Origin of the sequence: Nesterenkonia sp. YGD6 (assembly GCF_022565895.1) — a bacterium.
In the GTDB taxonomy this organism is placed as follows: Bacteria; Actinomycetota; Actinomycetes; order Actinomycetales; family Micrococcaceae; genus Nesterenkonia.
In genome coordinates this window covers 282,588-394,554 of the sequence record NZ_JAJOYY010000003.1, presented here as the reverse complement: position 1 = coordinate 394,554, position 111,967 = coordinate 282,588, and the positions used below count along the sequence as shown (strand labels likewise).

105 protein-coding genes, 4 tRNA genes and 2 rRNA genes (2 of these 111 only partly in view) are annotated in these 111,967 nt (G+C 66.9%); 66 read left to right on the top strand and 45 right to left on the bottom strand.

The annotated features are described in order from the left end of the window. The 7 genes from LTI14_RS07140 to LTI14_RS07110 form a co-directional block, all read left to right on the top strand. Positions 1-2,802 (top strand): 23S ribosomal RNA (locus tag LTI14_RS07140) (it extends 308 nt beyond the left edge of the window). A gap of 298 nt (positions 2,803-3,100) precedes the next feature. Continuing rightward, positions 3,101-3,217, top strand: a 5S ribosomal RNA gene (gene rrf / locus LTI14_RS07135). Between the two features lie 156 nt (positions 3,218-3,373). Further along, a tRNA-Pro gene (locus tag LTI14_RS07130) sits at positions 3,374-3,450 on the top strand. A 234-nt stretch (positions 3,451-3,684) separates the two neighbouring features. Then, a complete protein-coding gene (locus tag LTI14_RS07125; protein WP_241476132.1) occupies positions 3,685-4,521 on the top strand; it encodes a CPBP family glutamic-type intramembrane protease in 837 nt (278 codons plus the stop codon). Between the two features lie 276 nt (positions 4,522-4,797). Further along, positions 4,798-5,088: an amphi-Trp domain-containing protein gene (locus LTI14_RS07120; protein WP_241476131.1), complete on the top strand. Its 291-nt coding sequence runs from the start codon at positions 4,798-4,800 to the stop codon at positions 5,086-5,088. Between the two features lie 410 nt (positions 5,089-5,498). Continuing rightward, a complete protein-coding gene (locus tag LTI14_RS07115) occupies positions 5,499-6,041 on the top strand; it encodes a hypothetical protein (RefSeq protein ID WP_241465550.1) in 543 nt (180 codons plus the stop codon). 75 nt (positions 6,042-6,116) lie between these two features. Continuing rightward, positions 6,117-6,674 carry a TetR/AcrR family transcriptional regulator gene (locus tag LTI14_RS07110; protein WP_241476130.1) on the top strand — a complete coding sequence of 186 codons (558 nt, stop codon included), beginning with the start codon at positions 6,117-6,119 and terminating at the stop codon, positions 6,672-6,674. A 14-nt stretch (positions 6,675-6,688) separates the two neighbouring features. Here LTI14_RS07110 and aceB read toward each other — a convergent pair whose 3' ends face one another. Beyond that, complete coding sequence (gene aceB / locus LTI14_RS07105; protein WP_241465548.1) at positions 6,689-8,290, bottom strand: malate synthase A; 1,602 nt, start codon at positions 8,288-8,290, stop codon at positions 6,689-6,691. 95 nt (positions 8,291-8,385) lie between these two features. On the opposite strand from aceB, the gene LTI14_RS07100 reads away from it, so the two are divergent. After that, positions 8,386-9,168 (top strand): IclR family transcriptional regulator, encoded by a 783-nt coding sequence (locus tag LTI14_RS07100; RefSeq protein ID WP_241465547.1) that lies wholly within the window; start codon positions 8,386-8,388, stop codon positions 9,166-9,168. Here LTI14_RS07100 and LTI14_RS07095 read toward each other — a convergent pair. Genes LTI14_RS07095 through LTI14_RS07085 form a run of 3 tightly spaced genes read right to left on the bottom strand, consistent with a single transcriptional unit; the run spans position 9,149 to position 12,777 of the window. Beyond that, positions 9,149-10,420, bottom strand: coding sequence for a DUF4032 domain-containing protein (locus tag LTI14_RS07095; protein WP_241465546.1), 1,272 nt, complete (start codon positions 10,418-10,420; stop codon positions 9,149-9,151). The two genes, LTI14_RS07100 and LTI14_RS07095, sit on opposite strands and share 20 nt — an antisense overlap. A gap of 9 nt (positions 10,421-10,429) precedes the next feature. After that, positions 10,430-11,239, bottom strand: a complete 810-nt coding sequence (gene otsB / locus LTI14_RS07090; RefSeq protein ID WP_241465545.1) for a trehalose-phosphatase — start codon at positions 11,237-11,239, stop codon at positions 10,430-10,432. A 2-nt stretch (positions 11,240-11,241) separates the two neighbouring features. Continuing rightward, complete coding sequence (locus LTI14_RS07085) at positions 11,242-12,777, bottom strand: alpha,alpha-trehalose-phosphate synthase (UDP-forming) (protein WP_241476129.1); 1,536 nt, start codon at positions 12,775-12,777, stop codon at positions 11,242-11,244. A gap of 213 nt (positions 12,778-12,990) precedes the next feature. On the opposite strand from LTI14_RS07085, the gene LTI14_RS07080 reads away from it, so the two are divergent. The 3 genes from LTI14_RS07080 to LTI14_RS07070 all read left to right on the top strand — a co-directional run bounded on the left by LTI14_RS07080 (position 12,991) and on the right by LTI14_RS07070 (position 15,672). Continuing rightward, positions 12,991-13,842, top strand: coding sequence for a DsbA family protein (locus LTI14_RS07080; protein WP_241465543.1), 852 nt, complete (start codon positions 12,991-12,993; stop codon positions 13,840-13,842). 53 nt (positions 13,843-13,895) lie between these two features. After that, positions 13,896-13,968 (top strand) — tRNA-Thr (locus tag LTI14_RS07075). 72 nt (positions 13,969-14,040) lie between these two features. Beyond that, positions 14,041-15,672: an MDR family MFS transporter gene (locus LTI14_RS07070; protein WP_241476128.1), complete on the top strand. Its 1,632-nt coding sequence runs from the start codon at positions 14,041-14,043 to the stop codon at positions 15,670-15,672. Positions 15,673-15,790: 118 nt separating this feature from the next. Here the strand turns inward: LTI14_RS07070 and LTI14_RS07065 are convergent, their stop codons facing one another. Both LTI14_RS07065 and LTI14_RS07060 read right to left on the bottom strand, forming a co-directional pair. Next, complete coding sequence (locus LTI14_RS07065; RefSeq protein WP_241465541.1) at positions 15,791-16,096, bottom strand: AzlD domain-containing protein; 306 nt, start codon at positions 16,094-16,096, stop codon at positions 15,791-15,793. Further along, positions 16,093-16,803, bottom strand: a complete 711-nt coding sequence (locus LTI14_RS07060) for an AzlC family ABC transporter permease (RefSeq protein ID WP_241465540.1) — start codon at positions 16,801-16,803, stop codon at positions 16,093-16,095. The genes LTI14_RS07065 and LTI14_RS07060 overlap by 4 nt, the downstream gene beginning before the upstream one ends. 121 nt (positions 16,804-16,924) lie before the next feature. Between LTI14_RS07060 and LTI14_RS07055 the strand changes: the two genes are divergently transcribed. The 3 genes from LTI14_RS07055 (at position 16,925) to LTI14_RS07045 (ending at position 19,918) form a co-directional block, all read left to right on the top strand. Further along, the gene (locus tag LTI14_RS07055) at positions 16,925-17,623 is read left to right on the top strand and encodes an NAD(P)H-binding protein (protein ID WP_241465539.1); all 699 of its coding nucleotides are present in this window, start codon (positions 16,925-16,927) and stop codon (positions 17,621-17,623) included. A gap of 62 nt (positions 17,624-17,685) precedes the next feature. Further along, positions 17,686-17,759, top strand: a tRNA-Val gene (locus tag LTI14_RS07050). A 101-nt stretch (positions 17,760-17,860) separates the two neighbouring features. Further along, positions 17,861-19,918, top strand: coding sequence for a threonine/serine ThrE exporter family protein (locus LTI14_RS07045; RefSeq protein WP_241476127.1), 2,058 nt, complete (start codon positions 17,861-17,863; stop codon positions 19,916-19,918). 58 nt (positions 19,919-19,976) lie between these two features. On the opposite strand, the gene LTI14_RS07040 is transcribed toward LTI14_RS07045, so the two are convergent. Next, on the bottom strand, positions 19,977-20,675 hold the full coding sequence (locus tag LTI14_RS07040; protein ID WP_241476126.1) for a uracil-DNA glycosylase: 699 nt from the start codon (positions 20,673-20,675) through the stop codon (positions 19,977-19,979). A 101-nt stretch (positions 20,676-20,776) separates the two neighbouring features. Here LTI14_RS07040 and LTI14_RS07035 point away from each other — a divergent pair, with 101 nt between their 5' ends. Continuing rightward, positions 20,777-21,010, top strand: a complete 234-nt coding sequence (locus LTI14_RS07035; RefSeq protein ID WP_241465536.1) for a DUF3263 domain-containing protein — start codon at positions 20,777-20,779, stop codon at positions 21,008-21,010. A 57-nt stretch (positions 21,011-21,067) separates the two neighbouring features. Continuing rightward, entirely contained in the window at positions 21,068-21,703 is a 636-nt protein-coding gene (locus LTI14_RS07030; protein WP_241476125.1) for a LytR C-terminal domain-containing protein, read from the top strand. Between the two features lie 57 nt (positions 21,704-21,760). Here LTI14_RS07030 and LTI14_RS07025 read toward each other — a convergent pair whose 3' ends face one another. Beyond that, positions 21,761-22,948: an acyl-CoA dehydrogenase family protein gene (locus tag LTI14_RS07025; RefSeq protein WP_241465534.1), complete on the bottom strand. Its 1,188-nt coding sequence runs from the start codon at positions 22,946-22,948 to the stop codon at positions 21,761-21,763. Positions 22,949-23,094: 146 nt separating this feature from the next. Here LTI14_RS07025 and LTI14_RS07020 point away from each other — a divergent pair, with 146 nt between their 5' ends. Both LTI14_RS07020 and LTI14_RS07015 read left to right on the top strand, forming a co-directional pair. Continuing rightward, positions 23,095-24,846 (top strand): AMP-binding protein, encoded by a 1,752-nt coding sequence (locus tag LTI14_RS07020; protein ID WP_241476124.1) that lies wholly within the window; start codon positions 23,095-23,097, stop codon positions 24,844-24,846. 137 nt (positions 24,847-24,983) lie between these two features. Then, a complete protein-coding gene (locus tag LTI14_RS07015) occupies positions 24,984-25,490 on the top strand; it encodes a MarR family winged helix-turn-helix transcriptional regulator (RefSeq protein ID WP_241465532.1) in 507 nt (168 codons plus the stop codon). Positions 25,491-25,499: 9 nt separating this feature from the next. Here the strand turns inward: LTI14_RS07015 and LTI14_RS07010 are convergent, their stop codons facing one another. The 4 genes from LTI14_RS07010 to LTI14_RS06995 are packed head-to-tail and all read right to left on the bottom strand — an operon-like array spanning position 25,500 to position 29,791. Next, positions 25,500-26,276 (bottom strand): enoyl-CoA hydratase-related protein, encoded by a 777-nt coding sequence (locus tag LTI14_RS07010; protein WP_241476123.1) that lies wholly within the window; start codon positions 26,274-26,276, stop codon positions 25,500-25,502. 3 nt (positions 26,277-26,279) lie between these two features. Then, the gene (gene mmsB / locus LTI14_RS07005; RefSeq protein ID WP_241470646.1) at positions 26,280-27,215 is read right to left on the bottom strand and encodes a 3-hydroxyisobutyrate dehydrogenase; all 936 of its coding nucleotides are present in this window, start codon (positions 27,213-27,215) and stop codon (positions 26,280-26,282) included. Further along, positions 27,212-28,291, bottom strand: coding sequence for an enoyl-CoA hydratase/isomerase family protein (locus LTI14_RS07000; protein WP_241476122.1), 1,080 nt, complete (start codon positions 28,289-28,291; stop codon positions 27,212-27,214). The genes mmsB and LTI14_RS07000 overlap by 4 nt, the downstream gene beginning before the upstream one ends. Before the next feature lie 3 nt (positions 28,292-28,294). After that, positions 28,295-29,791, bottom strand: coding sequence for a CoA-acylating methylmalonate-semialdehyde dehydrogenase (locus tag LTI14_RS06995; RefSeq protein WP_241465528.1), 1,497 nt, complete (start codon positions 29,789-29,791; stop codon positions 28,295-28,297). Positions 29,792-30,130: 339 nt separating this feature from the next. On the opposite strand from LTI14_RS06995, the gene LTI14_RS06990 reads away from it, so the two are divergent. After that, positions 30,131-30,904 (top strand): SDR family NAD(P)-dependent oxidoreductase, encoded by a 774-nt coding sequence (locus LTI14_RS06990; protein ID WP_241476121.1) that lies wholly within the window; start codon positions 30,131-30,133, stop codon positions 30,902-30,904. A 35-nt stretch (positions 30,905-30,939) separates the two neighbouring features. Here LTI14_RS06990 and LTI14_RS06985 read toward each other — a convergent pair whose 3' ends face one another. The 3 genes from LTI14_RS06985 to LTI14_RS06975 all read right to left on the bottom strand — a co-directional run bounded on the left by LTI14_RS06985 (position 30,940) and on the right by LTI14_RS06975 (position 34,443). Continuing rightward, positions 30,940-32,166 carry a 4-hydroxybenzoate 3-monooxygenase gene (locus LTI14_RS06985; protein WP_241470642.1) on the bottom strand — a complete coding sequence of 409 codons (1,227 nt, stop codon included), beginning with the start codon at positions 32,164-32,166 and terminating at the stop codon, positions 30,940-30,942. 109 nt (positions 32,167-32,275) lie between these two features. Next, positions 32,276-33,019 (bottom strand): IclR family transcriptional regulator, encoded by a 744-nt coding sequence (locus LTI14_RS06980; RefSeq protein ID WP_241476120.1) that lies wholly within the window; start codon positions 33,017-33,019, stop codon positions 32,276-32,278. A 41-nt stretch (positions 33,020-33,060) separates the two neighbouring features. Continuing rightward, entirely contained in the window at positions 33,061-34,443 is a 1,383-nt protein-coding gene (locus tag LTI14_RS06975) for an MFS transporter (protein WP_241476119.1), read from the bottom strand. Positions 34,444-34,659: 216 nt separating this feature from the next. Here LTI14_RS06975 and LTI14_RS06970 point away from each other — a divergent pair, with 216 nt between their 5' ends. The 6 genes from LTI14_RS06970 (at position 34,660) to pcaC (ending at position 39,563) form a co-directional block, all read left to right on the top strand. Then, entirely contained in the window at positions 34,660-35,403 is a 744-nt protein-coding gene (locus tag LTI14_RS06970) for an IclR family transcriptional regulator (RefSeq protein ID WP_241465523.1), read from the top strand. A 107-nt stretch (positions 35,404-35,510) separates the two neighbouring features. Beyond that, complete coding sequence (gene pcaH / locus LTI14_RS06965; protein WP_241465522.1) at positions 35,511-36,308, top strand: protocatechuate 3,4-dioxygenase subunit beta; 798 nt, start codon at positions 35,511-35,513, stop codon at positions 36,306-36,308. A 2-nt stretch (positions 36,309-36,310) separates the two neighbouring features. Then, entirely contained in the window at positions 36,311-36,892 is a 582-nt protein-coding gene (gene pcaG, locus LTI14_RS06960) for a protocatechuate 3,4-dioxygenase subunit alpha (RefSeq protein ID WP_241465521.1), read from the top strand. Between the two features lie 23 nt (positions 36,893-36,915). After that, complete coding sequence (locus LTI14_RS06955) at positions 36,916-38,340, top strand: lyase family protein (protein WP_241476118.1); 1,425 nt, start codon at positions 36,916-36,918, stop codon at positions 38,338-38,340. Further along, positions 38,333-39,184, top strand: coding sequence for an alpha/beta fold hydrolase (locus LTI14_RS06950; RefSeq protein ID WP_241476117.1), 852 nt, complete (start codon positions 38,333-38,335; stop codon positions 39,182-39,184). The genes LTI14_RS06955 and LTI14_RS06950 overlap by 8 nt, the downstream gene beginning before the upstream one ends. Next, complete coding sequence (gene pcaC, locus LTI14_RS06945; RefSeq protein ID WP_241465518.1) at positions 39,177-39,563, top strand: 4-carboxymuconolactone decarboxylase; 387 nt, start codon at positions 39,177-39,179, stop codon at positions 39,561-39,563. Before LTI14_RS06950 ends, pcaC begins: the two co-directional genes overlap by 8 nt. 19 nt (positions 39,564-39,582) lie before the next feature. On the opposite strand, the gene LTI14_RS06940 is transcribed toward pcaC, so the two are convergent. After that, positions 39,583-40,782, bottom strand: coding sequence for a lipid II:glycine glycyltransferase FemX (locus LTI14_RS06940; RefSeq protein ID WP_241476137.1), 1,200 nt, complete (start codon positions 40,780-40,782; stop codon positions 39,583-39,585). Between the two features lie 349 nt (positions 40,783-41,131). Here LTI14_RS06940 and groL point away from each other — a divergent pair, with 349 nt between their 5' ends. Beyond that, positions 41,132-42,769 carry a chaperonin GroEL gene (gene groL / locus LTI14_RS06935; protein ID WP_241465516.1) on the top strand — a complete coding sequence of 546 codons (1,638 nt, stop codon included), beginning with the start codon at positions 41,132-41,134 and terminating at the stop codon, positions 42,767-42,769. A gap of 129 nt (positions 42,770-42,898) precedes the next feature. Here the strand turns inward: groL and LTI14_RS06930 are convergent, their stop codons facing one another. From LTI14_RS06930 to LTI14_RS06905, 6 genes are all read right to left on the bottom strand, one after another. Continuing rightward, a complete protein-coding gene (locus LTI14_RS06930; RefSeq protein ID WP_241465515.1) occupies positions 42,899-43,189 on the bottom strand; it encodes a WXG100 family type VII secretion target in 291 nt (96 codons plus the stop codon). 203 nt (positions 43,190-43,392) lie between these two features. Continuing rightward, the gene (locus LTI14_RS06925) at positions 43,393-44,955 is read right to left on the bottom strand and encodes a sensor histidine kinase (protein ID WP_241470637.1); all 1,563 of its coding nucleotides are present in this window, start codon (positions 44,953-44,955) and stop codon (positions 43,393-43,395) included. A 61-nt stretch (positions 44,956-45,016) separates the two neighbouring features. Next, complete coding sequence (locus tag LTI14_RS06920; RefSeq protein ID WP_241465513.1) at positions 45,017-45,745, bottom strand: response regulator transcription factor; 729 nt, start codon at positions 45,743-45,745, stop codon at positions 45,017-45,019. A gap of 72 nt (positions 45,746-45,817) precedes the next feature. Next, positions 45,818-47,476, bottom strand: coding sequence for a DNA repair helicase XPB (locus LTI14_RS06915; protein WP_241470636.1), 1,659 nt, complete (start codon positions 47,474-47,476; stop codon positions 45,818-45,820). Beyond that, positions 47,469-49,757, bottom strand: a complete 2,289-nt coding sequence (locus LTI14_RS06910; protein ID WP_241476116.1) for a helicase-associated domain-containing protein — start codon at positions 49,755-49,757, stop codon at positions 47,469-47,471. The genes LTI14_RS06915 and LTI14_RS06910 overlap by 8 nt, the downstream gene beginning before the upstream one ends. Position 49,758: 1 nt before the next feature. Beyond that, entirely contained in the window at positions 49,759-50,025 is a 267-nt protein-coding gene (locus LTI14_RS06905; RefSeq protein WP_241465510.1) for a hypothetical protein, read from the bottom strand. 125 nt (positions 50,026-50,150) lie between these two features. Between LTI14_RS06905 and LTI14_RS06900 the strand changes: the two genes are divergently transcribed. Both LTI14_RS06900 and LTI14_RS06895 read left to right on the top strand, forming a co-directional pair. Beyond that, positions 50,151-50,534, top strand: a complete 384-nt coding sequence (locus LTI14_RS06900; RefSeq protein ID WP_241465509.1) for a cold-shock protein — start codon at positions 50,151-50,153, stop codon at positions 50,532-50,534. A gap of 2 nt (positions 50,535-50,536) precedes the next feature. Beyond that, positions 50,537-51,037, top strand: a complete 501-nt coding sequence (locus tag LTI14_RS06895) for a DUF3027 domain-containing protein (protein WP_241476115.1) — start codon at positions 50,537-50,539, stop codon at positions 51,035-51,037. 25 nt (positions 51,038-51,062) lie between these two features. Here LTI14_RS06895 and serC read toward each other — a convergent pair whose 3' ends face one another. Next, positions 51,063-52,178: a phosphoserine transaminase gene (gene serC, locus LTI14_RS06890; RefSeq protein WP_241465507.1), complete on the bottom strand. Its 1,116-nt coding sequence runs from the start codon at positions 52,176-52,178 to the stop codon at positions 51,063-51,065. 178 nt (positions 52,179-52,356) lie between these two features. Between serC and LTI14_RS06885 the strand changes: the two genes are divergently transcribed. From LTI14_RS06885 to LTI14_RS06845, 9 genes are all read left to right on the top strand, one after another. Then, positions 52,357-53,085: a metal-dependent transcriptional regulator gene (locus tag LTI14_RS06885; RefSeq protein ID WP_241465506.1), complete on the top strand. Its 729-nt coding sequence runs from the start codon at positions 52,357-52,359 to the stop codon at positions 53,083-53,085. Positions 53,086-53,545: 460 nt separating this feature from the next. Then, positions 53,546-54,628, top strand: coding sequence for a C40 family peptidase (locus LTI14_RS06880; protein ID WP_241476114.1), 1,083 nt, complete (start codon positions 53,546-53,548; stop codon positions 54,626-54,628). 251 nt (positions 54,629-54,879) lie between these two features. Then, positions 54,880-55,380, top strand: coding sequence for an HNH endonuclease (locus LTI14_RS06875; protein ID WP_241465504.1), 501 nt, complete (start codon positions 54,880-54,882; stop codon positions 55,378-55,380). Then, the gene (locus LTI14_RS06870) at positions 55,364-56,083 is read left to right on the top strand and encodes an NTP transferase domain-containing protein (protein WP_241470632.1); all 720 of its coding nucleotides are present in this window, start codon (positions 55,364-55,366) and stop codon (positions 56,081-56,083) included. The genes LTI14_RS06875 and LTI14_RS06870 overlap by 17 nt, the downstream gene beginning before the upstream one ends. A gap of 48 nt (positions 56,084-56,131) precedes the next feature. After that, positions 56,132-56,422: a DUF6457 domain-containing protein gene (locus LTI14_RS06865; protein ID WP_241465502.1), complete on the top strand. Its 291-nt coding sequence runs from the start codon at positions 56,132-56,134 to the stop codon at positions 56,420-56,422. Between the two features lie 16 nt (positions 56,423-56,438). Continuing rightward, complete coding sequence (locus tag LTI14_RS06860; protein ID WP_241476113.1) at positions 56,439-57,683, top strand: molybdopterin molybdotransferase MoeA; 1,245 nt, start codon at positions 56,439-56,441, stop codon at positions 57,681-57,683. Then, the gene (gene fdhD / locus LTI14_RS06855) at positions 57,671-58,507 is read left to right on the top strand and encodes a formate dehydrogenase accessory sulfurtransferase FdhD (RefSeq protein WP_241465500.1); all 837 of its coding nucleotides are present in this window, start codon (positions 57,671-57,673) and stop codon (positions 58,505-58,507) included. The genes LTI14_RS06860 and fdhD overlap by 13 nt, the downstream gene beginning before the upstream one ends. After that, complete coding sequence (locus LTI14_RS06850; RefSeq protein ID WP_241470630.1) at positions 58,504-60,885, top strand: FdhF/YdeP family oxidoreductase; 2,382 nt, start codon at positions 58,504-58,506, stop codon at positions 60,883-60,885. Before fdhD ends, LTI14_RS06850 begins: the two co-directional genes overlap by 4 nt. A gap of 193 nt (positions 60,886-61,078) precedes the next feature. Continuing rightward, positions 61,079-61,282: a cold-shock protein gene (locus LTI14_RS06845; RefSeq protein ID WP_036473143.1), complete on the top strand. Its 204-nt coding sequence runs from the start codon at positions 61,079-61,081 to the stop codon at positions 61,280-61,282. A 335-nt stretch (positions 61,283-61,617) separates the two neighbouring features. Here LTI14_RS06845 and LTI14_RS06840 read toward each other — a convergent pair whose 3' ends face one another. From LTI14_RS06840 to LTI14_RS06825, 4 genes are all read right to left on the bottom strand, one after another. Next, on the bottom strand, positions 61,618-62,724 hold the full coding sequence (locus tag LTI14_RS06840) for an alkene reductase (protein ID WP_241476112.1): 1,107 nt from the start codon (positions 62,722-62,724) through the stop codon (positions 61,618-61,620). 427 nt (positions 62,725-63,151) lie between these two features. Beyond that, positions 63,152-63,319, bottom strand: a complete 168-nt coding sequence (locus LTI14_RS06835) for a hypothetical protein (RefSeq protein ID WP_241465497.1) — start codon at positions 63,317-63,319, stop codon at positions 63,152-63,154. A 376-nt stretch (positions 63,320-63,695) separates the two neighbouring features. Continuing rightward, positions 63,696-63,771 (bottom strand) — tRNA-Arg (locus LTI14_RS06830). Between the two features lie 91 nt (positions 63,772-63,862). After that, positions 63,863-64,591 (bottom strand): hypothetical protein, encoded by a 729-nt coding sequence (locus LTI14_RS06825; protein ID WP_241476111.1) that lies wholly within the window; start codon positions 64,589-64,591, stop codon positions 63,863-63,865. Positions 64,592-64,691: 100 nt separating this feature from the next. Between LTI14_RS06825 and LTI14_RS06820 the strand changes: the two genes are divergently transcribed. From LTI14_RS06820 to sucD, 3 genes are all read left to right on the top strand, one after another. Next, positions 64,692-67,385: an ATP-dependent helicase gene (locus LTI14_RS06820; protein ID WP_241476110.1), complete on the top strand. Its 2,694-nt coding sequence runs from the start codon at positions 64,692-64,694 to the stop codon at positions 67,383-67,385. 73 nt (positions 67,386-67,458) lie between these two features. Continuing rightward, a complete protein-coding gene (gene sucC, locus LTI14_RS06815; RefSeq protein WP_241470679.1) occupies positions 67,459-68,637 on the top strand; it encodes an ADP-forming succinate--CoA ligase subunit beta in 1,179 nt (392 codons plus the stop codon). Positions 68,638-68,652: 15 nt separating this feature from the next. Continuing rightward, on the top strand, positions 68,653-69,567 hold the full coding sequence (gene sucD, locus LTI14_RS06810; RefSeq protein ID WP_241470627.1) for a succinate--CoA ligase subunit alpha: 915 nt from the start codon (positions 68,653-68,655) through the stop codon (positions 69,565-69,567). A gap of 137 nt (positions 69,568-69,704) precedes the next feature. Here sucD and LTI14_RS06805 read toward each other — a convergent pair whose 3' ends face one another. The 3 genes from LTI14_RS06805 to LTI14_RS06795 all read right to left on the bottom strand — a co-directional run bounded on the left by LTI14_RS06805 (position 69,705) and on the right by LTI14_RS06795 (position 72,456). Further along, positions 69,705-70,157 (bottom strand): pyridoxamine 5'-phosphate oxidase family protein, encoded by a 453-nt coding sequence (locus tag LTI14_RS06805; RefSeq protein WP_241465493.1) that lies wholly within the window; start codon positions 70,155-70,157, stop codon positions 69,705-69,707. A 128-nt stretch (positions 70,158-70,285) separates the two neighbouring features. Next, a complete protein-coding gene (locus LTI14_RS06800; RefSeq protein WP_241465492.1) occupies positions 70,286-71,422 on the bottom strand; it encodes a VIT1/CCC1 transporter family protein in 1,137 nt (378 codons plus the stop codon). A gap of 59 nt (positions 71,423-71,481) precedes the next feature. Further along, positions 71,482-72,456, bottom strand: coding sequence for an inositol monophosphatase family protein (locus tag LTI14_RS06795; protein ID WP_241476109.1), 975 nt, complete (start codon positions 72,454-72,456; stop codon positions 71,482-71,484). A 73-nt stretch (positions 72,457-72,529) separates the two neighbouring features. Here LTI14_RS06795 and LTI14_RS06790 point away from each other — a divergent pair, with 73 nt between their 5' ends. Next, positions 72,530-73,669 carry an App1 family protein gene (locus LTI14_RS06790; protein WP_241465490.1) on the top strand — a complete coding sequence of 380 codons (1,140 nt, stop codon included), beginning with the start codon at positions 72,530-72,532 and terminating at the stop codon, positions 73,667-73,669. Positions 73,670-73,723: 54 nt separating this feature from the next. On the opposite strand, the gene LTI14_RS06785 is transcribed toward LTI14_RS06790, so the two are convergent. Further along, positions 73,724-74,995, bottom strand: a complete 1,272-nt coding sequence (locus LTI14_RS06785) for a glycosyltransferase family 4 protein (RefSeq protein WP_241470625.1) — start codon at positions 74,993-74,995, stop codon at positions 73,724-73,726. A gap of 102 nt (positions 74,996-75,097) precedes the next feature. Here LTI14_RS06785 and LTI14_RS06780 point away from each other — a divergent pair, with 102 nt between their 5' ends. Together LTI14_RS06780 and LTI14_RS06775 are read left to right on the top strand one after the other, a co-directional pair. Then, positions 75,098-75,850, top strand: a complete 753-nt coding sequence (locus LTI14_RS06780; RefSeq protein ID WP_241465488.1) for a TSUP family transporter — start codon at positions 75,098-75,100, stop codon at positions 75,848-75,850. Positions 75,851-75,899: 49 nt separating this feature from the next. After that, positions 75,900-77,258, top strand: coding sequence for a cell division protein PerM (locus LTI14_RS06775; protein WP_241470624.1), 1,359 nt, complete (start codon positions 75,900-75,902; stop codon positions 77,256-77,258). 70 nt (positions 77,259-77,328) lie between these two features. Here the strand turns inward: LTI14_RS06775 and LTI14_RS06770 are convergent, their stop codons facing one another. Then, positions 77,329-77,754, bottom strand: a complete 426-nt coding sequence (locus tag LTI14_RS06770; protein ID WP_241465486.1) for a hypothetical protein — start codon at positions 77,752-77,754, stop codon at positions 77,329-77,331. 74 nt (positions 77,755-77,828) lie between these two features. Here LTI14_RS06770 and purN point away from each other — a divergent pair, with 74 nt between their 5' ends. Further along, on the top strand, positions 77,829-78,407 hold the full coding sequence (gene purN / locus LTI14_RS06765; RefSeq protein ID WP_241470623.1) for a phosphoribosylglycinamide formyltransferase: 579 nt from the start codon (positions 77,829-77,831) through the stop codon (positions 78,405-78,407). Here the strand turns inward: purN and LTI14_RS06760 are convergent. After that, positions 78,394-79,371, bottom strand: a complete 978-nt coding sequence (locus LTI14_RS06760) for a hypothetical protein (RefSeq protein WP_241476108.1) — start codon at positions 79,369-79,371, stop codon at positions 78,394-78,396. The two genes, purN and LTI14_RS06760, sit on opposite strands and share 14 nt — an antisense overlap. A 170-nt stretch (positions 79,372-79,541) precedes the next feature. Here LTI14_RS06760 and LTI14_RS06755 point away from each other — a divergent pair, with 170 nt between their 5' ends. From LTI14_RS06755 to ccsB, 5 genes are all read left to right on the top strand, one after another. After that, positions 79,542-80,243, top strand: coding sequence for a histidine phosphatase family protein (locus tag LTI14_RS06755; RefSeq protein WP_241476107.1), 702 nt, complete (start codon positions 79,542-79,544; stop codon positions 80,241-80,243). A 147-nt stretch (positions 80,244-80,390) separates the two neighbouring features. Continuing rightward, positions 80,391-81,071, top strand: coding sequence for a TlpA family protein disulfide reductase (locus LTI14_RS06750; RefSeq protein WP_241470620.1), 681 nt, complete (start codon positions 80,391-80,393; stop codon positions 81,069-81,071). Next, a complete protein-coding gene (locus tag LTI14_RS06745) occupies positions 81,071-81,862 on the top strand; it encodes a cytochrome c biogenesis CcdA family protein (RefSeq protein ID WP_241465481.1) in 792 nt (263 codons plus the stop codon). The genes LTI14_RS06750 and LTI14_RS06745 overlap by 1 nt, the downstream gene beginning before the upstream one ends. Then, complete coding sequence (gene resB / locus LTI14_RS06740) at positions 81,862-83,547, top strand: cytochrome c biogenesis protein ResB (protein ID WP_446740380.1); 1,686 nt, start codon at positions 81,862-81,864, stop codon at positions 83,545-83,547. Before LTI14_RS06745 ends, resB begins: the two co-directional genes overlap by 1 nt. Continuing rightward, entirely contained in the window at positions 83,547-84,620 is a 1,074-nt protein-coding gene (gene ccsB / locus LTI14_RS06735; RefSeq protein ID WP_241470619.1) for a c-type cytochrome biogenesis protein CcsB, read from the top strand. Before resB ends, ccsB begins: the two co-directional genes overlap by 1 nt. Positions 84,621-84,738: 118 nt before the next feature. Here ccsB and LTI14_RS06730 read toward each other — a convergent pair whose 3' ends face one another. Continuing rightward, positions 84,739-85,083, bottom strand: coding sequence for a DUF4229 domain-containing protein (locus LTI14_RS06730; RefSeq protein WP_241465479.1), 345 nt, complete (start codon positions 85,081-85,083; stop codon positions 84,739-84,741). 61 nt (positions 85,084-85,144) lie between these two features. On the opposite strand from LTI14_RS06730, the gene LTI14_RS06725 reads away from it, so the two are divergent. Beyond that, positions 85,145-85,702: a PLD nuclease N-terminal domain-containing protein gene (locus LTI14_RS06725; RefSeq protein WP_241470618.1), complete on the top strand. Its 558-nt coding sequence runs from the start codon at positions 85,145-85,147 to the stop codon at positions 85,700-85,702. 72 nt (positions 85,703-85,774) lie between these two features. Here the strand turns inward: LTI14_RS06725 and LTI14_RS06720 are convergent, their stop codons facing one another. From LTI14_RS06720 to LTI14_RS06700, 5 genes are all read right to left on the bottom strand, one after another. Beyond that, positions 85,775-86,650 carry a 1,4-dihydroxy-2-naphthoate polyprenyltransferase gene (locus LTI14_RS06720; protein WP_241476106.1) on the bottom strand — a complete coding sequence of 292 codons (876 nt, stop codon included), beginning with the start codon at positions 86,648-86,650 and terminating at the stop codon, positions 85,775-85,777. A 119-nt stretch (positions 86,651-86,769) separates the two neighbouring features. Beyond that, the gene (locus tag LTI14_RS06715) at positions 86,770-88,110 is read right to left on the bottom strand and encodes an AMP-binding protein (protein ID WP_241476105.1); all 1,341 of its coding nucleotides are present in this window, start codon (positions 88,108-88,110) and stop codon (positions 86,770-86,772) included. After that, positions 88,076-88,351, bottom strand: coding sequence for a hypothetical protein (locus tag LTI14_RS06710; RefSeq protein ID WP_241476104.1), 276 nt, complete (start codon positions 88,349-88,351; stop codon positions 88,076-88,078). The genes LTI14_RS06715 and LTI14_RS06710 overlap by 35 nt, the downstream gene beginning before the upstream one ends. A 411-nt stretch (positions 88,352-88,762) precedes the next feature. Continuing rightward, positions 88,763-89,383 carry an NAD(P)-dependent oxidoreductase gene (locus LTI14_RS06705; RefSeq protein WP_241476103.1) on the bottom strand — a complete coding sequence of 207 codons (621 nt, stop codon included), beginning with the start codon at positions 89,381-89,383 and terminating at the stop codon, positions 88,763-88,765. Further along, on the bottom strand, positions 89,380-90,030 hold the full coding sequence (locus LTI14_RS06700) for an NAD(P)H-binding protein (protein ID WP_241476102.1): 651 nt from the start codon (positions 90,028-90,030) through the stop codon (positions 89,380-89,382). Before LTI14_RS06700 ends, LTI14_RS06705 begins: the two co-directional genes overlap by 4 nt. 17 nt (positions 90,031-90,047) lie before the next feature. Between LTI14_RS06700 and LTI14_RS06695 the strand changes: the two genes are divergently transcribed. The 8 genes from LTI14_RS06695 (at position 90,048) to LTI14_RS06660 (ending at position 94,542) form a co-directional block, all read left to right on the top strand. Next, positions 90,048-90,512 (top strand): MarR family winged helix-turn-helix transcriptional regulator, encoded by a 465-nt coding sequence (locus LTI14_RS06695; RefSeq protein ID WP_241476101.1) that lies wholly within the window; start codon positions 90,048-90,050, stop codon positions 90,510-90,512. 431 nt (positions 90,513-90,943) lie between these two features. Next, a complete protein-coding gene (locus LTI14_RS06690) occupies positions 90,944-91,426 on the top strand; it encodes an Asp23/Gls24 family envelope stress response protein (protein ID WP_241465471.1) in 483 nt (160 codons plus the stop codon). Further along, entirely contained in the window at positions 91,423-91,611 is a 189-nt protein-coding gene (locus LTI14_RS06685; protein ID WP_241465470.1) for a DUF2273 domain-containing protein, read from the top strand. The genes LTI14_RS06690 and LTI14_RS06685 overlap by 4 nt, the downstream gene beginning before the upstream one ends. Before the next feature lie 101 nt (positions 91,612-91,712). Next, on the top strand, positions 91,713-92,006 hold the full coding sequence (locus LTI14_RS06680; RefSeq protein WP_241465469.1) for a hypothetical protein: 294 nt from the start codon (positions 91,713-91,715) through the stop codon (positions 92,004-92,006). After that, complete coding sequence (locus tag LTI14_RS06675; protein ID WP_241476100.1) at positions 92,003-92,584, top strand: DUF6286 domain-containing protein; 582 nt, start codon at positions 92,003-92,005, stop codon at positions 92,582-92,584. Before LTI14_RS06680 ends, LTI14_RS06675 begins: the two co-directional genes overlap by 4 nt. Continuing rightward, positions 92,581-93,183 carry a hypothetical protein gene (locus LTI14_RS06670; RefSeq protein WP_241476099.1) on the top strand — a complete coding sequence of 201 codons (603 nt, stop codon included), beginning with the start codon at positions 92,581-92,583 and terminating at the stop codon, positions 93,181-93,183. Before LTI14_RS06675 ends, LTI14_RS06670 begins: the two co-directional genes overlap by 4 nt. A gap of 163 nt (positions 93,184-93,346) precedes the next feature. Next, on the top strand, positions 93,347-93,922 hold the full coding sequence (locus LTI14_RS06665; protein ID WP_241465466.1) for an RNA polymerase sigma factor: 576 nt from the start codon (positions 93,347-93,349) through the stop codon (positions 93,920-93,922). Then, positions 93,919-94,542, top strand: a complete 624-nt coding sequence (locus LTI14_RS06660; protein WP_241470610.1) for a hypothetical protein — start codon at positions 93,919-93,921, stop codon at positions 94,540-94,542. Before LTI14_RS06665 ends, LTI14_RS06660 begins: the two co-directional genes overlap by 4 nt. 12 nt (positions 94,543-94,554) lie before the next feature. Here the strand turns inward: LTI14_RS06660 and LTI14_RS06655 are convergent, their stop codons facing one another. Together LTI14_RS06655 and LTI14_RS06650 are read right to left on the bottom strand one after the other, a co-directional pair. Next, complete coding sequence (locus tag LTI14_RS06655) at positions 94,555-95,562, bottom strand: universal stress protein (RefSeq protein WP_241476098.1); 1,008 nt, start codon at positions 95,560-95,562, stop codon at positions 94,555-94,557. Between the two features lie 216 nt (positions 95,563-95,778). Then, the gene (locus LTI14_RS06650; RefSeq protein ID WP_241476097.1) at positions 95,779-96,315 is read right to left on the bottom strand and encodes a BON domain-containing protein; all 537 of its coding nucleotides are present in this window, start codon (positions 96,313-96,315) and stop codon (positions 95,779-95,781) included. Between the two features lie 319 nt (positions 96,316-96,634). Between LTI14_RS06650 and LTI14_RS06645 the strand changes: the two genes are divergently transcribed. The 3 genes from LTI14_RS06645 to LTI14_RS06635 all read left to right on the top strand — a co-directional run bounded on the left by LTI14_RS06645 (position 96,635) and on the right by LTI14_RS06635 (position 102,311). After that, positions 96,635-99,559, top strand: a complete 2,925-nt coding sequence (locus LTI14_RS06645) for an FAD-binding and (Fe-S)-binding domain-containing protein (protein WP_241476096.1) — start codon at positions 96,635-96,637, stop codon at positions 99,557-99,559. A gap of 512 nt (positions 99,560-100,071) precedes the next feature. Next, entirely contained in the window at positions 100,072-101,340 is a 1,269-nt protein-coding gene (locus LTI14_RS06640; RefSeq protein WP_241476095.1) for a hypothetical protein, read from the top strand. Continuing rightward, positions 101,337-102,311 (top strand): polymer-forming cytoskeletal protein, encoded by a 975-nt coding sequence (locus tag LTI14_RS06635; RefSeq protein ID WP_241476094.1) that lies wholly within the window; start codon positions 101,337-101,339, stop codon positions 102,309-102,311. The genes LTI14_RS06640 and LTI14_RS06635 overlap by 4 nt, the downstream gene beginning before the upstream one ends. Before the next feature lie 79 nt (positions 102,312-102,390). On the opposite strand, the gene LTI14_RS06630 is transcribed toward LTI14_RS06635, so the two are convergent. From LTI14_RS06630 to LTI14_RS06615, 4 genes are all read right to left on the bottom strand, one after another. Then, positions 102,391-103,152: an ABC transporter permease subunit gene (locus LTI14_RS06630; protein WP_241476093.1), complete on the bottom strand. Its 762-nt coding sequence runs from the start codon at positions 103,150-103,152 to the stop codon at positions 102,391-102,393. After that, positions 103,149-104,114, bottom strand: coding sequence for an ABC transporter ATP-binding protein (locus LTI14_RS06625; protein ID WP_241476092.1), 966 nt, complete (start codon positions 104,112-104,114; stop codon positions 103,149-103,151). Before LTI14_RS06625 ends, LTI14_RS06630 begins: the two co-directional genes overlap by 4 nt. A 97-nt stretch (positions 104,115-104,211) precedes the next feature. Beyond that, positions 104,212-104,442, bottom strand: a complete 231-nt coding sequence (locus LTI14_RS06620) for a PLD nuclease N-terminal domain-containing protein (protein ID WP_241476091.1) — start codon at positions 104,440-104,442, stop codon at positions 104,212-104,214. A gap of 683 nt (positions 104,443-105,125) precedes the next feature. Further along, positions 105,126-105,878: a GntR family transcriptional regulator gene (locus LTI14_RS06615; RefSeq protein WP_241476090.1), complete on the bottom strand. Its 753-nt coding sequence runs from the start codon at positions 105,876-105,878 to the stop codon at positions 105,126-105,128. Positions 105,879-106,443: 565 nt separating this feature from the next. Here LTI14_RS06615 and LTI14_RS06610 point away from each other — a divergent pair. The 5 genes from LTI14_RS06610 to lsrF form a co-directional block, all read left to right on the top strand. After that, entirely contained in the window at positions 106,444-107,529 is a 1,086-nt protein-coding gene (locus tag LTI14_RS06610; protein WP_241476089.1) for a substrate-binding domain-containing protein, read from the top strand. A gap of 32 nt (positions 107,530-107,561) precedes the next feature. After that, a complete protein-coding gene (locus LTI14_RS06605) occupies positions 107,562-109,094 on the top strand; it encodes an ATP-binding cassette domain-containing protein (RefSeq protein ID WP_241476088.1) in 1,533 nt (510 codons plus the stop codon). 170 nt (positions 109,095-109,264) lie between these two features. Beyond that, the gene (locus LTI14_RS06600) at positions 109,265-110,071 is read left to right on the top strand and encodes an ABC transporter permease (protein WP_241476087.1); all 807 of its coding nucleotides are present in this window, start codon (positions 109,265-109,267) and stop codon (positions 110,069-110,071) included. 59 nt (positions 110,072-110,130) lie between these two features. Next, positions 110,131-111,120 carry an ABC transporter permease gene (locus LTI14_RS06595; RefSeq protein WP_241476086.1) on the top strand — a complete coding sequence of 330 codons (990 nt, stop codon included), beginning with the start codon at positions 110,131-110,133 and terminating at the stop codon, positions 111,118-111,120. After that, positions 111,113-111,967, top strand: partial view of a 3-hydroxy-5-phosphonooxypentane-2,4-dione thiolase gene (gene lsrF / locus LTI14_RS06590; protein ID WP_241476085.1) — the 5' portion only. 18 nt of this gene lie beyond the right edge of the window; only the first 855 of its 873 coding nucleotides appear in the window; the start codon lies at positions 111,113-111,115; its stop codon lies beyond the right edge, outside the window. Before LTI14_RS06595 ends, lsrF begins: the two co-directional genes overlap by 8 nt.

Sequence of the window (111,967 nt, the reverse complement as noted above, 5' to 3'; positions counted from 1 at the left end):
CGTGATCGGGGTTGTGGGACATTTCGTTGGGGATCTACCAGTCCTCAGGGTTGAGGTGCGGGCGTATAGACGAAGAAGGTTGAGTCCTTCGCCGTAGAGGGTGTGAGTCCCGTAGTCGTAATGCGTTCCGCCGGCCTGTAAGTGTATCCCGAGTAGCACGAGGCTCGAGGAATCTTGTGTGAATCAGCCAGGACCACCTGGTAAGCCTAAATACTACCTACTAACCGATAGTGAATCAGTACCGTGAGGGAATGGTGAAAAGTACCCCGGGAGGGGAGTGAAATAGTACCTGAAACCATGTGCCTACAATCCGTCAAAGCATCCTATAGGGGTGTGATGGCGTGCCTTTTGAAGAATGAGCCTGCGAGTTAGTGCTCAGTGGCGAGGTTAACCCGTGTGGGGAAGCCGTAGCGAAAGCGAGTCTGAATAGGGCGTTTGAGTCGCTGGGTCTAGACCCGAAGCGGAGTGATCTACCCATGGCCAGGTTGAAGCGCGTGTAAGAGCGCGTGGAGGACCGAACCCACCTAGGTTGAAAACTGGGGGGATGAGCTGTGGGTAGGGGTGAAAGGCCAATCAAACTCCGTGATAGCTGGTTCTCCCCGAAATGCATTTAGGTGCAGCGTTGCGTGTTTCTTGCCGGAGGTAGAGCTACTGGATGGCCGATGGGCCCTACAAGGTTACTGACGTCAGCTAAACTCCGAATGCCGGTCAAGTGAGAGCGCAGCAGTGAGACTGTGGGGGATAAGCTTCATGGTCGAGAGGGAAACAGCCCAGACCACCAGTTAAGGTCCCTAAGCGTGTGCTAAGTGGGAAAGGATGTGGAGTTGCTTAGACAACCAGGAGGTTGGCTTAGAAGCAGCCACCCTTGAAAGAGTGCGTAATAGCTCACTGGTCAAGTGATTCCGCGCCGACAATTTAGCGGGGCTCAAGCACACCACCGAAACTGTGGCATTTAGTCCCTTGCGGACTGGATGGGTAGGGGAGCGTCGAACACTGCGGTGAAGCAGCAGCGTAAGCTCGTCTGTGGAGTGTGTTCGAGTGAGAATGCAGGCATGAGTAGCGAAAGACACGTGAGAAACGTGTCCGCCGAATGACTAAGGGTTCCAGGGTCAAGCTAATCTGCCCTGGGTTAGTCGGGACCTAAGGCGAGGCCGACAGGCGTAGTCGATGGACAACGGGTTGATATTCCCGTACCGGTATAAGACCGCCCATGGTGAACTGGTGATACTAACTGCCCGAATCGTGCTAGAGCGGTCCCTTTGGGATCGACGTGTACGAGGAGCGCAGGACCTGAACCGGGGAGCCAAGCGTATTAACAGGTGTGACGCAGGAAGGTAGCTGAGCCCAGCGATGGTTGTCTGGGTCTAAGAGTGTAGCCCGAGTCCTAGGCAAATCCGGGACTCGTTATACGGGTGAGACTTGATGGGACTCCACTTTGTGGGGGATTCAGTGATCCTATGCTGCCAAGAAAAGCATCGACGCGAGGGCTTGTACCGCCCGTACCCATAACCGACACAGGTGGTCAGGTAGAGAATACTAAGGCGATCGAGAGAACCACGGTTAAGGAACTCGGCAAAATACCCCCGTAACTTCGGGAGAAGGGGGACCACCCTGGTGATCCAGGCTTGCTTTGGTGAGCTGGTGGTGGTCGCAGAGACCAGGGGGAAGCGACTGTTTACTAAAAACACAGGTCCGTGCGAAGTCGTAAGACGATGTATACGGACTGACTCCTGCCCGGTGCTGGAAGGTTAAGAGGAAGGGTTAGTCACTTGTGGCGAAGCTCTGAATTTAAGCCCCAGTAAACGGCGGTGGTAACTATAACCATCCTAAGGTAGCGAAATTCCTTGTCGGGTAAGTTCCGACCTGCACGAATGGAGTAACGACTTCCCCGCTGTCTCAACCGTGGACTCGGCGAAATTGCACTACGAGTAAAGATGCTCGTTACGCGCAGCAGGACGGAAAGACCCCGAGACCTTTACTATAGCTTGGTATTGGTGTTTGACATCACTTGTGTAGGATAGGTGGGAGACTGTGAAGCGGCCACGCTAGTGGTTGTGGAGTCATCGTTGAAATACCACTCTGGTGTTGTTAGGCATCTAACTTCGGGCCCTGATCGGGTCCAGGGACAGTGCCTGGTGGGTAGTTTAACTGGGGCGGTTGCCTCCTAAAGAGTAACGGAGGCGCCCAAAGGTTCCCTCAGCCTGGTTGGCAATCAGGTGTCGAGTGTAAGTGCACAAGGGAGCTTGACTGTGAGAGCGGCAGCTCGAGCAGGAACGAAAGTTGGGACTAGTGATCCGGCGGCACCGTGTGGAAGGGCCGTCGCTCAACGGATAAAAGGTACCTCGGGGATAACAGGCTGATCCTGCCCAAGAGTCCATATCGACGGCATGGTTTGGCACCTCGATGTCGGCTCGTCGCATCCTGGGGCTGGAGTTGGTCCCAAGGGTTGGGCTGTTCGCCCATTAAAGCGGTACGCGAGCTGGGTTTAGAACGTCGTGAGACAGTTCGGTCCCTATCCGCTGCGCGCGCAGGAGATTTGAGAAGGTCTGTCCTTAGTACGAGAGGACCGGGACGGACGAACCTCTGGTGTGTCAGTTGTACTGCCAAGTGCACCGCTGATTAGCTACGTTCGGGATGGATAACCGCTGAAAGCATCTAAGTGGGAAGCCGGCTTCAAGATAAGATCTCCGTCACCTTTAAGGTGTGAAGGCTCCCAGCCAGACTACTGGGTTGATAGGCCAGATGTGGAAGCGCAGCAATGCGTGAAGCTGACTGGTACTAATAAGCCGACCACTTACACCACACTCAATGTGTGCTCGGTGAAGTTTTAATTGAACACTGCGTGTTCGCGTCCACTAGGCGGTTCTCTGCCAACAACCCCGCATTGCCCATGGTGTCTCTTGTTTGAGGCGTGTGGGTGTGTGGGTCAGAGTCAGACCACCCCTTCCGTCATCACTGTGTGATGGTATGGCAGGTGTGTGTAGTTTAATAGTGTTGTTGTGAGTTTAGGTTTACAGCATCTTCAGTACCCCTGTTGCGGGTGTCAGGTCTTGGTGATCTGGTGCGTGTGGTGGTGTGGGAAGTGGTGTTGTTCTAGAGTTACGGCGGTCATAGCGTGGGGGAAACGCCCGGTCCCATCCCGAACCCGGAAGCTAAGGCCCACTGCGCCGATGGTACTGCACACTGGAGTGTGTGGGAGAGTAGGTCGCCGCCGGACACTATTTGGTAGAGAGGGTTCAAGCCCGGTCCCCTTCGGGGGACCGGGCTTGACCTGTATCCAGGGATGTTTCAGCTGTTTTGCTCGGTGGACACGTTCCTGGCTAAGATGAAGATCTGTGTGCGGGAAGCCGATGGTTTCCAGAGTGCAGGACTACGGGGTGTGGCGCAGCTTGGTAGCGCGCGTCGTTCGGGACGACGAGGTCGCAGGTTCAAATCCTGTCACCCCGACCATGTCGGCTGAGGGCCGTTGACCTACAGAGATGTAGGAGCAGCGGCCCTTCTTGCTGTCTGATTCCCCTCTGAGGGCGGGCCACGAGATGTTGCCCGGCCAGCCGAAATTCGGCAGCTCAGACCTCAGCCAGGTGTCGATCGCCTCCACTCAGGTCGAGCCCGAGTCGTGGCCGGTGATCGGAGGGTCGACCTGCGGCCCTTGGCCGCTGTTCCACGCCTGGTTAGCCTATTCATATGGAGGCTCGACGAGGCGTCGCCACCTACCTGTTGGTGAGTTTCGGGTGGACGTGGTTGCTATGGATCGGGGGGTGGTGGCTCGGGGATGTCCGTGCGGCACCGGTCACCCCGCAGATGACGCTCGTCGATGTCTGGGCCATGATCGGTGCGGCCGGATTCCTTCCGCAGCTCCTCTTCGCTCTGGGCGTCTTCGGACCGCTGCTCGGTTATCTGGCAGTCGGCCGGTACCGGCCCTTCTGGGGGCGGCCGACTCCTGAGACCGTCTTCCTGGCGACGGCCGTACCCGTCGTCACAGCAGTGCCTGCGTTCGTGGTCACCATGGCTTCGGGCATTGCTGTGGCGGATGTCTCCGCGAGCGCCGCGGTTGGGGCTGTCGGCGTCTATTTCGTCTCCAACCTCCTGACCAGCGGGACCGAGGAGTTCGGCTGGCGTGGGTTCCTGCACCCCGTGCTCCGGGAGCACGACGCCACCTTCTGGGGCGCCGCCTGGAAGGGCGGCCTCGTCTGGGCCGTGTGGCACTACCCGCTGATGGTGATGCTGTACTGGCAGCTTGGTCCGGTCATGGTGCTCACCATCGGCGGGTTCACCGCGAGCATCGTCGCAATGGCATGGATCACAGCGTTGGTCTATGAGCGCAGCAACTCCCTCGCCCTCGCCGCGCTCCTGCATGGTCTGAACAACACGGCCGGGTTCGCCCTGGTGCTGTTGTTTCCGGGGACTCCGTTCACCGTAGTGAGTGCCGTGATGGCGTGGTTCGTCGTCGCAGTGCTGGAGCGACGCTATCGAGTCGATGCGCAGCCGTCCTCCCAGGGTGGATCACCGTCCAGCACGTAGGCCCAGCACAGCCCCAGCCCCTGACCCGATCCGAGCGCGCGTCGGTGTTCCGGTCTTGACCTGACTGGCTCTGTCCCAGGCCAAAGACCGGTGGCCAACTCTTCCGTCACGGTAGACAATGGGTGTCAGGCCGGTCCGGCCATGAGCCGCTGGACTGCCCGCCCGGCTTCCTGATCGCGGAGGGGTCCGCTGACGCGGGCCCCTAGGTGGCCGAGACCCGAGAACTACATACGAATGTGCCGATTCGGCTCGGGCACAGAACAACAGGAGGGCGATATGTCATCGAACGCCAGGACCTTGCTCAAGGGGAAGCAGGTGCTGACTCGTGCTGAGCTGGCAGACTTCCTGAATGTCCTCGCAGACCAGATCCGGGAAGGGGATATCGACCTGTCTCTCGATGGTCAGCGGGTGCGCATCCGAGCGGAAGAGCAGATAGGCCTTTCCGTCGAGGTCAAAGACACGCCCAAGTCAGGCCACGTCAAGCGGGAGCTGGAGCTGGAGATGTGGTGGTCCCTCGCTGAGCGCCAGGGATCTCCTTCGTCCGGTGTCCAGGATTCCAGCGACTAGCGCTCGGTGCCCCAGCACCACGGCATCCGGCGCAGCTCAGGCGGCCCGACATGGACTCCTCGGTAAGCGTACCCATGAGTCCCAAGCTGACTACGTCTCCGGGGCTGGCGCCGCATGGCAGGTGCGACGCGTTCCGGCAGATCTCAGACCCCAACTGACCGCTGGTCGAGAATCAGTATGGCGTTCTTCCAGAAGCAGATCTCCATCGGGAAGGGGTCCCGCCTCGGTGTTCAGAGTCTGTCCATCACCGCGATATATCCTGTACTGATACTCAGCAGCATGAGCAGGAGGTCGTCATCGGCTCTGAACTCTCGCGCGGCGAACATCAGGGCACCGACGCCCAGCGCCGTACGCATCTCGCCCTTCCCCTGCTTGCCTTCCTGCTCGGGTTCGGTCTCATGCTGCTCATCATGCTCCCCAACCTCTGGGCGATCCTGGCCGGAACCATGGTAGGCGGTGCGGCCGCCGCAGGGACATACGGCGCCGTCGTCGGCCGTGCGCAGAGCCGTCTGCGCCGATCCGTGCGGCTCAATGATGACCAGCAGCGGCTGCAGGACGAACTGGCCGCGATCAGCGCCACGGTGCGCAGCCGGTCAGCGCAGCTGCCGCCCTCGACCCAGGGTCAGCTGCGAATGATGGTGGTCGGGCTTGAGGAGATCGTGGAGCGCTGGGACGCCTTGTCCCGGTACCCGGCTCACCAGGATGCCGTGAATCGGACCATCCACCGGCACCTTCCGCGCACCCTGGAGCTGTTCCTGGCCCTGCCCGACAACGAGAAGCCGCGCCACGCGGCGGAGTTCAAGGCGCAGATCGGTCTGCTGGCCGAGGGAGTGGCCAAGACCCGCGACACCCTGGTGTCCAAGAACCTGCAGGCGCTGCAGACCAACCGATGGCTCATCGAAGAGTCCATGACGGACCCCGATGAGAAGCTCTTCCGCGACAGCGGCCTGTAGGTTCGTCGGTGACGACCCAACGCCCGTCTCGAGTCTGCGACTCTTCGCCCCTGATTCCGTGAGGAGCTATCACCCTTGGCACTCTCCCTGGAGCTGATCACCAGGACGGCGCGATCGTTGCTGATCCAGTACGGCCTCCAGGACGTGTCCATGCGTCGCCTGGCCAAGGAGCTCGACGTCGCCCCGGGCGCCCTCTACTATCACGTGCCCAGCAAACAAGAGCTGCTGCGCACGGTGGCCCACGAGATCCTGACGCCGCTGCGCACCGAGTCCGGTGACGCCTTGCAGCTCATGCTGCGGTTCCGGGAACTCGTGCTGCCGCTGCGCGACGTGGGCGATCTGCTGCTGCTGGCCTACGCGCTCGATGCCAGCCTGCCGCCGGCCCAGCTGCTGCCTGAACGGCTCGTCACGGCGGGATGGCCGCGGGACGAGGCAAGGGACACGACCGCTGTGGTGATGCGTTTCGCGCTGGGGGCGGTGGCCACCGAGCAGAACCAGGCTCTGCTTGAACGCCCCGCCACCGCCACCGCCACTGCAACCGCCGCCGGCCAGGCCCCGGACGCACCGCAGGCCATGGAGGCAGAACGTATCTACCTCCATGGCCTGCAGAGACTGCTGATCAGACCAGTCTGATCAGACCGAACCGATCAGGGCATCAGCTCGTAGGCCGGCAGGGTGAGGAAGTCGATGTACTCCTCGTCCAGGACCAGGGCGCGCACGATGCCGGCCGCGGGCTCGAAGTACTTGGAGAAGGTGTCCGCGTCGGTGATCTCCCCACGCAGGCGCTCCACCTCTTCATCGAGCAGCCGTGTGACCAGGTCGGGGGTCACCTTCACCCCGGTATCGGCAGTGATCGTGCCGTTGTGGATCTGCTGCCAGACCTGGGAGCGGGAGATCTCGGCCGTCGCGGCGTCCTCCATCAGGTTGTGGATCGCCACGGCACCGTTGCCGGAGAGCCAGATGGCGGTGTAGTAGACCGCGACGTAGAGGTTCATCCGCACCCCGGCCTCGGTGACGTCACCCTCCGCGGCGGCGACGTCGAGCAGGTCCGCCGCCGAGACGTCCACGTCGTCGCGCTGGCGGGCCAGCTGGTTCGGCTGGTCTTTCAGCACCGCGTCGAACTCGTCACGGCAGAGGTCCACCAGATCGGGGTGGGCGACCCAGGAGCCGTCGAAACCGTCAGCGGCCTCACGGGACTTGTCGTCGCGGACCTTCTCGATGGCCTTGGCGGTGACCTCGGGTTCGCGCCGGTTCGGGATGAAGGCTGCCATCCCGCCCATGGCGAAGGCGCCGCGCTTGTGGCAGGTCTTCACCAGCAGCTCGGTATAGGCCCGCATGAAGGGCTGCGTCATGGACACCTGCGCGCGATCCGGGAGGACGAACTTCTCGCCCGAGGCGCGGAAGTACTTGATCATCGAGAACAGGTAGTCCCAGCGTCCGGCATTGAGCCCGGAGGCGTGATCACGCAGCTCATAGAGGATCTCATCCATGTGGAACGCGGCGGGCAGCGTCTCGATGAGGACCGTGGCGCGGATGGTGCCATGGGGGATGCCGAGCTTCTCCTCGGCGAAGCTGAAGACCTCATCCCAGAGCCGGGCTTCCTTATAGTGCTCCAGCTTCGGCAGGTAGTAGAAGGGGCCGCGGCCCTGTTCGGTGAGGGTCTTCGCGTTGTGGAAGAAGTGCAGTCCGAAGTCCACCAGGGCGCCGATGGCAGGCGTGCCGTCGAGCTGGAGGTGCTTCTCCGGCAGGTGCCAGCCGCGCGGCCGCACGACCACGGTCGGCAGTGTGATGTCATCGCGCAGGCTGTACTGTTTGCCCTCCGGCGAGGTGAACTCGAGGGTTCCTGATGCGGCGCCGGCGAGGTTGCGCTGAGCGTCGATCACGTTGAACCAGTTCGGTGCCAGCGCATCTTCAAGGCAGGCCAGCCAGACCTTGGCGCCGGAGTTCAGCGCGTTGATGGCCATCTTGGCAGGGGCTGGCGGACCCGTGATCTCCACCCGGCGATCCTGCAGCGCGGCCGGGTGCTCGGCGACGCTCCAGTCCGATTCGCGCACCTGTGCGGTCTCGGCCGGGAAGTCCACGGTGCCGGAGCTCGCCGCCTGGGCCTGCGCGGTGCGCCGGTCCTCGAGGAGCTCGTTGCGGGTTCCTGCGAACCGGGTGTGGAGCTCTTCGAGAAACGCCAGGGCCTCATCGGTGAGGATCGCCTCGGTGCCCGGGACCTCGTAGGGGGCGTGGATGGTGATGCTCATGCGCTGCTCCTTTGCAGGGATGAAAAAACTGTGTCGCCGAAAAACAGCGACGCGGGTGCTCTCGCTCACACCATTCTTGGCATAGAGTTCGCATCATGGAAGCCAATGTCCGCAATGCGGACTCTCAGCGGGTGCAGGTCGTGGAGCGCGCCTTCAATCTGCTCAATGTGCTGGCCGGCCTGGGCGGGTCCGCGACGGCCGGGGAGTTGAAGGCCGCCACGGGTCTCGCCGGGCCCACGGTGCACCGGCTCCTGCACACGCTGATGGGTGTGGGGGTGGTCCATCAGCTCAGCGACAGGCGCTACGCGCTGGGTGCGAACCTGGTGCCGCTGGGGGAGTCCGCCACCCGGCAGCTCGGCGGACCCGCTGTGCCGCAGATGCAGGCACTGGTGTCGGAGCTCGGTGAGAGCGTGAATCTGGCGGCCATGGAATCGGAGATGATCGTCTACATCGGGCAGGTCCCCTCGCCGCACACGATGCGGATGTTCACCGAGGTGGGGCGCCGAGCGCACCTGCACTCCACCGGAGTGGGCAAGGCGCTGCTGGCCGGGATGGACCCGGTGCGGGTGCGCGAGATCCTCGCCGCCACCGGCATGCCTTCGCTGACCGAGAAGACGCTGACCCGCCCGCATGCGCTGCTGGAGCAGCTGCCGCGGATCGCCGCCCAGGGCTACGCCCTCGACGACGAGGAGCAGGAGATGGGAGTGCGCTGCCTCGCCGTCGTCGTCCCGCACGGACCCTCACCCATGGGACTCTCCGTCTCCGGGCCCACCGGACGGATGCACGACAGCTTCGTCCGGCACGCGGTGCCGCTGATGCGCCGCACCGCGGTGGAGATCGGCCGCCGGATGAGCCGGCTCAGCCCTCGCCACGGTTGAGCCGGTCCAGCTGATCGATCACGTCCCCGGGAGGATTGATCATCAGCGTGGCCTCGTCGCGCAGGCCTTTGAGCTCCTCGTCGATGAAGGAGGGAAGTGCCTGGTCCAGGCTGATATCGCGGTGCTCCCGCTCGGAGAGCCGCCAGCGGTGATCGATGAGCTGGTGCATGATCTCGGCCGGCTCCAGCTTGTTGCGCAGCTCCTTGGGGATCTGGGAGATCATCGGCTCGAAGACCTGCTGGGTCCACATGTGGGCCGCCACCGCCTCGTCCCCATGCGGGTCGGTCTGGGCCCGGTAGGCGTCGATCGCGCCGAGAAGCCGCCGGGCCTGGTTCTCCTGGACGTCGAGTCCGGTCAGGTTCATCAGTCGCCGCTGGTGGTGGCCGGGGTCGACCACCTTCGGGCGGAGCAGGAGCTTGGAATCCTCACGCATGGTGCGGATGTCATACTCCTCGACGTCGAAGCCCAGCTCGTTGAGCCTCCGGATCCGCTCCTCGATGAGCCACTGCTGGTCCGGGTTGAAGGCGGTGTCACCGGTGAGCTCCTGCCACAGTCCGCGGTAGGCGTCGATGAACTGGTGCGAGGTGGCGATCGGATCCACGTCCTCGTCCACCATGCCGCCCTCCATCAGGTCCATGAGCTCCCCGGCGATGTTCACCTGGGCCACGTCGAGGTCGTGCTCGCGCTGACCGGTGGAGAGCTTCGGGTGGATCTCACCGGTCTCGGCGTCCACCAGGTAGGCGGCGAAGGCACCGGCGTCGCGCCGGAAGAGCGTGTTGGACAGGGAGACGTCGCCCCAGTAGAAGCCGATCAGGTGCAGCTCCACCATCAGCAGCGCCTGCGCGTGGATCAGCCGCCGCAGCGTCTCCTTGCGCATCATCTGGTTGAACACCGCCCGGTAGGGCAGGGAGAAGCGCAGGTGCCGGGTGACCAGGGCAGGAGAGAGCTCTTCGCCCTCCGGGGTGGTGCGGCCGGTGACCTCGGCCACGGGCTTCACGCAGGGGGCCCCGAGCTTGCCCAGCTGACGCAGCATCCGGTACTCGTGCCGTGCGGCCCGCTCAGAGGTCTCCTTGACCGCGATCACCGATCCACCCAGGTAGGCGAAGCGCACGATGTGCCGGGAGATGCCGCGCGGCAGGGCGGCGATGATGTCCTCGGGCCACTCCTCCAGCGGCAGATGCCAGGGAAGGTCCAGCAGCTCCTGAGGAATGGTTCCTGAGGCGGTGAGTCCGAGACCGGGGATGGTCATCATGGGCAGTCCTTAGGGTGTCGGGCGGGTGTCCGAGCGGGAGGTGCTGCGTCGCTGCGCGATGAGGCGCAGCACCGCGGCGAGATCTCTCGGCTCGGCGATCCGGTGGCCGGCCGCGGTCTCGCCGTCGCCCACCTTGATGCCGATGTCTTCGCCGTCGAGGACCGCGAAGCCGTGTTCATCGGTGACATCGTCACCGGCGAAGAGGACCGCGTCAGGGGCGGTGTGCTCCCGCAGCTCGGTGATCCCCTCGCCCTTGGTGGCCAGGACGACGACGGACTCCAGCACCTTCTTGCCGTTCTTCAGGTAGGCGCCGTCGACCAGCGACAACGCTGCCCGGCCGTGTTCGAGGACCCGTTCACCCAGTTCATCTCCTGCCACCTTGCGCACGTGCAGGGCGGCACCGGCGGGCTTGTGCTCCACCCAGGCGCCCTCGGCGTCGGCGGCCACCTCCTCGAGGGTGGAGATGATCTGTTCGCGGGCCATCGTCTCGGTGGTGTTCAGCTCCAGTCCTGGGGCATCCTCGCCGAGGTCCTTCTCCGCGCCGTGGGAGCCGATCAGCAGCGCGCCGTGGGGCGGCTTGGCCAGCTCGCGCAGCGACTCCAGCGACCGCCCGGAGACGTAGGCGATGTCCACGCCCTCCATCTCTGCCAGGGCTGCGATGGCCGCGGCGTTCTCCGGGACCGGCCGTGCGGCGGCGGCGTGGGAGACCAGCTCGGCCACGCATCCGTCGAAGTCCAGGGCGATGAGGATCTTGGGGAGATCGGCGAATCGCTCCAGGGCGATGCTCAGCGACTGCTCCATGTTCAGCGACGCCTCCATGCTCAGCCCTTCACGATCGCGGAGCCGGTGAGCTCGCCCAGACGGTCCAGGAAGTCAGTCGCCCAGCGCCGCACGTCGTGGTGGACCACCTGGCGGCGCAGATTCTCCATCCGTGCGCTGGCGTCGTCGCTGTCCATGGTGGTCGCGCGCAGGATGGCGGCCTTGAGCTCCTCGACGTCATGGGGGTTGATCAGCAGCGCCTGGCGCAGCTGATCGGCGGCGCCGGTGAACTCCGAGAGCACCAGCACGCCGTCGTCGCCGCGCCGTGCCGCCACATATTCCTTGGCCACCAGGTTCATCCCGTCGCGCAGCGCGGTCACCAGCATCACGTCGGCGGCCATGTAGAGCGCCACCATCTCCTCGACCGGGTAGGAGTGGTGGAGGTAGCGGATGGCCGGGTGGGAGAGCGTGTCGAACTCGCCGCTGATCCGGCCCACGGTCTGTTCGATCTCCTCCTTGAGCAGGCGGTAGCTCTCCACCCCCTCACGGGAGGGGCTCGCCACCTGGACCATGCAGACCTGGCCCACGGTCAGCGACCCGTTCTGCAGCAGCTCTTCGTAGGCCTTCATCCGGTGCCGGATGCCCTTGGTGTAGTCCAGTCGATCCACCCCGAGCAGCACGGTCTCCGGGTTGCCCAGCTCCTCGCGGATCTCCTGGGAGCGAGCGATGATGTCCTCGCGCTTGGCCAGCGCGGTGATGGTCGCGGTGTCGATGGAGATCGGGAACTCCTTGGCCTCCACCAGGCGGGCGACCCCCGCCGGCGGGGCCGAGTTCACCCGCACCGCGGTGCCACGGTCAGCATCGGCGTTGAATCCGACCAGCGGGGAGCCATGATCCGGGGCGTTGGTCTGCAGCGGCACGTGGATCGTCGCGTCCTCCACGTAGTAGCCCATCCGGTTGTGCACCGCGCGGCGGAAGTTCGAGGCGTCGGAGGCGCGCTGGAAGCCGATCAGGTCCGCCCCGAGCAGTCCGCGCAGCACCGAGTGGCGCCAGGGCAGCTGTGCGAAGAGCCCCGGGGGAGGGAACGGGATGTGGTTGAAGAAGCCGATGGTCAGATCGGGGCGCAGGTCGCGCAGCATCGCGGGCACCAGCTGCAGCTGGTAGTCCTGGACCCAGACGGTGGCCTTGTGGGCGGCGACCTCGGCGGTGTGCTCGGCGAAGCGCTGGTTGACCCGGCGGTAGGCCTCGAACCAGTGCCGGTGGAAATCCGGACGAGCGATCACGTCGTGGTAGAGCGGCCAGAGCGTGCCGTTGGAGAATCCTTCGTAATAATCTTCGATGTCATCGCCGGTCAGCGGCACCGGAACCAGATGCATGTCGCCGTGGTCGAAGGGCTCCAGGACGTCGTCGGCAGCGCCGTGCCAACCGACCCAGGCGCCTTCTGAGCTCTCCATCAGCGGAGCCAGGGCAGTGACCAGGCCGCCGGGGGAGCGCTCCCAGCCGGTGGTCCCATCCTCGTTCGTGACGTGATTGACGGCCAGACGGTTGGCCACCACCACGAAGTCATAGCCGTTGCCGTTCTCGATATTCTCTGGCACGAGACACACCTTTCATGCGTAGCTGCAGACACCCCCTGGCGACAGCGGAGCCATCGTCATGAGCCTATACCCTGGTATCCGGCCTGAGCCTGACCCTGTATCTTGAGCACTGCCGGATCCCGATCACGGCACGATCACGACATCAGCCACACACCGATCACTGTCCAGGCACGCCGGGACAGTCATGATCCACATCAGTCACCGGAGAAGACCATGGCTCGCAGCTCAGAATCCCCTCGCAGCGCCAATGCGCGCGAACAGGCCCGCAAGATGCAGCAGGAGCAGGAGCGTAAGCAGAAGCTCACCTCGGTGCTGCTGCGCGTAGGCGTCGTCGTGGTGGCGCTCGCCGTCGTCGTGGGACTGACCATCTTCGTGCTCAACCGTGATGACTCCGGGGCGGCGCCCAGCGAGGGCCCGGCCCCCGCGGCCGCCAACGAGCAGGGCGGATTCGTGCTGAGCTCCTCCACCGAGCTCGCCGAGGGCGACGACCTCGGCCAGATCGACGCATCCAACGTCGAGGACCCCGATTCCGAGCTGCCTCCCGGGGTTGCTGAGCGTGAAGCTGGCGAAGCTCCGCACATCATCATCTACACCGACGCCTACTGCATCCACTGCGCCAACTTCGAAGCCGAGCACTCGGCGCAGATGGGCGAGTGGCTCGACGAGGGTCTGGTCACCGTGGAGTACCGCTCGGTCGCCTACCTCTCCTCCTCCACGAACTACCCCGCTCGTGCGGCCAACGCCTTCGCCTGCATGGCGGAGGAGTCCCCGGAGAGCTACTCCGAGTACCTCGGAGCGGTCACCGCCAACCGGGTCAACAACGATGAGATGTCCAACGACCAGCTCACCCAGCTGGCCGACGAGACCTTCGGCGCTGACATCGGTGAATGCATCGAGGACGGCACCTACCGCGCCTTCGCCAGCTACACCACCCGCCACGCCCAGGCCGCCGGCATCGAAGGCACCCCGAGCGTGTACGTGGACGAAGTCTCCTGGGCCGACTCCGAGCGTCCGTTCCGCGAACTGGTCGATGAGCACATCGAGGAATACCAGTCCGAAAGCTGATGTTGAGGAACTGATACCATCAGTGACTGGCGCCCTGCATGGCAGGGCGCTGCGCCTCCTTAGCTCAGCTGGTAGAGCAGCTGTCTTGTAAACAGCAGGTCGTCGGTTCGAACCCGGCAGGGGGCTCTTTCAACCCCAGAGTGGTATCACCCCAGTGGTGACCCGCTCTGGGGTTCTTTAGTGTTCTATGGAGGATCCGTGCCCGCTTCACCGAATCATGTCCCATCGCAGGTGAAGGCTCCAGGTGCGGCTCCCACACCTCCGCACGACGACGGCCGGCTGCCCTCGGCCGACAAGCTCACCATCGGTGCGCTGCTGGTCTCCACCTTCGTGATGATCCTCAACGAGACCCTGATGAACGTCGCGCTGCAGCCGCTCATGGAAGAGTTCCAGGTCACCGAGCCGACGATCCAGTGGCTCACCACGGCGTTCATGCTGACCCTGGCCACCGTGATTCCGATCACCGGATTCCTGATGCAGCGCTACAGCCTGCGTGCGGTCTTCACCGCCGCGATGGGCCTCTTCATCCTCGGCACCGCGCTCGCGGCCGCCGCCCCGGGCTTCGAGGTTCTGCTGGCGGGCCGGGTGGTCCAGGCCAGCGGCACCGCGATCATGCTGCCGCTGATGATGACCACCGTGCTCACCCTGGTGCCGCTGCGCCGCCGCGGCGTGGTCATGGGCAACATCTCGATCGTGATCTCGGTGGCTCCGGCGACCGGGCCGGCGCTCTCGGGTCTGATCCTGCATCTCGCCGACTGGCGCTGGCTCTTCCTGGTGATCCTGCCCATCGCGGTGATGGCGCTGTTCCTGGGCCGGCCGCGGCTGAACAAGGACCCCGGCACGGCGGGCAAGCGGCTCTCCATCCCCTCGCTGCTGCTCGCAGTCCCCGGCTTCGGCGGCGTGGTCTACGGGATCAGCCAGATCGGCGGCGGACACGGCACCCAGGAGGTCTCCGCGGACGCGGCTCCGAGCGTGGACCCGCTGGCCATCGGGGTCCTCGTGGTCGGCGTGCTCTGCCTGATCTCCTTCGCGCTGCTCCAGGTGAAGCTGCAGAAGACCGACTCAGCCCTGCTGAACCTGAAGCCCTTCGCCTTCACCATGTACACCCGTGCCCTGGGCATGATGCTGCTGATGATGATCGCGCTCTTCGGCGCGCTGATCCTGCTGCCGCTGTTCCTGCAGACCATCCGCGGACTGGACACGCTGCAGACCGGTCTGATCATGCTTCCGGGCGGTCTGCTGATGGCGCTGATGGCGCCCTTCGTGGGGCGCCTCTACGACCGGGTCGGACCGAAGCCGCTGGTGATCCCGGGTGCCTCGATCCTGATCGTCGCGCTGTTCTGCATGAGTCTGCTGTCCCCGACCACCCCGGTGGCCATGGTGCTGGGTCTGCACCTGCTGCTCTCCTCCGGCCTGGCGCTGCTTTTCACCCCGGCCTTCACCACGGCGCTGAACCCGCTGCCCAAGGCGCTGTACTCCCACGGCACCGCCGCGCTGAACACGCTGCAGCAGCTGGCCGCCGCGATCGGCACGGCCGCACTGGTGGCGGCCGTCGGACTGGGCACCGCCGCCGCGGTGAACTCCGGGATGAACCCCGACGACGCCGCGGTCGAGGGCTTCCGCGTGGCCTTCCGGCTCGCTGCGGTGCTGAGCATCGGCACGCTGATCCTCGCCACGACCCTGCGGGCGACCCCCGCGGCCGAGGGTCAGGGCTCCGAGGCTGGCGATGTTGAGGCGGCCGGCACCGGCGCTGCGGACAGCGAAGCTGCCGACGCCGACGACACCGGCATCGAGGATCGCGCGCAGGCAGGGTCCAGCACCCAGGCCTGAGCCCTTCCCGTTCCTGGCGTCCCAGGGCCACGACGAGCCCCCGTCCGGCCTGCACCTGCAGGCGGGAGGGGGGCTCGCCGCGTCTCCCGCCCCGAGGCGGCCGCGTGGCGCGCCCGGGTCACCCCAGGGCGCGGATCCCGGCAGCCGCTGCCGCCCCGACCAGCACCACCAGGATGAACGGGGCGCGCAGCAGCAGCGCCACGGCGGCGGCCAGCAGTGCGCCGAGCCGGGCGTCGATGGTCACCGACTGCTCGGCGGAGAAGGTGTTCATCGCCACCAGAGCGGCGAGCAGCCCGATGGTGAGCATCGCCGAGACCCGCCCCACGGCGGGATGCTTCAGCCAGCTCTGCGGCACCAGATAGCCCAGCAGCTTGGTGGCGTACACGGCGGCGCAGGCCGCCAGGACCCAGAACCACAGGCTCATGCGCGGACCCCCTTCGACGCCAGTCCCCACACCACGGCGACGACGGCGGCGGCCAGCACCGGGACCCCGGGTGCCAGCAGCGGCATCGTGACCGTGGTGACCAGGGCCGCCAGCACCGCCAGCGCCCAGGCGTCCAGGGACTTCAGCCGCGGCCACAGCAGGCCGAGGAAGGCGGCGACCACGGCGCCGTCGAGCCCCAGCGCCTCGGGCTCGGCGATCACATCACCGAGCAGCGCGCCGAGCACGGTGGCGAGGTTCCAGAAGAGATAGCAGGCGATGCCCGCGCCCCAGAAGCCGCGACGCTGCTCCACCGGATCCGGGGCGGACATCGCCACCGCCGCGGACTCATCGATGGTCACCTGGGCCGCAGCCAGCCGCTTGAATCCCCGCGGATTCAGCAGCGCCTTCATCTGCACCGCATAGATCGTGTTGCGCCCGCTGAGCAGCGTGGCCGCGCCCAGCGCCGCCGCCCCGGTGCCGCCCGAGGCCAGAATGCCGATGAAGGCGAACTGGGAGGCGCCGCTGAAGAGCAGCGCGGAGAGCGCCACGGTCTGCCACAGCGTCATTCCCGCCGCCGTGGAGAGCGCCCCGAAGGAGACGCCGTAGAGCGAGATCGCGGCGGCGATGGACAGGCCCGTCCGCAGCGCGGGGGAGCGGCGCAGCGGGACGGGCGGGGAGGTGCTCACAGGCGGATAAGGGGCTGACACGCCACACAGTCTAAGGAATAGTGCAGGCGCGCAGACGTTGTGAGGAGAGAACCGTCCGGAGCACGCACACCCGGCGGACCCCGATTCGAGCAGGCACCCCCTGATCGCGAAGGAGCATCCCATGGCTGAATCTCAGCGCGTCGTCATCATCGGCGGACACGGCAAGATCGCACTGCTGGCAGCACCGAAGCTGGTCGCCGCCGGCTTCACCGTCGAATCCCTGATCCGGGATCCCGACCAGGCCCAGGACATCACCGACGCAGGCGCCACGCCGCGGGTCCTCGACATCGAGTCCGCCAGCTCCGCAGAGCTGGGGCAGGCGTTCGCCGGCGCGCACGCCGTCGTCTTCGCCGCCGGTGCCGGCGGCGGGAACCCAGCCCGGACCAAGGCGGTGGACCATGAGGCCGCGGTGCGCAGCATGGATGCCGCCGCCGAGGCGGGCGTCTCCCGCTACGTGATGGTCTCCTACGCCCGCAGCGAGACCGACATCAACACGGTGGACCCGACGAGCTCGTTCTACCCCTACGCGCTGGCCAAGCACCAGGCCGACAGGCACCTGCGCGGCACCAGCCTGGACTACACCATCCTGGGTCCCGGCTCGCTGACCCTGGAGCCGGCCAGCGCGAAGATCACGGTGCTCGATCCGGCCACCGCGGGCGAGACCATGTCCGCCGAGGGCGCCTCCGTGGACACCTCCCGGGAGAACGTCGCCGAGGTCATCACCGAGACCCTGCGCAGCGGCTCCGCGGTGCGCGCCACGGTGAACTTCCTCGACGGCGAGACCCCCATCCCGGAGGCGCTGGCGTCGGTTTCGTCCTGAGTCTGAACAGGTGGTAACCTTCTGAGGCACGTGAACGCGGGATTCCGCGCGCAGGTGCCTCAGGATCTGTAGCTCAGTTGGTTAGAGCGCTCGCCTCACACGCGAGAGGTCGATGGTTCGAGTCCATTCAGATCCACTTTCTTCGCCTGTACTCCAGGCACCATCATTCACACACCCCTCAAGGCCCCGGCATCTGCCAGGGTCCTTTTGTGGTTATGTTGCTTGCGAGGAGGGTTCGTGGCACTCGAACACGTTGAACGGCATCCCACAAGAGGCTACGTCGCCGAGGCGATCGACCCCGTGCGCACCGAGCCCAACGCCGACGTCACCAACATCCCGGTGGTCCACTCCACCCAGGAGATCCTCGACGAGACCCCCACCGGGTTCGTCCAGACGCTGCGCAGCTCCTTCGCCTCCTCCTGGCACGCCTCCGCCGAAGCCGAGGCCGCGCTGGAGTGGGAGGAATACGACGCCGAGGCGGTGGCACGTGCCGCGGAGCAGCACGAGAACGAAGCGGCCCGGCACGAATACGTCGCGGACCCCAGTTTCGAGCAGTCCTACACCACCCCGCACGGCGCGACAGCGCCCACGGACCACTACGCCTTCCCCGTCACCGGGGACTGGCACCAGACCGATGCGCTGGGCCCGCAGATCCCGACCGGCCCGCAGGAGACGACGACCTCCTGGGCCCAGCGCGACGAGCATGCGCAGGGACCGGACTCCTCGGGTCTGATCAACCTGCCGCACGGCGCGCCGGGCGCACCGCTGCGGCAATCACCGGTGAGCCAATCTCCGCGGCGCCCCGCCGTGCCGCGGCCTTCCTGGTTCAAGTCCCGGCTGGGCGGCTCGGCTCGCCGCGACCCCGACTTCGACCCCGGGGTCTTCGACCGCAGGCCCCGCTCACCCCAGGTGCTGCGACGCATCATGCAGGCTGAGCGCGCGGCGACCGGCACCGTGCCGATCATCGACCGGCTCGCCGGCACCCCGTTCGAGAACCCGTACCAGGCCGAAGCGCACGTCGAGACCGACGAGCTGGCCACGATCGCCTTCGTGCTGGACCTCGGCGAGGCCCTGTTCCGCTACGGAGCCGGCGCGCTCGAGGTCGAGACCTCGATCATCGCAGTCACCGCGGCGTTCGGCATGAAGAACACCGACGCCGACATCACCAACCAGTCGATCAGCCTCAACTGGGCGCCTGACGGAAAGATCCCCTACTCGCGGGTGCGGGTGGTGCGGTCATGGTCGAACAACTTCCGAGCGCTCGCCTCGGTGCACCAGCTGGTCACCGACATCATCGCCGGTCGCCTCACCCGCGGCGACGCCGAGGAGCGGCTTCGCGAGATCATCCGCGAGCCCAAGCCCTACCCGCGCTGGATGGTGACGATCTGCGGGGCGATCTTCGCCAGCTTCTTCGCGGCGTTCCTCGGGGCTCCGCTGCTGGACGCCTCGCTCGGCTTCGCCGCAACCATCCTCGTGCTCTGGACCGTCCGGCTGCTCGCCACCCGGCGAGTCCCGGAGTTCTTCTGCCTGGCCGCCGGCGGGTTCGTCGCGACCTCCTTCGCCATGGGGGCCTTCGCGATGGACATGCCGATCCGTCCCTCCATGGTGGTGGCCGGCGGGCTGATGATCCTGCTGCCCTCCGCGCGGATCGTCTCGGCCATCCAGGACGGGATCAACGGATTCCCGATCACCGCGGCCGGTCGTCTGATGTCCACCATGATCGCCTTCGCCGGCATGACCGCCGGGATCATGGCCGCCGTGACGATCGCGAATCTGCTCGGCGCTCCGGAGGTCGAGGTGGCGGTGGGTCTGACTCGGATGTATCACCCGACCGTGCTGGTGGCGCTGGTGTTCTTGGCGGCGATGGCCGCAGCCGTCGTCGAACAGGCGAGCTGGCGGATGCTGCTGCCCATCGGTGCGGTCTCCGCGCTGGGATTCTGCGCCTTCTACGCCGCAGAGATCATCGGCCTGGGCGAACGCGTCACCCCGGTCTTCGGCGCCGTGGTGGTCGGGGCGCTGGGCCGGGTCCTCGCCCTGCGCATGGGGTCGCCTCAGCTGGTCGTGGCCGTGCCCGCGATGATGTTCATGCTGCCCGGGCTGATGGTCTTCCGCGGGATGTATCAGATCGCCATCGAATCCACGACCGTCCATATGATGGACGGGCTCACCGAGCTGTTCAACGCGCTGATCATCATCATGGCGATCGCCTCCGGGATCGTGCTCGGCGACGTGCTGATGAGACCGTTCACCGCAGGACTGCAGTCCCACGAGCGATCGCGCACCCGACGCCGCTGACCGGCCTGCGCTCGCGGACCTCGCGGACCTCGCGGCGCTGCTCGGTGCTGCGCCGGGGTCAGCCGTCGGGGTTCAGTCGCCAGTCCACCGGGTCTTCGCCGAGCCGGCGCAGCGCCTCATTCGCCTGTGAGAACGGTCGGGAGCCGAAGAACCCGCGTCGCGCTGAGAGCGGTGAGGGATGGGGGCTTGTGATGACCGCGGTGTGCTCGCCGGAATCGAGCACCGGCGCCAGCTTGCGCGCGTCGGCGCCCCAGAGGATCGAGACCAGGGGAGTGCCCCGATCCACCAGCGCGCGCAGCGCCGCCTCGGTGATCTGCTCCCAGCCGATGCCGCGATGCGAGGCCGGTGAACCCGCGCTGACCGTGAGCACCCGGTTGAGCATCAGCACCCCCTGCCGGGCCCATGCGGTGAGATCGCCGTGGGGACTCTTCGGGATCCCGAGGTCCGATTCGAGCTCGGTGAAGATGTTCCCGAGGCTGCGGGGCAGCGGACGCACCGCGGGGTCCACCGCGAAGGACATGCCTATGGCATGTCCCGGGGTCGGGTAGGGGTCCTGACCCAGAATCAGCACCTTCACCGCGTCGAAGGGCTGACGGAAGCCGCGCAGCACCAGCTCTGGGGAAGGCAGCACCTGCTCCCCGGCGTCACGGCGGCGGGCCAGCTCCTCGCGGACGGTCTCCAAGTGGGCGGACTCGCCGGCCAGGGCACGTTGCCAGCCCGTTTCCAGCGGAGCGATCAGTTCAGTCTCAGGTGTCATCGCCTCCACCATAGACAGCTCAGCCGATTGAACACACCGTCGAGCCCACGAGGGCCGATATTCCTGCAATGCGCGCTGCCCAGCCGTAGGATGACGGTGAGATGATCACTGAACAGCAGAAGAAGATGCTCGACCTGGAGCGCCAGTGGTGGAAGTACGCGGGCGCGAAGGACGAGGCCATCACCGATGCGCTCCAGATGTCAGCCGTGGCGTACTACCAGGCGCTGAATCTGCTGATCGACACGGAGGCGGCGCTGGCCCACGACCCGATGCTGGTGAAACGCCTGCGCCGGCAGCGGGATGCCCGGCACCGCGCCCGCGCGACCCGCCGCTGACGCAAGGTCGAGATCAGCAGCACCGAGCATCGCCCCCGCACTTTGAGGACAGGACCTATGAGCCAGCACCCGCACGACGAGTTCGACGACGTCCCCCCGTATCAGACCGGGGAGGCCGGCAAGCATCGGGCTCCAGGCGCAGCCGGAACGGGCGGGGCCGGTGGCAGCGGCCTGCGCTGGATCGGGCTCTTGGCTGGATTCGTGCTGCTCGTCGGGGCCTTCGCCTACTTCATCGTGCCGATGCTCTCCGACTCGGACCCGGACAGCACCGCCGATGATCAGGATGCGGCGGTGTCCGAATCCGAGGACGAATCCGAGGACGACGCCGAGGACGACGCCGAGGCCGATGACGGCGCCGAGGGCGATGCGGACCAGACGGAGGAGCCCGCCGGGCCACAGCCGGCCAGCGACACCGAGACCCCGGTCCAGGTGGCCAACTACCAGGGCGCCGAGGGTGGCGCGACGGCGATGGGCGCCGAGCTCGAGGAGCTCGACTACAACGTGGTCTGGCAGGGCGACTGGGGCTTCGAGGAACGCGCCGAGACTCCGGCCGTGGTCTACCCAGCAGGCTCCGGAGACGCAGAGCAGGCCATCGCCGAGGAGCTTGCCGAGAGCTTCGGGGTCGACACCGTCGAAGAGCACGACCAGGCCAGCTTCGTCACCCTGATCATCGGGGACGAGTACGAGGGCTGAGCCCGCTCAGAGACCGTGCTCCGAAGGGGTGGCGCTCGCTCGTCCCGGCCTCCCAGGTCAGGCGAAGGCGGAGACTCCGGTCAGCTCACGACCGGCGATCAGCAGGTTGATGCCATGGGAGCCCTCGTAGGTATAGATCGCCTCGATGTCTCCTGCGATCTTGGCTGCTTCGTGATCGCTCAGTATGCCGTTCCCACCGAAGATCTCCCGCGCGGCGGCGGCGGACTCTCGTGCCAGCCGGGTCAGCGTCGCCTTGCCCAGGGACGCGTGCATCATGGTCAGCTCGCGGTCACTCTGCAGCCGGGTGAGCTCGGCCATGAAGGAGGTCGAGACCGCGAGGTTTCCGGCGACCTTGGCCAGAGCGGCCTGGACGAGCTGGAAAGACGCCAAGGGTGCACCGAACTGGTCGCGCCTCTTCGCATAGTCCCGTGCGATGTCCAGCAGGGCCTGCTGGGCGCCGACGGCCTGCCACCCCACCCATGCCCGTGAGCTTCGCAGTCCGGTGTTCGTGGCGGTGAACGAGGTCGCCCCTGGCAGCAGGGCGTCCTGCGGCAGGGTGACATCAAGTTCGATGTCGGCGTTCGGCATGATGCGCAGTCCGGTCTTGTGGGTGATCTTTCGGGCCTGGTATCCCGCACACGATGTGGGCACCAGAAAGCCTTTGACCTGCCCGTCAGCGGTGTCTCGCGCCCACACCAGGGCGACGTCGGCCACCGTGCCCATGCCGATCCAACGCTTGGACCCCTGGATGCGCCACTGTCCGCCGCGCAGAGTCGCCGACGTGGCCAGTCCGCCGGCCACGTCGGAGCCGTGCTCAGGCTCGGTGAGGCAGAAGGCGCCGAAGGCCCGCAGCCGGCGCAGGGCCGGAAGCCATTCCTCACGCTGACGCTCCGAACCCAGGGCTTGGATCATGCCGACGATGAGCTCATTGTGGATGCCGATGACCGCAGAGATCGAGACGTCGGCGCGTGCCAGCGCGGTGTGGGCAAGGCCGCGGAGCAGCGGTGAGGAACCGTCGAGGTGCAGTTCGCCGAGTCCGATGCTGCCCAGCCCTGCAAGCATGTCGAGCGGAAGGCGATCGTCGTTCCACGGTTCGAGGGACTGGCGTCGAATGTTGCGCTGCGCGTACTCGTCGATGACGTTCAGCCGGTCACGTTCTGCCGGACCGAGGTGGCGGGCCAGGTGCATCAGATCAGGGTCTTCGGAAATGGGGTCTGCGGCAGCGTGGGCGTCCTGCTTGGTCATCGAGGTCTCCTTGTCATCCGGCGGATCCGGGGCTGGGTGGGCGGGCCGCCATGTCACTGCACGTAAAACTGCAGCTTTACCAACTATATGACTTCCAAGTATATTCTAGAGTGACCAGAATCACACAGACCTCGAGGAGGAGCGCCATGACAGTGACCGAAGAGTTTCGCGCAGCTCGGGACCAGCTCGTCGGTGCCCAGCAGGACTGGGAGCGCGCGCGCCGGGATTTCCGCTGGCCTCGGTTCACGCATTTCAACTTCGGCTTCGACTGGTTCGATCAGGTGGCGAAGAGCCCCGAACGATCGGGTCAGGACGCGCTGGTGATCATGGAAGAAGATGGGTCTCGGCTCACCCGCACCTTCGCGCAGCTGCGCGAAGACTCCAATCGAGTGGCCAACTGGCTGACCAGCATCGGGGTGAGGCGAGGCGACCGCATCATCCTGATCCTCGGCAACCAGGTCGAGCTGTGGGAGACGATGCTCGGCGCGATCAAGCTCGGTGCTGTGCTGATCCCCACCACGACTCAGATGGGCCCACACGACCTGCAGGACCGAGTCGGTCGGGCCGAAGCGAGCTGGATCGTCGGAGATTCCGAGACGCTGCGGAAGTTCACGCAGGTCGAGGGTGACTATGCGCTCATCCACGTGCCCGGCGTGTACGCCGATCGGCAGGCAGCGGTGCGGCCTGAGCTGTCGGGCCGCACCGTCCACTCGTACCAGGAGGCCTACGCGGCCTCACCGGAGTTGGAGCAGGTCGTGCCGACTGCCGCTGATGAGACGATGCTGCTGTACTTCACCTCCGGCACGACGTCGAAGCCGAAGCTGGTCGAGCATACGCACACCTCGTACCCGGTGGGGCACCTCTCAACCCTGTACTGGATCGGGCTCGAGCCCGGCGATGTGCATCTGAACGTCTCTTCGCCGGGCTGGGCCAAGCACGCGTGGTCGAACTTCTTCGCGCCGTGGATCGCGGAGGCGACCATCTTCCTGTACAACTTCAGCAAGTTCGACGCCGCGGCGCTGATGCGGTCCATCGACGACGCCGGGGTCACGAGCTTCTGCGCCCCGCCCACGGTCTGGCGGATGCTCATCAAGGCGGACCTCGCGCAGCTGAAGAATCCACCGCGCGTCACGGTCTCGGCCGGAGAGCCGTTGAACCCGGAGGTCATCGAACAGGTCCAGCGGGCGTGGGGGTGCACGATCCGCGATGGCTTCGGACAGACCGAGTCCTCGCTGCAGATCGCCAACACTCCGGGCCGGCGGGTGAAGTTCGGCGCCATGGGTGTCCCGCTGCCGGGATTCGACGTCGCCCTGATCGACCCGGTGTCGGGTGAGGAGGCCGAGGAGGGGGAGATCTGTCTCGCCCTCGACCCGAGGCCGGTCGGTCTGATGAAGGGCTATTACGGCGCGGAGGAGAAGAACGCCGAGGTCTTCCGCGATGGCTACTACCACACGGGGGACATCGCCTCCCGTGACGGCAACGGCGTCATCACCTACGTGGGACGGGCCGATGACGTCTTCAAGTCCAGCGACTACAAGGTCTCACCGTTCGAGTTGGAATCCGTGCTCATCGAGCACCCTGCCGTGGTGGAAGCCGCGATCGTGTCCGCACCGGATGAGCTGCGGCTGGCGGTTCCCAAGGCGTACGTGACGCTGGCCTCCGGGTGGGAGCCGAACGAGGCCACCGCGGCGGAGATCCTCCAGTTCGCGCTGAACAAGCTGGCGCCCTATAAACGGATCCGGCGCATCGAGTTCGCGGAGCTTCCAAAGACGATCTCGGGGAAGATCCGGCGGGTCCAGCTGCGCCAGGCAGAGGAGCGGCGCGCCGAAGCCAGTGAGGGACTGGAGGGATTCGGGGTGGAGTACCGAGAAGCCGATCTGGGACTGAGGCGCCCATGACGCTGCCCGCCTGAGCCAGAGCCGGGGCCACGGTGAGGCCTCAGCCCTCGGCGCAGGTCCGACATCAGATGATTCCCAGATAAACTCCGGTCCATCCCCACAATGGTCGGACCGAGCACGGAAGAGGAGACGCCTACATGCACCCCCCGCTTGCCAAGGACCCGATCGCTGAGATCCAGAAGAACTGGGAGCGGCAGGGATGGACGTCCGCGGCCGCCCCCGCGGCGGCGGTCACCGCAATCATGCGGACGCAGCAGATCCTCTTGGCGCGAGCACGGGACATCCTGAAGCCGTTCAAGCTGACCTTCGCCCGCTATGAGGTGCTCGCGCTGCTGGGGTTCTCCCGAGAAGAGCGGCTGCCGATGAACAAGGCCAGCCAGCTGCTGCAGGTCCATCCGACGTCGATCACCAACGCCGTCGACCGGCTGGAGTCGGCGGGTCTGGTGCGCCGCGAGCCGCATGACTCTGACCGGCGCGCAATGCTCCTGGTGCTCACCCCGGAGGGCAAGCAGGTGGCCGAACAGGCGACCAAGGCGCTCAATGAGCAGCTCTTTGAGCGCACCGGGTTCGAGTCGCAGGAGATCGACCAGCTGAACACCATCTTGGCGAACTTCCGCCAGCGAGCGGGCGACTTCCCGTCCTGAACCGCCGGGTCAGCGATGCCTCCACTGAGGTTCGCGCTTCTGGATGAACGCGCTCATGCCTTCGGACTGATCCTCGAGTGAGAACAGCGAATGGAACATCCGCCGCTCGAACGCAAGGCCCTGATGAAGCGTGGAGTCAAAGGCCGCACCCACGGCCTCCTTGCCCATCTGCGCAGCCGGCTTGGATTTCGAGGCGATCTGCTCAGCGACCTTGGTGGCTTCCGCGACCGTGTCTTCGTCTGCCACGACTCGTGAGACCAGGCCGATGCGCTCGGCTTCATCGGCGTGGATGTGCCTCCCGGTGAGGATCATATCCATCGCCTTGGCCTTCCCGACCGATCGGGTGAGCCGCTGGGAGGCGCCCATCCCCGGGATGACCCCCAGGTTGATCTCGGGCTGACCGAACCTCGCACCTTCTCCGGCCACGATGACGTCGGCCATCATCGCGAGCTCACACCCGCCGCCCAGGGCGTAGCCGTTCACGGCAGCCACGATCGGGGTGCGCAGGCGGGTGAAGTCATCCCAGCGGCGGAACCAGTCCGCGGCATACATCCCCGGATGGTCCTGCTCCGACATCTCGTTGATATCGGCACCCGCCGCGAACGCCTTGTCCGAGCCGGTGACGAGGATCGCCCCGATGTCGGGGCTGGCGTCGAAGACGCCGGCGGCGTGGACGACCTCCTCCATCATCATGGTGTTCAGCGCGTTGAGGGATTCGGGCCGGTTCAGCGTGATCTTGCCGACCCTTGCTTCGGTCGAGACCAGGATCGTCGAATATTCGGTCATGCCTCACGCTCCTGCGTTGTGGGAGTTGTCTCGGATGGTGTTGATGATGGCGGAGAAGTCCTGCCGCTGCCCGGGACCCTGGGCGAACTCGGAGAAGATGGCCGCCGCGAGTCTTCCCAGCTGTGCATCGACCCCCTGTTGGTCCAACGCGTTGGTGGCGAGGGTGAGGTCCTTGGCCATCAGGGCGCCGGCGAAGCCAGGCGTGAAGTCACGGTTGGCGGGGGAAGTCGGCACGGGACCTGGGACGGGGCAGTTCGTGGTCAGCGCCCAGCACTGACCCGACGCGTTGGACACGACGTCGTAGAGCGCCTGGTGGTCCAGCCCCAGCCTTTCGCCCAGAACGAAGGCTTCACCCACGGCGATCTGGCTGATGCCGAGGATCATGTTGTTGCAGAGCTTCGCAGCCTGGCCCAGGCCGCTGCCGCCGCAGTGGACCACCCGAGCGCCCATGATCTCCAACAGCGGGAGGACCTCCTGGAACACCTCGAGACGGCCTCCGGCCATGAACGCGAGGCTGCCGGCCTCGGCGCCCACCACGCCCCCGGAGACCGGTGCATCGGCGGCCCGGAATCCCGCGCGCTCGGCCAGCTCCGCAGCCTCCTGCGCCTCGGAGATGTTGATGGTGGAGCAGTCCAGGAAGATCGTCCCTGGCCTGGCCGCGGAGAGCAGTCCCGGTGAGTCCCGATAGGCCGAGAGCACGTGCTGACCCGAGGGCAGCATCGTGAGCACCACCTCAGATCTCGCGACGGCGTCAAGAGGGTCGGTGACGACATCGATTCCCTTGGAGCGGGCGGTCTCCACGGCTTCGGCGCTGAGGTCGAACCCGTAGACCTGCACACCGGCCTGGACGAGGTTCGCGGCCATCGGGCCGCCCATGTTGCCGAGTCCGATGAACGCCACGGTGGGGTGTGTGTCGACGTCGTGTGTGGTGCTGTTCATGAATGTGCCTCCTGAATCGGTGAAAACAGCTCGAAGGTCGGATGTGGGCCGGGCAGGAAGTGCTCCTCGATCCTCATCTCGTCGACCTCCGGCAGGGTGGCCGGGTCCCACCGTGGGCTGCGGTCCCTGTCGATGACCTGCGCCCTGATGCCTTCGGCGAAGTCATGGCCGCGCAGCTGGTGCTGCCCGGCCGCATACTCCCGCACCAGGGCGGCCGACAGCTCCAGGCGTGAGGCTTCGCGGATCCCGTGGAGCGTCAGCTTCAGCGCGGTGGGGGACTTGCTCAGGATGTCCTCTCGGGCCCGCGCCGCGTCCGGGTGCGTCGCTCCCCACGCCGCCAGCCGCTCGAGGATCTCTTCCGCGGTCTCGGCGGAATATGCGTCGTCGATCCAGTCCTGCGCGGACCGCAGCGGGGCGACCGGCGGGGTCTCGGTGAAGCCTGCCTTGACCTGGTCGAACGTCTCCTGCTCGAGGGCTTCCGCCAGCGCCGCCAGCTTGCCGGAGGGCACGTACACGTCGGCCAGGCCGAGGTGGATGGTGTCGGCGGCGCCGAAGATGCCCGCCGTCAGGCCCGCGTGGAGGCCCGCTCGTCCCGGTGAGCGGGCGAGCAGATGGGTCCCGCCGACGTCCGGGAAGTATCCGATGGTGGTCTCGGGCATGCCGGCCTTCGTGCGTTCGGTGACCACCCGGTGGCGGCCGTGGGCGGAGATGCCGATGCCGCCGCCCAGGGTGGCTCCGTCCATGAAGGCGATATACGGCTTCGGATACTGGCTGATCAGGTGGTTCAACCGGAACTCGGTGGCGAAGAACTCCGTGGTGGTGTAGTCGTCACGGCCGCTCGCCCGAGTGGCACGGATGTCTTCGTAGATGCTGCGCACGTCGCCTCCCGCGCAGAGGCCACGGTCTCCCGCGCCGAGGACCAGCACCTGGGAGACGCCCGGATCATCGCACCATTCCTGCAGCTGGTGCAGCATCTGTCGCACCATGTTCAGGTTCAGCGCATTCATCGCCCCGGGCCGGTTCAGTCTGATGACGCCGAGGGTGCCGCGCGCCTCGAAGAGCACCTCAGCGGCCATCGCTCAGCTCCCCTCGGGCATGATGAAGCTCGCACCCTCTTTGGTTCCGGAGGGCCAGCGCGTGCTGACCGTCTTGGTCTTGGAGTAGAACTTCAGTCCATCCGCACCGTGCTGATTGAGGTCGCCGAATCCCGAGGCCTTCCAGCCGCCGAAGGTGTAATACGCGATCGGCACCGGGATCGGCACATTGACGCCGACCATGCCCACCTCCACCCGGGAGGCGAAGTCTCTGGCGGTGTCGCCGTCGCGGGTGAAGATCGCCACCCCATTGCCGAACTCGTGCTCCGTGGGCAGCCGCAGGGCCTCCTCATAGTCCCGGGCTCGTGCGATGCACAGCACCGGACCAAAGATCTCCTCCTTGTAGATGCGCATCGCTGGTGTGACGTGATCAAAGAGCGTCGCGCCGATCCAATACCCCTCGGGGTGGCCCTCGACGACGACGCCGCGCCCGTCCACCACCAGCTCAGCACCCTCCTCGACGCCGAGCCCGATGTAGCCCTCGATCCGCTGCTTCGCGTCCGCGCCCACCACCGGACCGAAGTCGCTGGAGGGATCCAGGGAGGGTCCGACGACGAGCTTCTCGATGCGCTCCAGGAGCTTGGCTCGCAGCGCCTCAGCGGTGGCCTCGCCGACGGGGACGGCGACCGAGATGGCCATGCATCGCTCACCGGCGGAGCCGTAGCCGGCGCCGATCAACGCGTCGGCGGCCTGATCGAGATCGGCGTCGGGCATGATCACCATGTGGTTCTTCGCGCCGCCGAAGCACTGTGCGCGTTTTCCCCGGGCGGCGGCCGCGGTGTAGATGGACTGGGCGACGGGGGTGGATCCGACGAACCCGATGGCCTTCACCCGGGGGTCCTCGATGAGGGCGTCCACCGATTCCTTGTCCCCATTGATCACGTTCAGCGTGCCGGGCGGCATGCCCGCCTCCAGTGCGAGCTCGGCCAGGCGCAGCGGCACCGAGGGGTTGCGCTCCGAGGGTTTCAGCACGAAGGTGTTGCCCGCGGCCAGGGCGGTTCCGGCTTTCCAGAGCGGAATCATGGCGGGGAAGTTGAACGGAGTGATGCCGGCGACGACTCCGAGAGGTTGGCGCAGGCTGTGGATGTCCATGCCGGTGGCCGCGTCGTGGGAGAACTCGCCCTTGAGCAGATGGGGAGCTCCGGCGCCGAACTCCACGACCTCCACGCCGCGCTGGATGTCGCCCAACGCATCGTCGAAGGTCTTGCCGTGCTCATTGGAGAGCGTCTCGGCAAGCTCATCACGGTGGGTATGGATCAGGTCGGCCCACTTCAGCAGAATGCGTCCGCGCCGCTGGGGGTTCAGAGCCGACCACTCTCCGAACGCGGCCTGGGCGGAATCGATGGCCTGGGAGACTTCCTCGGCGTTGGCCAGGGGCACCTCGGCGGTGACTTCGCCGCGGACCGGGTTGAAGACCTCGCGGCTCCTGCCTGAGGTGCCATGTATGTGTTTGCCGTGGATGAAGTGGGTCAGATCCGTCATGGACGTGCTCCTTCGCGTCGAGATCAGCCTCGGGGATGCCTGGCGAGGGGCTGATCGACCTGGTATCGCATGTGATTCAGCTCTCACTGTGTTAGCCTAAACTCAACTTATTGGAAGTGCAACTATCGAGCTTGCGACCGGTATTCGAGCCAGGGAGCTCCAATCGGCAGAGGATGAGGCATCATGACCGGGTCCAGCCCGGCACCGTCGCCATTGCGGACGCGCTGGGCCGGGTGGACATCGCCGGGGGAGCGGATCCCTCCACCCCGGCGATCACCCTCATGCAAGGTCTGCCCTCATGCTCAGCGTGGATGAACCAACTCGATGAAGGAGATTCGGATGGAACTGACACGAGCCAGCGCAATCGTCAGCGGAGGAGCCTCGGGCCTCGGCCATGCCACGGCGAAGGCCCTGATCATGGCGGGCGCGCAGGTGGTGGTCGTGGACCTCCCGGACGCCGAGGGCAGCACGGAGCGGGCCGACGCCGTGTCCTCGCTCGGTGGACGCGCCGCCTTCTGCCCCGGGGACATCACGGATCCGGCCACTTCTCGCGAGGCCGTCGCTGCGGCAGCCGGGCGGGGGCCGCTGCGGGTTGCCGTGAGCTGCGCCGGTGTGGCCACCCCGGGAAAGCTGCTGGGTCGAGACGGCCCGCTCTCCCAGGAGCAGTTCATGGGTGTCCTCGCCGTCAATGTCGGCGGCACGGTGAACCTGATGGCGCAGGCCGCCGCCGCGATGCGGGACAACGAACCCTCCGCCGGCGAGCGCGGGGTGCTGATCAACACCGCGTCGGTGGCCGCCTTCGAGGGTCAGATCGGTCAGATCGCCTACGCGGCCTCGAAGGGGGCAGTGGCCTCGCTGACCCTTCCGGCGGCCCGCGAGCTCGCCCGGCATGCCATCCGGGTGATGACGATCGCGCCCGGACTCTTCGAGACCCCCATGATGGCGGGTCTGCCCGAGGAGGCCAAGGAGTCGCTGCGCGCCAAGACGCTGCACCCCGCCCGGCTCGGTGCGCCCGAGGACTTCGCCCAGCTGGTCATGCAGATCGTGGCCAACCCGATGCTCAACGGCGAGACCATCCGGCTCGACGGCGCGATCCGGCTCGAGCCCAGATAGCCGCGGCGCTCGCGGTCCGAGCCTCGTCGGGAGGGTCAGTCGCTCCAGCCGGTGTAGGAATCCGCGAAATAGGCCTGGCCGTGCACGGAGCCGGTGATCGCGTCGAACTCGCCGCGGCGACGCCGGTGGGTGAAGGGGTTCTCGTCCGGCTGACGGTGCAGAAGGTTCGTCGCCCAGTAGGAGAAGTTCTGCGCCTTCCATACCCGGTCCAGTGCGGTCCGGGAGTATCGACGCAGCGACTCCGGGGTCTCGGCCGCTTCTCCTTCATGGCCGGGCGCATCGGCGCGCAGCTCGGTGATGAACTCCTCCACGCACGGAATCAGCACCCGCACATCGGCGAAGGCCAGGTTCAGACCCTTGGCCCCGGTCGGCGGGACGGTGTGGCCGGCATCGCCGGCCAGAGCCAGCCGGCCGTGGCTGAGCGGGTCACAGACATAGGAGCGGAAGGGCAGCACGGTCTTGTCGATGATCGGTCCGCGCTTGAGCTGGACGCCGCCCTCGGTGCCGAGCACCTGCTGGATGTGGTCGAAGATCGCGTCCTCGGACCAGCTGTCCGGATCGGTGTCCGGGTCGCACTGGAAGTACATGCGCTGGACGGTCTCATTGCGCTGGGAGATCAGTGCGAAGCCGAGCTCGGAGTTCGCGTAGATCAGCTCTGGGGCGGTCGGTGGGGCCTCACAGAGGATCCCGAACCAGGCGAAGGGGTAGGAGATGAAGTGGTCGGTGCGCACCTCCTCGGGGATCAGCCTGCGACACATGGAGCGGGACCCGTCGGTGCCGATGATCAGGTCGGCCTCGATGCTGCGTGCCTGAGCGTGCGCGTCGGTGAAGCTGATCCGCGGCGACGTGGTCTCGATCCCGTGGACCTGGGTGTCGGTGACGGCCCAGTGGATCTCCCCGCCTTCTCGTTCCCAGGCGTTGGCGAGGTCGAAGAAGACCTCGTTCTGTGGGTAGAGCCAGACCGAGCGTCCGACCAGCGCCTGGAAGTCGATGCGATGCTGCTCTCCGTCGAAGCTGAGCACCGTGCCCTCGTGTTCATGACCCTCGGTGAGCACTCGTGACCCGACTTCGGCGTCCACCAGCATGTTCACCGTGGCGGCTTCGAGGATCCCTGCACGCTGAGTGTGGTGGATCGTGTCCTTCGTGCGGGTCTCGATCACGGCGGCGGAGATGCCGCGTCGCTTGAGCAGCAGCGCGGTCATCAGCCCTGCGGGGCCGCCGCCCACGATGCCGACGTCGACTCGGGTGGTGTGCGCGGTCATGTCTCTCCTTCTCCTGGGCCGGTTCGGCCCTGTGCAGATCAGTCTGGTCAGCAGATGTGCCCAGCGCCACAGAGATCCCATTGAATGCGATGGCAGCGCGGGGCGCGGTTCACCCCTTGCCGCTGATCTCGCGCTGTATGCCCCGTGCGGCGATCTGCAGCATCTGCACCCAGGGTGCGGGGCGTCGGGCGACGTCGTCGTCGTCGGTGACCACGCCCAGGGCGGCGACCACGGAGCGGCCGCGCTGCCGGATCGGCACCGCGACTCCGGTGACCGCGCGCTCGATCACGCCGGTCTGCGCGCAGTAGCCCTGCTGGCGGACCTGTTCCAGCCGGTCCTCGGAGATGATCTGACCAGGTGACGCGTCCTGATGGTGGGTCCGGTAGAAGGTGCGGAACTCGGGGGAGGCGTGGGCCAGGAGCACGAGGCCGGTGGCCGAGACGTGCAGCGGCAGTCGGCCGGCGACCCCGCCGTGGATGCGCGGCGCCTCCCGTGCCGAGAGTCGGTCCACGAAGAGCACCTCGTGGCCTTCGATCACCCCGAGCTGCACATGCTGACCCATCACGGTGTGGACATCGGAGAGGTAGGGTCGGGCGCGCACGGCGAGCTTCATCGTCGGCGCCGAGCGGTTGGTCATCTCCCAGAGGCGGGTGCCGACCATGTACCCGGCCGGCAGCGACTCCAACCAGCCCAGCTCGGCCATGTCACGGCAGAGCCGGTGCGCGGTGGCCGGCGGCAGGCCGGTGCGCCGGGCGATCTCGGCCGCGGTGAGCAGGCTGTCGGCCGCCGAGAAGGTGGAGAGCACCCGGTCAAGCCGGGCCAGGACCGAATCACCGGTGGGGGAGTTCGCCATGGATCACATGCTAGCTTCCGCGGCCCCGGCCGGGTCCCGGCTCACTCTCGCGCCGCGAGCGCGTCGGCGCGCAGCGCGCTGGCCGTGCGCTGGTGCAGCGAGATCCGCAGCACGACGACGGCGGCCAGTGCCACGATGATCCCGGCGCCGGTGTAGAGCGCGGTGGGGGTGGCGCCGAGGTCCAGCAGCGCTCCGACTGCGATCGGGGCGATGATGGCGCCGGTGCGGCCGACGCCGAGGGCGACGCCGACCCCGGTGGAGCGCAGCCGTGGCGCGTAGGTCATCGGGGCGATCGTGTAGATGCCGGAGATGCAGCCGTTGATGATCATGCCCAGCAGCACGCCGGCGACCAGCGCGGCCGGCAGCCACGCGGTGGCGTTGATGAACACGATGAACATCACCCCGCAGCCGATGGCGAAGACCGCCTGGACTCGACGCACGTCCCAGCGGGAGGCGAACACCCCGTACAGGACCGCACCGATGGTGCCGCCGATCATCAGCATGATCCCGCCCATGATTCCCTCATCGGTGGAGAAGCCGACCTCGGTGAGCAGCTGCGGGGTCCAGGTGTTGGCGAAGTAGAAGCCGAACATCACGACGAAGAACATCGCCCACAGCAGCAGCGTGTTGCGCCGGTTCTCCGGACTGAACAGCGCGGCGTAGGAGTTCCTGGAGCTGCCCGGAGTCTCGGTGTCACCCGTGTCGTAGTTCTCCAGGACCACCGGGCCGGTGATCCCCATCCGTGCGGCGATGTCCTCGGCGCGGCGCTGCTCAGAGCCGTCCCCTGCCGCCTGTGGGCTGGTGGCGCGGGCGCCGAGGAAGTCCAGGGACTCGGGCATCTTGAGCCAGACGAAGACCACGGCCAGCACGGTCACGGCACCGCCGAGCAGGAAGACCGCCTGCCAGCCGATGGTCCCGATCAGCGGGATGGCGGCCAGACCGCCCAGGGTCGCGCCCACCGGGTAGCCGGCCGCGTAGATGCTCATGCACAGGCCGCGGTATTTGGCGTTGGAGTACTCCGAGACCAGGACGGTGCCGGAGGTGAGGATGCCGCCCACGCCGAGCCCGGTGATGACCCGCCAGGCCATCAGCTCCGGCATCGAGGAGGCGGTGGCGGAGAGGAAGAGCCCGGCGGCATTGATGATCATCGCGATCATGAGCATCCGACGCCGTCCGAAGCGGTCCGCGAAGGGGCCCACCCAGATCGCGCCCAGCGCCATGCCGATCAGCCCTCCGCTGAGCAGCAGGCCCAGCTCGGTTCCGGTGAGGCCGAGGTCGGCCGAGACCGGGTTCGCGGTGAACGCCATGGCCTGCACGTCATAGCCGTCCAGGCCCATCAGGGCTGTGGCGAGGGCGACCACGAACCACTGGTAGCGGCTCATCGGTCGGGAGTCGATCGACTCGCGGAGGCTGGTCTGGGTCATGGGGATCTCCTTGCACGGCAGTGAAATTCCGTGGCTCAGCTCACAGAACCTGTTGGACGCTAGCCGCTCGTGACCCAGGGCACAATTGCGCGGGATGGACAGGCGTGGACGTCTCGATGAATGGGATCGGCCTTGACGGTGCGTCTGGACGATGGGCCCCATGGTGCGCCGCGGAGGGGCGTCTCGACCCCGCGGCGCCGCGACTACGCTTGGCCCATGGCAAACTCGCCCAGCGGTGACGCGGTGCTGGATCGTGCGATGCGGATCCTCACGGCGCTCGAGACCCGGACCAGCCTTCCCGCCGGGGAGCTCATCGACGCCGTCGGGCTGCCCCGGACCACCGGATACCGGCTGCTGCGCACGATGCGCGCGCACGGCCTGCTCGCCGTCGCGGCCTCCGGGGAGCTGGTCCTGGGGCAGCGGCTCTGGGAGATCGCCCAGAGCGCCCCGATCAGCCGCACGCTGCGCGCGGCGGCGCTTCCCTTCATGCATGACGTCAACGCGGTGGTCCGTCAGACCACCCAGCTCTCGGTGCTCGATGAGCAGGGGGTGCTGATCGTGGAGCGGCTCTCCCGTCATGGCGCGGTGGTCAACCCGGCCGAGGTGGCGACCACCATGCCGGCGCACCTGACCTCGATGGGGCACGTGCTGCTGGCCCATTCCCCGGCCCACGTGGTGGAGGGCTGGTGGGATCCGCGGCGGCAGCTGATCGAGGAGTCTCGGCCACAGCTGCGCCGCGAGCTCGCCGAGGCGCGCACCCGAGGTCATGCGCAGCTGAGCGGGATGATCAATGCCGAGACCACCGGCGTCTCGGTTCCGGTGCTGGGCGCCGATGGCCACGCGGTGGCGGCGCTGACCGTGGTCGTCCCGCGCGACTCCAGGGAGATCCCGCAGTTCCTGATGGCGCTGCAGACCGCCGGCCGCGGAATCACGCGCGCCCTGGAGGGCATGGGCCATTGAATGGCAATCGTGTGGCGGCCGGTGCTGCAGGCCGGGCAGACTGAGTGAGAACCACGTCACACCTCGGCGACGTACGCCGCTGATCCCCTTCAAGGAGCGAGAGCCCCATGGCCGAGAAGAACACAGACCCGGACGCCGCCGCAGTCTCCCAGGCGGAGATCGACGCGGAGATCGCCGCCATCCACGGCGAATACCGAGCCCAGCGCGACGCCGGCGCTCAGGTGGAGACCAACGCCCGGCTGAACTTCCCGCCCTACCGCAGCTCGCTGCTGCGGCACCCGACGAAGTCCCTGCATCACGCGGACCCCGAAGACATCGAACTCTACAGCCCGGCCTTCGGCCATCGCGACGTCTCCCCGCTGGAGGCGGACCTGACCATCGCGCACAACGGCGAGCCCATCGGTGAACGGATCATCGTGACCGGCCGGGTCCTCGACGGTGAGGGCCGCGCCGTCGCCGGCCAGCTCGTGGAGATGTGGCAGGCCAACGCCGCCGGGCGCTATATGCACAAGCGCGACCAGCACCCCGCTCCGCTGGATCCCAACTTCACCGGTGTCGGGCGCACGCTGACCGGCCCCCATGGGGAATACAGCTTCACCACGATCAAACCTGCGCCCTATCCATGGAAGAACCACCACAACGCCTGGCGCTCGGCCCATATCCACTTCTCGCTCTTCGGCACCGACTTCACCCAGCGCATCGTGACCCAGATGTACTTCCCCGGGGACCCGATCTTCGATCTGGACCCGATCTACCAGTCCATCACCGACCAGGCCGCCCGCGATCGCCTGGTCGCCACCTACGACCACTCGGTCTCCCAGCATGAATGGAACACCGGTTACCGTTGGGACATCGTCCTTTCCGGAAGCAACCGCACCTGGGCCGAGCAGGAGGAGGAGCACTGAACATGAAACTCACCCCCACCCCCGCCCAGACCGTCGGACCCTTCTTCGGCTTCGCGCTGCCCTATCCCGGCGGGGAGGCACTCGTCGACCGCTCGCACCCGGGAGCCGTGCGGCTGCACGGGACGGTCTACGACGGCGACGGCGTGCCCGTGCCCGATGCGCTCCTGGAGATCTGGCAGCCGGATGAGCACGGGGCGATCTCGCGGCAGCCAGGGTCTCTGCACCGCGACGGCTACACCTTCACCGGGTGGGGCCGCGCCGCCGTCGACGGCGTGGGCCATTACTCCTTCACGACGGTGGAACCGGGCAGCACCGGCGCCGGCGTCGCACCCTATGTCCTGGTCACGATCTTCGCTCGCGGGCTCATGGATCGGCTCTTCACCCGGGCCTATCTGCCCGCCGACGCCGCCGCCCTCGAGCAGGACGCGCTGCTGAGCTCGGTGTCTGAGGATCGCCGCCACACCTTGATGGCCGCCCGGGAGTCCGATGGCAGCCTGCGCTTCGACATCCACCTTCAGGGCGCAGACGAGACCGTGTTCCTGACCTACCCCAACACCCCGCAGTTCACCGGCCCGGTGGAGTGATCGACAGGAGCGTGCCGCCAGCCATGACCGGACCCTACGGAATCCTCAGCCCGGTGTGGGCAGGCACCGCGACGGCGCAGCTGATGTCCGAGGAGTCCATCCTGCGGGCGATGCTGCGCGTCGAAGCGTCCTGGGCCCAGGCGCTCGCCGATGCCGGCGAGGCCCCTGCCGCCAGTGCCGCGGCCATCGTGGCGATCAGCGAGGACCCCGCGCGGGCCGGCCTCAGCGTCGAGGAGATCGCGTCGCAGAGTCCCGGCGGCGGGAACCCGGTGATCCCGATGCTGGCCGCCGTGCGCCGCGCCCTGGTCGAGGCCGGTGAATCCGATGCCGCGCTGCACCGGGGAGCCACCAGCCAGGACATCCTCGACACGGCGCTGATGCTGCTGTGCCGCGAGTCCGTTGCGGCTCTCTTGAGCGACGCGCGCCGGGCAGGAACAGCGCTGAGCAGGCTCAGCCAAGAACACCGGAACTCCGTCTGCGTGGCCCGCTCGCTGACCCAGCACGCGCTGCCGACCACGTTCGGGCTGCGCTGCGCCGGCTGGCTCGATGGGCTGACCCAGGCGATCCAGCGGCTGGAGCTGGCCGCGGCGAAGCTGCCGCTGCAGTGGGGCGGAGCCGTGGGCACCCAGGCCTCGCTCAGTGACTCACTCGGGCCGCAGCGAGCCGCCGCGCTGACCACCGATCTTGCGGCCCGCCTGGGACTGCGTGCGATGCCGCGACCTTGGCACACCCAGCGTCAGATGATCCTTGAGCTCGCCGCAGCGCTCGCCGGCCTGCTCGCGACGCTGGGAAAGGCCGCGGGAGATGTGCTCACCCTGCAGCGTCCTGAGGTCGCCGAGCTGCGCGAACCCACGGTGCCTGGCCGCGGCGGCTCCTCGGCGATGCCGCAGAAGCAGAACCCGGTGCTCTCCACCCTGATCCGCTCGGCGGCCCTGGCTGGTCCGGGGCAGCTGAGCACGCTCTACCTGGCCGCGGCCACGGCAGAGGATGAACGCCCGGCGGGCGGCTGGCATGCCGAATGGCCGAGCCTGGTCGAGCTGGTCCGGCTCAGCGGCGGTGCCGCCACCCGCGCCGCCGAGCTGTTCGAGGGCCTCGTGGTGGACCCCGGGGCCATGGCGGTGAATCTGCGACTCAGCGGCGACGCCGTGCTGAGCGAGCGGCTCATGGCGCGCCTGGGTAGCTCCTTCCCCGGGGGCAGGCAGGCGCTGCAGGATGTGGTGCGGCGCAGCGCCGTCGAGCGCGTCGGCCTGCGCGGCCTGCTGGAGGAGCAGCTCGGTGATTCGATCGCTCCAGCGGATCTCGATCGGCTGCTCGACCCGCACCGGTACCTGGGTCGGGCCCAAGAGTTCATCGATGCCGCCGTCGATGAGTTCAACCAGCAGGACTTCAACCAGCAGGACTTCAACCAGACTGCCGCGCAGCCGGAAGGACCCACCGACCATGCCTGAGCCAACTGTGTCTGAGCCGACGGCGTCTGAGTCAGGGACCGCACTGACTCTCACCCCGCAGCTGCTCTCCGGATCCGTGCAGGATCTCGCCGCCGGGACCCGCCCGGTGCTGGTGCTGGGGCCTTCCCTGGGGACCAGCGTCGCCGTCCTCTGGGAGGGTGCTGTGCCGCATCTCCAGGAGGCCTTCACCGTCATCGGCTGGAACCTGCCGGGCCACGGCGACGCGCAGCCCCATCCCGAGCCCTTCGAGATCACCGACCTCGCCGACGCCGTGGAGCACCTGGTCGCTGAGCTCGCCAGGTCCCACGGGATGCCTGCGGATCTTCCGGTCTACGCCGCCGGGGTGTCCATCGCCGGCACCGTCAGCCTGACCCTGGCGCTGCGCCCGCAGACGCGGTTCACCCGGCTGGCAGCCCTGTGCACGGCCGCGAAGATCGGTGACCCGCAGATGTGGAGCGAACGCGCCGAGCTCGTCGCGCAGGCCGGAACCCCCACCATGGTCGAAGGCTCGGCCCAGCGCTGGTTCGCCCCGGGGTTCATGGCCCGGCATCCGGCCGTGGTCACCGGACTGCTGAGCTCGCTGCAGCACGCCGATCGACACTCCTATGCCCAGGCCTGTCGCGCCCTTGGCCGCTACGACCTCACCGCCGAGCTCTCCGGCGTCGCCCGCCCGCTGCTGGTGATCAGCGGGGAACAGGACCCGGTCTGCCCACCCTCGGCGGTCCGGGACCTCGCCGCGGCCCCGCACACGAGGACCGCAGTGCTCGACGGCGTCGCTCACCAGGCCCCAGCCGAAGCACCCGAAGCCACCGCCCGACTGCTCAAGGAGTTCCTCGATGACTGATTCCAGCTACCAGGAGGGAATGAAGGTGCGCCGGGAGGTGCTCTCCGACGCCCACGTGGACCGCGCCGAGGCCCGCAAGGACAGCTTCACCGAGGACTTCCAGGAACTGATCACCAACTACGCCTGGGGATCGATCTGGACCCGCCCCGGACTGGACCGGCCCACCCGATCGGTGATCACCCTCACCGCGCTGATCGCCGGCGGCTACTGGGAAGAGCTCGAGATGCACATCCGCGCGGCGCTGCGCAACGGGCTCACCGAGGATCAGATCAAAGAGGTGTTCCTGCAGTGCGCCATCTACTGCTCGGTGCCCGCGGCGAACACCGCGTTCAGCATCGGGCGCCGAGTCCTGGAGGAAGAACGCACCAGCGGCGCCTGATCGCCCGCAGCGGTCCCGCTCAGCGGCGCGACATGTACAGGTTGAACGCCTTGGCCAGCAGCGGATTGACCGGGTAGTCCCATTCGCCGAGCGTCTGGACCACATCGGCGCCCATGGTCGTCTTGAACCGGGTGAGCCCGGCCAGCGGGTACTCAGGGTCCAGCGAGGGGCTGAGCCCGCCGAGGTCGAACCACTGGCAGCCCGCGGCCAGCGAGTCTTCGATCTGGCGCAGCTGCAGCGCGCGCGGGGCGTAGCGCTTGCGCTCCTCGGAGGAGGAGGCGCCGTAGACGTACCAGGCGAACTCTCCCTGCCGGACGTAGATCGCCGCGGCCAGGAGCTGATCCTCAAGATGCGCCAGATAGAGGGTGCACTCGCTCAGCGGCGAGGCATTGAGCTCGCGGTACATGTCCTGGAAGTAGGAGAGCGGCCGGCCGGTGAAGTCATCACGGTCGGCGGTCTCCGCGTAGAGCGCGTGCCAGGCCGGGAGGTCTGACTCGTCGCCGACGCTGACGCTCAGCTCGGAGCGGGTGGACTTCTTGGTCTGCCGGCGGGAGGACTGATCCATGCGGGCCAGCACGCCATCGATGGGCAGGGTGGCGCCGGTCTCGTCGGTGAGTGGAATGCGGGCCTGGAACTGGGGCTGCCCGGCCTCGAAGTCGGTGCTCGGGGCGGGGGCCTTGAAGCCCAGTGCGCGCAGCTGCTGCTGCCACTGGGCGGCCTGGGCGGGGCCGGCCGGATCGACCTCGAGCGGGTCGAGTTCTTCAATGCTGGTGTTCTCGCCGGCGGCCAGCGCGCGGCGGACCTCCTTGGCCTCCCACCGGCGCAGCACCGAGGGCAGGCCCATGCGGATCAGGAATGCGCCGGAGGCCTTGAGATGGGCGAGCAGCGGCGGGAGCAGCTGCTCCAGATCAGCGGCCGGGTCCAGCACTGGGCCCTCGGCCAGATAGGCGAGCGTCTTGTTCCCGAGCAGCGGCACCGCCGCGGGGATCGGGAGCCGACGGAAGAGCACCAGCGTGGCGGCCACCGGGGCGGATTCGGCTCCGGCGCTGGCGTCGAAGACTCCGAGGCTCTGGGCCCGCCACTCCTTCTTCACCGCGGGCCAGCGCGGGTTCTGCAGGAACGATGCGGTCTTCTGGTCGGCCAGGAAGCTGGTGTGCTCCTCTGCGCTGATCGGGCGGACCTCGTACACGGCGGCAACGCCTGAATCTCTATGCTCCATCACGCCTCAAGGGTACCGTCTGGTTCCTGTGCGGCTGGGAGATCAGGTTCAGGGGCAGTTCCGCTCCGCCGTCCCAGCCCGGCCCTCCTGCGCGAGAGCGGCGGCACAATCTGCCATCGGCGCAGAGGTTTGCACTCGGTAGGGGAGAGTGCTAAAAATTGGTTTAGCACTCTCGTGTCGAGACTGCTAGAGGAACCTGAGCAGGTGAGGCCATATAGATGTTCCCGGTGACGCGGGGACGGCCGTCCGTCGCGGGCACCTGGAATGGTTCGACCCAGCAGACGCGAACACGTCTGACAGTCACACACCACGGCTTGAGACAAGCCGAGTCCAGGAAGGACACGCCACTATGGCAAAGACTATTGCATTCGATGAAGAGGCCCGCCGCGGCCTCGAGCGCGGACTGAACGTCCTCGCCGATGCCGTCAAGGTCACCTTGGGTCCCCGCGGCCGCAACGTCGTGCTGGAGAAGTCCTGGGGTGCACCCACGATCACCAACGACGGTGTCTCCATCGCCAAAGAGATCACCCTTGACGACCCCTACGAGAAGATCGGCGCCGAGCTGGTCAAGGAGGTCGCCAAGAAGACCGACGACGTCGCTGGCGACGGCACCACCACCGCCACCGTCCTCGCCCAGGCCCTGGTCAAGGAAGGCCTGCGCAACGTCGCAGCCGGCGCCGATCCGATGGCGCTCAAGCGCGGCATCGACCTCGCCGTGGAATCCGTCACCGCCGAGCTGTTCAAGTCCGCCAAGGAGATCGAGACCACGGAGCAGATCGCTGCCACCGCCTCCATCTCCGCCGGTGATACCCAGATCGGCGCCCTGATCGCTCAGGCGCTGGACAAGGTCGGCAAGGAAGGCGTCATCACCGTCGAGGAGTCCAACACCTTCGGTCTCGAGCTCGAGCTCACCGAGGGCATGCGCTTCGACAAGGGCTACCTCTCCGGCTACTTCGTCACCGACGCCGAGCGCCAGGAAGCAGTCCTGGAGGACCCCTACATCCTGATCGCCAACTCCAAGATCTCCTCGGTCAAGGACATCATCGGCGTCCTCGAGCAGGTCATGCAGTCCGGCAAGCCGCTGCTGGTCATCGCAGAGGACGTCGAGGGTGAGGCGCTGGCCGCACTGGTGGTCAACAAGCTCAAGGGCACCTTCAAGTCAGTGGCCGTCAAGGCCCCCGGCTTCGGTGACCGTCGCAAGGCCATGCTGGCCGACATCGCCATCCTCACCGGTGGTCAGGTCATCGCCGAAGAGGTCGGCCTGAAGCTGGAGAACACCACTCTGGAGCTGCTCGGCACCGCTCGCAAGGTCGTCGTCACCAAGGACGAGACCACCATCGTCGAAGGTGCCGGCGAAGCCGACGAGATCTCGGGCCGCGTGGCCCAGATCAAGGCCGAGATCGAGAACTCCGACTCGGACTACGATCGCGAGAAGCTCCAGGAGCGTCTTGCCAAGCTCGCCGGAGGCGTGGCAGTCATCAAGGCCGGCGCCGCCACCGAGGTCGAGCTCAAGGAGCGCAAGCACCGCATCGAAGATGCCGTGCGCAACGCCAAGGCCGCTGTGGATGAGGGAATCGTCGCCGGCGGCGGCGTGGCCCTGATCCAGGCCGGCGCCCGCGCCTTCGCGACCCTGCAGCTCAGCGGAGACGAGGCCACCGGCGCGAACATCGTGAAGTTCGCCGTGGAGGCCCCGCTGAAGCAGATCGCCATCAACGCCGGCATGGAAGCCGGCGTGGTGGCCGAGAAGGTCCGCGGACTCCCCGATGGTCACGGCCTCAACGCCGCCACCGGTGTCTACGAGAACCTGCTCGAAGCAGGCGTCAACGATCCGGTGAAGGTGACCCGCTCTGCACTGCAGAACGCCGCCTCCATCGCGTCGCTGTTCCTCACCACCGAGGCCGTCGTCGCCGAAAAGCCGGAGAAGCACTCGGCCGGCGCCGGCGCCGAGGGCATGGACCCGATGGGCGGCATGGGCGGCATGATGTGATCACCTGATCACCGGCGCCCCCGCCGCACAACAGAGAGCCCCGTCGCAGACGAAGTCTGCGGCGGGGCTCTCTGTTGTGCGGACTCCGGCCGGGCCATCCGGCTGCGGCCGTGCCCAGCTGAAAGTAGCTCAGTGGCCGAACATCCGGGTGTTCGCCGATTCGGTCTCCTCGTACTGGCTGGAGGCCGAGGCCATCGCCTGGCGGACGCTGGCCAGCGACTGCTCCACCTGCGCCTGGGTGGCGCGCCACTGGGTCAGCACATCCTGGAACGCCGTGGAGGCGGAGCCCTTCCAGGAATCCTGCAGCTGACGGAGCTGGGATTCCATCGAGCTGACATCGGTCTGGATGCGGCCCAGCGTGGCCTCCACGGTCTGGCTCTTGGCCAGCAGCTCCGCGGTGTCGATCTGAAGCATCGCCATGGTTCTCTCCTCGGGTGACCGGCGCGGCCGGTGCGGATCGGGTTCGGGCGGGGCCCGCTGCCCCGCCCGTGCTTGAGAAGAGTAGCCAGCCCGTCATCGGCGCAGGGCTGCGCCCGAGGCGCTGTGGAGGGCCGGGATCCTTCGGAGTCGAGTCGTCTCACTGGGGAAGACTGCGGTCCTGAGCGTCGCTCAGGCGCCGACGCTCATTCGGGAGTGCGCCGCTCTCGGGCTGTTGCACGGAGCTGGTCCAGCTCCTCCTCATCGATGTCCGTCTCATGGTCGCTCTGGTCATCGAGGGCCACCATGGGCAGCCGCAGGGTCATGGTGGCACCGCCGCCCTCCGTGGGGCTGTGGCGCACGGTGCCCTGGTGCTGCGCGGCGATCGCGGCGCAGATGGCCAGCCCCAGACCGGTGCCGCCGGTCTCGCGCTGTCGGGAGTTGTCCGCCCGGTAGAACCGCTCGAAGATCTTCGCGGCGTCCTCCTCGGCGATCCCGTCACCGTGGTCCCGGACCTCCAGCACGGCATCGATCTGAGAATCAGGGCGCTCCTGGGTGCCCACCGCGATCTCCAGCGGAGTCCCCTCAGGCGTGTAGCGCAGCGCGTTGGTCACCAGGTTCATCACGATCTGGCGGATCTTGCCCTCGTCGCCCACGGCGGGGGCCGGTACGGGGGAGCCGCCGTCGAGCCCGATGACCCGAGTCTCTCGATCCGGGGCATTGACGGCCAGGTCCATGATGGAGTCGTGGGCGATCAGGTTCAGGTCCAGCGGCGCCTTCTGCAGCGGCCGCTGCTCGTCCAGGCGGGCGAGCGTCAGCATGTCTTCGACCAGCTGACCCATTCGTTTGGCCTCGGACTCGATCCGCCCCATGGCCATGCCCACGGCCTCGGGGCTGTCACTGACCCCGCCCTGGCGGTAGAGCTCGGAGAACCCACGGATGGTCACCAGCGGAGTGCGCAGCTCATGGGAGGCGTCCTGGATGAACCGCCGCATGTTCTCCTCCGAGGTGCTCTTGGCCTGGAAGGCGGTCTCGATCTGCTCCAGCATGACGTTGAGCGAGCGCGAGAGTCGGCCGATCTCCGTCTCTGCCGGAGCCGCGGTCTCGACGCGTTTGGAGAAGTCTCCGGCGGCGATCTCTGCTGCGGTCTTCTCCACGTGGAAGAGCGAGCGGAAGGCCCGGGTGACCAGGGCGTAGGCGATGGTGGAGGCGCCGAGGGTGGCCATGAGCCCGATGGTGGCCACCAGGAAGGTGGCCCGCTCCACGGAGGTCTCCACCTGTTCCAGCGGCAGGGCGACCGCCAGGCTGTCCTCCCCGTTCTCCAGGGGCATCAGGTGCACGCGCCAGCCGCGGGAGCCCTCCAGGGTCCCTGGGACGTCGAGGTGCTCCTCCTGCTGCCAGAGCTCGAAGACCTCATCGAAGGTCATGCTGGGAATCTGCGGGATGTCTCCGCCGTAGCCGGCCGGGTGGGTGGAGTTGGCCTGCAGCAGCTCGCCGTCTTCATCCATCAGGATCCCGTAGAAGCGCAGGATGGACTGGGTGTCGCCGAACTCCGGGGGGCTGCGCCGGGTGAGGAACATCGAGACGTTGTTCGCGTTGGCGTAGATGTCCTCGTCCAGGTTGCGCAGCAGCTCCTGGCGGAACAGCGAGGCCGAGACGAAGGTGGTCACGAACAGGGTCAGGACCAGCAGCCCGGACATGATCAGCACCAGCTGGGTCCGCAGTGAAGCCTTGCGCCAGGTCTGAGTCACGGAGCTGAACGGGCGCATACGCAGACCTTACGTGCCGCAGCGAATCGGGGCGAGAACCCGTACAGGTTCAGCCGGTCTGTTACAGGCCCTGCGAGCGCTGACGGCGCTCCCAGGTCTGGAGCACATAGCCGACGCCGCGCTTGGTCTGGATCATCGGAGCGCCTTCGGAGCCGGAGTCGATCTTCCGGCGCAGGTAGGAGATGTAGGACTCCACGATGGAGGCATCGCCGTTGAAGTTGTACTCCCACACGTGATCAAGGATCTGCTGCTTGGAGAGCACCCGGTTGGGGTTCATCATCAGGTAGCGCAGCAGCTTGAACTCGGTGGGGGAGAGCTCCACCATCTCGCCTCCGCGGCGAACCTCATGGGCGTCGTCGTCGAGCTCGAGGTTGTCCACGACGATCACGGCGTCCTCATCTTCGAACGGCGCGGTGCGGCGCAGCACGGCGCGGATCCGGGCGACGACCTCGTCCAGGGAGAAGGGTTTGGTGACGTAGTCGTCGCCGCCCACGGTGAGGCCGGTGATCTTGTCATCGGTGTCATCGCGTGCGGTGAGGAAGAGCACCGGGAAATGCTTGCCGGCGGCGCGCAGCCGACGAGTGACGGTGAAGCCGTCCATATCGGGCAGCATCACGTCGAGGACTGCAAGATCGGGCTGGAACTCTTCGGCGGTCTCCAGCGCCTCGCGACCGTTGCCGGCCGCGGCGACCTCGAATCCGGCGAACCGCAGCGAGGTGGCCAGCAGCTCTCGGATATTGGGCTCGTCATCGACGACGAGCAGCTTCGCTTCAGGAGTCTTTTCAGTCACCCCTCCAGCTTGACCCCCATTTCTGGGTGCTTGCTGGACATTGCCTGTTCGTCGGGTGGTGTTCTGGTGGGTTCAGACGATGTCTTCGGCATCGAGGATCGAATAGCCGTAGCCCTGCTCGGAGAGGAACCGCTGACGTCGGGCCGCGTACTCCATGTCCACGGTGTCGCGGGTGACCACCGAATAGAAGTGGGCCCGCTTGGGGTCCTCTCCTTCGGCGGCCTCGCCAGGGCGCAGCAGCCGTCCGAGGCGCTGCGCCTCCTCCTGGCGGGACCCGAAGGTGCCGGACACCTGGATCGCCACCGAGGCCTGGGGCAGGTCGATGGAGAAGTTCGCGATCTTGGAGACCACCAGCACCTCCAGGTCGCCGGCGCGGAAGGCGTCGAACTGCTTCTGCCGGGCCGCGACGGAGGCCGATCCGGTGAGCACCGGCGCGCCGAGCTGCTCGCCGAGGCGCTGGAGCTGCTCGACGAACTGGCCGATCACCAGCACCTGTTCACCGCGGTGGCGGTGGCGTGCCACCAGTCGGGCCACCACGGCATCCTTGACCTCGGCCCCGGCGGCGAGCCGGTGCCGCTCCTTGTCCGCGGCGGAGGCGTATTCCATGCGCAGGCTGCGCGGCATGTCGGTGCGCACCTCGATGCAGGTCGCCGGGGCGATCCAGCCCTGGGCCTCCATCTGCTTCCAGGGAGTGTCATAGCGTTTGGGCCCGATCAGCGAGAAGACCTCGCGCTCCCGGCCGTCCTCACGGACCAGAGTGGCGGTCAGCCCGAGCCTGCGCCGGGCCTGCAGGTCCGCGGTCATCCGGAAGATCGGGGCCGGCAGCAGGTGGACCTCGTCATAGATGATCAGTCCCCAGTCGTGGCCGTTGAGCAGCTCCAGGTGGGTGAACAGCTCGTTCTTGCGGGCCGCGAGCACCTGGTAGGTCGCGATGGTCACCGGGCGGACCTCCTTCTTGGCCCCGGAGTACTCGCCGATCTCCTCCTCGGTCAGCGAGGTGCGCTTGAGCAGCTCCGCCTTCCACTGCCGGGCCGAGACGGTGGAGTTCACCAGGATCAGCGTGATCGTGCCGGAGGTGGCCATCGCCGCGGCACCGACCAGCGTCTTGCCGGCCCCACAGGGCAGCACGACGACTCCGGAGCCGGCCTGCCAGAAGTTGTCCACCGCCTCCTGCTGGTATCCGCGCAGCGTCCAGCCGTCCTGGCGCAGCGCGATCGGGTGGGCGGTACCGTCGACGAATCCGGCCAGATCCTCGGCGGGCCAGCCCAGGCGCAGCAGCTGCTGCTTCAGCTCACCGCGGGCCTGTCCATGCACTGCCACGGTGTTCTCATCGATCTCGGGTCCGAGCAGGGAGGTCAGCGTCTTGGCGTGCAACACCTCGCTCAGGATCCCGGGCTCCTGACTGCGCAGCACCAGCCCGTGGACCGGGTCCTTCTCCAGGCGCAGCCGCCCATAGCGGCTCATCGTCTCAGCGATATCGACCAAGAGCGCGTGCGGCACCGGGAATCGGGAGTGGTTGAGCAGGGTGTCGACCACGTACTCGGCGTCGAAGCCGGCGGCGCGGGCGTTCCAGAGGCCCAGCGGAGTGATCCGGTAGGTGTGGATGTGCTCCGGTGCGCGCTCGAGATCGGCGAAGGCGGCGACGGCCCGGCGCGCGGCATCGGCCTGCGGGTGATCCACTTCCAGCAGCACGGTCTTGTCCGACTGCACGATCAGCGGTCCATCAGCCATTGTTCTCCTCCATGTCGCGTTCCTGTGCAGCGGTGCCGCTCGTCAGGCCCGCTGCGGGATCCGCGGCGGTCTCCTCGACGGCCGCGATGCGGTGCAGCATCACCGTGGCCTCGCCTTCATCGTCTCGCACCCGGATCCTGACCCGCCCGGCGTTCATCCCGGTGGGCACCCCGGTGAGCCGGTGGGTGCTGCCCTGCGGGGACACCCGGGTCAGCGTCACCTCGCGCCGGGCCGCCAGGGCCGAGCGCAGCGTGCCGATGACATCCTGGGTCGCCGCAGAGTCCGAGGACGACGCCGGCGCCGCACGCCCGGCCTGCCGCAGCGCGGCCGCGGTGGCCCCCAGCAGGGTCTCGTCCAGGGCGCTGGGCTCCGCGCTGGTGATCCGCACCGGAGACTGCTCCCAGGGTGAGGTCTCCAGTGCCCAGGAGGCTGTGTGCTCGGCGGAGGTCCCGGTCTGCGCGCTGCGGTTCTGGTCTGGTTCGGCCTCGGTGTGCCGCGCGGTGTCGACGCCTGCCTCCGCCAAGGCCTGTTCAAGCGCGGCCGCGGGGGCGCGGCAGACCAGGATGTCCTCGGCCAGCACGCGCAGCCCGAGTCCACGGAGCACCGGATCATCGAGCAGGGCGTCACGCTGCTGGGAGTCGGTGACCCGCAGCCAGGCGCCCGCCTCTCCGATCTGCACACCGCGCCAGGTGCGTGCGGCATCCTCGACCTGGGTCCGCAGCGACGCCGGCACGTCGGTGAGGCTGTGCGCCTCGAGCCAGGCGAGAATCTCGGGCCCGGTCCATCCCCGAGTGAGTCCGCGGTGCAGCGAGTCGGGGCTGAACCGATAGGTCGGCACGGCCCCGTGGCCTTCGCGCTGGCCGAAATCTGCCAGCGCGGCTGTGCTCGGGGCGGAGAGCGCGCCGGTGGCGATCGCGGTGAGGTCCGACTGGACCAAGATGGTGTCCACCTGGGCGGGCATGGAGGAGGCCAGCTGCTCGGCGAGGCGGCTCAGCCCCGGTCGCCAGCTCGCACCGGGACTCGGCGAGACATCCTCGCGGACCCCGTCGGGCAGCGCCGACCCGTCGAGCAGCGCGGCCCCTGTGGTGCTCAGCGCACCCACGGCGAAGAGGCCGAGTCGTTCGGCTTCGCGGACCAGCCAGGGCAGCAGGTGCGCCACGCGCGCGCTCAGCAGCGGCCGGTCCCATGCGAGTCGGCGCGGCAGCGCACCGGTGAGGGCATCGAGGCCTGGAAGATCGTTCTCGGGAAGATTCAGTGCATAGAGCTGTCCGCCCTGCCCTGCGGGGTCTGCGCTGAGCGTCTCCGCGGTGCCCAGCAGTGCGCGACGAAGTCTTTCGGCATCCCCGCGCTGGCGGTCCAGGCCCAGCGTCGGGGCGATCCGGCTCGTCGGGTGGGGTCCGCGCAGCAGCATCGGCGCGCGCGGTGCCAGAAGCCATCCGGAGACCAGCAGCTGGTGCTGGTGATGGCGTGCTGCGGCGCTCCATTGCTGAGCCAGCCGGCTCGGGGACCACGCCTGGCCGTCGGCGAGCTCGATCAGCCCGGAGGCGGCCGTGAGCTCCAGAAGCCATCCGATCTCCCCGACACTGGCATCGGAGCCCGCCGTGGCCCCGAGCGCTGCCGCGGCGGCGCGGCCACGCGCCGAGCCCGCCGGGACGGAGGGTCCCCACCGCGCTGACGCTGCGGCGATCCGGCGCAGTTCGCGCATGCCGACACCGCCGGTGCGCAGCGTCACGGCGGGGGAGTCGGACAGCAGCGCGAGCAGCTCCGCGACGTCGTCGAGCAGCTCGGAGATGGCGGAGAGCGAGGCGTTCTCGGTCACCGCGGCCTTCGCGCCGGCCGGGCTCGGCACTGAAGCGCGCTGACTCGAGAGGGTCTCGACGAGCTGCGGCAGATGTGCGGTGAGCGAATCGAAGATGTGCGGGAGCCGTGCGGGCGTCGCCAAGGTCTGCGCGGGCCCCGCTGCGCCGCCCGCTTCAGCGGGGGCCTCGAAGAACAGTCCCGCCGCCTGCAGGGCGTCCAGGGTGAATGGGTCCACGCGACCGGCCGGGACCGACTGCGCCGCAGCGCGGGAGAGCTCAGCGGCCGCGCGCAGAGTCGGGGCATCCAGGCGCTGCAGATGCTGCCGGAGACTGGCCTCGGATCCGGCCCGCACCGCCAGCGTGGTCAGATCATGGGGGCTGGGCTGCAGCAGGTCGGGCCGAAGTCGCAGCAGTGCGGCCAGTCGGCTCTCGTCCCACGTCTCGAGGCGCTCAAGCAGAGCTTCCAGGCTGAGCAGGGACACTTCAGCCGATGCCGGTGCCGCGGCGGCGCCGGTTCACCGAGAGCAGCAGAAAAGCGATCAGCAGCGCGAAGCCCAGCGGAAAGCCCCATAGGGCGGCGACGTAGAACGCGGGATGCGGGTCGGTCTCCATGAAGTAGAGGCTCAGGATGACCAGCAGAGCGATCCCGGACAGGGCGGTGATCACCACTCCGGACCACAGCAGCGCCTGCGCAGGGCGGGAGCCGCTGCGCCGGTTCGCGCCATGGGCGGCGGTCGTCGTTGGGGACATGCTGCGATTCTAGCGCGCAGCACCGGGAGTCCTGTGCCCAAGTTCGGGCTCTGGCGCGGACGGCGGTACTCTAGAGGCCTTGATGATCAGTATCCGTCTCCGATGATTCATGAGGTAAGCGCACCGTGCCAACCGGGAAAGTGAAGTGGTTCGACGCCGAGAAGGGCTTCGGATTCCTGACTTCAGATGACGGCCAGGAAGTGTTCCTGCACTCTTCTGCCCTGCCGGCGGGAGTGCCCAGCGTCAAAGCGGGCGCACGCATGGAATACGGCATCGCCGACGGCAGGCGAGGCAAGCAGGCGCTCTCTGTGCGACTGCTCGAGGAAGCGCCCTCTGTGGCTCGCGCCTCCCGCAAGCCGGCCGATGAGATGGCCGAGCTGGTCCAGGACCTGGTCAACGTCTTGGAGAACTCCACCGGTGCGCTGCGCAACGGCCACTACCCGCAGACGGCGCAGTCGAAGAAGATCGCTTCGATGCTGCGTCGCGTGGCCGATGAGTTTGATGCCTGATCATGACTGAACAGACTTCTGAGCAGACCGTCGGCGAGAAGGCCAGCCTTGAGGCCGCCAGCACCGAGAAGACCAGCGCCATCAAGACCGGCGCCGTCAAGACCAGCGCCGTCAAGACCAGCGACCAGCCGGTCGCGCGCACGCGCCGGCCGGGGAAGCCGAAGGTGGACCCGGTTCTGGCCGAGGCCGTGGAGTTCGCCCACGATGCGCTCTACGAGATCACCGATCCCGCCCAAGTGGGAGCTCACCTCGGCGTGACCGCAGAGGGAGACCGGCTGCTCACGCACCGGTTCGCCGCCGCAAAGCCCGGCTACCGAGGCTGGGAATGGTTCGTCACCGTGGCCCGCGCACCCCGGGTCAAGAAGGTCACGGTCTGTGAGATCGGGCTGCTTCCCGGCGAGGAGGCGCTCATCGCTCCTCCATGGGTGCCCTGGCTCGAGCGGATGAACGACGAGGAGAAGCAAGCGCACAAGGCGGAGCAGGCCGAAGCCGACGAAGGCTGAGCCTGCCCCGCTCCGCGGTATCGGGTCAGCGCCCCAGCACGTGATCGATGCAGTTGAGCAGCCGGGTGACGTCCTCGGGCTCGATGGCGGTGAACGTCGCGATCCGCAGCTGATTGCGGCCGAGCTTGCGGTACGGCTCGACGTCGACGATCCCGTTGGCGCGCAGCGTCTTGGCCAGCTCGGTGGCATCCACCTCTTCGGCGAAGTCCACCGTGGTGATCACATTCGAGCGCTCCGCCGGTTCGGTGACGAAGGGCTGAGCAAGTTCATGCGCCTCGGCCCAGGCGTAGACCCGGCCCGCCGAGTCTGCGGTGCGGGCGGCGGCGAAGTCCATCCCGCCGTTGCCGTTGAGCCAGCGGACCTGCTCGTTCAGCGTGACCAGCGTCGCCAGCGCCGGAGTGTTGTAGGTCTGGTTCTTGCGTGAGTTCTCAATGGCCGTGGTCAGCTGCAGAAAATCGGGCACCCAGCGGGCGGCCGCCAGCTTCTCGGCCCGCTCCAGGGCTGCCGGTGACATCATGGCCAGCCACAGTCCGCCGTCGGAGGCGAAGTTCTTCTGCGGACCGAAGTAATAGGCATCGGTCTCGGTGACGTCCACGGCCAGCCCGCCGGCGGCGGAGGTGCCGTCGATGAGGACCAGCGCGCCGTCGTCGGCCCCGGTGACCCGCTTGACCGGTGCCGCCACTCCGGTGGAGGTCTCGTTGTGCGGCCAGGCGTAGGCATCCACGCCAGCCTCCGCCTCAGGTGAGGGCAGTGTGCCCGCTTCGGAGGTCAGGATGCTGGAGGCCTCGAGGAACGGGGCCTTGTCCGTGGCCTTGGCGAACTTGTGGCCGAACTCGCCGAAGGACAGGTGCTGGGCCTTCTTCTCCACGAGGCAGAAGGACGCGATGTCCCAGAACGCGGTGGAGCCGCCCACGCCAAGGATCAGTTCGTAGCCCTCTGGGGCGCCGAAGAAGGTGTGCAGGCCCTCGCGCACCTCGCCGACCAGGTTCTTCACCGGCGCCTGGCGGTGGGAGGTGCCCAGCAGCTCTCGACCTGCGGCGGAGAGCGCCTCGACCTGTGCCGAACGCACCTTGGAGGGTCCGGCGCCGAAGCGGCCGTCCTGCGGAAGCATCTCGTGCGGAATAGTGACGCGCTGGGACATGGAGACTCCTAGATCGGTGAGAGTTGGTGGGCCCACGGGGTCCTCGGTGGTCGCATCGGTCAGCGTCATTGCCGAGGGGTTCCGGTGCGGAACTATGCTGTACAGCAGCTGCTTCCACCAGGACGAACAGCGCCGAGGCTCACGTTACCAAGGCCCGGCGCAGGAGAGTGAGTCATACGTGACCGATCTGATCGACACCACTGAGATGTACCTGCGTACGATCCTGGATCTCGAAGAGGAGGGGATCGTGCCGCTGCGGGCTCGGATCGCCGAGCGGCTCGAGCACTCCGGCCCCACGGTGTCCCAGACGGTGGCCCGCATGGAGCGCGATGGGCTCCTGGTGCTCACCCCGGATCGTCGCCTCCAGTTCACCGAGTCCGGCCGCGACCTCGCCGTACAGGTGATGCGCAAGCACCGCCTCGCCGAACGGCTGCTCTCCGATGTGATCGGGCTGGAATGGCAGTACATCCATGAGGAGGCCTGCCGCTGGGAGCATGTGATGAGCGAGCGGGTGGAGCGCCGGCTGGTGGAGATCCTGCAGTCCCCGGTGGAATCTCCCTACGGCAACCCCATCCCCGGACTGGACAAGCTGGGGGTGGTGCTCGCGGAGCAGCCTCCCGTTCCGACGAAGATCACTCTGCGTCAGGTCGCGGAGGCGGACCCGACGGGGCAGAGTTCTGCGCTCTGGATCGTCAAGCGCCTCGCGGAGTCCATCCAGATGGAGCCAGAGGTCCTCGAGCAGCTGCTCGAAGCCGGACTGCGTCCCGGCGGTGTGGTGCGGCTTCGCGGGGTGAATCAGGCCTACGTCATGTTGGAGGTCGTGCTCGCGGCCGAGGAACAGCTGGAGGTCGAGCTGCCGCTGGAGGTCGCCCAGCATCTGTTCGTGGAAGAGTCAACGGCCTCCTGAACGCCCTCCCGAGGCACCCGAACACGGCAATGTCACGGTGAGATGAAGCACAAGGTCACGGTATGACAAAGCCCTCGTGATCGATTCGTTTCCTCAATGAAACTCGCATAAATCGCGCTGACTAGTAATTATGTGAGGATTCCCCGTGCTGGAAGAGCGCAATGACCCGTGTCTGATCGTGGCACTTCCTGGGACTTGTGCACCGACCGTGACCTGAGCGTGACAATTTTATCGATCTGTTATAACGTCGTAGTCGTGCTCGCGGCCGATGTCCGAAGTCGCAGCGCCTCCAGTCAGATCTTCTCCTGCCGCTGACCGGAGCTGTTCCACGAAAACTACCGCAAGGCAGGGTGCAGGGCATCGCGGTCGATCAGGACCTGAAGACAGTGAGCTTCCCGGCTCGCACTTCACTTAGGCGGCCCCGCAACTACAGGGAGAGGTTTCCAGAGAAGTGACAGACATGACTTTCGTCTCACGCCGTGACCGGCGCCGCCAGGCCAAGCCATCATTGGCAAAGGCCGTGGCATCCAACGCCGGCACCGTCGGACGGGGCGCGGCAGCTGCCGTCGCCGCATCCGGCCTCGTGATCTCCTCAGGAGTCGCCGCGAACGCCGGCACCGACATCCAGGTCCCCGAGGTCACCACCTTGGACGTGACCGCATCCGGTCTCAGCGTGGAGCGCGCCAGCGCCACCTCCGCTGTGGCAGTGAGCGCCTCCCAGGACGTCGAGCTTTCCTTCGACCGTCCCGTGGTGACCTCCACCCCCGCACCGGAGCCCGCTCCTGCACCGGAGCCCACCCCCGCACCGGAGCCCGCTCCTGCACCGGAGCCCACCCCCGCACCGGAGCCCGCTCCTGCACCGGAGCCCACCCCCGCACCGGAGCCCGCTCCTGCACCGGAGCCCGCTCCTGCACCGGAGCCCGCTCCGGTCGTCGAAGAGGTCCAGGAGGCTGCTCCCGCCGCCCCGCAGGCCGAGCCAGAAGCCCCTGTGCAGGAGGCCCAGCAGGCCAGCGCCCCGCAGCCGACTCAGCAGACCGACACCGGTCAGCAGAGCCAGCAGTCGAGCTCCAACTCACAGTCGAGCTCCAACTCACGGTCGAGCTCTAACTCGCAGGCCAGCACCGGCCAGCAGTCACAGGGCAACACCCAGGTCGCCTCCACTTCTTCCGCACAGGACGAGGCCCCTGCCTCTTCCAGCGGTGGCAACGGCTCGATCGTGGGCGCAGCCTACGCCGGAGTCGGCAACCCCTACTCCTTGGGCGGCACCACGACCTCCGGCTGGGACTGCTCCGGCTTCATCAACTGGGCCTACAACCAGGCTGGCGTCTCGCTGCCCCGCACGACCTACGGGATGATGGCGTCGATGCGCCAGGTCTCCTCGCCATCCCCGGGCGACATCGTCATCCAGAACGGTGGCAGCCACGCCGCCATCTACGTCGGCAACGGTCAGCTCATCGGTGCGAACAACCCTCGCGTGGGCACCGTTCAGTACCCGCTGAACTCCCCGTACTGGTCCAACACGATGTACCTCAGCGTCAACTGATGCTTCTGCCGCCACGGCGGTGAACAGACCTCGGCCGCAGGGCGCGATCCTCACAGGGATCGCGCCCTGCGGCTTCTGTGTCGGCGCCTGCCACGTCATCAAGTGGGCATCATGGTCAGCACGGTCTATATTGAGCCTGTACAGGCAGAGCAGAATGCTGTTGAACCCTGTGAGGACCGCGCCGAGAAGCGCCCTGGAGGCGCACACACCGGCAGCACGACGAGCAGGGGTGAACGCACGGGAGCCCCGACATGCGCACACTGGTGCTCAACGCAGGCTATGAGCCGCTGAGCGTGGTCACCTCGCGCCGCGCCGCCGTGCTGGTCATGCACGGCAAGGCCAGCGTGCTCGCCGAGGATCACACCCCGATCGCCACGCCCTCGTCACTGGTTCCGCGTCCGGCCGTGATCCTGCTCCACCACTACGTCCGGGTGTCCCGGCGACGTCCGGCGGCGCCCTCGCGACGAAGCATCCTGCGCCGGGACGGGCGCCTGTGCACCTATTGCGCCCGGCCCGCGGCCACCGTCGATCACGTCATCGCACGGGCTCGCGGGGGAGACTCCAGCTGGGAGAACCTGGTCGCCTGCTGCGGGACCTGCAATGCGCGCAAGGGCAGCAAGACCCTCGACGAGCTCGGCTGGACGCTGAGCTTCACCCCCCAGGCGCCCCCTCATCACGTCTGGATGCCGGTGGAGCTCGACGCCCCCCGCGACGCCTGGATGCCATTCTTGACCCATGCCTCCTTCCGCTGACACGCACCCCCCAGAACTGCAGCCTTCCGCGGTCAAGCTGTCCGCGATCCTGCTCGCCGGGGGACGGGGAAGCAGGATGGGCGGGGTCGAGAAGGCTCTGCTCCGACGCGGGCAACAGACTCAGATCCAGCGCTGGCTCCAGGAGCTTCAGCGTCTAGACATCCGCACCGTGGTGGTGGGGCCCCCCTCGCTCAAGCCCCAGATCCCGACCCCGGTCCCGCTGGTGCGTGAGACCCCTGCCTTCGCGGGACCCGCCGCGGGGGTCCTCGCCGGCGCCGTCGAGCTGCAGCGCCACGAGCGCGACACCAGCGCTGGCGCAGCTCCCGCCGGGTGGACCCTGCTGCTCGCGGTGGACCTGACCGAACCTGCACCGCTGCTGGACTGGCTCCTCGGCCAGCTGGAGGACTCCGCACAGTCAGAAGCGGCCACCGGCACCGACGATCCAGAGGGTGCACCAGCCGCGCTGCTGCCCTGCGATGACAGCGGGCGGCATCAGTATCTGAGCGCCGCGGTGCCCACCGGCTGGCTCCTGCGCCGCGCCGGAGCGCTGACCCCCGAGGAGGTCGAGCACCGCCCGCTCCGATGGCTGCTGAGCGGACTGGAAGACGCCGCCCGGCTGCGCCACCCCGTCGTTCCCCGCGGACTCAGCGAGGACGTGGACACCCTGCACGACGCCCACCGGCTCGGCGTCCATCTGCCCTGACCTGCCCGGCTGTGAGATTCTGGAGGCAGCGTCAATGAAGGAGTCGGAATGACCGCAGAATCCACTGAACCGCATGAGTCCATCGAGCTCTGGGTCAAGGAGCTCGCCCACCACCTCGAGGTAGACGGCATCGAGATCGATATCGACGCCGTCCTCGCCCTCGCCGGCCAGGCGGCGCACACCGTGGTCCGCCCCGCGGCGCCGGTGACCACCTATCTCATCGGCTACGTCGCCGGCCTGGCCGAGGCCACCGGGCAGGCTGACTTCCAGACCGCCTCCCGCGCCGCCTCCCGGGTGGCCTCACAGCTGCTCGAGCGCCGTTCCGGCGCCGTGGGCTGACCGGCACCGAGCAGAGATGATGACCCTGATGCAGGCCCGCGAACGGGCCGCTGCCCTCGATGCGCTGGCCCCTGCCCGGATGAGCCTCGAGGAGGCCATCGGCAGCGTGCTCCTGGACCCGGTGCTGGCCCTGCAGGACATCCCGCATGTCTCGACCTCCGCGATGGACGGATGGGCCCTGGCCGCGGAGTCGCTGCCATTCCCCGACGGAGATTCAGGCTGGGCGCTGCGACCGGAGAGCGCGCACAGCCCCGCGACCCGCCCGACCCCGCTGCGGCCGGGAGAAGCCACCGAGGTGCTCACCGGCTCTCCCGTGCCGGCGGGAACACATGCGGTGCTGCGCTCCGAGCACGGTGTCATCGACGGGGACCGGCTGCGGGCGCTGCGCACCAGCCCGGACACCGCTGCTCAGCGCAACGTCCGCCAAGCCGGCGCGGAGTGTCGGGCCGAGGATGAGCTGGTGCCGGCCGGCGTCGTGCTCACCCCGGCGCGCGCCGCCGTCGCCGCCGTCGCCGGACACGACTACCTCACGGTGATCCGCAGACCACGGGTGCAGCTGGTGCTCACCGGCGCGGAGGTCACCACCAGCGGGACACCGGCTCCCGGACAGGTGCGCGACGTCTTCGGCCTGGCGCTGCCGCAGATGCTGAAGGAGCTGGGAGCCGCGTCGGTGGCATCCCAGCGGCTCGGCGACGACCCCGAGACGCTGGCCCGCACCCTCCGGCAGATCTCCGCCGCCGGCACCACCGACCTGATCATCAGCAGCGGCGGCACCGCCCACTCCCGGGCCGACGCGCTGCGACCCGCCCTGGACATGCTCGGAGCCCAGCTGGAAGTGGATTCGGTGGACATGCGCCCAGGCCACCCGGTGCTGCTCGCCCAGCTTCCCCGCGAGGAGGGCCCCCTGTATCTGCTCGGACTCCCCGGGAATCCCCTGGCAGGGTTCTCCGCGCTGACCGCGCTGGGAGTGCCGCTGCTGCGCGCACTGCGCGGAATCCCCGCCGAGGCTCGCACGCCTACGCTGCGCCGCACCGCCGGAGCGCAGCTGCCGGGTGCGCGCCGCGGCGTCCGACTGCTGCCCGTGCGACGGGGCCCGCAGGGCGTCCTGCCCGCCGGTCACAGCCGGGCGCACATGATGCGCGGCCTGGCCGACTCAGATGCGCTGGCAATCGTGCCGGAAGGCGGACTGGCGCAGGGTGACCCGGTGGTGTGCCTCACGGTGCCCGGACAGCGGGAAGAAGGCCTGGAATGGGACGGCTGATCGAACGTCGTCGCGTGATCACCCTGCGCGCCGACGGCACCCGCAGCAAGATCGATCTGCTCGCCGTCGAAGAGCCCCTGGAGCTGCGCCTGGCGGGGGAGTCCTTCACCGTGACCATGCGCACCCCGGGGCATGACTTCGAACTCGTCGCCGGGTTCCTGGTCGCCGAGGGCATCATCAGCTCCCAGGACCACCTGCGCAGCCTGCGCTACTGCGCCGGCACCGACGAGCAGGGCAATCAGACCTATAACGTCATCGACGCCGAACTGGACCCCGCGCTGGCGCCGACCTCGCTGCTGCGCACCCGCAATGTGCTGACCACCTCGGCCTGCGGGATCTGCGGAACCACCTCCATCGACGCGGTGGAGAAGACCCTGCCGCCGTGCAGGACCGACATGCTGCGGCTGAGCCCCAGTGTGCTGCTGGAGCTTCCTGAGCTGATGCGCGAGAGACAGACCCTCTTCGGCAAGACCGGGGGCGTCCACGCCGCCGGGCTGTTCGACGCCGACGGCGCGCTGCTGTGCCTGCGTGAAGATGTCGGGCGGCACAACGCCGTGGACAAGGTGGTCGGATGGGCCCTGACCCAGGGCCGGCTCCCGCTGAGCGGCACCGCGCTGCAGGTCTCCGGCCGGGCCTCATTCGAACTGGTGCAGAAGGCCGCACTGGCGGGGATCGAGATGCTCAGCGCCGTGGGGGCGCCGTCGTCGTTGGCGGTGGACCTCGCCGAACGCTCCGGGGTGACCCTCGCCGGATTCTCCCGCGGCGGGTCCATCAACCTCTACACCCACTCACAACGAGTCGAGATGAAGGACGAGAAGCCATGACCAAGGTGCGCGATGAATCAGTCCGCGGTCACGCCGCGCAGTTCGAGGACATCGACGAAGACTCCCTGCAGGTGACCGAGCCTAAGGCCTACGCGGCCGGGCTCAAGGCGGTGGAGGTCTCCTTCTCCCGCGGCATGGCCCAGGGCGGACTCTCCCGCACCGTGCGGTCCATGTACCGGGTCAACCAGCCCCAGGGGGTGGACTGCCCGGGGTGCGCCTGGCCCGAGCCCACCGAGACGAAGCGCAAGCCGGTGGAGTTCTGCGAGAACGGCGCCAAGGCGCTCGCCGAGGAATCCACCACCCGGGTGGTCACCCCGCAGTGGTGGGCGGAGCACTCCATCGCCGAGCTGGAGACCAAGACCGAATACTGGCTGGGCCAGTCCGGGAGGATCACCCACCCGATGGTGATCCACGCCGGGGAGACCCACTACCGGCCGATCAGCTGGGCGGAGGCCTTTGAGACCATCGGCGCCCACGTCCGGGCGACGACGCCGGAGCGGTGCATGTTCTACACCTCCGGTCGCACCGCGAACGAGACGGCCTTCCTGTACCAGCTGCTGGCACGCTCGCTGGGGACCAACAACCTGCCGGACTGTTCGAACATGTGCCACGAATCCTCCGGGACGGCGCTGAACCCGACCATCGGCATCGGCAAGGGCACCGTCTCGCTCAAAGACATCGAAGAATCCGAGCTGATCTTCGTGGTCGGGCAGAACCCGGGCACCAACCATCCGCGGATGCTCGGATCCCTGGCGCAGGCAAGGAAGAACGGCGGCAAGGTGGTCTCGGTGAACCCGCTGCCCGAGGCCGGACTGCTCCGGTTCAAGGACCCGCAGACCCCCAAGGGTCTGGTCGGCGAGGGTGAGCGGATCAGCGACGAGTTTCTGCAGATCAAGGTCGGCGGGGATCAGGCACTGTTCCAGGCGCTGGGGCATCTTCTGCTGCGCAAGGAGCAGGAGCATCCCGGATCCGTGGTGGACCGCGAGTTCGTGGAGTCCAAGACCAAGGGCTTCGCCGAGTACAGCCGGGCCCGCGCGACGCTGGACTGGGCCGAGACCGAGCAGGCCACAGGGCTGCAGCGCGCCGAGATCGAGCACATCGCCGAGTTGCTGGCGGCCTCGAAGGCGACCATATTCTGCTGGGCGCTGGGACTGACCCAGCAGCCACATTCGGTGGACACCATCAAGGAGATCGTCAACCTGCTGCTGCTCCAGGGCAACTTCGGCAAACCCGGGGCGGGGGCCTGCCCGGTGCGCGGGCACTCCAACGTCCAGGGCGACCGGACCTTCGGCATCTGGGAGCGGCCCACCGAGCCGTTTCTCAGCCGGCTCGACACCGAGTTCGGCATCCGCTCCCCGCGCGCCCACGGCTACGACTCCACGAACGGCATGTCCGCCATGGACTCCGGAGACGTCGACGTCTTCGTCTCCATGGGAGGAAACCTCGCCGCGGCGAACTCCGACACCGCGGTGATGGAGGCCGGGCTCAAGCGCACCGGGCTCACCGTGCACATCTCGACCAAGCCCAACCGCTCCCACGTGGTCCACGGCCAGACCTCGATCATCCTGCCCACGCTTGGCCGGTCCGACCGAGACGACAAGCACCCCGGCGGCGCCCAGTTCCTCTCGGTGGAGAACTCCATGTCGGTGGTCAGCTCCACCCGTGGGCGTCTCGAACCGGTCTCAGACCACCTGCTTGCGGAACCGGTGATCATCGCGCGGATGGCCGAGGCGATCTTCGGGCCCGACCATGTGGTCGACTGGCAGGCCATGGCCGAGGACTACGACGTCATCCGGGACCACGCCTCACGGGTGGTCGAGGGAACCGAGGACTTCAACCGGCGGATCCGGGACAAGATGGGATTCGTGCTGCCGAACCCGCCGCGGGACCACCGCTCCTTTGCCACCGCAGACGGCAAGGCAGGGTTCACCGTCCGGGCGCTGGAGTATCTGACCCCGCCACCGGGACACCTGGTGCTGCAGACGATGCGCTCCCATGATCAGTACAACACCACCTTCTATGGCCTCGATGACCGCTACCGCGGGATCTCCGGAGGCCGGCGGGTGATCCTGATCCACCCGGAGGACCTGTCCGAGACGGGCTTCGCGGACCGCGAGCTGGTCGACGTGGTCTCGGTGTTCCAGGGTGAGGAGCGCCGCGCCGAACGTTTCCACCTGGTGGCGTACCCCACCGCCCGCGGCTGCGTCGCGGCCTATTATCCCGAGGCGAATGCCCTGACCCACCGCAATCTGGTCGCTCGGGAGTCCAACACCCCCGGCTTCAAGGCGATGATGGTCCGGTTCGAGGCGCGCTCCCCGGAGGCCGATGCCCAGGCGGCTGAATCAGGGCGTGCACGGGTCGAATCGACGGCCCCATGAGACGCGCGATGACGCCTTCCGGACACCGGTAGTGACCCCAGCCGATTATTAGCGTAGGCTGACGGAGTACTACAAGGGCTTCCACACTTATGCGGTCGCCCGAATAGTCACCGCATTCGACCGGCCAGGTTGGCTGCGGAACATGCATCGTGAGATCGATGCGTAGCAAGAGCAAGTATATTAAGGAAACATCATGGCTACAGGCACAGTTAAATGGTTCAACGCTGAAAAGGGCTACGGCTTCATCGCTCCCGAAGACGGTTCAGACGATGTCTTCGTGCACTTCAGCGCGATCACCACTTCCGGCTTCCGTTCCCTCGAGGAGAACCAGAAGGTTGAGTTCGAGACCGCCCGCGGCCCCAAGGGTCTTCAGGCTGAGAACGTCAACCCTCTCTGAGCTTCACTGAGTTCGCCGAAGATGGCTGTATAGCCGTCGGACGCTGAGCATCTCGGGTTCGATGAACAGAACCTCAAAAGACCGGCCCCCTGATCTTGCATCTGTGAGATCAGGGGGCCGGTCTCTTTGTATGCCCATTTCCCAGCGTCGTGGCACGGGATCCACCCCGCGCACCGGCCGGAACCTGCTGGTGCGGCAGCGAGATCACGTCTTCGGCTTCGGCTGCACCGGGTTCGGGCTCATCGAATGGAGCAACGGCGCTCCCAGGATGAGACTGCCGACGAGTCAGGGCGCGTGCACTTCGAGGGGTCCCGCAGCGCCCAGTCCGGCAGCGTTCAGTTCTGCAGGGCTGGGTAATCGGTGTAGCCGCGCTCGCCGCCCACGTAGAACGTCGAGGGATCGGGCTCGTTCTCCTCGAGTCCCAGTTCCCAGCGCCGGGCCAGGTCCGGGTTGGCGATGACTGAGCGGCCCACGCCCACTGCCTCGGCCAGGTCCTGCTCGACCAGCCGGACGGCCTCCTCGCGCGTGGTCTGCACCCCGAAGCCGGAATTGGCGATCAGCGGGGCACCGGAGACGAGGCGGATCAGCTGCACGATCTCGCTCGCCGGGTCCGCGTTGAGCACGTCGATGTGGCTCAGCCCCAGCGGGGCGAAGCCCTCCGCCATCGAGCGGTAGGTGGCCATCGCGTCGTCGTGGTCCTCTTCCAGGGCGCCCTGGATGTTGTGCTGCGGGGAGAGCCGGATTCCGGTGCGGTCCGCGCCGATCGCCTCGGACACCGACGCCGCGACCTCCACCGAGAGTCGTGCGCGGTTCTCGGGGGAGCCGCCGTAGCCGTCGGTGCGGGCATTCGATCCCGGGGCGGTGAACTCATGGAGCAGGTAGCCGTTGGCGCCATGGAGCTGCACACCGTCGAAGCCTGCTTCGATCGCGTTGCGCGAGGCTTCGGTGAAATCGATGATCGTCTGCGCGACCTCCTCGGCGCTCAGCGCGTGCGGCACCGGGTGGGGCGCCTTGCCCTCCGGGGTGCGGATCTCACCGGGCGCGGCGAGCGCACTGGGTGCGACGACGCGGCCGGTGCCGGAGATCAGCTCATGGCCGATGCGGCCACCATGCATGATCTGGGCGACGATCTTGCCACCCGCGGCGTGCACCGACTCGGTGACCCTCCGCCAGCCGGCGACCTGCTCGGCGGTCTCCAGCCCGGGCTGACCGATCCAGGTGCGCCCCTCCATCACCGGGAAGGTGCCCTCGGTGACGATCAGACCGAGCGAGGCGCGCTGGGTGTAGTACTGGACCATCATCTCGTTCGGCACCCCGTCCTCCTCGGCTCGGATCCGGGTCAGCGGGGCCATCACGAGTCGGTTGCGCAGTTCGACGGCACCGAGGGAGAGCGGCGAGAAGAGCTTGTCCTGCACCTGGCTGGCCTGGGTGGAAGAAGTCATGGGGAGGTCCTTTCATGCACGGCGGCAGGCGCGCTTCCTGGAAGCGACGCCCGATGTGTTCTGCCCAGGGCAACCGTGCGGAGGCGGCTTCGATTCCTGATCCGGGGCAAGGTCACACTTGGCGGCGCAGCGGACCGAGGCGCCTTTCGCGCCATCTGATCTCCTGACCTCTGGTTCCTCCGGCAGGATCCGAACCTGCGACACCCGCTTCAGCAGGCCTGTGCACGATCGGCTCCGGGACGGGAGAGAGGGCCGGTCACCAGGACCGGCCCTCTCCGATGAGCTTTACAGCAGTAGATGTATTTACGAAGACTACAAAAAAGTATATGCATAAGAAAATGCGAGAGTGTCGATACCTTAGATCAGAAGAAAATCAAAACGCTTCTTTTGTCTTCGTCTTTTGAGGTGCCTCAATCCAGCTCAAAACTCATCGCGTATCGGTCGTGGACTCTCGAGTTGCGTAATCGGTGTGATCTTCTCCCAAATTTTGCTGGTAATTCTTGACAAGCAGCAATTCGGCTTCGATCCTTTGAATCGACTGTTCCAACGACCGAAGCTTGTTCAGAACCTCATCCTGGAAATTGGTCTCGGGCATGTTGCTCACTCTCCTCTAGTCGGCCCCGGTCCTGAGTAGACCGGCTAGGTCTACTGTAGATGTGTTCTGCGACACTGCACCTGTCCGACATCTCCGAACGGTCTCCGCGGCATGAGGGGAGCTGGTCATGCGGATTCAGGATCTGCTGTGTACGTGTGCGTCTCTCGCATCCAGGGTGGAGCCGAGATCGAGGCGTTGCAGCGCGTCCTCGGCCACGAATCAGCGGCTCTCACACTTGACGCCTGCGCGGACCTTTATGAGGACGATCTGACCGGCCTCGGGGATCGGATCGAAGCCGCTGCGTGCTCACTGCGTACTGGCTCGAAATCGGTAGACGCCGTATCGTGCCATCAAGCGCCCTGACTAGTGCTTTCAGTGGTCCCCCCGGCAGGATTCGAACCTGCGACACCCGCTTTAGGAGAGCGGTGCTCTATCCCCTGAGCTACGGAGGGTGGAGCGATGAAAGTTCACCGCGCGCCGCGAGTCCAGCGCGGCACCGAACCATCCTACCTGCGGCGCCGCCCAACCGCGGGTGGCCTCAGGCTAGGGGCGTTCCACGCCCTTCCGGAGCAGGCTCATCACCACTGACCCGACCACCGCGGCCCCCAGGATGATCAGCAGCGCCCAGCTGACCACGGTGAACCATGAGGCGACCGCCACAAGTCCGGCATCGAGGGATTCCATGGTCAGGATCCGATCGATCAGGAAGTTCTCGGTGATGTCCACCGCGGCGAAGATCACCGCGCCGGCGAGCACGAGCCAGCGTAGGAGTCCGCGGCGCATGACCAGCCCGACCACGGCCCAGCTCGAGAGCAGGAAGAACAGCGGGAAGAGGATGCCGGCGGTGCGGTGCAGGAAGCTGAGCTGACCGGTGCCGTCGGAGTCCATGACATTGCGCAGCCGCTCGATGTCATCCACCGAGTAACCCAGCAGTCGGCTGTCGGGCATCGAGAAGCCGCCGGCGAAATAGTTCATCTGCGGCAGCGCATAGAGGTGCAGGTACGCGAAGAGGAGGGCCGTCAGCCCCAGGAGCGCGTAGAGCAGCAGGTGCGGATTGGAGTCTGTGCCCTCACCGGCGCGCTGACTGGCTGCGCTGAGGTATCCGTCTTGGACGTCGTCGCGCCGCTTGGGCGTCGTGGAGATGTCCCGCCCCTCACGGCGCGCCTGGCGGAACGCCCGGAGCCCGCCCGGGGTCCCGGGGGCTCCTGTGGATTCCGGCTCCGTGGCCTCGCGTGCGGGGTTGCCCCGCACCTTCTTGCGCCGCTTGGACATGACCCTCCTGAGTAGATCTGCTTCGCCTCCAGTCTGGCAGAGGTTCAGCGGCCCTCCACGCCGAGTGGGTGTCAGCTCCGGCGCTTAGACTGGGGCCACCATGGATTTCCTCTTCACCCCGCCGAAAGCCACACCCGCCGAACGTCTTCGCAGGCCTTCCAGCCCCAGCGCCGCAGGCAGTCCTGCCCACCAGGACGACGGCGGCGCCGCCGTCCTGCAGCAGGACCAGCCGCCAGCCGCTGAGGCCCCCGCCGACGCCGTCGCCGAGCTGAACCCGGAGCAGCAGGCGGCCGTGCTGCACTCGGGCTCCCCGCTGCTGATCGTCGCCGGCGCCGGCTCCGGCAAGACCCGGGTGCTGACCCGCCGGGTGGTGCACCTGTTGCGCAGCGGCGCTGCTCGCCCGCATGAGATCCTGGCGATCACCTTCACCAACAAGGCTGCCCGGGAGATGAAGGACCGCATCGCGGAGATGATCGGTCCACCCGCCGAACGCATGTGGATCTCCACCTTCCACTCCTCCTGCGTGCGGATCCTGCGCGCGGAGGCCGCCCACCTGGGTCGCCGAACCACCTTCACCATCTACGACAGCGCGGACTCGCTGCGGCTGATCACCACCATCGCGAAGTCCCATGACCTGGATCCGAAGCGGTTCGCCCCGCGTGCGCTGAAGAACAAGATCTCGGCGCTGAAGAACGAACTCATCGACGCCGAGGCGTTCCAGTCCACCGCGGCCCACGAGCCGTTCTCCGAAGCGGTCGCCACGGTCTACCGGGAGTACAGCGAACGGCTGCGCGCGGCGAACGCCTATGACTTCGATGACCTGCTCGCCGAGACGGTCTACATGTTCGACGCCTTCCCGCGGATCCTGGACAGCTACCGGCGGCGATTCCGGCACGTGCTGGTCGATGAGTATCAGGACACCAACCACGCCCAGTACCGGCTGGTCCGCCAGCTGACCGGCCCCACCGAGACCAGCGGGGACGCCATGGCGCAGGTCCCCACCCCCGGGGCGGAGCTGACCGTGGTCGGCGACTCGGACCAGTCCATCTATGCGTTCCGCGGTGCCGACATCCGCAACATCGTGGAATTCGCGCGCGACTACCCCGACGCCACCACGATCAAGCTGGAGCAGAACTACCGCTCCACGCAGACCATCCTCAACGCCGCCAACGCGGTGATCTCGCAGAACCCGAACCGGACCGAGAAGAAGCTCTGGACCGCGCTCGGCGAGGGCTCCCCGGTGGTGCTGCACGTGGCCCCCTCGGAGAACGACGAGGCCGAGTGGATCGCGCGCACCATCGACTCACTCGGTGACGCCGAAGGCATCAGGCCATCCGACGTCGCCGTGTTCTACCGGACCAACGCGCAGTCCCGCTCGCTGGAGGAGCGGCTGATCAACCGCGGCATTCCGTACCGGGTCATCGGCGGCACGCGGTTCTATGACCGCAAAGAGATCAAGGACGCGCTGGCCTACCTGCGGGTGGTCAACAACCCTGACGACGACGTCAATCTGCGCCGGATCCTCAACGAGCCCAAGCGCGGGATCGGGGAACGGGCCGAAGGGGCGGTGGCCACGCTGGCCACGCGTGACCGCACCACCTTCCTGGAGGCGCTGCGCCGAGCCGAGGAGGCCCCCGGGATCGCGACCCGCTCGCTCAAGGCCATCGCCTCCTTCGTGAGGATGATCGATGACCTGATCCAGCTCAACCAGGACGGTCGGCCCTCGGTGGTGCTCGAAGCCGTGCTGGAACAATCCGGCATGCTTGAAGCGCTGCGCCAGTCCAAGGACCTCCAGGACGAGTCCCGGGCGGACAACCTCGGTGAGCTGGTGGCGGTGGTCAAGGAGTACGAGACCGAGGCGGCCGCCGCAGACTCCGCACGCGACGCCGGCCAGGGGGGAGTGACGCAGGGAGAGGACCTCCTCGAGCCCGAGGTCGACTCTGCGGCGCCGGGCGAGGCAGGGTTCGTCGGCGCCGACCTGCAGGAGGGCCCCGGTGCGCTCGCGAACTTCCTGGAACAGGTCTCTCTGGTCGCGGACGCCGACGCGCTCCCCTCGGCCGGGGACGAGGAGTCCCAGCGCCTGGCCGTGGAGCAGGGCCAGGTCACCCTGATGACCCTGCACACCGCAAAGGGCCTGGAGTTCCCGGTGGTCTTCCTCACCGGCATGGAACACGGGATCTTCCCGCATTCGCGCTCGATGTCGGATCCCGAGGAGCTCGCCGAGGAGCGCCGGCTGGCCTATGTGGGGCTGACCCGCGCCCGGCAGCGGCTCTACCTCTCCCGGGCCGAGTCCCGGCACCTGTGGGGCCAGCACCAGTTCAACCCGCCGAGCCAGTTCCTCGGTGAGATCCCTGAGGAGCTCATCGAGGTCAGCGCCGCGTCCTCCACCTCCTCCCGCGGCCCTCGCTTCGGCTCGGCAGGGTTCGGATCATCTGGATTCGGCGGCTCCATCCAGGGCGGCGCCGGCAGCCTCAGCGGCGGCTGGGGCTCAGGATCGAACTCCTACAACTCCGGCGCGCCACGTTCCGGCGCGACCATCTACGGCGCGGCCGACAGCACGAAGACCTCCTCCTCGCTGCCCGGGGCCACCCGCGGCGCGGCGCCGAGCCAGGTGGATCCGGATCGTGAGATCCCCAGCCTGAGTCCCGGTGACCGAGTCAGCCACAAACGCTTCGGGCTGGGCGAGGTGCTCGCCGTCGAAGGTTCCGGGGCCAAGACCGTGGCCAAAGTGAGCTTCTCCGGGTCTGAGAAGCGACTCCTCCTGCGATATGCTCCACTGGAGAAGGTCAGCTGAGCGCTGCGCGTGAAGCGCGCGACGCCGTCGACCTTCACATGTAGAGATGACTTCGACGCAGAAGGACACACACGTGGACCTGTATGAGTACCAGGCGCGCGATCTCTTCGAGGCACACGGCGTTCCCGTGCTGGCCGGAATCGTGGCGCAGACCCCGGAAGAAGCGAAGGCGGCCGCCGAGAAGATCGGTGGCACCGTCGTCGTCAAGGCTCAGGTAAAGGTCGGAGGCCGCGGCAAAGCCGGCGGCGTCAAACTTGCCAAGAGCGCCGATGAAGCGCAGCAGCATGCTGAAGCCATTCTGGGCATGGACATCAAGGGGCACACAGTGCACCGCGTGATGATCGCCCAGGGTGCAGACATTGCAGATGAGTACTACTTCTCGATCCTGCTGGACCGAGCCAACCGCGACTACCTCGTCATGTGCTCCAAAGAGGGCGGCGTGGAGATCGAGCAGCTCGCCGTAGAGCGGCCCGAGGCACTGGCACGGGTGAGCGTGGATCCGAACACCGGCATCGATGCGGCCAAGGCCAAAGAGATCGCCGAGCAGGCAGGGTTCCCGGAAGAGCAGCATGAGCAGCTGGCTCACGCCTTCATCCAGCTGTGGACCGTCTTCTCCAAGGAGGACGCCACCCTGGTCGAGGTGAACCCGCTGGTGAAGACCGGCGACGGGCAGATCATCGCCCTCGACGGCAAGGTGACCATCGACGAGAACGCCGAGTTCCGTCAGCCGGCGCACTCGGAGCTCGTGGATGAGCAGACCGAGGACCCGCTGGAGGCCAAGGCCAAGGCCAACGACCTGAACTACGTCAAGCTTGACGGTCAGGTCGGCATCATCGGCAACGGCGCCGGTCTGGTCATGTCCACCCTCGACGTCGTCGCCTACGCGGGCGAAGCCCACGGCGGCGTGAAGCCGGCGAACTTCCTCGACATCGGCGGCGGCGCCTCGGCAGAGGTCATGGCCAACGGCCTCGACGTCATCCTCGGCGATGAGCAGGTCGAGTCCGTGTTCGTCAACGTCTTCGGCGGCATCACCTCCTGCGACGCCGTGGCCAATGGCATCGTCAAGGCACTGGAGATCCTCGGGGACTCCGCCACCAAGCCGCTCGTGGTCCGCCTCGACGGCAACAACGTGGAGGAGGGGCGCCGCATTCTGGAAGCGGCGAACCACCCGCTGGTCACCACCGCTGACACCATGGACGCCGGCGCCGACAAGGCTGCCGAACTTGCGCACTCCGCGCGGACTGACAAGTAAGGACCTGCTCACACAATGTCTATCTACCTGAACAAGGACTCGAAGGTCATCGTCCAGGGCATCACCGGCGGCGAGGGCACCAAGCACACCGCCCTGATGCTCAAAGCAGGCACCAACATCGTCGGCGGCGTCAATGCTCGCAAGGCCGGCACCGCCGTGTCCCACAAGGACAAGACCGGCAACGATGTCGAGCTGCCCGTGTTCGCCACCGTGGCCGAGGCCATGGAGAAGACCGGCGCTGACGTCTCGGTGGCCTTCGTGCCGCCGAAGTTCGCCAAGGATGCCGCCGTCGAGGCCATCGAAGCCGGCATCGGCCTGCTCGTGGTCATCACCGAGGGCATCCCGGTGCAGGACTCCGCGGAGTTCTTCAACCTCTCGCTGACCAAGACCGGTGCCGACGGCAAGCCCGTCACCCGGATCATCGGCCCGAACTGCCCCGGGATCATCACCCCGGGTCAGGCGCTGGCAGGCATCACCCCGTCCAACATCACCGAAGCCGGGCCCATCGGCCTGGTCTCGAAGTCCGGGACGCTGACCTACCAGATGATGTACGAGCTCCGCGACATCGGCTTCTCCACCTCCATCGGCATCGGCGGCGACCCGGTCATCGGGACCACCCACATCGATGCGCTGGAGGCCTTCGAGAACGATCCGGACACCAAGGCCATCGTGATGATCGGCGAGATCGGCGGCGATGCTGAAGAGCGCGCAGCCGACTACATCAAGGCGCACGTCACGAAGCCCGTCGTGGGCTACGTGGCTGGCTTCACCGCACCCGAGGGCAAGACCATGGGCCACGCCGGCGCCATCGTCTCCGGCGGCTCGGGCACGGCTGAAGGCAAGAAGGAGGCCCTCGAGGCTGCAGGCGTGAAGGTCGGCAAGACGCCGTCCGAGACCGCTTCGCTGCTTCGCGAGGTCTTCAAGGGCTGACGCTCACAGACACCGCAGCGCGGGGCCGTTCCTGATCATCAGGGACGGCCCCGTTCTGGTCTGTGCCAGGGGTCCGCGGGGCGCTGCGCAGCGGGATCACCCGGAGCGCAGCGAGCATCCCAGCGACGACGGAGGGCTCAGCCGCCCTCGGAGCCTTCGCCCAGCTCCCGCTCCGGATGCTCGCCGAAGCGGAAGTGGCGCCCGCTGATCTCTTCCGGGCGGATCCGCACGAAGAAGTCCTTGAGAGTCGGCACCCACGGCTTCAGATTCAGCTCCTCGGCGGCCTCCCGCTCTGCGGAGGTCTCCAGGCGGGCCGCCGTGCCCCGCAGCACCACCGACCAGGCCTGATCCGAGAGGATCCCGTCGGTCTCAAAGACCACGCTCTCGTTGATGGCCATCTCCGCAAGTTTCGAGCCGGGAGCGGTGCGCAGCACGATGGTGCGGTCCTGCACCGCGCAGTTGATCGGGAAGATGTCGGCCCGTCCGCCGACCACGGTGACCAGACGCCCATGCTGGACGCCTTCCAACAGGGACCAGCACTGGTCCTCGCTCAGCACCAGGATCGGTTCGCCCTCAGCGTGTTCAAACATTGCCGCCGCCTCTCAGTCGGTGATGCACTTCGCTGTGCACCCCTGAGTCTAGACCGTGTCTACATCGCGTAGAAGAGCCGGCTGCGGCGGGAGGCGGCGCCCGAGCGGGCCGCTGATGAGGCCGCCGATCAGACCAGCGTTCCGCCGAGCAGCGAGCCCAGCAGGTAGGTGACAGCGGCGGCGCCGAGGCCGATGCACAGCTGGCGCAGCCCGCGCTTGAGCGGGGAAGCCCCGGAGAGCAGCCCCACGGCTGCGCCGGTGGCGAGCAGCGCGACCCCGACCAGCGAGCTGGCGATCAGGATCGCCGTGGTCCCCTCGCTGCCCAGCAGGTAGGGCAGCACCGGGATCAGGGCGCCGACGGCGAAGAACACGAAGCTGGAGCCCGCCGCGGTCCAGGCCGAGCCCACGATGGCGTGGGAATCGATCGACTGCTCCGGATCGTGGGAGAGCTCGGGCTTGCAGTCGCAGGTGAAGACGTCGAGCCGCTCCAGCGCACGATGCTCCGCGTCGGCCTCGCTCATGCCGCGGGCCCGGTAGACCAGGATCAGCTCGTTATGGTCGAAGTCCAGGTCGGGGGCGGCGCGCAGGGTGACCTGGGTGGGGCGGGTCGCGTCGAGCAGCTCGCGCTGGCTGCGCACCGAGACGAACTCGCCGGCGGCCATCGACAGCGCCCCGGCGAGCAGCCCGGCGAGCCCGGTCAGCAGGATCACCCCGGACCCCACACCGGTGCCACCCATGCCCACGATCAGCGCGAGGTTCGAGACCAGCCCGTCATTGGCGCCGAAGACCGCGGCGCGGAAACCACCGGAGAGCTTCTCCCGACCGCGCGTGGCCAGTGCCCGGATGACCTCTTCATGGATCGCCTCATCGGCGGCCATCCGCGCAGTCGCGTCGTCATCGCCGTCATAGGGGGAGCCGCCCTCGGCGCGCTGAGCCAGCGCGAGGATGAACACCGACCCGAAGATCCGCGCCATCCAGCCCAGCAGGACCCGGTGGGCCGAGGGGGCGGGAAGCCGCTCCGCGTCGGGTCCGAGGAGATCCCGCCAATGCTGTTCATGGCGCTTCTCCGCCGCGGCCAGGCCGAGCAGGACCTGACGCTCTTCACCGCGCTTGCGCTCCGCGAGAGCGGTGTACAGCCGCCCCTCGGCCTGCTCATCGGCGAGGTATTTCCGCCAGCGACGGATCTGCCGAGTCGTCGGGCCGGCGTTCTGCGTGCGCGGTGCGCGCGACGCGGCGGCGGAATCTGCGGGCTCGCTTGGTCTCATTGGACTCAGTCTTCCCGATCTTCGCGCGTCCGGGACTCCTGAACGGCCTGTGACGAAGTTCAGGAATGGCTAAACCGACGACGCCGGGCGCTGGCCTCACTGAAGAGTCGGTGGGCCGCGGGGGAGTCCACCCCGGGGCCCAGCCCCAGATAGTCCGGGGCCAGGTGGTCAGCGGTCCCGTCGAGGTGCTCCGCATCCCCAGCGAGGGGCTCGGGGCTCCCGCCGAGGGCGAGGTAGGTGCCGCCGGCGCGACGCAGGATGAGCATCCCTGCCGCGATGTCCCAGGGCTTGGTGTCCACCCCGAGCACCACGTCATTCCATCCTGCCGCGGCATGGCAGAGCTCCAACGCTCCGGAGACCACCCGGCGGACCGTGGAGAAGCTGGTGACCATCTCCGCGAAGGCCTCCAGCGCGAGCGGCCCCTCCTGGGCCAGCACCTCCGCGGAGGGGTAGCTGGTCATCAGGTTCAGCTGCGCACCGGTGCGCGGGGCGCTGCGGGAGGCTCCCAACCGGGTCTCGGCCCGCTGGTGGCAGGAGAGGTAGGCGCCGTCATCGTCGGCGGAGAAGCTCAGCCGATTGATCGGGTCGTGGACCACACCGGCGATGACCTCGCCGGCGAAGACCGCGGCGATGGAGATCGAGAACATCGCGAAGCCGTGCGCGAAGTTGCTGGTCCCGTCGATGGGATCGATGATCCATTCCAGTGAGCCGCTGCCGCGGGCGCCTGACTCCTCCCCGGTGATCCAGGAGTCCGGGACGGCCGCGGTCAGTGCGGCGGCGAGGGCGTCCTCGGTGGCCGTGTCATGGATGGTGACCAGGTCATGGGTGCTGGTCTTGGTGCTCACTCCCATCGCCACACTTCCGGAACCAGCACCTCCGGAACCCGCACTTCCGGGGCCCGCGGTGCCAGGCTCAGGGTCGTCGGGGAGTGCGCGGAAGGCCTGCACCAGCGGGGCCCCGGCCGCCTCTGCGGCCTCCAGGGCGATCGTGCGCAGCTGGCGCGGGTCGGGGCGGGGAGCGGTGGTGTTCAGCACAGGTTCACCCTACCCACCTGCCACCTGGGAGTTGCGGCAGTGGCCCAGCGCACAAGCCGGTATGATCGAGCCGATGACGAACCCAGAGCCCACTGAGGTTATTCAGGACAACGCCGCCGTGCTATCGCACTACCGCGATCGCACCCGGAACCGGGTGATGAAGACCGAGGACGGCTGGCACCAGTTCCGGCTCGGACTCGCGCGCCGGCGCGGGCTCAATGTCACGATGCTCTCGATGACCGGCTACGGCTGTCGGCGCTGGGTCCGCGTGTTCTCCCGGGTGGTGATGGCCCCGGACTCCGATTTCGAGAACGGCCGCCGCGTGGCCAAGGTCATCGCCGACGGGGTCCGCGGCTGGCGCAACTTCGTCTCCGCCCCCGTGCCCTTTGCGGAGATCACGGTGGAGATCGCCGGCCGGGAGTTCGAGGTGGTCGCTGACCGCGGCGGGATCGTGGATGCGGTGATCAAGGTCGACCTGGAGCCGGGCTGGCAGCAGGTCACCCTGCGTGCCCCCGGAAGCGAGGCCACCACCGCCGAGGTGCACATCATCGATGATGCGACGCTCACCGGTGTGGTCTGCGACATCGACGACACCGTGGTGGTCACCACGCTCCCGAGGCCGCTGCTGGCGGCCTGGAACTCCTTCGTGCTGGACGAGCACGCCCGCACACCCACCCCCGGCATGGCGGTGATGATGGAGCGGCTGATGGTCAGCTTCCCCGGCTCCCCGGTCATCTACATCTCCACCGGTGCCTGGAACGTGGCGCAGACGCTGACCCGGTTCCTCACCCGGAACCTCTACCCGCAGGGGCCGCTGCTGCTCACCGACTGGGGCCCGACGGCGGACCGCTGGTTCCGCTCCGGCCAGCAGCACAAGGCGGAGCAGCTGGAACGCCTGGCGCAGGACTTCCCCGAGATGTCCTGGGTGCTGATCGGCGATGACGGTCAGCACGACCCCAGCATCTACGCCGACTTCGTCCGCCGCCATCCTGAACATGTCACCGCGGTGATCATCCGCGAGCTGACGTACTCCGAGGCGATGCTGGCAGGTGGCCGCGCCGAGGACCCGGTGGGCAACGATCTGCTCAACTACGGCGACCCGACCGAGCCCAACGACGCCGTCCAGCTCGCCGGGGATCGGCGGATCCCGTGGATCTACGGCCCCGACGGCAAGGACATCGCCGCGAAGCTCTCCCAGCACGGCCTTCTCTGAGGTTCAACCGGCGCTGAGGTTGAACCGGCGCTGAGCGCAGCCCTGTTCTGAGGCTCAGCTGGTCGAGGTCGCTTCGGCCGCCCAGGACTCGGAGCGCCGCGGCCGGGCGTGCATCGTGCGGACCCGTCGGTTGACCTCCACGGCGCGGGCATAGTGCCCGATCAGCTCATTGGACACCGCCTCCCAGGTGCGGCCCTGCACGCTCTCGTGCGCGCGCAGTCCGAAATCCCGGCGGGCCGCGTCATCGTTGACCAGGTGCTCCACCGCGGAGCGCAGCCCGTTCAGGTCACCGGGGCGGTAGAGCCAGCCGGTGCGTCCGACGTCGACCAGGTCCAGCGGTCCGCCCCGGCCCACCGCGACCACCGGCACCGCAGCGGCCATCGCCTCCTGGATGGTCTGGCAGAAGGTCTCGGCCTCTCCGGGGTGGACGAAGACATCCAGGCTCGCCACATGGGCGCCCAGATCATCGCCTGACTGGAAGCCGGCGAAGTGCGCGCGGGGCAGCCGCCGGCGCAGCGCATCTTCCTGCGGCCCCGAGCCGATGATCACCAGCCGGGTGCCCGGAAGCGCGTCGAGCACCGCCAGGTCCTCGATCTGTTTCTCCGAGGCCAGCCGCCCGACGAATCCGATCAGCTTCTCGCCGGTGTCTGTCCCGACAGCGCCCGGACCGGCTGCTGAGCCGTCTGGACCGGCCGCCGGGCTGCTGATCCGGGCCCGGAGCTCCGCGCTGCGCCGCTCCGGGGAGAACCGTGCGGTGTCCACGCCCCGGCGCCAGGTCTTCAGCCGTTTGATGCCGCGCCGGGTGAGCTGCTCACGGCAGAAGGAGGACGGGACCAGAGTCAGCGTGGATGAGGTGTGCATCCGGTCCACGTGCTGCCAGAGCAGCTCCGTGGCCCAGGGGAGTCCGTAGCGCGCCGCATAGGTGGGCACCTCGGTCTGGTAGATCGACACGGTGGGCACTCCCAGCGCGGCCGCCGCCTGGATCGCGCGCCAGCCGAGCACGAAGGGAGACGCCACATGGACCACGTCGGGACGGATCTGCTCGAGCAGGTGGCGGATCCGGGTCACGAAGCCCGCTGCGACCCGGACCTTCGGATAGTCCGGCAGCGGCAGCGAGGGAACCCGGATGACCGGGAAGCCTTCACAGAGCTCTCCGCCCGGGCCGCCGGACTCTGTCCGCGGGCCGGCGTCGAACATGGTGTCGGCGGGGGCGATGACGGTGACGTCATCGCCGCGGCGACGTAGGTGGGCGAGTACATGAAGCACGGAGTTCGTCACGCCGTTCATGTGGGGCAGGAATGATTCGGTCACCACGACAACTCTCACGCCCTCAGGCTAGGCAGGCCGGAGAAGCGCGGGCCGTCGTGGCCGTGACCGCACTGTGAACGCTGCTCAAACGTTTTCCCCACCAGCGGATAAGGTGACCAGGTGGAAGCACTGATCCCTCTCGCCGTCGTCGGCCTGGTCCTGCTCGCCGCAGTCATCCAACGTCTGGTGGGACTCGGCTTCGGCATGGTCATGGCCCCCTTTCTCGTCGTGCTCATCGGCGCCCACGAGGGTGTGATGCTGGTGAACTTCCTGAGCATCTTCGCGCCGATGCTGGTGCTCCCACGGATCTGGAGCGACATCGAATGGCGCAAGGTGCTCTGGCTGGGCCTGCCGGCGCTCGCAGTGATGCCGGCCGCCGCGTGGATCTCGGTGAACTCCTCGGCCGGGCCGCTCTACGTGGTGGTCGCGGCCCTGGTGATCATCGGTCTGATCACCTCGATGCTGCTGAGTCGGATCACCTTCCAGGCCGACGGCGCCACCACACGGGTGATCGCGGGCATCGGATCGGGAGCAGGCACCGTCATCGCCGGGGTCGGCGGCCCCGCGATGACGATCTACGCGGTCCTCTCGCGCTGGCCGATCATGTCGATGATCGCCACGCTGCAGCCGATCTGGATCCTGCTCTCGCTGGGCTCCTTCGGGATCAAATGGTCCTTCGACGACGGCGCGCTCCCCGGTCTGCCCTGGTGGGCCTGGGCCGGGTCCGTGGTGGCGATCGTGCTCGGGATCGTGATCGGGGAGTGGCTGCAGCGCCGCATCGACGAGGCGCTGGTGCGCCGACTCGTGCTGATCCTGGCCTTCATCGGTTCGATCATGGCGCTGATCACAGGTCTGCGACTGATGTTCGGCTGAGGCCTGTTGCTCCAGCCGAAGACCGGTCCCTGCTGGCACGATAGGACCGATGGCCACCACCGACACCGAACCCAGCGCCGCCGCGACTCCAGCAGCGAAGCCGCCGACCCGCACCCGGCGTCGATTCAGCCTGCCCGCCCCTCCGCTGTGGCTCATCGGGCTGGTCGAGGCCGCGCAGATCCTGCTGATCACGATCCTGCTGGTGGGGCTGCCGGTGCTCGTGATGAGCCTCGCGGGGGGCTTCTCCGCGTTCAACCCGAACTTCGTGGTATCCCTGGCGGCGCAGGTGTGGCTGGTGCTGCACGGCACCCCCGTGGAACTGGTGATCACCCTCGACCCCGGCGCCCTGGGCGGGGCCCTGGAAGTCCCCGGCGGGGGCTGGTTCCACCTGGTGCCGCTGGGCCTGACGCTGATCCCGCTGTGGCTGGGCTGGCGGGCCGGCGGGCGGATCGCCCGCGGCTCCTATTCAGATCAGCTCTGGCAGGGGCTGCTTCCGCTGATCCTCGGATACGCGGCCGGCGCGGCCGGGATCGCCTGGGTGGCCCAGGCCGCGACCTTCCAGGTGATGCCCTGGCTGGCGGCGCTCTGCGCCGCGGTGCTGATGAGTCTGGCGGCGCTCGCCGGCTGCTACGCCGAGGCGCGCAGCGCGGCGCGGATGATCGGCACGGACCTGGAGGCTCGGATCGACGAGCTGTCTCAGCGGCTGCGCTGGGCCGGGTCCTACGCCTGGGCTGTGGGCCGGGCCGGCCTGGTCGGCTTCGTCGCCGCCTGCGGACTGGCGGCGCTGCTGCTGGCCGGGCAGCTGGGCGTGCAGTGGATGCAGATCGCGAACGTCTATGAGCAGCTGAACCCGGGGATCGCAGGTGTCCTCGGGCTGACCATTCTGCATCTGGGTCTGGCTCCGAACCTCATCCTCTGGGCACTGGCCTACTCCACCGGGTCCGGCTTCGCGCTGGGCTCAGGATCGCTGGTCTCTCCGCTGGGCACCGAGCTGGGCGCCGTGCCGGCGGTGCCGGTGCTCGCCGCGCTGCCGGTGGAGGCCCACCCGTACGGGCTCTTCGTGCTGGGTCTGCCGGTGCTCGCCGGTGTGCTCGCCGGCTGGTGGCTCATGCGTGAGGGGGAGAACCATCTGGACGACTGGTTCACGCTGCGGATCTCCTGGCGTCCACTGGCGGCGGTGCTGTCCACCCTCTCGCTCGGAGTCCTCACCGGACTGGTCACCGCCCTGCTGGCGGTGGGGCCGCTGTGGCTCTCGCACATCTCGCTGGGGGTGGGACGGATGACCGACATCGGTCCGCACGCGCTGCTCAGCGCTGGGATGCTCGGAGTCTGGGTCGCTCTCGGCGCCATCCTCGGCTACAGCGTCTCGGTGGCGGGGCAGAGGCTCCGCCGCCGCACCACAGGCTGAGCAGAGCTGCCCGAGGCTCGAGCGAGGATCGTCCGAGACGCACCCGAGCCCGGCGGGTCTGTTCTGACTCTCAGCGCCCGAAACCGGGGATCGAGCTCATCATGCCGTCCTCGTATTCGAGCAGACACCGGTCCATCGAGCGTTCGGTCAGCGCGCTGGCCTTGCAGTCATCGAAGTCCACCGTGGCCTGCCAGAAGATGGCCTGCGAGCCGGCGGTGAAGGTGAAGATCCCGCAGCACAGCAGAGCCGCGATCGCGCTGACGTGCATCATCACCGGAAGCCGCCTGCGAAAGCATTGGACCAGCAGGATGATCCCGCCGGCGAAGCCGACCAGGCCCGCCACCACTGCCAGCAGCCGCCAGGGCAGCGGCAGCTGCAGACCCAGATAGCTCAGCAGCAGGGCCAGCACGAGCCACCCGGTGAAGCGGCCATAGAAGCGGAATGTCGACTCATCAAGGTCAGTGGCGCGGCTCCGGCCTGGTGATGGGGTGCTCATGGTCCACCACCCTATCCGGGTCCCTGCACGGGTCGGGACTGCCGAGGCGAAGAACCGGCAGTAGGCTGGCGGTCATGCGAATAGTGGTCCTGGTCTCCGGTTCGGGGACGAATCTCCAAGCCGTCATCGACGCTGTGCAGGGCGGTGAGCTGGACCTCGAGATCGCGGCCGTAGGGTCCGAGGTCCCCGACTGCGGCGGGCTCGTCCGGGCGACGACGGCGCAGATCCCCACCTTCGCGGTGCCGCTGGTCAAGGGCGGGGACCGCTCCGCGTGGAACATGGAACTGGCGGATGCCGTCCGCGCCCACACTCCTGATCTGGTGGTCTCCAGCGGATTCATGCGGATACTGGGCACCGAGTTCCTCGCGAACGCAGGCGCTGCGATCATCAACACCCATCCGGCGCTGCTGCCGAGCTTCCCCGGTGCACACGCGGTGCGCGACGCCCTGGCCCACGGGGTCAAGGTCACCGGCTGCACCGTGCATCAGGTCGACGCCGGGGTGGACACCGGGCCGATCCTCGCCCAGGAGGCCGTGCGGGTCCGCGAGGACGATGACCAGGACTCGCTGCACGAGCGGATCAAGGTGCACGAGCGACGGCTGCTGGTGGACACGCTCGCCGGCATCAGCTCCGGGACGATCACCGTGGGGTAGATCCTCCATACGGGTTGTCCTGCGGCGGGCCCTGCTGATGGGGGTTCTGCTGGTAGGGGCCCTGCTGTTGGGAGGGGCTCTGCTGCTGGTACGGGTCAGGCTGCTGGGGCGCCCAGCCCTGAGGGTTCTGCGGGCCATGCTGACCTGGACCGCCATAGGGGTTCCCGGGCCGCGAGAATTCCTTCCAGGCCTTGCGATCGCGCACGTAGGCATTGCTGGCGGGCAGCCAGAGCGCCACGATGGCGGCGAGGCTCAGTCCGGTCACGATCAGGTTCTCGGGGCCGAAGAGAATCATGAACACGCTGCCGGCGAGGAAGATCGTGGCCAGGATCCGCCCGACATTGCCCGTCATGGTGCCGACGAAGGCGAAGACCGTGTAGAGCACAGCCAAGATGATCCCGCCCAGCAGCACCATGACTCCGAGCCCGAGCATCAGGTCCTGGACGCTGAGCTCCTCGGCACCCGGGCCCTGCTGGACCTGGGACTCCTCCGCCACCTGGGTCCAGAACGGATCGATGTCCTGCGGGTCCATCGAGGTGAAGTCCAGGAAGCTCAATATGCTCAGCGTGAGGGTCGCGGCGCCGGCCAGGAGCATCAGCACCATGGCCAGGATCAGCGTCAGCGGACGCTTCGGCTTCCGGGTGGGGACAGCCCCCGGCCCGTGCCCGCCGCCGGGGTGCTGGCCATAGCCGGGCTGGAGCTGCCCCTGCGTCGTTCCGTAGCCGAACTGACCACCACCGGGCTGACCATAATTCGACTGGCCGTAGCTTGCCTGGCCGGAGCTGGGGGGCTGGCCGTAGCCGGCCGACTCGCCATACCCGGCAGACCGCCCGTACCCCGGGGACTGTCCCCGGCCAGGATCCGAGCCCTGTCCGGGCTCCTGATGCGGGACAGAGCCCTCTGGTCGGCGCTGACCCCAGCGGGGCTGCTCCGGGGGGCGATTCTCTTCCGGTGTGCTGCTCATGCTGTCCCTCCTCTGCGCCCGGTCCTGGTCAGCACGCTGGGCACCTATAAGACCCGCGGCGCTGCCACGGTCCGATCTCAGCACTACTGTATCGGCGGCCAGGTTCGCACCCCACCCTGGGTGCTCCCGCAAGTGCGGCGGCCGCGCAGATCTCTGCAAGACTGTGCCCCATGAAACCTCGGGACATCACGGATCCACTCAGCGCGCCACAGGCCGGCTCCACCGTGCACCTGGTGCGCCACGGCGAGGTCCACAATCCAGGCAGGGTCCTCTACGGACGGCTGCCCGGTTTCGGTCTTTCTGAGCTGGGCCAGCAGATGGCGGAGGGGATCGCCGACTACTTCCAACAGCGGGCCGCGGCCGGCCGGCCGGTTCACATGCTCGCCGCGTCGCCGCTGCAGCGGGCGCAGGAGACGGTGACCCCGATCTCCGCACGTCTGGGACTTCCCGTCACCGTGGAGGAGAGGGTGCTCGAGGCCGAGAACGCCTTCGAAGGACTCTCCGAGGTGAAACAGCAGCTGAAGAACCCACGCTGGTGGCCGCTGCTGATCAACCCGCTGCGACCCTCTTGGGGTGAGCCGTACACGTCCCAGGTCAACCGGGTGCTCGCCGCGGTGAAGGACCTCTCCGACCAGGCCGTCGCCGCCCATGGCGACGGGGCCGAGGTGGTCGTCGTCTCCCATCAGCTGCCGATCTGGGTGACCCGGCTCTGGGCCGAGGGCCGCCCGCTCTTCCACGACCCGCGCGACCGCGAGTGCTCGCTGACCTCGGTGACCTCGCTGCACATCGGCCCTGGCGGTGTGGAGTCCGTCAGCTACGCCGAGCCCAACCGCGAGCTGCTCAAGGACGCCACGAACCTCCCCGGCGCCTGACCGGCGCCGGGCTCGCGCCTGACTCAGCGTCCAATCCCTCCGCCAGGCACCGCTGTGTGACTTATGGCCCCGGCAGCACTTCTACGGACTGTAGAATTAGTGCTCGGCTGACCCTGACTCCCTCTTCAGATCTGGACACCGCAGCGCATGACCGTCTTCAACAAGCGAACCTCCCGGACATCCCGCCTCCGCGCCCTGGCCGCAGTGGGCCTGGCCTCGGCCCTGGCGCTCGCAGGATGCAGCTCCGCCAATGATGAGCTGAGCCAGCGCGCCGCGAACGACGGGACCAACTACGTCGCCGGCGACGGCTCGGTCAAAGAGCTGGCCGCCGAAGACCGCGGCGAACCGGTGCAGTTTGAGTCCACGCTCTTCGACGGCTCCGCCGTAGGCCCCGAGCGCTGGGAGGGCGAGGTCACCGTGATCAACTTCTGGTACGCCGCCTGCGCCCCCTGCCGCGTGGAGGCCCCCGACCTGGCCGACCTCGACGAGGAGTTCACCGACGAGGGTGTGCAGTTCTACGGGGTCAACACCCGCGACACCCAGCCGACCGCCGAGGCCTTCGAGCGCACCTTCGGCATCGAATACCCCTCTATGGAGGACCGCAGCGGTGAGGTCATGCTCGCGATGACCGACTATGTGCCGCCCTCGGCGGTGCCCACCACGCTTGTGCTGGACAAGCAGGGCCGGGTCTCCGCGCGGATCCTGGGGATCGCCGAGCCCGGCACGCTGCGCGCGCTGATCAACTCCGCCCTGGACGAAGACGCCGACGCCGCCGCGTCTGAGGCCGCAGCCTCCAGCCTCGCCGCGCCGGAGCCAGCGCAGCAGTGATGGACACTCTGTTCCTCGCGGCGCCGCTGGCCGGCACCGCCGACAACCGCTTCGCCGAGATCGTCTTCGACGGTTCACTGCTGATCTCTGCCCCGGTGGCTCTGCTCGCCGGGCTGGTCTCCTTCCTCTCACCCTGCGTCCTGCCGCTGGTGCCCGGCTATCTGGGTTACGTCACCGGACTCTCCGGCGTTGAGCTGCACGAGCGGCGCAGATCACGGATGGTCCTCGGCGCGTCGCTCTTCGTGCTGGGCTTCTCCGTCGTGTTCGTGCTCATCGGGGTGGTCTTCACCCAGGCGATCGTCTGGCTCCGCGTGGATGGGGGCTGGCTGACCCAGGTGCTGGGCGGCGTCGTCGTGATCATGGGGCTGGTCTTCATGGGCGCCTTCACCTTCTTCCAGCGCGAGCGCAAGATCGAGCGCCGCCCGCCGGACGGGCTGCTCGGCGCGCCGCTGCTGGGCGCCACCTTCGGCATCGGCTGGGCGCCTTGCATCGGCCCCACCCTGGCCGCTGTGCTCGCCCTGGCCACGCCGATGGGGGGAGATCCGGGCCGCGGAGCCTTCCTGATGTTCATCTACTGCCTGGGACTCGGGATCCCGTTCATCCTGATCAGCATGGGTCTCAAGCGCGGGATGACCACCCTGCAGTTCTTCACGCGGCACAAGGTCGCCGTGATGCGCTTCGGCGGTGCCGTGCTGATCCTGGTCGGGCTGCTGATGCTCTCCGGGATCTGGAACACCTGGGTCTATGCCCTGCAGGACTGGTTCGCCAATGAAGTGAGGCTGCCCATCTGATGGCGGAAAAACGAGAGAACACCTATATGCCGGCCGGGCACCGCGACGCGCCCGAGGCCGCCGAGAACGACCCGCGCAGCCCGTCAGGCGGAAAGACCCAGGTCACCACCCCGGCACTGGGCCCCAAGGGCATGCTGCGCTGGGCCTGGACCCAGCTGACCTCGATGCGCACCGCGCTGATGCTGCTGCTGCTGCTCGCCGTGGCCGCCGTGCCCGGATCGATATTCCCGCAGCGGGTGCAGGACTCCTTCGCGGTGGCCACCTGGATCGAGGACAACCCCGGGGTCGGGGAGGTGCTGGACTTCCTGCAGTTCTTCGACGTCTATTCCTCCATCTGGTTCTCCGCGATCTATCTGCTGCTGTTCATCTCACTCATCGGCTGCATCCTGCCGCGCGCGAAGAAGCACTGGCAGCAGATCACCTCCGCGCCGCCGCGCACCCCGCGCCGGCTCGAGCGCCTCCCGGAGTCAGGGGCGCTGGAGCTGCAGTCCAGCGCCGCCGGCGACGCCCAGGACGGACCTGCTCCGGATGAGGCCCTGCAGGACGCGGCAGCGATCCTCAAGTCCCGGCGCTACCGGGTCGAGGTCCGCGACACCTCGGTGGGCGCCGAGAAGGGTTACCTCAAGGAGACCGGGAACCTGCTCTTCCACGTGGCGCTGGTCGGTGTGCTGATCTGCGTGGCGCTGGGCTCGATGTTCAGCTACCGCGGACAGAAGATCCTGGTGGAGGACGAGAGCTTCGTCAACGCTCTGGTCGCCTATGACAACTTCTACCCCGGTGCGTACTTCAGCGAGGACCAGATGCAGCCCTTCTCGGTCCGGCTCGACGCCTTCGAGCGGGTCTTCGACCGGGAATCGACCACCCACTTCGGCCAGGCCCTGGACTTCACCGCCGATGTCACCACCCGGCTCGGCTCGGACGGGGAGCCGCAGACCGAGGAGCTCAAGGTCAACCAGCCGCTGACCATGGACGGCGTCCGCGTCTTCCTGGTCGGCAACGGCTACGCCCCCGAGGTCACGGTGCGCGACGGCGACGGCGAGGTCGCCTTCTCCGGCCCGGTGGTCACCCGTCCGGAGGATGAGGTCTACACCTCCATGGCGGTGATCAAGGCGCCCGACGCCTCCCCCGAGCAGCTCGGCTTCGTCGGCCTGTTCCTACCCACCTCGCAGGACGCCGGCGACGGCCTCGCCGTCTCCGTGGACCCCGAGCTGGGCAACCCGGAGCTGCAGCTGAACTCCTACTACGGCGACCTCGGTCTCGATGACGGGCTCGCGCAGAACGTCTACGTGCTCGACACAGAATCCCTGGAGACGCTGAACTCCCGTGAGCTCGACGTCGGCGGCATCGTGCTCTCCCCGGGTGAGACCCACGAACTCCCCGAAGGCATGGGCTCGATCAGCTTCGACGGGGTCCAGGACTACATCGCGGTCGACATCCACTACAACCCGGCGCAGCAGGGAGTGCTGATCTTCGCGCTGACCGCCCTCGGCGGCCTGGTGCTCTCACTGTTCCTGCGCCGCCGTCGCGCCTGGGTGACCGTGGAGACCACATCCGTCGGGCGCACCCTGGTGCGCTACGGCCTGCTTTCCCGCGGCGAGGACTTTCGACTGCGAGATGAGAACATTGCCCTGCGCACCCAGTTCGAGAAGAAGTGGCCGGTGCGCGCCCCAGAGAAGGAATCCTGATGCAATCCATCAATATGGAACTGGCGCAGTACAGCGAACTGTTCATGCTGATCGCCGCGTTCATCTACACTGCCGCGTTCATGCTCTTCGCGGTCGACATGATCCGCAGCTCCGCGACGATCCGCCGGGTGGAGGATGAGCTGGCGGCAGAGAACGCCGCCGAGCGCGAGCTCGTCGGGGCAGAATCTTCGACAGGCGCAGCAGCGGGCGCCGGCACCGGGGCTGGCGCCGACCAGCCGGTGGCGGCCGCCCCCGCCGATGAGCTGGTCGACGACGGGATGGCCTACCTGGGCACGCCTCGCCCGTTCGCCAATGTCGCGGTCGCCCTCACAGTCCTGGCAGTGGCCGCGCACACCTTCGCTGTGGCTGCCCGCGGCATCGCCGCCAACCGGGTGCCCTGGGCGAACATGTACGAATTCCTGGCCACCGGCGCGCTGGTGGTCGCCGCGGTCTATCTGCTGGTGCTCACCCGCAAGGATGTCCGTTTCCTGGGGACCTTCGCACTGGGCCTCGTGGTCACCATGATGGCCGCGGCCACCATCGGGTTCCCGACACCGCTGGCACATGTCCAGCCCGCGCTGCAGACCCCATGGATCGCGATCCACGTCTCGCTTGCGGTGCTCGCGATCTCGCTGTTCACGCTGACCTTCGCGATGAACGTGCTGCAGCTGATCCAGCACCGGCGCGAGCTCGCACAGGCCGCTGGGGAGACCACCAGGCGCAGCGGCTGGCAGTTCCTGCGGCTGGTGCCCTCGGCGACCTCCCTGGAGAACTGGGCCTACCGGATGAACGCCGTGGGGTTCGTGTTCTGGACCCTCGGCCCGCTGATCACCGGCGCGATCTGGGCCGAAGAGGCCTGGGGCCGGTACTGGGGCTGGGACGTCAAAGAGGTCTGGACCTTCGTGATCTGGGTGGTCTACGCCGGTTACCTCCACGCCCGCGCCACCCGCGGCTGGACCGGCAACCGCGCGGCCTGGCTCTCGATCATCGGCTACGGCTGCATCATCTTCAACTACGCCGTGGTCAACATCTACTTCCCCGGACTGCACTCCTACGCGGGCCTGCCGGAGTAGGACGGCCGACCAGAGCAGGTCGGCCTGCCGGATGCAGGCCACGAGGCGGACTCACCGCACGGCGGTCTGCCGGCGCAGGCTGCACGGCGGGCTGCCCAGCGGCCCGCCGTCTGGCTGACTAGCGGGGGGACTCGGTCTGGGGTCCCTGCTCCTCTGCGCTGCGCTGCTGCGCGCGGAGCTTCTCCTGGGTGAGGTGAAAGTCCTCGGCGAGGGCGTCTTCTGCCTGATTGTCATCGAGCTCCGAGCTGCCCAGCTTGCGGTCTCCGCCGAAGCGGCGGGCCAGCTCCTGTCCCGCCTCGAGGCGCAGCCTGTTGAAGAACAGGTAGCCCAGCGCCCAGGACACGATCAGGCCGACGATCAGGGCGAAGATCACGGTGTATCGGCCCAGATCCAGCATCAGGCAGGCGGCGAACACGATGAAGAAGGCACCCAGGCGGAGCAGCGAGTATTTCAGCACAGACATGATCCCAGTGTAGGTCCGCTCGCTGGTGAATCCGAGCTCACAGATCAACTACGCTGGAGAGATGATCAGGATCATTATCGGCTTGGGAATCGTGGGGCTGGGGCTGTTGATCTACAGCCTGGTCGAATGCCTGCAGACCCCGCGCCATCGGATCCGCGTGATGCCCAAGGTGGCGTGGATCGCGGTGATCGTGCTGCTGCCGATCATCGGTGCCAGCCTCTGGCTGGGCTTCGGACGTGTCCGCGCCCCGAAGAAGGGCGGCCAGGCCCCGCGCCGGCCCCGCTCACCCGATGATGACCCCGACTTCCTGCGCCAGGTGGAGATCCAGCGCCGCCAGCGGCAGCGCGCCGAGGAGCAGCGCCAGCGGGATGCCGAAGCACGCCGCAAGGAGCGAGAGCTCAACGCCCGCACCCAGGACGCCCGTGAGAGGGAGCTCGGCGACGCCGCCGATGCGGCCGTGGCGGGGAGCTCCTCCGCCGAGGACGCCGGTGAGCCCAGCTCCCAGGACGGCGGCCCCAGCAATGGCCGGCCCAAAGGTGGAGACGCCGGGGAGAGCCGGAAGAAGTCGTCAGATGACGACGACGACGCCGGCGGCCCCCAGCCCGCACCGCGCAGCTGAGCTGAGGATCCGCTCGGCGCACGGTCAGCTCGGCTCCCCGCCGGTTGAGGATCAGGTCACCTCAGAACCAGGTCAACTCAGAACCAGCGCCGCCGAGTAGGTCAGCGCGAAGGCCATGCCGATAAGGCTGGTCAGCTGCAGCACCTTGATCAGCGCCGGACCCTTCTTCTGCGGTGAGAGCATGATCCGCGCCGGTCCCAGCGCCAACGGCAAGGCCAGCAGCACCAGCAGGAACCACCAGCTGTGCACCAGCAGCGCCAGCGGCAGCACCAGTGCGAGGCCCACCATGGCGACATAGCTGAACCGGGCACGGCGTTCCCCGAGCCGGACGGCCAGGGTCACCTTTCCTGCCTCGCGGTCCGTGGGGATGTCCCGGACGTTGTTGGCCATCAGCAGCGCCGCGGCGATCAGTCCTGAGCCCACGGCGCCGATGCCGGCGCCCACGCTCAGCTCGGCGGCCATGGCCCAGGTGGTGCCCAGGGTGGCCACGAGTCCGAAGAAGACGAAGACCACGATCTCGCCGAGTCCGCGGTAGCCGTAGGGCCGGGACCCGCCGGTGTACCACCAGGCGGCCAGCACGCAGGCGGCGCCCACGGCGAGCATCCACCACATCCCGGTCAGGATCACGATGATCAGCCCGGCCAGCGAGGCCAGACCGAAGCTGACGAAGGCGGCGTCCTTGACCTGCCGAGGCTTCGCCGCCTTGGATCCGGTCAGCCGCATCGGCCCCACACGCTCGTCGTCGGTGCCGCGGATCCCGTCGGAGTAGTCATTGGCGTAGTTCACGCCCACCTGCAGCGCCAGCGCCACCACCAGGGCCAGTGCCGCGATCAGCAGATCGAAGCTTCCCAGTGCGTGCGCGGCGGCGGCGCCGATGATCACCGGGGCCACAGCCAGCGGCAGGGTCCGCGGCCGTGCTCCCGCGACCCATTCCTTCACAGTTGCCAAGTCGTGTCCTTTCGTTGCTGTCTTCTTACGCGGTGACGCGCGGATAGCTCGGTATTTCATCTTCAGCGCTCCCGTGTCGGGCCGGAGCGCGCGGTCCGCCCGCTCTGTGTCGGACCGGCTCAGGACGGTGATTCGCTGAGCAGTCGCAGCAGCCGCTGCCGGTCAGGCTTGCCGCTGGCCAGCAGCGGGAGCTCAGGAAGGATCAGCAGCCGCTTGGGGGTGGCCGCGCGGCCCAGAGCCTGACGCACCCGTGCGGTGAGCTCGCGGTGGACCTCCTCGGCGCTCGGTGCCGCAGGGGCGGGGATCGGGCCGGCGCTGGCGCCGGAGTATGAGCGCGCATCCGCTCCGATGCTCGCGGTGAGCGTGACGGCGACACTGATCTGCTGTCCCCACTCGGGGTCCGGGACCGGGCCGACGAAGGCCTCCCGGACCTGCGGGTGGCTGAGCAGAACCGAGCGGACGCGCTCGGCGGAGACCTTGACCCCGCCGGTGTTGATCACGTCATCGGTTCGGCCCGAGATGCTCAGGAGCTGACCCGCGGCGTCGGTGCGGACCTCGCCCAGATCATCGGTGAGGAAGCGGCGCTGCCCGGACTCGGGGTCGACGTCGAAGTGCGCCGCGGTCAGGTCCGGGTCGGCGATGTAGCCGGAGGCGACCATGGGCCCGCTGATCCGCACTCGTCCTGAGCCTGCGTCTTCGGCGTCCTGAGTCTCGAGATGTACGCCGGGCAAGGGTCGGCCGTCGTAGACGCAGCCGCCGCAGGTCTCACTCATCCCGTAGGTGCGCACGACGGTGAGCCCATGCGCCGCTGCGCGCTGCAGCAGCTGCGGGGAGGAGGCGCCGCCGCCCAAGAGGATCGCGTCGAAGCGGGCGAGCGCCGCGGTGAGTGCCTCATCCTGCGGGACATGGTCCAGCAGGCGCTGCAGCTGGGTGGGGACCAGGGAGATGAACCGACGTGCGGCCGAGAGCTGCTGGGCGGCCTGGGTGAAGGCTGTCGGATCGGTGGTGTGCTGCAGCAGCGGCACCGGAGTGGTGCCGGCGGCGAGGCTGCGGGCGAGCACGGCGAGGCCCGCGACATAGCTGGGCTGCAGGGTGAGCAGCCACTGTCCGTGCCCGCCCAGCGCCTGCGCGGTGGCTGTGACCGAGGCGTGGATGGCCGCGGCAGGGAGCAGCGTCTGCTTCGGGGTGCCGGTGGAGCCGGAGGTGCGCACGATCACCGCCCTCAGGTCGGCGGGGACGTCGTGGCGTGAGGTCCAGGTGGGAACGCCGGTGGCGTCAGCGGGCTGGAACTCCAGCGGGGGAGCCGCGGGGCCAGATTCTCGGTGCAGGGCCGCTCCGGTGTTGAGAGCTGAGCCCAGTGCGGCGTCGAGGGCGGTGAGCGCCGCGGGAACCCAGGAGTCGGTCGGCGAGGTGGTCTCGGGCACCTCAGCTGCCGCCGTCGTCCTTCTTGTCTCGGTCATCTCGTCTGCGCTTCTCCAGCTCTTCCAGTCGGGCTTCGAGCATGTCCAGGCGCCAGCGGTCCTCGGCGGACAAGTTCTCCTCGGACTTGGTGGGGATCTGCGGGCGCTCGAGCTCTCCCTTGTCGCCCTTCTCCAGCTTCTTGACCCGCTTGCGCAGCATCTCGATCTCATCCGCCGCGTCGGAGCCCCCTGGCAGTGGCCTACCGGTGGCCATGCTCACGATCTGGGCGAGGGTGAACATGACGATTGCGATAATGACGATCCACGCAAACCAAGGCAACATGAGCCAAGATTAGCAACTGTGCTCCTCAGCCAGGGAGATGCGGGTGCTCAGGGTGCGACCGGGACATGGCGCCTAGGTTCGGCATCGTCTCCACCAGCGGCCATGCGGGTCCCCGGCGTCGGTCGCTCCGACAGTGTCCTGCTGCCGTTGCGCGTCCCCCGCAGCAGCGGAGTGACTCTCGGGCCTATCGAACCTGCTCCGTGCCGCGACGACGACGGCCAGGGTGGCGGGGACCACGGCGTCAGGAGCACCACGATGGCCCCGATGACCCCCGTGAGGGTCACGAAGAGTCCCGCCGTCGTGGACATCGTTGGCTTGGACATGGTCATGCTGGACCGAACCGCGTTCGAGGGTTCCAGCCCAGCAGCGTCATCGGGTGGCGGCGAACGGGGCCTGCCGGACGTAGATCTCCTGGTCGAGCACGTCGGTCAAGAAGATCGCGAGATCGGTCCGGCGCATACCGGTGGAGCGTGTTGACACGTGCGCATCATGTTCGACGCCGCCGGTAGCGGGTCCGTCCATCAGTCGGGGTGGGCGCACCAGGGTCCAGTTCAGCTCGGTGTCCTGCCAGGTGGCCAGCTCCACGGTCTTGTCAGCGACCATGGAGCGGGCGAACAGGCCCATGGCTGCGGAGATCACCCGGTCCCGTCGGCTCTTGCGGTCCCCGTCGGCGTCGACTCCGGCGCCACTGATTCCGATGTAGCGGCGCACCCCGACCATTCGCATCGCCGGCACCAGCTGCTCGACGGTCTGCCGGTGCAGCTGGTTCTGCTTCCGTGCAGGGCCCAAGGTCGAGATCACCGCCTCGGCTCCTACCAGCGCCTCGGCCAGCGCCTGTGGGTCCCGGCTGTCCCCGATGACCACCCGTGCGTGCTCCGGAGCCCTGTCCGGGTCACGAACCAGCGCCGTGACCTGGTGGCCTCGTCGGAGCAGTTCTTCCACCAGCAGTCGACCTGTCCTGCCGGTTCCTCCGAGCACAGTGACGTTCATGATGTTCGGCCTTTCTTCTGCGGGGTCTGAAGAGGGGAGTGGGGTTCCCACGCGGCGCGCTCGCGCAGCGCGAACTCCCTCAGGGTGGTGGGCGTCCAGATCCGGTCGGTGTGGTGTGCGGGGTCCAGCAGTGCCGCTGCGGCGACCTCAGCGACGTCGTGGGCGTCCACGAATGCCGTACGACCTCCGCCGGCGGGCACCATGATCTGGTTGCGTTCGCGAATGTCCGCGGCGAAGACGGTGGAGAGGTTCTGGTCGAAATAGGAGGGGCGCAGGAAGGTCCAGCTCAAACCGGATCTGCGCAGCCATCGCTCGAGTCCCGCGTGGGGCAGCGCGGGTACGCGCCCGGCTCCCTGCACGGAGAGCAGAACCACGTGCCGAACTCCCCGTGAGCGCGCGTCCCTGAGTGCCGGCACCAGCCCGCGGCGCACATCGCCGATCTGCGGCGGACGCACCAGGAACATCGACTGCACTCCGGCGAACGCCGGGCCCCAGGTGCTCGAATCGGTGAAGTCGAAGGACACGCCTTCGGGGTCCTGGTTGCCTCGGGAGGCCGGGCGAACCTCTGCTCCGGCCTGGCGGAGTGCCCGGAGCAGAGGGGCGCCGACGTTGCCGGTGGCCCCGGTGACAAGTATCGGCGGACTCATATGTGTATGGTACACATATGGATGTTGATCTGCACCTGCTCGATGATTCGCTGATTCGGCTGCGTCGGTTGTGGGGGGCCTCGCGCAATCGACTGGTGGCCGATGGCAGCGCCTCAGTGGAGATGTCGAGTCTGCTGGTGGTGGAGGCCTGTGCCCGAGGAGCGGATGAGCACCGCGAAGTCACCGTCGGAGATGTCGCTGATCTGGCTGATGTGACCGCTTCGACCGCCAGTCGCCTCGTGGATCGCGCTGAGGAAGCAGGACTCCTCCACCGCACCCCGTCTGGCGTCAACGCCCGGCGCACTGCCCTGGTCTTGACCCCTGCTGGCTCCGCATTGCGCCAGCGCGCGGTGACGGCCCGCACGGCATGGATCGCCGACCAGGTGCGTGAATGGGACCCGGATGATGTCGAGCGACTGGGGGTGCTCCTCGCTCGTTTCGCCGACGGGCTGAACCACAGCACTGCTCAGGACCTGGTGTGATCAGCTTCAGGGCGCGGCAGGAAGAGCATTGATCTCCCGCACCATGATGTCCGGTGCCCCTCCCGAGGCCAGGTGCGGGCGAGGGCCCTGCGTTCCTGCCACCTCGGGGCCTGCCGGAATGTGGCAACCACCAGGACAGGCATCCCCACCATGTCCCTGAATGCCAGTTCCAGCGAGTGGTCCCGGTTGCCGCTGCCGATCAGCGTCGTAGTCTGATCCACCTGGTCGTGGCCGGGCAGAGGGGCATCCAGTGCAGAGACCGATGCGGCTGCGACGGTGGTGCGCCAGGCGCCTGGCGCTGAGTCGGTGCCCGGCAATCGTTATGTGACCGACACGTCTGGAGGCGTGACGATGACTGACGTGGATGCGTCTTATCAGTGTGACCATCAACCACGATGATCAGGCACGAACTACACGATGGAGTGATTACTGTGACTACTCAGACTCAGAACAAGCCGACCTCGGGTAAGCCTGGCGTCGCGGCGGCGGGGTCCGCGACCGTGGTGAAGTCCGAAGACGGCGGCAGGGGGTCCACCACCATCGTGGACAACGTGGTGGAGAAGATCATCGGCATCGCCACGGTAGCGGTTCCCGGCGTGTGGGCCGTGGGCGGTGGCGTTGAACGCGCGATCGGCTCGATGCGCGACGTCGTGGGCCAGCACAACCTCACGCAGGGGGTCTCGGTCGAAGTCGGTCAGACCCAGGTCGCCGCAGATCTGAACCTGGTGGTGGAGTACCCGTACCCATTGCAGGAGGTGGCCGAGAACGTCAGGAATGCCGTCTACGGCGTGATCCAAGAGCTGATCGGCATGGAGGTCACCGAAGTCAACGTGGTCATCAGTGACATCCATCTCCCCGAGGTGGCGGACGAGAGTGACGACGCGCCCGAGTCCAGAGGCTCTCGCGTCTCATGAGTGCCACCGTCTCCGGCGCGGCCATCGGAGCGGTTCTGGCGCTCACGCTCCTCGTGTTCGGCTTCTGGGGACTTCTGCTGGTTGCCGTTGCGACGGTCATCGGGGCGATGCTGGGCAGGATCGTGGAGGGCCGGCTCGATCTTGCCGGCGTGATGGACGCCCTGCGCGGTCAGCGCTCCTCATGAGCACCGTTTCGGAGGTCGGACTCGTTCCATCAGGAACCTCCGGTGCGATGCATCGGCGTGTCGGCCATACCAGGATCAGCTCACGGGCCCTGACCGGAGTCGTGGAAGCGGTGACCGCCGACGTCTTCTGCGTGCCGGTACAGAGCCTGAAGGCCCAGCTTCGCGATGACCAGGGGATGCTCTGGGTCTCGATTGCCGTCCCGATGGCCGTGTCGCCGCTGCGTGGGATCGGACGCATCTCGGATGGCGGTGGCCAGGGCTCGCTCTACGATCGCGCTGAGGCAAACCGCCGACGCATCATCGAACAGACGCGTCTGCTCACGGGATATGTGGTCGGGCGGGTCGACCTCCGCCTGATGGGTGAGCCCTTGGCGCGGCAGGGAAGACGCCGATGAGCACAACACTTCCTGCGCGACGGGTCGCCCGCCGAACCACCCATTCCTCGCGGGCCATGGCGTCGGTGGTCACTGCGGCACTGCTGATCCTTGTGCTGGTGTGGGTGGGGGCAGAAACCGTGCTTTCTGCTCTCGACGCGCCGGCACTGCTGGTCTCTTCGGTTGAGATGGGCGAGTGGCTGATCGCGGTGCCGCAGCACACCACGTCCGCGGGACTTGTGGGTGCCGGTGTGGGGCTGGCGCTGATCGGCCTGGCACTGGTGCTGGTCGGAATCCTCCCGGGTCGCCGGCCCCGCCACGTTCTTCCCAGCGAACGCAGCGCCATGGTGGTCGATGACGAGGTCATCGCCGCGGCGCTGTCTCGCGCGGCCCGCAAGGCCGCTGGACTGCTGCCGGGACAGGTCACCACCGCGGTGAGGCGCCGCGGCGTGGACGTGAGGCTCCGGCCCACCTCGGGGGTGGCACTCGACCAGGCGGCCGTGGAGGAGGCGGTTCGCCACGAGCTGGCCTCCTATGGGCTGCGCCCGGAACCGGCCGTGAGGGTCCATGTCAGCAACCGGGGGGTGGTGGGGGGATGAACGGCACGCCGCGCAGCCTGAACCGGCTGCTGATCACCCTGCTGGGAGTGTTGCTGATCGCTGCGGGAACGCTCACCGCTGCCGCGGGGCTCAACCCGAGCATTGCTCAGGCCTGGTCCCGCACAGGAACAGACACATGGGCATGGGTCCTGGAGCAGCTCCGATCGGCACCGATGGGGGACACAGGCATCAGCTGGTGGACCGTGGCGCTGGTGGGTCTCGTGGTCTTGGCGATCCTCCTGCTGCTGCGCTGGATGTTCTCTCAGGGTGGGGGTCGCAGTGACAGGCTCGGCGTCCGCAGCACGAGCAGCGGCACCACCACGGTGGACCACTCCCTGGCGGCCCGAGCCATCAGGGAGGCCATGGAAGGTGGTGACGAAGTCCTCTCCCTCAGGGTGTCCTCGTGGAAGATCAAGGGCGGCTACGGGGTGCAGGTGGTTGTCCGTGCCCGCAGGGGCGCGTCGCCCCGGCGGATCGCCGCCACGGCGGAGGAGGCGATCGCGGGCCTGGACACGCTGCTGGGGGAGCTGATCCCGATCTTGGTCCACATCAGAGCCGGCCCACGTTCGCGCTCGACCCGCACCGGGCGCCCCCGTTGATCCTCTCGCCCCTTCCCGAATCGCGGCTCCCGGCGGCCGCCAGGAGTGCGGAGCCCGGATAAGCCGCTGCAAGACACAAAGCGATGCTCAGGGCTGACAGGGGTCGCTGGATAGACTGTGATCACCATCACGTGGTATCGGTGGGTGTTGGGACGGAGGAGACATGGACGGGCCGGAGGCGCCGGGCTCGTCGGACCTGGCGCAACAGACAGATGTGCTTCTGGTCGAACGCGCCATCGATGGCGACGTGGACGCCTTTGAGGTCCTGGTCCGCAGACACGGTCCCATGGTGTACGCCTACGCTCGGCGCCTTGCGGGGGCAGCCGTCGACGCGGAGGACATCACCCAGGAAGCCCTGTTGCAGGCATGGCGGCAGCTTCCCACTCTCAGGGATGCCGTTGCTCTGCGAGGCTGGCTTCTCAGCATCACCAGCCACTGCGGCATTGACCTCTTGCGTCGGCGCCGCACGACCCCCACACCCAAGGACCTTGAACCCGGAACCGTCGACGACAGTCCCGCCCCTGAGAGCTCTGCCATCGAAGCTTGTCTGCTGGAGGCACTCTCCGAGGCGCTGCACCGATTGCCGGAACAACAGCGGCAGTGCTGGGTCCTCAGAGAGATCGGCGGGCACTCATATCAAGAGATCGCAGAGATCTTGACCATCAGCATCCATAGCGTCCGAGGGAACCTGTCCAGGGCGCGTGCCGCCCTGCTTAGAGAAATGGAGGCGTGGCAATGACCTCGGTGCCCACCCATCCCGGCTACAGGCACTCACTCGAAGACCTCAACGAGTACCTGCGCACCGGCGAGCCCAACTTGGAGCCCCATGTCCGAAACTGCCCCAGATGTCGATCCAGCCTTCAAGGCCTTCGACGCCTGGACAGTCTCACCGACCGCCTCGCCCAGGACGACATCTGCCGGGCCGAGAGCGTGGGTGCGCTCTGGCTGGACCGCCTCGTGGCGCGGCTCCGCGTGGAGCCCAGAGCGCAGGAGCCGCTGTCCATACCCGTCAAGGGTCCAACCCCGACTGCCGAGGGTTTCGTGCTGGCACTGATTCGCTCCACCGGAGACTCCGTGGCAGGTGTGACGATCGGTCGGTGCCAGGTTCAGGGAGACCGCGAGACGCCTAGCTCTGGAGTCCGAGTCCAGGTCAATCTGAGTGCCCGGTGGGGCCATCCGCTGCCAGACCTGGTCCACGCCTTGCGCGACCGACTGTTCGACGCGCTGACACGCCACGCCGCTCTCGACGTCGACGGCATCGATATCACCGTCACGGATGTCTATGTCCCACGCCCGCAATCGACCGGGCCACCCGGGCAACGGACCGGCGCTGCCCGAAGGGATCAAAGCGCACCATGATCTTCTCAGGACTCACCGGATGAGGTCGGGCTGGTCACTCAATCGCTCGTCCTGCAGTTCAGGGACGATCATGACCGGACCAGCGGCTCGCAGGAGCACACCGCGGGAGACCGAACCGAGCAGCACCCCGGTGAATCCGCTGCGGCCTCGGGTGCCGACCACGGTCAGCTGCGCCTCGTGGGTGGATCTGCTCAGCTGTGCCACCGGATCCCCAGGTTTCACCGCGGCCGTGATGGTCAGCGAGGGGTAGTGTCGGCCCAGCCACGCGACTTCTTCCGCCAGTGACTCCTCCAGCTGCAATCTGCGCTGGTCGATGATGCGTTGGTCGGGGGTGTCAAGTCCTGGATACCAGTCCAACCACCCCTCCAGGGTGGGCAGAGCCATCAACAGATGCAGGACCGTGCCGCGGTTCAGCGCCTGCTCTGCCGCCTGAAGAGCCGCGATCCTGCTGTGCGGCGACCGGTCTATGCCGACGATCACCGGCCGCTCATCCGGCACCGGCTCGAAGCGGGTCGGGTCCGCCGCATCAGTGATCTTGTACTGCCGGGCGACGACGACGGTGGGGCAGCGAGCATGGGCCGGGAGCGCCGATGACACGGAGCCCAGGAGCCGTCCCACGAATCCGCCGCGACCCCTGGCGCCCACCACTGCCAGCTCCGCCACGGTGGAGAGATCCACCAACACCCCTGCGGGGTCTCCGCGTTCGGTCCGGTAGATGACTTCACCCGGGTAGTCCTGAAGATAGCTCCGCGCCTCATCGAGCAGAGCCTTCGCGGCAATGACGGAGTGTTGGGCCTCGAACTTGTCCGGCACTGCCCCGATCGTGGTTGCGACCGGAGCGGGCACGCTGTACGCGCTCACGATGGTCAGCCTTCGACCGCTGCGCTGAGCCTCCATGGCGCCGTAGTGCAGCGCCTGGATGGACTGCTGGGAGCCGTCGAATCCGACCAGCACGCCCAGGTCGCGCGCGGCGGGGTCGAAGGCCAGGGGGCGTGGCGCCGAGTGGGTGTCATTCTCCATTGCGGACCTCCACAGGGGCCTGTTCGGAGGGTGCGGACGAAGGCCCCTGTCAGGTGTTCGCCCGCTCGTCTTCTTGGATCTCAGTGAGTGATGGGGCTCGGAGCGTTCAGCTTGGATGACACGCTGAAGGGGCCCCGTGGCTCCAGGGTCTGCACACCATCGGATCCGTCGCCCTGCACGAGGGGAGGGCATCTGCGATGCCGTATTGATGCCGCTTCACTTGCGACGCCGAAAGGGTGCGAAGTGGATTCGACGAACTGCAAGGCGGTTGTCGATCCGAGTCACATCAGGAGAGACCCACGTGGCGAGGCTGGCCTGCTTCTTCTCAGCCAGTGATCTCACATAACCGGTGAACACCGCAGTGTTGCCGGTGATGGTGACGATCACGTGGCTCGCGTCGATCTTCTGGTTGAGAGACATCGCCTTCTTGACCCGGTCCGCGGCATTTTCGATGGGGGTCCGCACCCGGAGCGTGGTCTGGTCCTCCACATGCTTTACGCCAGCGACGTTCTCAACGGCCCGTTTCGCGAGTTCACGTTGGAAGTTCCAGTCCACCTGACCGGTGAGAACTGCTGTGAAGTTCTCCACCCGGGCTTCGACCGTGCTGGGGCTGTTCGTTGACCGCGCCAGAGCCTTCACGATCGCGGCATTGGCTTCCGATTGGATGTTCGATTCCTGAGTATGCGTGAGCGGGGTCCGGTCGTCGGCCGTTTCCAGTTCATGTTCGAATGCGGTCTGTTCGCTGGGTTTCACAGGCGCTCCCTAAACTCATGGCTCGCTGTTTCGCGGAGCTCACTCCACTGTGGCGGGTATCGCACAGGTGACACAGGGCCATTGGTCCCACAGTGCTGCTGGCAGCACCGAAGGAGATCTCGGTTGCCACGGTGATCCTGCCGTGGAGCGGGTCCGTGCGGCTGGTTCGTGCAGGAAGTGCTGCTCCGGGGGTGACTGTGGACTGGCGGTCGGTCAGAATGCAGGTATGCGATGGAGGCTGAAGCCTGCATCGCTGTGCAGGTCAGATGACTGGTGATCAGACCAATCTTGTGTGGAAGGGGATGTAGTGGAGCTGTCGGTGAAGAGCGAAACCGCCCAATACCTGGTTCAGGAGCTGATCCGCGCGGGAGTGTCCAAGGTTGATGCCTCTGTGCTGGCGCGCGGCATGTACTCCTCCGATGCGAGCCTGTATCGCGTGGTGCCTACGGTGGTCGTCCGGCCCCAACACGTCGACGAGCTCCACGCCGTCCATGAGATCTCGCGATCGGTGGGCGCGCCGGTCACGATGCGCGGGGCCGGCACCTCGATCGCGGGCAATGCCGTGGGCGAGGGGATCGTCGTCGACACCCGAGACCTCAAGCGCATCATCTCCATCGACCCGGACGCCCAGACCGCCACCGTCGAGCCGGGAGTGGTGCACGCGGACCTGCAGCGCGCAGCGGCACCGCATGGCCTGCGCTTCGGCCCCGACCCCTCGACCCATTCGCGGTGCACCATCGGCGGGATGATCGGCAACAACGCCTGTGGTTCCCGCGCACTCGGATACGGTCGCACCGCGGACAACGTCGAGGCGGCCACCGTGCTCTTCGGCAACGGAGAGGTGGGCAGCTTCGACTCACGCAGCGGCACGGCGCAGGGAGTGACGGCGGAGAAGCTGCTCGGCCTGGCCGAGGGCAATCTGGCTCATGTCCGCACTCGGTTTGGGCAGTTCAGTCGCCAGGTCTCCGGCTACAGCTTTGAGCACCTGCTGCCCGAGAACCGGAGGCGCATCGAGCGGTTCCTGGTGGGCAGCGAGGGCACGCTGGCAACGGTGCTCGAGGCCGAGGTGCGATTGGTCGTCGATGACCCCCGTCGGCTCCTTCTTGTGCTCGGCTACGACTCGGTCAGCGAGGCAGCCGACGCTGTCCCGCACATCCTTGACGCGGTCCACAGCGAGTTCGGGCCCAACAGCCTGATCGCCTGTGAAGGCATGGACTCCCGACTGGTAGCTCTGGTCCGCTCGGCCGGAAAGCCCGTCCCGCAGCTGCCCGGAGGCCAGAGCTGGCTGTTCGTAGAGGCAGCAGGAGAGGCGGCGAGCGCGGTCATCGAGAAGGTCAGGACCGCGTCCGCTGCCGTGGACACACGATTCATCGAGAGTCCCGCGGAGGCCGCCGCGCTGTGGAAGATCCGGGAGGACGGGGCGGGACTGGCCGGGATCAGTCTGGCCACCCCGGCGCATTCGGGGTGGGAGGACTCCGCGGTGCCCCCGAAGCACCTCGGCGCGTGGATGCGAGACTTCGAATCGCTGTTGGAGGAATTCGGCCTCCATGGCTACCCCTACGGTCACTTCGGCGACGGATGCATCCACTGCCGCATCGACTTTCCCTTCCAGCATGGAGATCCTTCCAGCACCGGGGTGTTCCGAGAGTTCATGCTGGCTTGCGCTGAACGGCTCGCCGTCTACGGCGGATCGCTATCAGGGGAGCACGGTGACGGACGCGTGCGCTCAGAGCTGCTGCCCTTCATGTACGACGAGACCTCCCTGGATCTCTTTGCCCAGGCGAAGCGGATCTGCGACCCGCAGAATCTGCTGAACCCCGGGATCATCACGGGTCCGCAGACCGACGGCGCCCGAGCGGGCCAGCCCGGCGGCACCGGCGCCCGGCCCAACACCGAGGACATCCGCCCCACCCGGCCGAAGCAGACCCTGCCCTGGCCCGGACTGCTGATGACTCACGACGACGGCGACTACGGTGCCGCTGTGCACCGCTGCTCCGGCGTCGGCCGCTGCGTGGCGCCGAAGACCAACGGGGTCATGTGTCCCTCCTATCTGGCGACCACTCAGGAGAAGGACTCGACCCGGGGCCGGGCCCGCGTCCTCCAGGAGGCCATGGACGGGACGCTGGTGCACGGGCTCAGCGACCCCGCGGTGCACGAAGCCTTGGACCTGTGCCTGTCCTGCAAGGGCTGCGCCTCGGACTGTCCCGCCGGGGTGGATATGGCCGCCTACAAGGCCGAGGCGCTGCACCAGAAGTACGACCGTGACGCAGACGGGCTCCCGCGGCGCCGGCTGCGCCCGCGCAGCCACTATGTCCTGGGACGACTCCCCGTCTGGGCGAAGCTGGCCGCACCGGTGGCGCCCGTGGCGAACCTGATGATGAAGCTGACCCCGCTCGCCGCGGCAGCGAAATGGGTTGCCGGCATCGATCAGCGCCGGTCCGTGCCGAGGTTCGCGCGCCGGACGCTGCGCCGAGCCGAGCAGAAGCTGAGCCCCACCACCAGTGCCAGTCCCAACAGCACCGACCGGCCCGACGTATGGGTCTGGGCCGATTCCTTCACCAACCACTTCTTTCCCCAGTCCGGGCTGGCGGCGATCGAATACCTGCAGTCACAGGGCCTCGAGGTGCGGCTGATCCAGAAGGAGGGCTGCTGCGGGCTGCCGTGGATCTCGACCGGTCAGCTGGACCAGGCCCGTCGGCGGATCACCCAGGCCGTCGAGGTGCTCGCCCCCTATGTCAGTTCAGGGGTGCCGGTGATCGGCCTGGAGCCCAGCTGCCTGGCCACGCTGCGCAGTGACGCGCTGGAGCTCTCCGACAGCGAGCAGACCAGAACCGTCGCTGCGGGAGTGCTCACCTTTGCTGAGCTGCTCACCCGTCTGGAAGGCGAGGGCCGGGTGCGGCTGCCTGACCTGAGCGGGGTCGACGTCGTCGCGCAGCCGCACTGCCACCAGTCGGCGATCATCGGGTGGGAAGCTGACCGGGAGCTGCTGGAGAAGGCCGGCGCCGAGATCACCAAGGTCGCGGGATGCTGCGGGCTCGCCGGGAACTTCGGCGTGGAGAAGGGTCACTATGAGACCTCCGTCGCAGTCGCCGAGACCTACCTCATGCCAGCGGTGCGGGACCAGCAGCAGCGTGGTGGGGACACCGTGGTCCTCGCGGACGGGATGTCCTGCCGGATCCAGCTCGATGACCTCGCTGATGTTCCGGCGATGCACCTCGCGGAGCTGCTGAACGCACGGAAGTGATGTCTGCGCCACGTGCTGTCTGGGCTCCCCGGTCATCTTGACTTGGGCTGCAGCGCCGAGGAGTACGCGTCTGGCCGCTCGGCCTCCGCGAGGTTCAAAGTCGCGGTGTCCGCGAGAGGTGCATCGTGCATCCTCAGGCCACGGGACTTCACCAGGCGGCCGATGGAGATTAGTCTGAAAATTGGCGCAGCCGGAGGCAACACGGGGGTGGGCTGAAGCGTGTCGAGATTCTTTCCTGTGCAGACCCGAGGGGCCCGCGACGGCGCCTTCCGCCCATGGCGGGTCCTGACCATCACCTTCGCATGGCCGTGGACCTTCTGGTGGTCTGCCGACGGGTCGACCTGGAGTTGGACGGATCCCCTGAACCTCGCACTTTCTGGACTGGATGAAGCCGGATCGGTCGTGATGCTGACGATGGCCGTCGTAGCAGTCACCGTGCTGGTCCTTCGTGCTCCGGCTCTTCCTGACCGCCCGCTCGACGTGGGGGGCGCAGCCCCGAGGACGGCGGGACCATGAGATCCTCCGAATCGGACGCCGGGTGGGTGCCCTGGTTTGGTGTCGGCCTGTTCGTTGCCGCCGCGTCGGCCGGGTACTTCTACAACCTCACCTTCGTGCAGCTCGGCTTGGTCGATCTGGGGATACGGGTACTCGAACTGCCGGAGCAGAACATCGCTCGGGCGATGGCCCTGTTGGCAGGGCTGACCCTGGTCGTGGCGTTGGGAACCGGACTGGTGATGCACTACCGGCGCTGGAGTGAGAACTTCGAATTCAAGCTGCGCCTGCTGGCCGTCGTGGTGGTCCTGCAGACAGCGCTCACCGCTGCGGCTCCCCACCTGCGCAGTGAGACGGAATTGCTGGTCTGGATCGTGATCGCGTCGATCGGTCTGGGGCTTGGGGTGCCCGGCCTGTTCAGCCTCACCTGCGACCTGGTGCCCACCCGACACCGCGGCACCGTTGCGGCGGCGGTGACCTCGGCGGCGTTCCTGCCCGCCGCGGTGTTCTCCTCAGACTGGCGAATCGAACAGTTCGCGGCCCAGCTGCTGTGGTTGATGGTTCCCAGCGCTGTGGCCTTGACAGTCCTGGCGTTCACTCCAGGGCGAGTGACGGCAGCCCTCGCTCGACAGCACCACCTGCCTCGCTACGGGCCCGGCCGCTTCGTAAGCCCACGATCGCGCGGGACGCCGAGACGTGCGTTCGCACTCTCCCTGGTGCTGATGTTCGGCGTCTATTTCATCGACAGCTTGGGATTCCTGCGCATTGTCGACACACCCGTCTACATCGGCTCCGCCTGGCACTCGGCGGACTCTGGAACGCTCTGGGCGATTGGGATCACACATGTGTTCGCCGCCGTGTTCGCTGGAATTCTCTATCGGGCCTTGCCGCTTCGAGTCCTGCTGGGCTGGGTCTTCGGCCTGTTCGCTCTCGTCCAGCTCAGCTACGTGTTCCACGCCCTGACCACGCCGGAACTGCCTCCCACCTTAGGGATGCCGCTGCTCTACGCGGTGGCGGTCAGCATCTATACAGTGCTGAACTTCGCACTCTGGGCGGATTTCTCCACCCCGTCCACGATCGCGCGCAACACCGCTCTCGGGGTCGGTGTTTCCGGCTGGCTGGCGACGTTTCTGAGCACCTCGCTGTCGATCTGGTGGACGGCCATTGAGCTGCCGTTCGCCGAGCACCTCAGGGCCGTGGCCGCGATCAGCCTGCTCCTGTTCAGCCTCTGCGCACTTCTGCTCCTGCTCCCGAATCGGCCGCGACTCCACCAGGAGGAGCCAGTATGACCACGGTCCCCACGCGTCGACTGTTCCTGAGCTTCCTGGTCCTGCTGTGGCTGGGCCTCTTCGTCACGGGATGCGGCATCTCAGGGGAGACAGGCCGTTACTCAGTGACCGTGATCAACCAGCACCACCACGTCGTCGAGAGCGGTCAGACTCTCATCGGGAACACGGTGCTGATCGGAGGGACGCTGGTCCTCGAGGAGGGAGCCGTGCACCACGGGCCCGTGACCGTGTTCGCCGGCGATGCCCTCATCAGCGGGCAGGTCATGGGGGACCTGACGGTCCTCGGTGGGACGGCAGCGCTCACCGGCACCGCCGAGATCACCGGCGACGTCGCCGCGGCCGATGGCACGCTCACCCGCGATGCCGGGACAGCAGTGCGGGGCGGTATCACGGACGAGCCCAACCCGGTGGCAACGCTGGAACGCAGCACGCAACCCCGCGCACCCGCGGAGCGGGCTCTGTGGTTCCTGGTCGGGGTGACTGTGATGGCTAGCCTTGCTTGGCTGACCGCGCGCCTGGCGCCTCGCCCGCTGCGTCGCGCGGGGACCGCGGCCACTGACTTCCCCGTGATCAGTGGCGCGCTGGGCGCCCTGGTGCTGGTCTCGGCGCTTCCACTGGTGGTGTCGATGATCTTCACGCTGTTCCTCATCCCCGTCGCCGTGATCGTGCTGGTGGGGTTCGGGGCGACAGTGGTATACGGATTGTTGGCGACCGGGCGTGCGCTGGGGGTGCGCATGATCCGCCGCCTCGGGTGGGCCCTGTCGCCGCCACGGACGGCGGCTCTGGGCACGGCGGTGCTCGTCGTGTGCCTGCAGACTATAGGGCTGGTTCCGTTCGTCGGAGCTGCGGTGACGGGGATCGTCATTGTGGTCTCCGTGGGGGCCGTGTTCCTCACTGGCTTTGGTCTGCGTGGGTATAGGCCTCCAGACGACGAGATCGAGGAGGACAGTGCAAGAGGTGCCAGTGCCTGAACTCGTTGACGGTTCGAGCTCGCAACCGAACTGGGGCTTGGGGATACGGCGAAGTTGAACTCGACAGAGTCTCGGACTACTAGAGCTCTTTTCGTCGAATTCCCGCGGCAGCCACTCCAAGAGAGACCAGCATCAGCAGGCTGGCGGAGACGATGGGGCCGATGCTGATGAGCATGCCGTCCGCCAGGACCGGGCCTGCCAGCGGCCCCAGGCTCCAAGGCATCACGTTGAACGACTCAGGGACAAAGGCGACAAACAGGTCAGTGCCGATGATCCCGACCAGCGGCAGGGCCACGATCATCGCCCTGGACCAGGTCAGTGCGCTGAGCGCGAGCACCAGGGCAAGGTGGAAGACCGCCACCAGGCACACCAGTCCAAGGGCCCCGAGCCACTGGTCGAGGGGCCACGGATCCCCATCGGCCAGGGAAAGCTGAATCAGCACTCCCAACCACGGAATGATGACCAGGACGACCAGGAGTGCAAGCGCGTGGGCGACGAACTTCGCGGCCAGCAGCGCCCCCCGCGAGAGCGGTTTCGAGAGCATCCACTCGAGCAACCCCACGCGGTGTTCATCGAGAAGGATGCCCTGGGATGTGACGACGACGCCTATGGCGGTGATCATGCTCGCCATACCGGTGAACTGCGCTGCGCTCGCCTGCACTGTCACTTCGGCTCCGACCAGAGCCTCCAGCTGTGGCACTACCCACAGCATGACAGCCAGCAGCCCGTTGATGATGCCGGTCCAGACCAGCGTCTGGATCCACCACCGTTTCGTCGACCACCACGTGCCGGCCTCTCGGCGGGCCTGGTTGGCAAAACCTGGAAGAAGAGTCGCGCTCATCGGTGGACGCCTTCCACCACATCGAGAAAGACGTCTTCGAGCTCTGACTTGCGGGGCGAATAGCTGATCACGTTCACGCCGTCGTGACGCAGGACGAGTCGCAGAAGCTTATGGCGCACGGCCTCTCCATTCGTGGCACGCACGATGCATCGAACCTGACCGTCGTCGCCATCCGTGACTTTGACCTCGTCGATCCAGGGCTGCCTGCGGAGGGCTGCAAGCGCCTTGTCCACGTCCCCTTCCAAGGTCAAGTCGTACACGTGCTCACTGGTTCGGTCCAACAGCTCATGCAACGAGGATTGCAGGACTCCTCTTCCATCTTTGAGAATGGCTATCTCGTCACTGACCTGTTGCACGTCGTCGAGTATGTGAGTCGAATAGAACACCGTGGCAGTCTCCTTGAGGCGGCGCATGACCGCCAGGACGTCCCGACGGCCGCCAGGGTCCAAGGCGGAGGCCGGTTCATCCAGGATCAGCAGCGGCGGGCGGTGGATCTGTGCCTGGGCGATGCCCAGCCGTTGTCGCTGCCCACCCGAGAGGTCTCCCGCTCGGCTGTCAGCCTTCCGGCTGAGCCCGACCAGGTCGAGGACCTCGGTGATGTCTTCTTCGACAGCTGAGGAGCCGTCGAGTGGGAAGAACCCTCGCGCGTAGCGCAACACTTGGCGGGCGCTCAGCTCGGGATGGAATCGGGGCTGCTGGGGGAGATAGCCGACCTGCCGCCGAACGTCCATGCTTTCGGTGACGATGTCATGACCGAACACCTGGGCATCCCCACTGGTTGGCTTTGCCAGACCGAGCAGCAGTCGCATCACTGTGGTCTTGCCCGCACCGTTGGGTCCCAGGAACCCGAAGAGCGATCGTTGCTGCACCTCCAGATCCAGGCCATCGACCGCCAGGACATCTCCATACCTCTTGGTCAGTCCCCGACAAGAGATCGCTGGTACATCGCGGTCCACGTTCATGATCTCCTCTGCACTGCAGTCCTCAGTTCACTGAACCTCAGCTCTGATCGTCCCTTGGCGCATGGTCGAGCGTGCATAAACAGCACCGGCGGTACGATCAGTTGGTCTGCCGACCCTTGAGGAAGTACGCGATCGGTCCGATGAAGTTGACCGCGATGATCGCCGCCCACATCCCTTTCTTGCCGTTGACCTGGTTCGCGGGCCTCGTGGCGAGGTCGGTCCAGGCTGTCACGGCCAGGGAGACCTGGACGGAGGTGAGCACCATCGCGCCGACCCGCTTGCCGGGAGTCATGTCATTCCACCGCTGCTTCGGGTTCTTCTTCGCCATGAAATTCTCCTTCTCGGGGTGCGTGATGTTGACCAACTGTTCATTCTTCACCAGTCGGGCTGGATCGACAGGCCCGCTGGACGCCTCATGTGCACACCATGGGCGAGACAGATCATGCCACCATCATGTGGCATACACAGCGGGCGAACCAGGGGGTTGCACAGCTGTTCTGGGCTCACTCCGCACGACGAGAGGCTCATGATGACCTGACTGCCCCTCCCACGAAGACACCAGGCCAGTGCGCGTGAACTTCGAGACGGTTGTCGATCTTGGTCACGCCAGGGGAGGCCCACGCCGCCAGACCTGACGGCCTCTTCGCGGCCAGAAGCTTCACGTGCCCGGTCAGAGTGGCTGTGAGCGTTAGCTTGACCGCACAGAGCGGGACTTCAGGAGCTGCAGTGGACGCCATGATGATCGGCAGAAGTGGGTCCGCTGGGGAAACACTTGGGGGCGTGTTCTGCGGGTGTCAGCCCTTTGGTCACGATGCTCAGAGGTGAGACATATGACTCAGTAACTGGATGCGGGCGAACGGTGGCCATAGGAATCGATGGGGTGCCGAACCTCCCAGCTTTCGCGCACCTCCGTTTCGTCGCCCTGTTCGAGGGGCTCCTTCGACAGTCGTAATGCTTGGTCACCTCGCCCCAGGCGCGTCTGCTAATTGGCGGTGTTTTCATTTTCACGATCTATCGGATACCCACATAGAACCGGGCCTCGTCACTTCTATGTAGGGCCCTGTAATACTCAAACGGATCGTCCAACTCGTCCCAGGAAAGAGATTCGATACTCAAGGCGGGCTCTCCCGGCTGAAGGTTGAGTATGGCGGCGTCTGGCTCGGCCGGAATTACGGCTCGCAGCCAGCGATCGGCCCCTGCCACTGTCACGCCATAATGCCGGCGCAGGTGATCGTACAAGGATCGATTCTCGAGGTTCGAGTTTAAGAGACGGGGAAATCGGTGCAGTGGCAATGTCGTATCGACAAGCAACCAGGGGGAGCCGTCCACTGCGCGCATGCGCCGTAACCTCACGACCGGAGATTCTGGCTCGATCCTAAGGGCCCGAGCCTCGTGGTCGGTTGCAGTCCCTTGCGCCTGCAGGAGGATCTGGGTCGTCACCAGGCGTCCCGCCGATGTTAAGTCTGCGGCTGAGCCAAGAGTTGACCCGACGAAGCTCAGGTCCGGCCGCCGTGGGGCGACGAACGATCCCTTGGCGCGGATCTTGTAGATCAAGTCTCGACGCACCAACTCGGCGAGGGCCTCTCGAACTACAGTTCGCGAAACTCCGTACATGTCGATGAGCTCAGACTCCGACGGGAGGGCTTGGTCCGGCTGCAGCACGCCGTCAGCGATCGCCGTGCGCAGCACGGTGGCCAATTGGCGCCAAAGAGGCTCATTCGCCTCCCGGTCAAGCCGATACTCGTGCAGTGCAGTCGCGGTCATCAATTGGTCCCTTCTGCGTCCGCCATAGCCCGCAACGCGCGCGGGCGGGAGTCTTATCAGGCACTTACCCATCTTCGCGAGGCTCGTCCTACCGGGTCTTACGTCTTGCGGGGCGCACTGAATCTGGAGTGTAGCGGAGAGGGGTGAAGGTCCACCCGATCGAACAGCTGGTTGAAGTGCCCGCAGTCGGGTGTGCTTCAAGCTAGCGTCTCAGCCTGTCTGCGCAAAAGCGCATTCCGATAAGGCCTCTCAGGTTCAACTGTCCGCCCCTCCCCAGACGAATGACATTCGCCGTATCAATCCAGCTGGGCTCGTTGGGAACTATTGGTGGGTTCTGAGTGCGGAGATTCCCTCTGTGCATCCCAGGCGGTTTCTAACCTCAGGCGCACCATAATGCACCTATTGACAGCTCTCCAGGCTCTCAATATGATCTACATCACGATCAACTAGTAATGATGAGTTGATCACTACTTGTTTCAGGTGTTCGCATCCGTTCGAGTTCCCATCAGTTCCATCCTGTGATCACCCCTGCCCGCTGAAGCTGCGATTCAATAGGAGTTAGACAATGATGTCCAAGAACTGGCGGCGCTACGGCGTCGCGACCGTCGCCGTAGTTGCACTTGCCCTTAGCGCTTGTTCCGACAACTCGGCAGCAGCGGAAGGTGAAGAATCGGATGCAGACTCCGTCGAAGGTGTCTCCCTCGCGCTGAGCAATGGCTTCGTAAATGGGTGGCGCCTGACGCTGATCAACGAATTCGAAGAGACAGCGCGAGAGTTGCAGGACCAAGGCGTCGTTTCCGACTTCACTGCAGTGAATACTCCCGGTGACAACAGTGCCACCGAACAGGCTTCGCAGATCCGTAGCCTCATGCTGCAGGATCCGGATGTACTCATGGTGATTCCGGCTTCTTCCACGGCACTCGTTCCCGCTGTCGAAGAAGCATGTGACGCTGGGATTACTGTCATAGTCCTCGACGCCGACATGGACGCACCATGTGCCACCGTCGTGCGCAATGACTACGCCATGTGGGGTGAAGCGTCGTTGCAGCCGGCGATCGACGCGATCGACGGTGAGGGCACTGTAGTTCTGAATCGGGGAGTTATCGGATCACAGCCCGAGGAAGAGTTCCACGCGCGCCAGCAGGAGATCCTCGACGAATACCCCGACATCGAGGTTGCTACGGAAATCAACGGATACTGCGACGGAAGCACGGCACAACGAGAGATCACGGGAATCCTCGGTTCATTGCCGGACATCGACGCTGTTCCAGGTTGCATCGCCGGCATGGGCATCGCGCAAGCGTTTGAATCTGCCGGAAGAGAAGTCCCTGTTGTCGTTTTCGACACGGACGGCCAGTCCTTGGAATTCTGGCGGGAGGAGGGAATCGACAACGGATCATTCTCCACACTGACGGACCCAGGTCAGGGCGCAGCAGCGATCCATGTAGCTATTGCGAAGCTCGAGGGCCAGGAAGTCCCCGGCGAGATCCTGCTCCCAATCATGCAGATCGAGGAAAGTGATCTGGACTTCTGGCTCGAGAATCTCTCAGCGGATGAATACGCCGCTTACCCATGGGACCAGGAGAGCGTGAATGCAGCTATCGACGCTGCCATCGCAGGTGAACCTGCTGAAGCCCCCGCTCTCCAGTGATTCTCCGTGACCGACGAGTTCAAGGAAAATAGATGACTACGAACGCACCAGGACCATCCCTGTTCGCCGAAGCGCGTACCCCGGAAACGACCGTCCCGGCTGCAGGGCTTATCACCTGCAAATCCATCACCAAGCGGTACGGCCGCACGGTGGCAGTGGATGGTGTCGACCTCACGGTGCGCAAAGGGGAGATCCTTGGACTTGTCGGTCACAACGGTGCGGGAAAAAGCACGCTGACGCGCATCCTCGCTGGTCGGGAACAACCGGACCAGGGGTCCGTCGATTTCGCAGAAACCGATAGGTCCAGATGGAATGCAGCCACTGCTGAGGCGGCGGGCGTTCGCATGGTGTACCAAGAGCTAGCACTTTGTGCTGACCTCACGGTCGCTGAAAACGCATACTTGTCGGACCGTCGACCCTCGAAGACGTCTACTTGGCCGCGCACAGCGGAGCGACGAATTCTCGAAACCTTGGACGATGTCTTCCCTGGACATGGGATCGCCGTGATTAAGCGCGCCGGGGACTTGCCGATGGCCAAGCGTCAGATGGTTGAGATCGCTCGGGCATTGTGCACCGATAACCTGCGCCTGCTGATACTCGATGAACCTACAGAATCTCTCGGCGGGGAAGCGGCTGGTCAGATGTATCGCTATCTGCATGCCTTAGTAGACAAAGGGGTCACCGCCCTGTTGATCTCTCATCGTATGAAGGAAGTGATCACGCATAGCGACCGAATCGTGGTGATGAAGGACGGTCGCGTCGCAGCCATCGCAGACGCCGAATCCAGCTCGGAGAACGACCTCCTTAGCGCTATGGGCGGCGACGTTCACGTGGACACCGAGACCATGGAACGTATCGTTCCCCAAGGTGAGGAACTCGAGCCTATCGCCGACGAGGTTGTCGCCTCGATTGCTTACAAAGAGGGATTGAAGTTTGAAGCCCGTACCGGGGAGATCATCGGTCTAGCCGGTCTCGACGGGCAAGGTCAGGAGGCAGTCCTGAAATTACTGTGGGCTCCGGGCATTCTTCCCCGGGGGGTGAGCGTCCCCAAAGAACGGGCATACGTCCCCGGCGATCGACAAGTATCGGGGATCTTCCCGCTGTGGACCGTTGCAGACAATCTCACTATCGCAGCGCGGCGGGCGATCAGCACCTTCGGATTCGTCAATCTCGGACGAAAGAGGGACCTGGCCCGATATTGGGTCGACACGCTGAGAGTCCGCGGCGGAGCGCTCGCACCGATCAATTCGCTCAGCGGTGGCAACCAACAGAAAGTGCTGGTGGCGCGCGCTTTCGCGGCGGATGCGTCACTCGTTCTATTGGACGACCCCTTCCGTGGCGTCGACGTGACCACGAAGAACGAGCTCTATGCGCTGATGAAGGCTGAAGCTTCCCAGGGCCGTGCCATCGTCTGGTACTCGACCGACAACAAGGAGATGTCTCACTGCGATCGTGTCTATGTCTTCCGTGCCGGCCGGATCGTGTCGATGCTCCACAGCGAGGAGATCACGGATGAACGTCTTATCGCCGACTCGTTTGCAGACGCGACAGGGAGTAACTCATGACCGCGATCACAGCGCTGAATTCCAGCCCCACTAGAAGTCAACGAGCTCGAGTCTCCGCACTGCACGGTTCCCCCGCACTACTGTCCCTTGCTGCGTTGATCGCGATCTTCACTCTGGCAGTCGTAAACCAACCGGGGATCCTGAGCGTGGCGGGGCTGACACTCATGTTGATGTCAGCGGTCCCAATCGTCTTCGCCGCCCAGGCGCAGATGCTCATCATGTCACTCGGCGACATCGATCTAGGCATCGGGTTTCTCATAGGCTTTGTCACCGTCATCGCCGCTACGACTCTCAATACGTCTCCACTGCTGGGTGTTCTACTGCTCGCCGGAATTGTCGTCGCCTACGCGGCGATGGGGTTCATTATTCAGAAACGGAACGTTCCATCGATCATCGTCACACTGGGACTGTCCTTCGTATGGTTTGGACTTGGGCTCACCATGCTCCCTACCCCCGGAGGGCAGGCGCCGGATTGGCTCACGACAATCGGTCGCTGGCGCCCTGATTGGATCCCATCTCCCTTCGTCTACATCTTTGTTGCGACTCTTGTTGGTTGGTATATAGCCAGACGGAGTCGGTTCGGGGTGCGCATGCGGGCGCTCGGCAGCAACGCAGCCACGCTCGACAAACTGGGGTGGTCCCTGACTAGGACTCGAGTCGCTACATACGTCATGGCCGCCCTGCTCATCATCCTCTCTGGCCTACTCCTCGCATCACAGACTCGTTCCGGGGACATCAACTCTGCGACGAATTTCACCTTGATGACGATCGCAGCAGTGATTCTCGGTGGCGGTCGGTTCTCCGGCGGTTACGCGTTGCCACTAGGCACAGCTCTCGGAGCGGTCACGCTGGGTCTAATAACGGTTCTGCTGAGCCTCATCAACCTCCCATCCAGTCTGCAGTCCGGCGCCCAGGGGCTCATCGTCCTGACAGTCCTGGCGGGCCGGCTCATCACTGAACGGTTCGCGAGATCATGACTCTCACTTCCGAAATCCCGCGCCCCAAGACGAACGAGCAGGTCACCGCGAGGAGATCCATGGTGTGGCCCGCATGGGGGTGGTCAGTAATTGGTGTTCTCTGCGTATGGGCTGCCATCGTCGCCGTCACAGGCGGATCGCCATTGCAGCCCATGTCTCAGGCGCTCACACTTGCTCCCTATCTTGCTCTTGTAGCCCTGGGCCAGATGCTCGTGATCACCCTCGGGCCTGGAAACATCGATGTCTCGGTAGGCGCTGTCGTCTCGATGTCTGCCTACGTGTCAGTGCTCATCAGCTCTGAGCATGGAGCGGTTGTCGGCCTGTTGTCCGCCATTGCCGCCGGTGTGGTTGCGGCGCTCTGCAGCGTGATAGCCATTCTGGGTCTCAGAGTCCCACCGATTATTGCGACTTTGGCAACAAGTCTGATCGTCGGTTCTACAACTTTGCTCTTAGCAGATTCCAACCGAGGCGGGGCGGATGTCGCGCTTCGCAGTTTCGTGAATTCCAAAATCATGGGACTTCCAGTCGTGGCATTGGTTGTTCTCGCCATCACGGTCTGCGTCGCTTTGATGCTGCGCAGGACAACACTCGGTCTCGGGCTGGTCGCCACCGGTCAGAGCTTCAAGGCGGCGCGTGTGGCGGGGATTCGCGTAAGCGTCGTGACAGCTTTTGCCTATCTGACGAGTGGAGCTTGCGCGGGTCTAGTCGGCGGGCTGCTCGCAGCGTTCATATCCCCCAGCCCGGCATTGGGTGCCTCGTACATGCTCGACTCGATTGCCGTCGTCGTCATAGGTGGCACCCTCATCGCGGGTGGGCGTCCGGTGAGTACCGGAGTTTGGACGGGGGCTCTGTTCTTCGTGCTGCTTTCCGCGTTGCTCAATCTCGTGGGGTGGAGCGTCGGGGCCCAAAACATACTGAAGGGACTCCTGGTCGTCCTCGTCGTGATCGCCTCATCTTCGGCAACCAGAACCGGCGGATCAACGTGGCGTCAGCTGCGTGCCTCATTCCAATCAAACAAGAAGCAGCAACTAGGAGATATTCATGGCTGATACCGATGACCTTCGCGAAGGACACAACTTCGAGGGCGACTCCGGAATGCAAGAGAAGTTTCACCTCAAAGGTCTGGCGGGACAGGACTGGGGTATGCGCAGCCGATTGTCGCGCATATTCAACCCCCTCGACGGCAAGACTGTAATGCTCGCGTTCGATCACGGGTACTTCCAGGGTCCGACCTCCGGACTCGAGCGCCTCGACCGGTCGATCGTCCCCTTGATACCGCAAGCCGATGCACTCATGCTCACTCGCGGGGCGCTCCGCACGACCATTCCGGCTACCAGCGGAAAGGGCATCGTGCTGCGGGCTAGTGGAGGCCCTAGCGTGCTGAAGGACCTTTCCAATGAAGAGATCACGGTCAGTATCGACGATGCCATTCGTCTCGACGCGGCCGCACTGGCTGTCCAGGTCTTCATCGGTGGGGAGCACGAGACGAGGTCACTGAAGAACATGAGCACCCTCGTCGATCAGGGGCAGAGCGCAGGAGTTCCTGTGCTCGCTGTCACCGCGGTTGGTCGAGAAATGGTGAGAGATGCTCGCTATTTTCGTCTAGCGACACGCATTTCCGCCGAACTTGGTGCCAATTTCATCAAGACTTATTACATCGAAGATGGCTTCGAGACGGTTACCTCGTCCTGCCCTGTGCCAATCATCATCGCAGGTGGGAAGAAGATCCCCGAGATCGATGCGTTAACGATCGCTTACAAGGCAATTCAGGAGGGCGCGGCAGGTGTCGACATGGGCCGCAATGTATTCCAGTCGGAACACCCGTCGGCCATGCTCGCTGCCGTGCGGGCCGTTGTACACGACGGGGTCACCCCGAAGGTTGCCTTTGAGCTTTTC

Excerpts from the sequence above, each read along its gene's own strand:
- LTI14_RS07125 (WP_241476132.1), top strand. The coding sequence starts at position 3,685 with ATGGAGGCTCGACGAGGCGTCGCCACCTACCTGTTGGTGAGTTTCGGG.
- LTI14_RS07120 (WP_241476131.1), top strand. The coding sequence starts at position 4,798 with ATGTCATCGAACGCCAGGACCTTGCTCAAGGGGAAGCAGGTGCTGACT.
- LTI14_RS07115 (WP_241465550.1), top strand. The coding sequence starts at position 5,499 with ATGCTCCCCAACCTCTGGGCGATCCTGGCCGGAACCATGGTAGGCGGT.
- aceB (WP_241465548.1), bottom strand. The coding sequence starts at position 8,290 with ATGAGCATCACCATCCACGCCCCCTACGAGGTCCCGGGCACCGAGGCG.
- LTI14_RS07100 (WP_241465547.1), top strand. The coding sequence starts at position 8,386 with ATGGAAGCCAATGTCCGCAATGCGGACTCTCAGCGGGTGCAGGTCGTG.
- LTI14_RS07095 (WP_241465546.1), bottom strand. The coding sequence starts at position 10,420 with ATGATGACCATCCCCGGTCTCGGACTCACCGCCTCAGGAACCATTCCT.
- otsB (WP_241465545.1), bottom strand. The coding sequence starts at position 11,239 with ATGGAGGCGTCGCTGAACATGGAGCAGTCGCTGAGCATCGCCCTGGAG.
- LTI14_RS07080 (WP_241465543.1), top strand. The coding sequence starts at position 12,991 with ATGGCTCGCAGCTCAGAATCCCCTCGCAGCGCCAATGCGCGCGAACAG.
- LTI14_RS07065 (WP_241465541.1), bottom strand. The coding sequence starts at position 16,096 with ATGAGCCTGTGGTTCTGGGTCCTGGCGGCCTGCGCCGCCGTGTACGCC.
- LTI14_RS07055 (WP_241465539.1), top strand. The coding sequence starts at position 16,925 with ATGGCTGAATCTCAGCGCGTCGTCATCATCGGCGGACACGGCAAGATC.
- LTI14_RS07040 (WP_241476126.1), bottom strand. The coding sequence starts at position 20,675 with ATGACACCTGAGACTGAACTGATCGCTCCGCTGGAAACGGGCTGGCAA.
- LTI14_RS07035 (WP_241465536.1), top strand. The coding sequence starts at position 20,777 with ATGATCACTGAACAGCAGAAGAAGATGCTCGACCTGGAGCGCCAGTGG.
- LTI14_RS07030 (WP_241476125.1), top strand. The coding sequence starts at position 21,068 with ATGAGCCAGCACCCGCACGACGAGTTCGACGACGTCCCCCCGTATCAG.
- LTI14_RS07025 (WP_241465534.1), bottom strand. The coding sequence starts at position 22,948 with ATGACCAAGCAGGACGCCCACGCTGCCGCAGACCCCATTTCCGAAGAC.
- LTI14_RS07020 (WP_241476124.1), top strand. The coding sequence starts at position 23,095 with ATGACAGTGACCGAAGAGTTTCGCGCAGCTCGGGACCAGCTCGTCGGT.
- LTI14_RS07015 (WP_241465532.1), top strand. The coding sequence starts at position 24,984 with ATGCACCCCCCGCTTGCCAAGGACCCGATCGCTGAGATCCAGAAGAAC.
- LTI14_RS07010 (WP_241476123.1), bottom strand. The coding sequence starts at position 26,276 with ATGACCGAATATTCGACGATCCTGGTCTCGACCGAAGCAAGGGTCGGC.
- mmsB (WP_241470646.1), bottom strand. The coding sequence starts at position 27,215 with ATGAACAGCACCACACACGACGTCGACACACACCCCACCGTGGCGTTC.
- LTI14_RS07000 (WP_241476122.1), bottom strand. The coding sequence starts at position 28,291 with ATGGCCGCTGAGGTGCTCTTCGAGGCGCGCGGCACCCTCGGCGTCATC.
- LTI14_RS06995 (WP_241465528.1), bottom strand. The coding sequence starts at position 29,791 with ATGACGGATCTGACCCACTTCATCCACGGCAAACACATACATGGCACC.
- LTI14_RS06990 (WP_241476121.1), top strand. The coding sequence starts at position 30,131 with ATGGAACTGACACGAGCCAGCGCAATCGTCAGCGGAGGAGCCTCGGGC.
- LTI14_RS06985 (WP_241470642.1), bottom strand. The coding sequence starts at position 32,166 with ATGACCGCGCACACCACCCGAGTCGACGTCGGCATCGTGGGCGGCGGC.
- LTI14_RS06980 (WP_241476120.1), bottom strand. The coding sequence starts at position 33,019 with ATGGCGAACTCCCCCACCGGTGATTCGGTCCTGGCCCGGCTTGACCGG.
- LTI14_RS06975 (WP_241476119.1), bottom strand. The coding sequence starts at position 34,443 with ATGACCCAGACCAGCCTCCGCGAGTCGATCGACTCCCGACCGATGAGC.
- LTI14_RS06970 (WP_241465523.1), top strand. The coding sequence starts at position 34,660 with ATGGCAAACTCGCCCAGCGGTGACGCGGTGCTGGATCGTGCGATGCGG.
- pcaH (WP_241465522.1), top strand. The coding sequence starts at position 35,511 with ATGGCCGAGAAGAACACAGACCCGGACGCCGCCGCAGTCTCCCAGGCG.
- pcaG (WP_241465521.1), top strand. The coding sequence starts at position 36,311 with ATGAAACTCACCCCCACCCCCGCCCAGACCGTCGGACCCTTCTTCGGC.
- LTI14_RS06955 (WP_241476118.1), top strand. The coding sequence starts at position 36,916 with ATGACCGGACCCTACGGAATCCTCAGCCCGGTGTGGGCAGGCACCGCG.
- LTI14_RS06950 (WP_241476117.1), top strand. The coding sequence starts at position 38,333 with ATGCCTGAGCCAACTGTGTCTGAGCCGACGGCGTCTGAGTCAGGGACC.
- pcaC (WP_241465518.1), top strand. The coding sequence starts at position 39,177 with ATGACTGATTCCAGCTACCAGGAGGGAATGAAGGTGCGCCGGGAGGTG.
- LTI14_RS06940 (WP_241476137.1), bottom strand. The coding sequence starts at position 40,782 with ATGGAGCATAGAGATTCAGGCGTTGCCGCCGTGTACGAGGTCCGCCCG.
- groL (WP_241465516.1), top strand. The coding sequence starts at position 41,132 with ATGGCAAAGACTATTGCATTCGATGAAGAGGCCCGCCGCGGCCTCGAG.
- LTI14_RS06930 (WP_241465515.1), bottom strand. The coding sequence starts at position 43,189 with ATGGCGATGCTTCAGATCGACACCGCGGAGCTGCTGGCCAAGAGCCAG.
- LTI14_RS06925 (WP_241470637.1), bottom strand. The coding sequence starts at position 44,955 with ATGCGCCCGTTCAGCTCCGTGACTCAGACCTGGCGCAAGGCTTCACTG.
- LTI14_RS06915 (WP_241470636.1), bottom strand. The coding sequence starts at position 47,476 with ATGGCTGATGGACCGCTGATCGTGCAGTCGGACAAGACCGTGCTGCTG.
- LTI14_RS06905 (WP_241465510.1), bottom strand. The coding sequence starts at position 50,025 with ATGTCCCCAACGACGACCGCCGCCCATGGCGCGAACCGGCGCAGCGGC.
- LTI14_RS06895 (WP_241476115.1), top strand. The coding sequence starts at position 50,537 with ATGACTGAACAGACTTCTGAGCAGACCGTCGGCGAGAAGGCCAGCCTT.
- serC (WP_241465507.1), bottom strand. The coding sequence starts at position 52,178 with ATGTCCCAGCGCGTCACTATTCCGCACGAGATGCTTCCGCAGGACGGC.
- LTI14_RS06880 (WP_241476114.1), top strand. The coding sequence starts at position 53,546 with ATGACTTTCGTCTCACGCCGTGACCGGCGCCGCCAGGCCAAGCCATCA.
- LTI14_RS06875 (WP_241465504.1), top strand. The coding sequence starts at position 54,880 with ATGCGCACACTGGTGCTCAACGCAGGCTATGAGCCGCTGAGCGTGGTC.
- LTI14_RS06870 (WP_241470632.1), top strand. The coding sequence starts at position 55,364 with ATGCCTCCTTCCGCTGACACGCACCCCCCAGAACTGCAGCCTTCCGCG.
- LTI14_RS06865 (WP_241465502.1), top strand. The coding sequence starts at position 56,132 with ATGACCGCAGAATCCACTGAACCGCATGAGTCCATCGAGCTCTGGGTC.
- LTI14_RS06860 (WP_241476113.1), top strand. The coding sequence starts at position 56,439 with ATGATGACCCTGATGCAGGCCCGCGAACGGGCCGCTGCCCTCGATGCG.
- fdhD (WP_241465500.1), top strand. The coding sequence starts at position 57,671 with ATGGGACGGCTGATCGAACGTCGTCGCGTGATCACCCTGCGCGCCGAC.
- LTI14_RS06850 (WP_241470630.1), top strand. The coding sequence starts at position 58,504 with ATGACCAAGGTGCGCGATGAATCAGTCCGCGGTCACGCCGCGCAGTTC.
- LTI14_RS06845 (WP_036473143.1), top strand. The coding sequence starts at position 61,079 with ATGGCTACAGGCACAGTTAAATGGTTCAACGCTGAAAAGGGCTACGGC.
- LTI14_RS06840 (WP_241476112.1), bottom strand. The coding sequence starts at position 62,724 with ATGACTTCTTCCACCCAGGCCAGCCAGGTGCAGGACAAGCTCTTCTCG.
- LTI14_RS06835 (WP_241465497.1), bottom strand. The coding sequence starts at position 63,319 with ATGCCCGAGACCAATTTCCAGGATGAGGTTCTGAACAAGCTTCGGTCG.
- LTI14_RS06825 (WP_241476111.1), bottom strand. The coding sequence starts at position 64,591 with ATGTCCAAGCGGCGCAAGAAGGTGCGGGGCAACCCCGCACGCGAGGCC.
- LTI14_RS06820 (WP_241476110.1), top strand. The coding sequence starts at position 64,692 with ATGGATTTCCTCTTCACCCCGCCGAAAGCCACACCCGCCGAACGTCTT.
- sucD (WP_241470627.1), top strand. The coding sequence starts at position 68,653 with ATGTCTATCTACCTGAACAAGGACTCGAAGGTCATCGTCCAGGGCATC.
- LTI14_RS06805 (WP_241465493.1), bottom strand. The coding sequence starts at position 70,157 with ATGTTTGAACACGCTGAGGGCGAACCGATCCTGGTGCTGAGCGAGGAC.
- LTI14_RS06800 (WP_241465492.1), bottom strand. The coding sequence starts at position 71,422 with ATGAGACCAAGCGAGCCCGCAGATTCCGCCGCCGCGTCGCGCGCACCG.
- LTI14_RS06790 (WP_241465490.1), top strand. The coding sequence starts at position 72,530 with ATGACGAACCCAGAGCCCACTGAGGTTATTCAGGACAACGCCGCCGTG.
- LTI14_RS06775 (WP_241470624.1), top strand. The coding sequence starts at position 75,900 with ATGGCCACCACCGACACCGAACCCAGCGCCGCCGCGACTCCAGCAGCG.
- LTI14_RS06770 (WP_241465486.1), bottom strand. The coding sequence starts at position 77,754 with ATGAGCACCCCATCACCAGGCCGGAGCCGCGCCACTGACCTTGATGAG.
- purN (WP_241470623.1), top strand. The coding sequence starts at position 77,829 with ATGCGAATAGTGGTCCTGGTCTCCGGTTCGGGGACGAATCTCCAAGCC.
- LTI14_RS06760 (WP_241476108.1), bottom strand. The coding sequence starts at position 79,371 with ATGAGCAGCACACCGGAAGAGAATCGCCCCCCGGAGCAGCCCCGCTGG.
- LTI14_RS06755 (WP_241476107.1), top strand. The coding sequence starts at position 79,542 with ATGAAACCTCGGGACATCACGGATCCACTCAGCGCGCCACAGGCCGGC.
- LTI14_RS06750 (WP_241470620.1), top strand. The coding sequence starts at position 80,391 with ATGACCGTCTTCAACAAGCGAACCTCCCGGACATCCCGCCTCCGCGCC.
- LTI14_RS06745 (WP_241465481.1), top strand. The coding sequence starts at position 81,071 with ATGGACACTCTGTTCCTCGCGGCGCCGCTGGCCGGCACCGCCGACAAC.
- resB (WP_446740380.1), top strand. The coding sequence starts at position 81,862 with ATGGCGGAAAAACGAGAGAACACCTATATGCCGGCCGGGCACCGCGAC.
- ccsB (WP_241470619.1), top strand. The coding sequence starts at position 83,547 with ATGCAATCCATCAATATGGAACTGGCGCAGTACAGCGAACTGTTCATG.
- LTI14_RS06730 (WP_241465479.1), bottom strand. The coding sequence starts at position 85,083 with ATGTCTGTGCTGAAATACTCGCTGCTCCGCCTGGGTGCCTTCTTCATC.
- LTI14_RS06725 (WP_241470618.1), top strand. The coding sequence starts at position 85,145 with ATGATCAGGATCATTATCGGCTTGGGAATCGTGGGGCTGGGGCTGTTG.
- LTI14_RS06715 (WP_241476105.1), bottom strand. The coding sequence starts at position 88,110 with ATGACCGAGACAAGAAGGACGACGGCGGCAGCTGAGGTGCCCGAGACC.
- LTI14_RS06710 (WP_241476104.1), bottom strand. The coding sequence starts at position 88,351 with ATGTTCACCCTCGCCCAGATCGTGAGCATGGCCACCGGTAGGCCACTG.
- LTI14_RS06705 (WP_241476103.1), bottom strand. The coding sequence starts at position 89,383 with ATGAACGTCACTGTGCTCGGAGGAACCGGCAGGACAGGTCGACTGCTG.
- LTI14_RS06700 (WP_241476102.1), bottom strand. The coding sequence starts at position 90,030 with ATGAGTCCGCCGATACTTGTCACCGGGGCCACCGGCAACGTCGGCGCC.
- LTI14_RS06695 (WP_241476101.1), top strand. The coding sequence starts at position 90,048 with ATGGATGTTGATCTGCACCTGCTCGATGATTCGCTGATTCGGCTGCGT.
- LTI14_RS06685 (WP_241465470.1), top strand. The coding sequence starts at position 91,423 with ATGAGTGCCACCGTCTCCGGCGCGGCCATCGGAGCGGTTCTGGCGCTC.
- LTI14_RS06675 (WP_241476100.1), top strand. The coding sequence starts at position 92,003 with ATGAGCACAACACTTCCTGCGCGACGGGTCGCCCGCCGAACCACCCAT.
- LTI14_RS06670 (WP_241476099.1), top strand. The coding sequence starts at position 92,581 with ATGAACGGCACGCCGCGCAGCCTGAACCGGCTGCTGATCACCCTGCTG.
- LTI14_RS06665 (WP_241465466.1), top strand. The coding sequence starts at position 93,347 with ATGGACGGGCCGGAGGCGCCGGGCTCGTCGGACCTGGCGCAACAGACA.
- LTI14_RS06660 (WP_241470610.1), top strand. The coding sequence starts at position 93,919 with ATGACCTCGGTGCCCACCCATCCCGGCTACAGGCACTCACTCGAAGAC.
- LTI14_RS06655 (WP_241476098.1), bottom strand. The coding sequence starts at position 95,562 with ATGGAGAATGACACCCACTCGGCGCCACGCCCCCTGGCCTTCGACCCC.
- LTI14_RS06640 (WP_241476095.1), top strand. The coding sequence starts at position 100,072 with ATGAGATCCTCCGAATCGGACGCCGGGTGGGTGCCCTGGTTTGGTGTC.
- LTI14_RS06635 (WP_241476094.1), top strand. The coding sequence starts at position 101,337 with ATGACCACGGTCCCCACGCGTCGACTGTTCCTGAGCTTCCTGGTCCTG.
- LTI14_RS06630 (WP_241476093.1), bottom strand. The coding sequence starts at position 103,152 with ATGAGCGCGACTCTTCTTCCAGGTTTTGCCAACCAGGCCCGCCGAGAG.
- LTI14_RS06625 (WP_241476092.1), bottom strand. The coding sequence starts at position 104,114 with ATGAACGTGGACCGCGATGTACCAGCGATCTCTTGTCGGGGACTGACC.
- LTI14_RS06620 (WP_241476091.1), bottom strand. The coding sequence starts at position 104,442 with ATGGCGAAGAAGAACCCGAAGCAGCGGTGGAATGACATGACTCCCGGC.
- LTI14_RS06615 (WP_241476090.1), bottom strand. The coding sequence starts at position 105,878 with ATGACCGCGACTGCACTGCACGAGTATCGGCTTGACCGGGAGGCGAAT.
- LTI14_RS06610 (WP_241476089.1), top strand. The coding sequence starts at position 106,444 with ATGATGTCCAAGAACTGGCGGCGCTACGGCGTCGCGACCGTCGCCGTA.
- LTI14_RS06605 (WP_241476088.1), top strand. The coding sequence starts at position 107,562 with ATGACTACGAACGCACCAGGACCATCCCTGTTCGCCGAAGCGCGTACC.
- LTI14_RS06600 (WP_241476087.1), top strand. The coding sequence starts at position 109,265 with ATGTCAGCGGTCCCAATCGTCTTCGCCGCCCAGGCGCAGATGCTCATC.
- LTI14_RS06595 (WP_241476086.1), top strand. The coding sequence starts at position 110,131 with ATGGTGTGGCCCGCATGGGGGTGGTCAGTAATTGGTGTTCTCTGCGTA.